At 61.4% G+C, this 115,343-nt stretch carries 103 protein-coding genes and 2 pseudogenes (2 of these 105 only partly in view); 49 read left to right on the forward strand and 56 right to left on the reverse strand.

All coding sequences use genetic code 11. The features are described from left to right. The 4 genes from KI612_RS11985 to ppsR all read left to right on the forward strand — a co-directional run. Positions 1-1,770 carry the 3' portion of an FAD-binding and (Fe-S)-binding domain-containing protein gene (locus KI612_RS11985; RefSeq protein ID WP_226440312.1) on the forward strand. 996 nt of this gene lie to the left of the window's left edge, so only the last 1,770 of its 2,766 coding nucleotides appear in the window; its start codon lies beyond the left edge, outside the window; it ends in the stop codon at positions 1,768-1,770. Positions 1,771-1,842: 72 nt separating this feature from the next. Next, positions 1,843-2,289, forward strand: coding sequence for a universal stress protein (locus KI612_RS11990; protein ID WP_226440313.1), 447 nt, complete (start codon positions 1,843-1,845; stop codon positions 2,287-2,289). Continuing rightward, entirely contained in the window at positions 2,290-5,052 is a 2,763-nt protein-coding gene (ppc, locus tag KI612_RS11995; RefSeq protein WP_226440314.1) for a phosphoenolpyruvate carboxylase, read from the forward strand. It abuts the gene before it with no gap. A gap of 9 nt (positions 5,053-5,061) precedes the next feature. Beyond that, complete coding sequence (gene ppsR, locus KI612_RS12000) at positions 5,062-5,880, forward strand: posphoenolpyruvate synthetase regulatory kinase/phosphorylase PpsR (RefSeq protein ID WP_226440315.1); 819 nt, start codon at positions 5,062-5,064, stop codon at positions 5,878-5,880. A gap of 693 nt (positions 5,881-6,573) precedes the next feature. Here the strand turns inward: ppsR and KI612_RS12005 are convergent. From KI612_RS12005 to rfbD, 18 genes are all read right to left on the reverse strand, one after another. Next, the gene (locus KI612_RS12005; protein ID WP_226440316.1) at positions 6,574-7,140 is read right to left on the reverse strand and encodes a hypothetical protein; all 567 of its coding nucleotides are present in this window, start codon (positions 7,138-7,140) and stop codon (positions 6,574-6,576) included. Positions 7,141-7,194: 54 nt separating this feature from the next. Further along, positions 7,195-7,965, reverse strand: coding sequence for a TrmH family RNA methyltransferase (locus KI612_RS12010; protein ID WP_226440317.1), 771 nt, complete (start codon positions 7,963-7,965; stop codon positions 7,195-7,197). After that, positions 7,962-8,552 carry a ribonuclease HII gene (gene rnhB / locus KI612_RS12015; protein ID WP_226440318.1) on the reverse strand — a complete coding sequence of 197 codons (591 nt, stop codon included), beginning with the start codon at positions 8,550-8,552 and terminating at the stop codon, positions 7,962-7,964. Before rnhB ends, KI612_RS12010 begins: the two co-directional genes overlap by 4 nt. After that, positions 8,540-9,685 (reverse strand): lipid-A-disaccharide synthase, encoded by a 1,146-nt coding sequence (lpxB, locus tag KI612_RS12020; RefSeq protein ID WP_226440319.1) that lies wholly within the window; start codon positions 9,683-9,685, stop codon positions 8,540-8,542. The genes rnhB and lpxB overlap by 13 nt, the downstream gene beginning before the upstream one ends. Continuing rightward, positions 9,685-10,455 carry an acyl-ACP--UDP-N-acetylglucosamine O-acyltransferase gene (gene lpxA, locus KI612_RS12025; RefSeq protein WP_226440320.1) on the reverse strand — a complete coding sequence of 257 codons (771 nt, stop codon included), beginning with the start codon at positions 10,453-10,455 and terminating at the stop codon, positions 9,685-9,687. The genes lpxB and lpxA overlap by 1 nt, the downstream gene beginning before the upstream one ends. A gap of 1 nt (position 10,456) precedes the next feature. Next, positions 10,457-10,891, reverse strand: coding sequence for a 3-hydroxyacyl-ACP dehydratase FabZ (gene fabZ, locus KI612_RS12030; protein ID WP_226440321.1), 435 nt, complete (start codon positions 10,889-10,891; stop codon positions 10,457-10,459). A gap of 9 nt (positions 10,892-10,900) precedes the next feature. Next, on the reverse strand, positions 10,901-11,944 hold the full coding sequence (gene lpxD, locus KI612_RS12035; RefSeq protein ID WP_404818052.1) for a UDP-3-O-(3-hydroxymyristoyl)glucosamine N-acyltransferase: 1,044 nt from the start codon (positions 11,942-11,944) through the stop codon (positions 10,901-10,903). Then, positions 11,944-12,414, reverse strand: a complete 471-nt coding sequence (locus tag KI612_RS12040; protein ID WP_226440323.1) for an OmpH family outer membrane protein — start codon at positions 12,412-12,414, stop codon at positions 11,944-11,946. The genes lpxD and KI612_RS12040 overlap by 1 nt, the downstream gene beginning before the upstream one ends. Before the next feature lie 48 nt (positions 12,415-12,462). Beyond that, the gene (gene bamA / locus KI612_RS12045) at positions 12,463-14,736 is read right to left on the reverse strand and encodes an outer membrane protein assembly factor BamA (protein ID WP_226444232.1); all 2,274 of its coding nucleotides are present in this window, start codon (positions 14,734-14,736) and stop codon (positions 12,463-12,465) included. Between the two features lie 3 nt (positions 14,737-14,739). Further along, positions 14,740-16,107 (reverse strand): RIP metalloprotease RseP, encoded by a 1,368-nt coding sequence (gene rseP, locus KI612_RS12050; protein ID WP_226440324.1) that lies wholly within the window; start codon positions 16,105-16,107, stop codon positions 14,740-14,742. Further along, the gene (ispC, locus tag KI612_RS12055; protein WP_226440325.1) at positions 16,104-17,294 is read right to left on the reverse strand and encodes a 1-deoxy-D-xylulose-5-phosphate reductoisomerase; all 1,191 of its coding nucleotides are present in this window, start codon (positions 17,292-17,294) and stop codon (positions 16,104-16,106) included. The genes rseP and ispC overlap by 4 nt, the downstream gene beginning before the upstream one ends. Next, positions 17,291-18,130 (reverse strand): phosphatidate cytidylyltransferase, encoded by an 840-nt coding sequence (locus tag KI612_RS12060; protein WP_226440326.1) that lies wholly within the window; start codon positions 18,128-18,130, stop codon positions 17,291-17,293. The genes ispC and KI612_RS12060 overlap by 4 nt, the downstream gene beginning before the upstream one ends. Beyond that, complete coding sequence (uppS, locus tag KI612_RS12065) at positions 18,123-18,884, reverse strand: polyprenyl diphosphate synthase (protein WP_226440327.1); 762 nt, start codon at positions 18,882-18,884, stop codon at positions 18,123-18,125. The genes KI612_RS12060 and uppS overlap by 8 nt, the downstream gene beginning before the upstream one ends. A 29-nt stretch (positions 18,885-18,913) precedes the next feature. Further along, a complete protein-coding gene (gene frr, locus KI612_RS12070; RefSeq protein ID WP_226440328.1) occupies positions 18,914-19,471 on the reverse strand; it encodes a ribosome recycling factor in 558 nt (185 codons plus the stop codon). A 9-nt stretch (positions 19,472-19,480) separates the two neighbouring features. Beyond that, complete coding sequence (gene pyrH / locus KI612_RS12075) at positions 19,481-20,197, reverse strand: UMP kinase (RefSeq protein WP_226440329.1); 717 nt, start codon at positions 20,195-20,197, stop codon at positions 19,481-19,483. A 17-nt stretch (positions 20,198-20,214) separates the two neighbouring features. Further along, the gene (gene tsf / locus KI612_RS12080) at positions 20,215-21,114 is read right to left on the reverse strand and encodes a translation elongation factor Ts (protein WP_226440330.1); all 900 of its coding nucleotides are present in this window, start codon (positions 21,112-21,114) and stop codon (positions 20,215-20,217) included. 57 nt (positions 21,115-21,171) lie between these two features. Next, on the reverse strand, positions 21,172-21,921 hold the full coding sequence (gene rpsB, locus KI612_RS12085) for a 30S ribosomal protein S2 (RefSeq protein WP_226440331.1): 750 nt from the start codon (positions 21,919-21,921) through the stop codon (positions 21,172-21,174). A gap of 198 nt (positions 21,922-22,119) precedes the next feature. Next, positions 22,120-23,019, reverse strand: a complete 900-nt coding sequence (rfbD, locus tag KI612_RS12090) for a dTDP-4-dehydrorhamnose reductase (RefSeq protein WP_226440332.1) — start codon at positions 23,017-23,019, stop codon at positions 22,120-22,122. 123 nt (positions 23,020-23,142) lie between these two features. Between rfbD and map the strand changes: the two genes are divergently transcribed. Both map and KI612_RS12100 read left to right on the forward strand, forming a co-directional pair. Beyond that, positions 23,143-23,943 carry a type I methionyl aminopeptidase gene (gene map, locus KI612_RS12095; RefSeq protein ID WP_226440333.1) on the forward strand — a complete coding sequence of 267 codons (801 nt, stop codon included), beginning with the start codon at positions 23,143-23,145 and terminating at the stop codon, positions 23,941-23,943. Then, positions 23,943-26,504 (forward strand): [protein-PII] uridylyltransferase, encoded by a 2,562-nt coding sequence (locus KI612_RS12100; protein WP_226440334.1) that lies wholly within the window; start codon positions 23,943-23,945, stop codon positions 26,502-26,504. The genes map and KI612_RS12100 overlap by 1 nt, the downstream gene beginning before the upstream one ends. Before the next feature lie 66 nt (positions 26,505-26,570). Here the strand turns inward: KI612_RS12100 and KI612_RS12105 are convergent, their stop codons facing one another. Genes KI612_RS12105 through smc form a run of 7 tightly spaced genes read right to left on the reverse strand, consistent with a single transcriptional unit; the run spans position 26,571 to position 36,620 of the window. After that, positions 26,571-27,326, reverse strand: a complete 756-nt coding sequence (locus KI612_RS12105; protein ID WP_226440335.1) for an S-methyl-5'-thioinosine phosphorylase — start codon at positions 27,324-27,326, stop codon at positions 26,571-26,573. Position 27,327: 1 nt separating this feature from the next. Further along, positions 27,328-28,029, reverse strand: a complete 702-nt coding sequence (locus KI612_RS12110; RefSeq protein WP_226440336.1) for a class I SAM-dependent methyltransferase — start codon at positions 28,027-28,029, stop codon at positions 27,328-27,330. Beyond that, on the reverse strand, positions 28,029-28,574 hold the full coding sequence (locus KI612_RS12115) for a hypoxanthine-guanine phosphoribosyltransferase (RefSeq protein WP_226440337.1): 546 nt from the start codon (positions 28,572-28,574) through the stop codon (positions 28,029-28,031). Before KI612_RS12115 ends, KI612_RS12110 begins: the two co-directional genes overlap by 1 nt. Continuing rightward, entirely contained in the window at positions 28,575-29,444 is an 870-nt protein-coding gene (gene galU / locus KI612_RS12120) for a UTP--glucose-1-phosphate uridylyltransferase GalU (protein WP_226440338.1), read from the reverse strand. It abuts the gene before it with no gap. Then, the gene (ligA, locus tag KI612_RS12125) at positions 29,444-31,810 is read right to left on the reverse strand and encodes an NAD-dependent DNA ligase LigA (RefSeq protein ID WP_226440339.1); all 2,367 of its coding nucleotides are present in this window, start codon (positions 31,808-31,810) and stop codon (positions 29,444-29,446) included. The genes galU and ligA overlap by 1 nt, the downstream gene beginning before the upstream one ends. Continuing rightward, positions 31,810-33,114, reverse strand: coding sequence for a cell division protein ZipA C-terminal FtsZ-binding domain-containing protein (locus tag KI612_RS12130; protein WP_226440340.1), 1,305 nt, complete (start codon positions 33,112-33,114; stop codon positions 31,810-31,812). The genes ligA and KI612_RS12130 overlap by 1 nt, the downstream gene beginning before the upstream one ends. Beyond that, positions 33,111-36,620, reverse strand: coding sequence for a chromosome segregation protein SMC (gene smc, locus KI612_RS12135; RefSeq protein WP_226440341.1), 3,510 nt, complete (start codon positions 36,618-36,620; stop codon positions 33,111-33,113). The genes KI612_RS12130 and smc overlap by 4 nt, the downstream gene beginning before the upstream one ends. 183 nt (positions 36,621-36,803) lie before the next feature. Here smc and KI612_RS12140 point away from each other — a divergent pair, with 183 nt between their 5' ends. Then, positions 36,804-40,175: a hybrid sensor histidine kinase/response regulator gene (locus KI612_RS12140; RefSeq protein WP_226440342.1), complete on the forward strand. Its 3,372-nt coding sequence runs from the start codon at positions 36,804-36,806 to the stop codon at positions 40,173-40,175. Beyond that, positions 40,172-41,116, forward strand: a complete 945-nt coding sequence (locus tag KI612_RS12145; RefSeq protein WP_226440343.1) for a response regulator transcription factor — start codon at positions 40,172-40,174, stop codon at positions 41,114-41,116. The genes KI612_RS12140 and KI612_RS12145 overlap by 4 nt, the downstream gene beginning before the upstream one ends. Positions 41,117-41,122: 6 nt before the next feature. Here KI612_RS12145 and KI612_RS12150 read toward each other — a convergent pair whose 3' ends face one another. Next, positions 41,123-41,287: a hypothetical protein gene (locus tag KI612_RS12150; RefSeq protein WP_226440344.1), complete on the reverse strand. Its 165-nt coding sequence runs from the start codon at positions 41,285-41,287 to the stop codon at positions 41,123-41,125. Positions 41,288-41,558: 271 nt separating this feature from the next. Between KI612_RS12150 and urtA the strand changes: the two genes are divergently transcribed. Further along, positions 41,559-42,821 (forward strand): urea ABC transporter substrate-binding protein, encoded by a 1,263-nt coding sequence (urtA, locus tag KI612_RS12155; protein WP_226440345.1) that lies wholly within the window; start codon positions 41,559-41,561, stop codon positions 42,819-42,821. Positions 42,822-43,084: 263 nt separating this feature from the next. Here the strand turns inward: urtA and KI612_RS12160 are convergent, their stop codons facing one another. Then, on the reverse strand, positions 43,085-43,969 hold the full coding sequence (locus tag KI612_RS12160) for a PA3715 family protein (protein ID WP_226440346.1): 885 nt from the start codon (positions 43,967-43,969) through the stop codon (positions 43,085-43,087). Between the two features lie 351 nt (positions 43,970-44,320). Here KI612_RS12160 and urtB point away from each other — a divergent pair, with 351 nt between their 5' ends. The 4 genes from urtB (at position 44,321) to urtE (ending at position 49,471) form a co-directional block, all read left to right on the forward strand. Further along, positions 44,321-45,898, forward strand: a complete 1,578-nt coding sequence (gene urtB / locus KI612_RS12165; RefSeq protein ID WP_226440347.1) for an urea ABC transporter permease subunit UrtB — start codon at positions 44,321-44,323, stop codon at positions 45,896-45,898. A 161-nt stretch (positions 45,899-46,059) separates the two neighbouring features. After that, complete coding sequence (gene urtC / locus KI612_RS12170) at positions 46,060-47,184, forward strand: urea ABC transporter permease subunit UrtC (protein ID WP_226440348.1); 1,125 nt, start codon at positions 46,060-46,062, stop codon at positions 47,182-47,184. A 56-nt stretch (positions 47,185-47,240) separates the two neighbouring features. Continuing rightward, positions 47,241-48,014 (forward strand): urea ABC transporter ATP-binding protein UrtD, encoded by a 774-nt coding sequence (gene urtD, locus KI612_RS12175; protein WP_226444234.1) that lies wholly within the window; start codon positions 47,241-47,243, stop codon positions 48,012-48,014. A 764-nt stretch (positions 48,015-48,778) separates the two neighbouring features. Further along, a complete protein-coding gene (gene urtE / locus KI612_RS12180; protein WP_226440349.1) occupies positions 48,779-49,471 on the forward strand; it encodes an urea ABC transporter ATP-binding subunit UrtE in 693 nt (230 codons plus the stop codon). A 30-nt stretch (positions 49,472-49,501) separates the two neighbouring features. Here urtE and KI612_RS12185 read toward each other — a convergent pair whose 3' ends face one another. Both KI612_RS12185 and KI612_RS12190 read right to left on the reverse strand, forming a co-directional pair. After that, positions 49,502-53,530 carry an NACHT domain-containing protein gene (locus tag KI612_RS12185; protein WP_226440350.1) on the reverse strand — a complete coding sequence of 1,343 codons (4,029 nt, stop codon included), beginning with the start codon at positions 53,528-53,530 and terminating at the stop codon, positions 49,502-49,504. A 5-nt stretch (positions 53,531-53,535) separates the two neighbouring features. After that, the gene (locus KI612_RS12190) at positions 53,536-54,798 is read right to left on the reverse strand and encodes an ATP-binding protein (protein WP_226440351.1); all 1,263 of its coding nucleotides are present in this window, start codon (positions 54,796-54,798) and stop codon (positions 53,536-53,538) included. A gap of 311 nt (positions 54,799-55,109) precedes the next feature. On the opposite strand from KI612_RS12190, the gene KI612_RS12195 reads away from it, so the two are divergent. Continuing rightward, a complete protein-coding gene (locus tag KI612_RS12195; RefSeq protein ID WP_226440352.1) occupies positions 55,110-56,096 on the forward strand; it encodes a LysR substrate-binding domain-containing protein in 987 nt (328 codons plus the stop codon). A gap of 30 nt (positions 56,097-56,126) precedes the next feature. Here KI612_RS12195 and uraD read toward each other — a convergent pair whose 3' ends face one another. Further along, positions 56,127-56,648, reverse strand: a complete 522-nt coding sequence (uraD, locus tag KI612_RS12200) for a 2-oxo-4-hydroxy-4-carboxy-5-ureidoimidazoline decarboxylase (RefSeq protein ID WP_226440353.1) — start codon at positions 56,646-56,648, stop codon at positions 56,127-56,129. A gap of 221 nt (positions 56,649-56,869) precedes the next feature. Here uraD and uraH point away from each other — a divergent pair, with 221 nt between their 5' ends. Then, a complete protein-coding gene (gene uraH, locus KI612_RS12205) occupies positions 56,870-57,223 on the forward strand; it encodes a hydroxyisourate hydrolase (RefSeq protein ID WP_226440354.1) in 354 nt (117 codons plus the stop codon). Further along, positions 57,223-58,407 (forward strand): urate hydroxylase PuuD, encoded by a 1,185-nt coding sequence (locus tag KI612_RS12210; protein WP_226440355.1) that lies wholly within the window; start codon positions 57,223-57,225, stop codon positions 58,405-58,407. The genes uraH and KI612_RS12210 overlap by 1 nt, the downstream gene beginning before the upstream one ends. On the opposite strand, the gene gpt is transcribed toward KI612_RS12210, so the two are convergent. Beyond that, a complete protein-coding gene (gpt, locus tag KI612_RS12215; RefSeq protein ID WP_226440356.1) occupies positions 58,408-58,923 on the reverse strand; it encodes a xanthine phosphoribosyltransferase in 516 nt (171 codons plus the stop codon). A 50-nt stretch (positions 58,924-58,973) separates the two neighbouring features. Here gpt and puuE point away from each other — a divergent pair, with 50 nt between their 5' ends. The 11 genes and pseudogenes from puuE to KI612_RS19855 all read left to right on the forward strand — a co-directional run. Further along, on the forward strand, positions 58,974-59,921 hold the full coding sequence (gene puuE / locus KI612_RS12220) for an allantoinase PuuE (RefSeq protein ID WP_226440357.1): 948 nt from the start codon (positions 58,974-58,976) through the stop codon (positions 59,919-59,921). Continuing rightward, positions 59,918-60,949 (forward strand): allantoicase, encoded by a 1,032-nt coding sequence (gene alc / locus KI612_RS12225; RefSeq protein ID WP_226440358.1) that lies wholly within the window; start codon positions 59,918-59,920, stop codon positions 60,947-60,949. Before puuE ends, alc begins: the two co-directional genes overlap by 4 nt. Then, complete coding sequence (locus tag KI612_RS12230) at positions 60,946-61,440, forward strand: ureidoglycolate lyase (RefSeq protein WP_226440359.1); 495 nt, start codon at positions 60,946-60,948, stop codon at positions 61,438-61,440. The genes alc and KI612_RS12230 overlap by 4 nt, the downstream gene beginning before the upstream one ends. Positions 61,441-61,752: 312 nt before the next feature. Next, entirely contained in the window at positions 61,753-62,793 is a 1,041-nt protein-coding gene (locus KI612_RS12235) for a PAS domain-containing sensor histidine kinase (RefSeq protein ID WP_226440360.1), read from the forward strand. Beyond that, a complete protein-coding gene (locus KI612_RS12240; protein ID WP_226440361.1) occupies positions 62,786-63,418 on the forward strand; it encodes a response regulator in 633 nt (210 codons plus the stop codon). The genes KI612_RS12235 and KI612_RS12240 overlap by 8 nt, the downstream gene beginning before the upstream one ends. Before the next feature lie 113 nt (positions 63,419-63,531). Continuing rightward, complete coding sequence (locus tag KI612_RS12245) at positions 63,532-65,169, forward strand: fatty acid--CoA ligase (protein WP_226440362.1); 1,638 nt, start codon at positions 63,532-63,534, stop codon at positions 65,167-65,169. 24 nt (positions 65,170-65,193) lie between these two features. Beyond that, positions 65,194-67,590 carry a 3-hydroxyacyl-CoA dehydrogenase/enoyl-CoA hydratase family protein gene (locus tag KI612_RS12250; RefSeq protein WP_226440363.1) on the forward strand — a complete coding sequence of 799 codons (2,397 nt, stop codon included), beginning with the start codon at positions 65,194-65,196 and terminating at the stop codon, positions 67,588-67,590. Between the two features lie 17 nt (positions 67,591-67,607). Beyond that, on the forward strand, positions 67,608-68,807 hold the full coding sequence (locus KI612_RS12255; RefSeq protein WP_226440364.1) for an acetyl-CoA C-acyltransferase: 1,200 nt from the start codon (positions 67,608-67,610) through the stop codon (positions 68,805-68,807). 10 nt (positions 68,808-68,817) lie between these two features. Beyond that, complete coding sequence (locus KI612_RS12260; RefSeq protein WP_226440365.1) at positions 68,818-70,614, forward strand: acyl-CoA dehydrogenase; 1,797 nt, start codon at positions 68,818-68,820, stop codon at positions 70,612-70,614. 502 nt (positions 70,615-71,116) lie between these two features. Beyond that, positions 71,117-71,299: pseudogene (locus tag KI612_RS19850) on the forward strand (PDDEXK nuclease domain-containing protein); the annotation flags it as partial. A gap of 80 nt (positions 71,300-71,379) precedes the next feature. Then, positions 71,380-71,640, forward strand: a pseudogene (locus KI612_RS19855) (PDDEXK nuclease domain-containing protein); the annotation flags it as partial. 485 nt (positions 71,641-72,125) lie between these two features. On the opposite strand, the gene KI612_RS12270 reads toward KI612_RS19855, so the two are convergent. Together KI612_RS12270 and KI612_RS12275 are read right to left on the reverse strand one after the other, a co-directional pair. Further along, a complete protein-coding gene (locus tag KI612_RS12270; protein WP_226440366.1) occupies positions 72,126-73,157 on the reverse strand; it encodes an adenosine deaminase in 1,032 nt (343 codons plus the stop codon). Positions 73,158-73,306: 149 nt separating this feature from the next. Continuing rightward, positions 73,307-74,383: a BMP family ABC transporter substrate-binding protein gene (locus KI612_RS12275; RefSeq protein WP_226440367.1), complete on the reverse strand. Its 1,077-nt coding sequence runs from the start codon at positions 74,381-74,383 to the stop codon at positions 73,307-73,309. Positions 74,384-74,546: 163 nt separating this feature from the next. Here KI612_RS12275 and KI612_RS12280 point away from each other — a divergent pair, with 163 nt between their 5' ends. The 10 genes from KI612_RS12280 to KI612_RS12325 all read left to right on the forward strand — a co-directional run bounded on the left by KI612_RS12280 (position 74,547) and on the right by KI612_RS12325 (position 86,859). Continuing rightward, positions 74,547-75,041, forward strand: coding sequence for a nucleoside deaminase (locus KI612_RS12280; protein ID WP_226440368.1), 495 nt, complete (start codon positions 74,547-74,549; stop codon positions 75,039-75,041). Between the two features lie 96 nt (positions 75,042-75,137). Beyond that, on the forward strand, positions 75,138-76,643 hold the full coding sequence (gene xdhA, locus KI612_RS12285) for a xanthine dehydrogenase small subunit (RefSeq protein WP_226440369.1): 1,506 nt from the start codon (positions 75,138-75,140) through the stop codon (positions 76,641-76,643). Beyond that, a complete protein-coding gene (xdhB, locus tag KI612_RS12290; RefSeq protein ID WP_226440370.1) occupies positions 76,640-79,000 on the forward strand; it encodes a xanthine dehydrogenase molybdopterin binding subunit in 2,361 nt (786 codons plus the stop codon). Before xdhA ends, xdhB begins: the two co-directional genes overlap by 4 nt. Positions 79,001-79,024: 24 nt before the next feature. Continuing rightward, positions 79,025-80,026 carry a xanthine dehydrogenase accessory protein XdhC gene (xdhC, locus tag KI612_RS12295; RefSeq protein WP_226440371.1) on the forward strand — a complete coding sequence of 334 codons (1,002 nt, stop codon included), beginning with the start codon at positions 79,025-79,027 and terminating at the stop codon, positions 80,024-80,026. Positions 80,027-80,263: 237 nt separating this feature from the next. Further along, positions 80,264-81,811, forward strand: a complete 1,548-nt coding sequence (locus tag KI612_RS12300; protein ID WP_226440372.1) for an ABC transporter ATP-binding protein — start codon at positions 80,264-80,266, stop codon at positions 81,809-81,811. Continuing rightward, positions 81,798-82,856 (forward strand): ABC transporter permease, encoded by a 1,059-nt coding sequence (locus tag KI612_RS12305; protein ID WP_226440373.1) that lies wholly within the window; start codon positions 81,798-81,800, stop codon positions 82,854-82,856. Before KI612_RS12300 ends, KI612_RS12305 begins: the two co-directional genes overlap by 14 nt. Before the next feature lie 18 nt (positions 82,857-82,874). After that, entirely contained in the window at positions 82,875-83,795 is a 921-nt protein-coding gene (locus KI612_RS12310) for an ABC transporter permease (protein WP_226440374.1), read from the forward strand. A 7-nt stretch (positions 83,796-83,802) separates the two neighbouring features. Continuing rightward, positions 83,803-85,164 (forward strand): 8-oxoguanine deaminase, encoded by a 1,362-nt coding sequence (locus KI612_RS12315; RefSeq protein ID WP_226440375.1) that lies wholly within the window; start codon positions 83,803-83,805, stop codon positions 85,162-85,164. A gap of 6 nt (positions 85,165-85,170) precedes the next feature. Continuing rightward, positions 85,171-86,499, forward strand: coding sequence for a guanine deaminase (gene guaD / locus KI612_RS12320; RefSeq protein WP_226440376.1), 1,329 nt, complete (start codon positions 85,171-85,173; stop codon positions 86,497-86,499). Positions 86,500-86,625: 126 nt separating this feature from the next. Then, positions 86,626-86,859 (forward strand): hypothetical protein, encoded by a 234-nt coding sequence (locus KI612_RS12325; RefSeq protein ID WP_226440377.1) that lies wholly within the window; start codon positions 86,626-86,628, stop codon positions 86,857-86,859. An 84-nt stretch (positions 86,860-86,943) separates the two neighbouring features. Here KI612_RS12325 and KI612_RS12330 read toward each other — a convergent pair whose 3' ends face one another. The 9 genes from KI612_RS12330 to KI612_RS12370 all read right to left on the reverse strand — a co-directional run bounded on the left by KI612_RS12330 (position 86,944) and on the right by KI612_RS12370 (position 96,702). After that, positions 86,944-87,867, reverse strand: coding sequence for an alpha/beta hydrolase (locus KI612_RS12330; RefSeq protein WP_226440378.1), 924 nt, complete (start codon positions 87,865-87,867; stop codon positions 86,944-86,946). Positions 87,868-87,895: 28 nt separating this feature from the next. Further along, entirely contained in the window at positions 87,896-88,429 is a 534-nt protein-coding gene (locus KI612_RS12335) for a hypothetical protein (RefSeq protein ID WP_226440379.1), read from the reverse strand. A 226-nt stretch (positions 88,430-88,655) separates the two neighbouring features. Next, positions 88,656-89,729, reverse strand: coding sequence for a hypothetical protein (locus KI612_RS12340; RefSeq protein ID WP_226440380.1), 1,074 nt, complete (start codon positions 89,727-89,729; stop codon positions 88,656-88,658). Continuing rightward, complete coding sequence (locus tag KI612_RS12345; protein WP_226440381.1) at positions 89,726-90,064, reverse strand: hypothetical protein; 339 nt, start codon at positions 90,062-90,064, stop codon at positions 89,726-89,728. The genes KI612_RS12340 and KI612_RS12345 overlap by 4 nt, the downstream gene beginning before the upstream one ends. Next, positions 90,061-90,426 (reverse strand): hypothetical protein, encoded by a 366-nt coding sequence (locus KI612_RS12350; RefSeq protein WP_226440382.1) that lies wholly within the window; start codon positions 90,424-90,426, stop codon positions 90,061-90,063. Before KI612_RS12350 ends, KI612_RS12345 begins: the two co-directional genes overlap by 4 nt. Before the next feature lie 8 nt (positions 90,427-90,434). Continuing rightward, the gene (locus tag KI612_RS12355; protein WP_226440383.1) at positions 90,435-92,273 is read right to left on the reverse strand and encodes a hypothetical protein; all 1,839 of its coding nucleotides are present in this window, start codon (positions 92,271-92,273) and stop codon (positions 90,435-90,437) included. Position 92,274: 1 nt separating this feature from the next. Further along, positions 92,275-92,739 (reverse strand): hypothetical protein, encoded by a 465-nt coding sequence (locus KI612_RS12360; RefSeq protein WP_226440384.1) that lies wholly within the window; start codon positions 92,737-92,739, stop codon positions 92,275-92,277. A gap of 2 nt (positions 92,740-92,741) precedes the next feature. Next, the gene (locus KI612_RS12365) at positions 92,742-93,173 is read right to left on the reverse strand and encodes a hypothetical protein (RefSeq protein WP_226440385.1); all 432 of its coding nucleotides are present in this window, start codon (positions 93,171-93,173) and stop codon (positions 92,742-92,744) included. A gap of 1 nt (position 93,174) precedes the next feature. Continuing rightward, positions 93,175-96,702: a tape measure protein gene (locus tag KI612_RS12370; RefSeq protein ID WP_226440386.1), complete on the reverse strand. Its 3,528-nt coding sequence runs from the start codon at positions 96,700-96,702 to the stop codon at positions 93,175-93,177. On the opposite strand from KI612_RS12370, the gene KI612_RS12375 reads away from it, so the two are divergent. Continuing rightward, complete coding sequence (locus KI612_RS12375; RefSeq protein ID WP_226440387.1) at positions 96,701-96,859, forward strand: hypothetical protein; 159 nt, start codon at positions 96,701-96,703, stop codon at positions 96,857-96,859. The genes KI612_RS12370 and KI612_RS12375 overlap by 2 nt on opposite strands. A 103-nt stretch (positions 96,860-96,962) precedes the next feature. Here KI612_RS12375 and KI612_RS12380 read toward each other — a convergent pair whose 3' ends face one another. The 13 genes from KI612_RS12380 to KI612_RS12440 all read right to left on the reverse strand — a co-directional run bounded on the left by KI612_RS12380 (position 96,963) and on the right by KI612_RS12440 (position 107,676). Then, positions 96,963-97,283 carry a hypothetical protein gene (locus KI612_RS12380; protein WP_226440388.1) on the reverse strand — a complete coding sequence of 107 codons (321 nt, stop codon included), beginning with the start codon at positions 97,281-97,283 and terminating at the stop codon, positions 96,963-96,965. Between the two features lie 2 nt (positions 97,284-97,285). Then, a complete protein-coding gene (locus tag KI612_RS12385) occupies positions 97,286-98,026 on the reverse strand; it encodes a phage tail tube protein (RefSeq protein ID WP_226440389.1) in 741 nt (246 codons plus the stop codon). A 137-nt stretch (positions 98,027-98,163) separates the two neighbouring features. Next, positions 98,164-98,505, reverse strand: coding sequence for a hypothetical protein (locus tag KI612_RS12390; protein WP_226440390.1), 342 nt, complete (start codon positions 98,503-98,505; stop codon positions 98,164-98,166). 112 nt (positions 98,506-98,617) lie between these two features. Next, a complete protein-coding gene (locus KI612_RS12395; protein WP_226440391.1) occupies positions 98,618-100,648 on the reverse strand; it encodes a hypothetical protein in 2,031 nt (676 codons plus the stop codon). 2 nt (positions 100,649-100,650) lie between these two features. Continuing rightward, on the reverse strand, positions 100,651-101,094 hold the full coding sequence (locus tag KI612_RS12400; protein ID WP_226440392.1) for a hypothetical protein: 444 nt from the start codon (positions 101,092-101,094) through the stop codon (positions 100,651-100,653). Between the two features lie 7 nt (positions 101,095-101,101). Beyond that, positions 101,102-101,572, reverse strand: coding sequence for a hypothetical protein (locus KI612_RS12405; protein ID WP_226440393.1), 471 nt, complete (start codon positions 101,570-101,572; stop codon positions 101,102-101,104). Then, complete coding sequence (locus tag KI612_RS12410; RefSeq protein ID WP_226440394.1) at positions 101,569-102,126, reverse strand: hypothetical protein; 558 nt, start codon at positions 102,124-102,126, stop codon at positions 101,569-101,571. The genes KI612_RS12405 and KI612_RS12410 overlap by 4 nt, the downstream gene beginning before the upstream one ends. Next, a complete protein-coding gene (locus tag KI612_RS12415; RefSeq protein WP_226440395.1) occupies positions 102,119-102,772 on the reverse strand; it encodes a hypothetical protein in 654 nt (217 codons plus the stop codon). Before KI612_RS12415 ends, KI612_RS12410 begins: the two co-directional genes overlap by 8 nt. A gap of 46 nt (positions 102,773-102,818) precedes the next feature. After that, entirely contained in the window at positions 102,819-105,119 is a 2,301-nt protein-coding gene (locus tag KI612_RS12420; protein WP_226440396.1) for a phage major capsid protein, read from the reverse strand. Beyond that, on the reverse strand, positions 105,116-105,640 hold the full coding sequence (locus tag KI612_RS12425; RefSeq protein ID WP_226440397.1) for a hypothetical protein: 525 nt from the start codon (positions 105,638-105,640) through the stop codon (positions 105,116-105,118). Before KI612_RS12425 ends, KI612_RS12420 begins: the two co-directional genes overlap by 4 nt. Positions 105,641-105,821: 181 nt before the next feature. Further along, positions 105,822-106,760: a hypothetical protein gene (locus tag KI612_RS12430; protein WP_226440398.1), complete on the reverse strand. Its 939-nt coding sequence runs from the start codon at positions 106,758-106,760 to the stop codon at positions 105,822-105,824. Positions 106,761-106,860: 100 nt separating this feature from the next. Further along, positions 106,861-107,226: a hypothetical protein gene (locus KI612_RS12435; protein WP_226440399.1), complete on the reverse strand. Its 366-nt coding sequence runs from the start codon at positions 107,224-107,226 to the stop codon at positions 106,861-106,863. A gap of 9 nt (positions 107,227-107,235) precedes the next feature. Then, positions 107,236-107,676, reverse strand: coding sequence for a helix-turn-helix domain-containing protein (locus KI612_RS12440; protein ID WP_226440400.1), 441 nt, complete (start codon positions 107,674-107,676; stop codon positions 107,236-107,238). A gap of 101 nt (positions 107,677-107,777) precedes the next feature. Between KI612_RS12440 and KI612_RS12445 the strand changes: the two genes are divergently transcribed. After that, positions 107,778-107,975, forward strand: coding sequence for a DNA-binding protein (locus KI612_RS12445; protein WP_226440401.1), 198 nt, complete (start codon positions 107,778-107,780; stop codon positions 107,973-107,975). Between the two features lie 193 nt (positions 107,976-108,168). On the opposite strand, the gene KI612_RS12450 is transcribed toward KI612_RS12445, so the two are convergent. Then, the gene (locus KI612_RS12450; protein WP_226440402.1) at positions 108,169-108,411 is read right to left on the reverse strand and encodes a hypothetical protein; all 243 of its coding nucleotides are present in this window, start codon (positions 108,409-108,411) and stop codon (positions 108,169-108,171) included. A 106-nt stretch (positions 108,412-108,517) separates the two neighbouring features. On the opposite strand from KI612_RS12450, the gene KI612_RS12455 reads away from it, so the two are divergent. The 10 genes from KI612_RS12455 to KI612_RS12500 form a co-directional block, all read left to right on the forward strand. Beyond that, a complete protein-coding gene (locus KI612_RS12455) occupies positions 108,518-108,991 on the forward strand; it encodes a hypothetical protein (protein ID WP_226440403.1) in 474 nt (157 codons plus the stop codon). Further along, entirely contained in the window at positions 108,988-109,293 is a 306-nt protein-coding gene (locus KI612_RS12460; RefSeq protein WP_226440404.1) for an ArsR family transcriptional regulator, read from the forward strand. The genes KI612_RS12455 and KI612_RS12460 overlap by 4 nt, the downstream gene beginning before the upstream one ends. 11 nt (positions 109,294-109,304) lie before the next feature. Further along, a complete protein-coding gene (locus tag KI612_RS12465) occupies positions 109,305-109,487 on the forward strand; it encodes a hypothetical protein (protein ID WP_226440405.1) in 183 nt (60 codons plus the stop codon). A 2-nt stretch (positions 109,488-109,489) separates the two neighbouring features. Beyond that, positions 109,490-110,482 carry a hypothetical protein gene (locus KI612_RS12470; protein ID WP_226440406.1) on the forward strand — a complete coding sequence of 331 codons (993 nt, stop codon included), beginning with the start codon at positions 109,490-109,492 and terminating at the stop codon, positions 110,480-110,482. 14 nt (positions 110,483-110,496) lie between these two features. Next, positions 110,497-112,305, forward strand: a complete 1,809-nt coding sequence (locus tag KI612_RS12475; RefSeq protein WP_226440407.1) for a hypothetical protein — start codon at positions 110,497-110,499, stop codon at positions 112,303-112,305. Positions 112,306-112,455: 150 nt separating this feature from the next. Further along, the gene (locus tag KI612_RS12480; protein ID WP_226440408.1) at positions 112,456-113,688 is read left to right on the forward strand and encodes an ExeA family protein; all 1,233 of its coding nucleotides are present in this window, start codon (positions 112,456-112,458) and stop codon (positions 113,686-113,688) included. Continuing rightward, the gene (locus KI612_RS12485; RefSeq protein ID WP_226440409.1) at positions 113,688-114,056 is read left to right on the forward strand and encodes a hypothetical protein; all 369 of its coding nucleotides are present in this window, start codon (positions 113,688-113,690) and stop codon (positions 114,054-114,056) included. Before KI612_RS12480 ends, KI612_RS12485 begins: the two co-directional genes overlap by 1 nt. Before the next feature lie 103 nt (positions 114,057-114,159). Continuing rightward, positions 114,160-114,834 carry an HNH endonuclease signature motif containing protein gene (locus KI612_RS12490; RefSeq protein ID WP_226440410.1) on the forward strand — a complete coding sequence of 225 codons (675 nt, stop codon included), beginning with the start codon at positions 114,160-114,162 and terminating at the stop codon, positions 114,832-114,834. Continuing rightward, on the forward strand, positions 114,812-115,111 hold the full coding sequence (locus tag KI612_RS12495; RefSeq protein WP_226440411.1) for a hypothetical protein: 300 nt from the start codon (positions 114,812-114,814) through the stop codon (positions 115,109-115,111). The genes KI612_RS12490 and KI612_RS12495 overlap by 23 nt, the downstream gene beginning before the upstream one ends. Positions 115,112-115,130: 19 nt before the next feature. After that, on the forward strand, positions 115,131-115,343 hold the beginning of the coding sequence (locus KI612_RS12500) for a host-nuclease inhibitor Gam family protein (RefSeq protein WP_226440412.1). 306 nt of this gene lie beyond the right edge of the window; only the first 213 of its 519 coding nucleotides appear in the window; its start codon is at positions 115,131-115,133; its stop codon lies off the right edge, out of view.

The following is a 115,343-nucleotide window of genomic DNA, read 5'->3' on the forward strand; positions in this document are numbered from 1 at the left end:
ACGGTCGACGCGCTGCAGGAGAAGATTTCCGCCGTGCATGCCGCCATCGCAGGCGTCGCCACGGTCGAACCGATGGTTTTCTCGACCGATCCGGCGACCTGCGAGATGTACTGGAAGGTGCGCAAGGGCACTTTCCCCTCGGTCGGCGCCATGCGCCGCACCGGCACCACCGTGCTGATCGAGGACGTCGCCTTCCCGATCGAGTCGCTGGCCGATGCCACGCTCGACCTGCAGGGCCTGCTGCGCCATCACGGCTACCACGAGGCGATCATTTTCGGACATGCGCTGGAGGGCAACCTGCATTTCGTGTTCACGCAGGATTTTGGCGATCCGGCCGAGGTCGACCGCTACGCCCGTTTCATGGACGACGTCTGCCAGCTGGTGGTCGGCAAATACGACGGCTCGCTCAAGGCCGAGCATGGCACCGGCCGCAACATGGCGCCCTTCGTCGAACTGGAATGGGGCAAGGACGCGGCCGAGCTGATGCGCCGCATCAAGAACCTGTTCGACCCTGAAAACCTGCTCAACCCCGGCGTCATCATCAATGACGATCCGCAGGCCCACCTCGCCAACCTGAAGCCGATGCCGGCCGCCGAGGACATCGTCGACCGCTGCATCGAATGCGGCTTCTGCGAACCGCTCTGCCCCTCGCACCGGCTGACGCTGAGCCCGCGCCAGCGCATCGTCAGCGTGCGCGAACTGGCCCGCCGCGCAGCCCAGGGCCTGCCCGCCGGCAGCATCGGCGAAGACTACGCCTACATGGGCCTCGACACCTGCGCCGGTTGCGGCCTGTGCTCGACCGCCTGCCCGGTCGGCATCGATACCGGCGACCTGACCCGCCGCCTGCGCGGCCGCAAGATGGGCGACACCGCCCGCACGGTCAACGCCTGGACGGGCGAACATTTCGGCGCGGTCGCCAGCGCCTCGCGCCTCGGCCTGAAAGTCGGCCATGCCGTTTCCGGCGTGCTCGGCGACAACTTCCTCGCCCGCATTTCCGGCGGCGCCTGGAAGAAGGACATGCCGCACGCCGGCAAGGCACCGGTCGCACGCATGACGCAGGGCGACCCGGTGGTCTATTTCCCGACCTGCGGCGGCCGCATCTTCGGGCCGGCCGACAGTGGCGAGAAGCAGCTCGGCGAGGTCATCATCGAGTTACTCGAACGCGCCGGCTACCGCGCCATCCTGCCCGCGGGCTTCGACAGCCTGTGCTGCGGCCAGATGCTCGCCAGCAAGGGCATGGCCGAAGAGGCAGAAGGCATGTCGCAGCGTCTCGAAGCCGCCCTGATGCAAGCCTCGGAGAACGGCAAGTACCCGGTGATCATGGATGCCAGCACCTGCTCGGTGCGCATGCAGCAACATCTGGCCGGACGCCTCAAGCTCTACGATTTCCACGAATTTGCCGTGGACGCCCTGTTGCCGCGCCTGATGCTCAACAAACAGCCGGGTCCGATTGCCCTGCACATCAACTGCACGGTGCGCAAGACCGGTTCGGATGCCAAGTTGCGCACCCTGCTCAAGGCCTGTGCCGAACAGGTCATCGAGCCGGCCGGCGTGACCTGCTGCGGCTTTGCCGGCGACCGCGGCTTCGCGGTACCGGAACTCAACCAGCACGCGCTGCGCAAGATCCACGCCGAACTGCCGGCCAATTGCGGCTGCGGCGTGTCGACCAACCGCACCTGCGAAATCGGCCTGACCGCCGAAACCGGGCGCATCTATCAATCCGTCGCATATTTGCTCGAAAAATGCAGTCGACCGGTACAGGGCTGTTGAGGATTTCCCTAACAGCTAAAAAACCGGTGAATTGCTAAGGTATGCCCCATTCACGAATTCAAGGAGAACTGCATGTACAAGAAAATCATGGTCGCCATCGACGATAGCGAAACTTCCCGCTGCGCGCTGGCCGAAGCCCTGCATCTGGCCCGCACCAGCGACGCCAAGCTCTACATCACGCACGTCGCTGACGAGACGCTGATGGGCATGCACGGCCGCACCTTCTCGACCTCGCTGAACATCGACAACGCCATCAAGGCAATCGCCGATGCCGGCCAGAAGCTGCTCGACGAAGCGATCAAGGACGCCGAAGGCATCGACGCCGAAACCCTGCTCCTCGAAGCGCGCAACCGTCGCGTTTCGGAAACCCTCGCCGACAAGGCCAGGGAACTCGGCGCCGACCTGATCGTGATCGGCCGCCATGGCCAGCGCGGCATCGCCAAACTCATCCTCGGCTCGGTCGCCGAACAACTGGCCAAGATCGCCGACGCCTCCGTACTCCTCGTCAGAAAGCACTAAATGCAAGCCAGCGCACCCGACAGCAACAAGGACGAACCCCTGCGTACCGACATTCGCCTGCTTGGCCGCATCCTTGGCGACACGGTGCGCGAGCAGGAAGGCGATGCCGTTTTCGCCACGGTTGAACAGGTTCGCCAGACGGCGGTGCGCTTTGCCCGCGACGGCGACCCCGCCGCCCGTGCCGAACTGGCCGCCCTGCTCGACCAGCTGCCGCGCGACACGACGCAAGCCGTCGTCCGCGCTTTTTCCTACTTCCTGCAACTGGCCAACATCGCCGAGGACGAGCACCACATCCGCCGGCGCCGCGCCTACGATCTGGCCGGCTCGCCGCCGCGCGAAGGCAGCCTGGTTTTTGCCCTCGACGCACTGTCGACCGCCCAGGTATCGCCGGAAGCCATCGCCGACTTCTTTGCGCATGCCGTGGTCGCCCCGGTGCTCACCGCACATCCGACCGAAGTGCAGCGCCAGAGCCTGATCCGCAATCACCGCGATCTCGCCCGCCTGCTCGACCAGCGCGAACGCCTGCAGATGACGCCGGAAGAAGAAGCCGAAAACGACCTGGCGCTGGCCAATTCGGTTCTCACCCTGTGGCAGTCGCGGATGCTGCGCCCGGTCCGCCTCAAGGTACTCGACGAGGTCAAGAACGGCATCACCTACTTCAAGGAAACCTTCTTCACCGAACTGCCGCGCCTCTACATCCAGGCGACGCAGCAACTGCAGAAGCGCTACCCGGAAAAGAACTGGGCGCTACCGCCCTTCTTCCGCGTCGGCTCCTGGATCGGTGGCGACCGCGACGGCAATCCCTTCGTCACCGCCGAGATCCTGCGCGAGGCGTTGCGCCTGCAGTCGGCGGCCGCGCTCAATCACTACCTCGAAGAAATCCACGAGCTGGGCGGCGAATTGCCGCTCTCCGACCTGCTGGTCAAGGTGACGCCGGAACTGGTGGCGCTCGCCGAACATTCCACCGATCACTCGCCGCAACGCGCCGACGAACCTTACCGGCGCGCCCTGTCCGGCATTTATGCCCGGCTCGCCGCCACTGCCCGCGTGCTTGACCATGTCGAACCGGTCCGCCATGAAATCGGCAATGCCAGCGCCTATGCCACACCGGAAGCCCTGCGCGCCGATCTCAAGATCCTGACCAATTCGCTCAAGCTGAACGGTAGCGCCAGCCTGGCCGGCGGCCGCCTGCGCCGGCTGTTGCGCGCCGTGCAGGTGTTCGGCTTCCACCTGGCACCGATCGACCTGCGCCAGAACTCCGAAGTGCACGCCCGCAGCGTCGCCGAACTGCTCGCCGGCGCCGGCCGCTGCCCGGATTATGAGGCGCTGGCCGAGGTCGACCGGATCAAGCTGCTGGTCGAGGAAATCAGCACGCCGCGTCCGCTCTACTCGCCTTATCTGAATTACTCGGAAGAAACGCAGGGCGAACTGGCAATCTTCTTTGCCGCCCGCGAGCTGCGCGAGAAATACGGCGCCGCCACCCTGCCCAATTTCATCATCTCGAAGACCGACGGCGTCTCCGACCTGCTCGAACTCGCCCTGCTCCTCAAGGAATCCGGCCTGCTACTGCCGGGCAGCACGGCGCGTCTCGACGTCAATATCATTCCGCTCTTCGAAACCATCGAGGACTTGCAGAAGAGCGCCGCGACCATGGACGGCATCTTCGCCATCCCGGCCTACCGCGCCCTGATTGCCGGCCGCGGTGACGAGCATGAAGTCATGCTCGGCTACTCCGACTCGAACAAGGACGGCGGCTTCCTGACCTCGGGCTGGGAGCTTTACAAGGCCGAGATCGAACTGGCCCGCGTTTTCGGCCAGCACGGCGTGCGCCTGCGCCTGTTCCACGGACGCGGCGGCTCGGTCGGGCGCGGCGGCGGCCCGTCCTACCATGCCATCCTTGCCCAGCCGGCCGGCGCCGTATCCGGCCAGATCCGCCTGACCGAACAGGGCGAAGTGATTTCGACCAAGTACGGCAACCCGGACAATGGCCGGCGCAATCTCGAAGTGCTGCTCGCCGCAACCCTGGAAGCCAGTCTGACCGACCACGAAAACCAGGTCGAGCCGGCACAGCAGTTCCATGCCGTCATGGACGAGCTGTCACTGCGCGCCTTCAACGCCTATCGCGGCCTGGTCTATGAAACACCGGGCTTCACGACCTATTTCCGGCAATCGACCGTGGTGTCCGAAATCGCCCTGCTCAACATCGGCAGCCGCCCGGCGTCGCGCAAGGCCTCCGAGCGCATCGAAGACCTGCGCGCCATTCCCTGGGTGTTCAGCTGGGCGCAATGCCGCCTGATGCTGCCCGGCTGGTACGGCTTCGGCTCGGCGGTCGACGGTTATCTGGCGGCCAATTCCGACGGCCTCGCCACGCTGCGCCGCATGCTGAAATCCTGGCCCTTCTTCAAGAGCCTGCTGTCCAACATGGACATGGTGCTGGCCAAGAGCGATCTCGCGATCGCCTCGCGCTATGCCGAACTGGTCAGCGACGCCGGCTTGCGCGAACGCATCTTCGGCCAGATATGCAGCGAGTGGGAACTGACGAAAAAGCACCTGCTGGCCATTCTCGAACAGGACGATTTCCTCGGCGACAACCCGCAACTGAAGCGTTCGCTGCAACTGCGTTCGCCCTACATGGACCCGCTCAACCACCTGCAGGTCGAACTGCTCAAGCGCCACCGCGCCGGCGAGACCGACGAGCGCGTCGCCCGCGGCATCCATCTGTCGATCAACGGCGTCGCTTCCGGTTTGCGCAACAGCGGGTAAAATCCGGGGATGCCCATCACACTCAAACGCACTGTATTTTTCGTCTCGGACGGTACCGGCCTGACCGCCGAAGCGCTCGGCCACAGCTTGCTGACGCAGTTCGAGGAAGTCGAATTCAAGCAGATCCGCATCCCCTTCCTCGACAACATCGAGAAGGCACAGGACGCCGTCGCCCGCATCAACGCGCAAGGCGAGGCCGACGGCATGCGGCCCATCGTGTTCACGACGCTGGTCAATCAGGCTCTGGCCGAGATCGTGCACCAGGCCGATGCCTTCTCGCTGTCCTACTTCGAAACCTATCTGTCGCCGCTCGAAGCCGAACTCGGCATCAAGTCCAGCCACACCATCGGCCGCTCGCGCGACTCGACCGACAGCTCTGACTACAAGAAACGCATCGAGGCGATCAACTACACGCTGGCGCACGACGACGGCATCACCGACCGCGACCTCGAGGAAGCCGACGTGATCCTGGTTGCCGTGTCGCGCTGTGGCAAGACGCCGACCTCGCTCTACCTGGCCATGCAGTTCGGCCTCAAGGTCGCCAACTTCCCGCTGATCCCGGAAGACTTCGATCGCGGCCGCCTGCCCAGCACGCTGGAAAAGCACCGCCCGAAACTGTTCGGCCTGACCATCCAGCCCGAGCGCCTGACCCAGATCCGCGAAGAACGCCGCGCCGCGAGCAAATACGCCTCACTGGCCAACTGCCGCTACGAGGTTGCCGAAGCCGAGAAAATGATGCGCCGCGAAGGCATCCGCTGGCTGGACTCGTCAACCAAGTCGATCGAGGAAATCTCGACCACGGTGCTGCAGGAACTCAAGCTGCGCTAGAAGGGAATAGCGCGGATCAAATCTGCGCTATTTTTACTATTAGTGCCTTCGTTCACCATTGGCTTCCGCCCCTGCGGGGCGTCTAACTTTTTCTTGCTTCGCCAAGAAAAAGTAAGCAAAAAGAAGGCGACCCCAGGCTACGCGGTCGGCTGCGCCGACTCCCCTGCGCTACTCGCTGCGGGCGGGGGCTGCGGAACTCGGGGCTACGCCCCTCAGACAGTCCTCGCCCTTTATCCGCCAGCAGCTGTGTTGCTCGGCGCTCCACATGGGGACCCGAAAAAACGTCTCGGAACGATGGCTCTGCCCAAGAACAGAAAATGCCGTTTTTTAGCGGTCGACCGCTGGAAAAAGCCAAAAACCGTTTCCCCAGGCTCGGCGGCGACGCTTTTCCATCCCCCTGAGAGGCGCTGAGCAACGCAGGCTGGCCGGGGGCTTTCGGCTTGCGTCTGTCTGAGCCGCAGGCGAGTTTAGCAAGCCGCCCGGACGGCCGAGTAGCGCAAGGGACCGGGCAACGCCCGGCGCCGACCCGGGGGTCGCCTTTTCTTTGGCTACTTTCTTTTGGCGAAGCAAAAGAAAGTACGCCCGCCCGCAAGGCGGAATACAGCTGTTGAAGCCGTGGCTTTCCCCTTATTTCCGCGCTCCACAGAAATTCTCCGCTCCATTTCCCCTGATCGACCGCAGGATCACGAAACATCAGCAGTCTGTTTCAATTAGCTGAGCACGTTTCTTCTCGATTAGAGCTTTTTTCTGCTCCAAATATCCTCTAGGGTAGCAATTATCATCGCTGGCGAATGTAAGCCCAACGTAAGAACGAAGCTGGGCAGCCACATTAAGAGCGAATAATCCTAGAGTTGCATATTGCAATTGGCGCTCTTCATACCACTCAGAGTAATCGGGAGGACCTGCGACGTATTCATATACACCTGAAATTGTTTCGTCGGCTTGTTCTATTTTGAATGGCAAATCCAATATTTCGAACATCAGTCTATCTGGTAAAGCTTTCCACTCAACATCAAACATCTCGGGCTTGAAGCTTGGAGTCGATGTCCTTGGTATACAGCAACCGTTACCGTCTTCTTCACCACTGTCACCTGCTACGTTGGCACAACTGCCGGCAAACTTGAGCAATTCACAAGAAACCTTAATGCTCAGATATGTCGCGTCTTTTTTAGCTCTTCGCTGTTGAAACCACCATTCCTTTGCAATCGTCAGAAGCGACCCGATCACAACCCCAATTAGCCCAAATACGGCAGATTCCATTTTTACCTCGTTCCATAGTAAAAGCGGGACAAATGATGATTTGTTTTAGAAGTTTCAGCCCAGCCTGCGACGCAGCATCTCGAACAGGCAGACAGCGGCAGCGGCGGCCACATTGAGCGACTCGACCGCACCCGGCATCGGAATGCGGATGCGCAAGCCGGCCGCGGCCAGCAACTCGGGACGCACGCCCTGCCCTTCGGCGCCAAAGACCCAGGCCAGCGGCCCGGACCAACTTGCCTCATAGAGCGAAGTCGCCTGCTCCAGCGTGGTCACTGCCGTCGTACCGCGGTAATCGGCGATGAAAGCGGCGAGATCGACGTCTTCGTGGATAGCCAGCGCAAACTGGGCGCCCTGCCCGGCACGCAGCACCTTGGGTGACCACGGCGAGGCACATCCCGGCGCCAGCAGCGCCTGCCGGATACCGGCGGCGGCGGCAGTGCGCAGCAGCGTGCCGACATTGCCGGGATCCTGCACGCCGTCGAGCAAAATGGCATCTTTTTCAGGGTCGACCGGCGGGCGCTGTGCCGGCATGGCCGCAATCGCCAGCAAACCACTCGGCGTATCGACCAGGCCGAGGTCGCGCAGCAAGCTGTCGGCGAGCACGACGACATCGCGCCCGGCCGTGAATCCGGCGATTTCGCCGACCTGCATTGCCGATTCGGCCACGATCAGACTGTCGACCGGGCCAAACGCTGCTTCGTAGGCCTCAACCAGATGCACGCCGTCGAGCAGCGTCTGGCCGGTCTTGCGCCGCTCGCGCCCCGACTCGGCAAGACGCTTCAGGCTCTTGTAAAAGGCGTTGTCGCGCGACTGGATCAGCTTCATAGCAGGGAAAGCTGTTTCGCCACCGGCCCGAAGCTACGGCGATGCACCGGCGAGGCACCGTGTTGTTCGAGCGCGGCAAAATGTGCAGCTGTCGGATAACCCATGTGGCGGTCAAAACCGTATTGCGGATACTGCGCATGCAATTCAAGCATCTCGGCATCACGCACCGTCTTGGCAAGAATCGAGGCAGCGGCGATCGAGGCGATCTTGCCGTCGCCCTTGACGATGGCCTCGACCGGAATATCCAGTTGCGGGCAGCGATTGCCATCGACCAGCGCACCAGTCGGGCGCACTGAGAGGCCGGCCACGGCGCGCTGCATGGCAAGCATCGTTGCGTGCAGGATGTTAAGGCGATCAATTTCCTCGACCGAGGCCGAGGCGACACACCAGGCCACGGCGCGTTCGCGGATCAGCACGGCCAGCGCGTCGCGCTTCTTTTCGGAAAGCTTTTTCGAATCATTGAGGCCGGCAATCGGCCGCGCCGGATCGAGAATGACCGCCGCCGCGACCACCGTGCCGGCCAGCGGCCCGCGCCCGGCCTCGTCGATACCGCAGACCAGGCCCGGCGGGATCATCAGTTCAGGCATTGAATGACCGCGTTGGCGGCCTTTTCGGCAGTGTTCTGGCGCAGTTGCCAATGCAGGTCGGTAAACACCTCGGCCACCGCCGCGGCGTTTTCCTTGTCCTCGTAGAGTTTGATCAGGGCTTCTGCCAGGTTTTCCGGCGTTGCCTGATCCTGCAGGATTTCCGGCACCACCTCGCGCCCGGCCAGGACGTTGGGCAGACCGACAAAAGCCTGATAGGCCATGCGTTTCATGATCCAGTACGACAACTTGGCGATCTTGTAGGTGATCACCATCGGCCGCTTGATCAGTGCCGCTTCAAGCGTCGCGGTACCGCTTGCCACCAGCGACACGTCAGCGGCGCCAAGCGCATCCTGGGCGTGGCCAAACAACAGGCGGAACGGCACCTCGCCGGCCTGCTGCGTGTACATCGCCATCTCGAACTGCAGACGCGTCTCGCGCGTGGTCAGCGGCACGACGAACAAGGCGCCGGGCAGGCGTTCGTGAATCAGTTTGGCCGTCTGCACGAAAGTCTCGGCCATCATCGCCAGTTCGCCCTGGCGGCTGCCGGGCAGCAAGGCGAAGATCGGCGCATCCTTGGGCATGGCGAGCTTTTCGCGCACTGCCGTCTTGCTGGTTTCCAGCGGAATGATGTCGGCCAACGGATGCCCGACATAGGTCACCGGAATGTGCGCCTTTTCATAGAGCGGTGGCTCCATCGGAAACAGTGCCAGCACGCGGTTGACCGCCCGGCCGATCTTCTTGATGCGACCGCCGCGCCAGGCCCAGATCGACGGGCTGACATAATGGATGGTCTTGATGCCGGCCGCCTTGAGATCGGTTTCCAGACCCAGATTGAAGTCCGGCGCATCGACCCCGATGAAGATGTCGGGCCGGATGTCGAGCAGACGCTTTTTCAGCTGGCGGCGAATGCCGGCAATCTCGCGATAATTCTTCAGGGCATCGACATAGCCCATGACCGCCAGCTTTTCGAGCGGCCACCAGGCGTCAAACCCCTGCCCCTGCATGCGCGGACCGCCAATGCCGTAGAACACGGCATCAGGCAGGCGCGCCTTGAGCGCGGCAATCAGATGGCTGGCCAGCAAATCACCGGAGGCCTCACCGGCCACCATCGCAATCCGTACCACGTTGCCCATCAGCGAATAATGCCGCGCTTGGAAAGCTCAAGGAAATCGACAAAGCGCTGCACATCAGGCTGCGTCTTGGCGTCCTCCGCCAGCTTCTGCTTGGCTTCCTCGAGCAGCAGACCAGACTTGTACAGCGTGCGATAGGCGCGCTTCAGCGAGCTCAGCGACTCGGCAGTAAAACCGCGACGCTTCAGGCCTTCGACATTGATGCCGTAGGGCTGCGCCGTATTGCCGGCGGCCATCAGGTAAGGCGGCACATCCTGCAGGATCACCGTGCTGACCGCGGTCATGACGTGCGCGCCGATGCGGCAGAACTGGTGCACACCGGTGAAGCCGCCGAGAATCGCCCAGTCGTCGACAACGACGTGACCGGCCAGCGAGGCGTTGTTCGCGAAGGTGACCTTGTTGCCGACCTGGCAATCGTGCGCGATGTGCACGTAGGCCATGATCCAGTTGTCGTCACCGATCTTGGTCACGCCGGCATCCTGCACGGTGCCGAGGTTGAAGGTGCAGAACTCGCGGATGGTGTTGCGGTCACCGATTTCCAGGCGGGTCGGTTCGCCGGCGTACTTCTTGTCCTGCGGCACTTCGCCCAGCGAACAGAACTGGAAGATATGGTTGTCGCGACCAATACGGGTGTGCCCGGTAATGATCGTGTGCGGCCCGATTTTCGTGCCCTCGCCGATCTCGACATGCGGACCGATGATGGAATAAGCGCCGATCTCGACATTGGCACCGATCCTGGCGCCCGGATCGACAATGGCTGTTGGATGAATCATGTCAGAGATCCCGCTTGGCACACATCAGCTTGGCCGAGGCAGCCAGCTGGCCGTCGACACGCGCTTCGGCGATGAATTTCCAGACGCCGCGCATCTGGCGCTCGATTTCGACATGCAGGTGCAACTGGTCACCAGGCACAACCGGGCGCTTGAAGCGGGCATCGTCGATACCGGCAAAGTAGAACACGGTATCTGCGGACGGCTTTTCGTCCATCGACTTGAAGGAAAGGATGCCCGCCGCCTGGGCCAGGGCTTCCATGATCAGCACGCCCGGCATGACCGGATGGTGCGGGAAATGGCCGACAAAATACGGCTCGTTCATCGTGATGTTCTTGTAGGCGTGAATCGACTTGCCGGGCTCGATCTCGAGCACGCGATCGACCAGCAGGAACGGGTAGCGATGCGGCAGATGCTCGAGAATTTGTTGAATATCCATTTCCATTTTTCAGCCCTCTACATTGGTATTTTTAAGTTTTTTCTCGAGTTCCGTAACCCGTTCGGCCAGCTTGGCCAGATGCCGTATCTGCGCCGCATTGTGCAACCAGTGGCCATGCTCTTCCAACGGGAAGACGCTGGTGTATTGCCCCGGCCTGGTGATGTTTTTCATGACCAGCGAGCCACCGGAAATCACCGCCCCGGAGGCTATCGTCACATGCCCGGCAATCATCGCCGCGCCGCCGATGATCACGTTGTCCTGCAAGGTGACACTGCCCGCCACCGCGGCACAGGCGGCGATGACGCAATGCTTGCCGATCTGGCAGTTGTGGCCGATCTGGATCTGGTTGTCGATCTTGCTGCCGTCGCCAATCACAGTGTCGTCGAGCGCGCCACGGTCGACCGTCGTACTGGCACCAATTTCAACGTTGTCGCCAATGATGACCCGACCGATCTGCGGAATCTTGATCCACTGTCCCTGGTCCGGTGCGAAACCGAAACCATCGGCACCGATCACGACACCGGAATGCAGGATGACATTACTCCCAATCTCGCAACCGGCGTAGATGCTGACATTCGGATAAAGAATACTACCGGCACCAATCACGACATCGTCACCGAGCACACAACCGGCATGAAGGACGACGCCCTCGCCCAGACTGACCCGCGCCCCGACCGTGACCTGCGGGCCGATACTGGCACTGGCCGGCACTTCCGAAGCGCAGCAGGCACTCGGATGCACGCCGGCAGCCATCGCCGGCCGCGGATTGAGCAGCGTCGCCAGACGGGCGTAATAGGCATAAGGATTTTTGCTGACGATGCGCGGCAAATCGACCGCAGCGGCGAAATCAGGCGCCACGATCACGGCCGAAGCGCGCGTTGTTGCCAACTGGCTCTTGTACTTCAGGTTGGTCAGGAAGCCGATTTCGCCAGCGCCCGCCGAAGCCAGCGTCGCCACCTGCCTGATCTGCGTTTCGGCGTCACCAAGCACATCGCCGCCCAAACGGGCGGCGATGTCAGCCAGGGAAAGCGGAGTACCCCCAGCCACCGGCATTACTTGCCTTCGGCAAGTGCCTTGATCACACGATCGGTAATATCGAGCTTCGGGCTGACCCAGACCACGTCCTGAAGAATCAGATCGAACTTGTCGCCTTCGGCGATCTGCTTGATGGCCTTGTTGGCCTTCTCGATCACGGCGGCATTTTCTTCGTTCTGACGCAGGTTCAGATCTTCGCGGAACTCACGCTGCTTGCGCTGGAACTCACGCGACAACTCGCCGAATTCCTTTTCCTTGTTGCGGCGGTCACCTTCCGACATGGTCACGGAATTCTTTTCCAGATTTTCCTGCAGCCCCTGCAACTGCTTGGCCATGCGCTGGAGATCCTGGTCTCGCTTGGCGAATTCGCCTTCCAGCTTCTTGGCCGCCTTCTGGGCAGCCGGAGCATCGCGGAAAATGCGCTGGGTATTGACGTAACCGACCTTCAATTCATTGGCACTGGCACCCGTCACAAACAGGGCAGACATCAACGAGGCGAGAACTAGAGACTTAACTTTCAACTTGAGACTCCTGAATCAAAATGTAGTGCCCATCTGGAACTGGAAGGCTTCAGTCTTGTCGGTAGACGACTTGTTGAGCGGCCTGCCGAAACTGAATTTTAACGGACCCATCGGCGAAATCCATGCAGCAGAAAGGCCGGTTGAATAACGAAGCTGGCTCAGATCGAACTTCTCATTCGCCTGATAGACCTGACCTGCGTCAAAGAACCAACCCATGCGGAAAGTCTTTTCCATCCCCGGAAAGCCCCAGAGCAATTCTGCATTGGCAACGACACGGCGATTACCGCCAATTTTATACTCGGTGTTATCCCAAGGCTGACCGAGCGATGATGCCTTATAGCCACGCACCGAACTAACGCCACCCGCATAAAAGTTCTTGAAGAACGGCAAATCCATGCCGCCATAACCGTTCGCATAACCCAACTCGCCGTTCAGCATAATCGTAAACTTGCTGTTGAGCGGAATGAAATGCTGCAACTGGTAATTGGCACGATAGTACTTCAGGTCACCTCCAGGTAGTGCCAATTCGATGCCGGCACGCTGGTAGGTTCCTTTGGTCGGGAAGAAATAATTGTCCTTGCTGTCACTGGCCCAATTCAGGGTCAACGGCAAGGACAGATTGCGATTACCGAATTTATCGACAAAATCTTGGTAATACTGCGGGCTCTCGCTCGTCGTCGTGATGTTGGTGGAATCTATCCCCAGCCCGATACCCAGAGACTCCTTTTCACCGATCGGGAAACCGAAACGAATCCCCGCGCCGGTCGAAGACGAAGTGTAATAGGCAATCGCGGTTGAACTGGTATTCACCGTACGATGATAGACATCAAAGCCCTGGCTTACACCATCCTGCGTAAAGTAAGGATTCGTATAGGAAAACGCGTAGGTTCGATACGACTTGGCCGAATTAACCTGAACGGAAACATTGTTGCCACTGCCCAGGAAGTTGTTCTGGGAAATCGAGCCCGAAAGAATGACCTTGTCGGTACTGGAGGTACCTACACCCAGCATCAGATTGCCGGTCGGCTTTTCGACAACCGCCAGATTGACGTCAATCTGGTCAGACGTACCAGGCACTGCGGGGGTATCGACCACAACTTCAGTGAAATAACCAAGCCGGTCAAGGCGCTGTTTCGAGGCGCTAACGCGATCCGCGTCATACCAGCCACCTTCCATCTGACGTACTTCGCGACGCACGACCTCATCACGAGTCTTGGTATTGCCGGTCACATTGACCCGTCGCACATAAACCCGTTTGCCTGGATCGACAAAAATGGTGAAGGCAACCTTGCGCTTTTCCTTGTCGATTTCCGGTGCAGCATTGACATTGGCAAAGGCATAACCCTCCTTGCCCAGTCGCTCGCTAATTGCCTTGGTCGAATCGTTCAGGCGCTCGCGCGAGAACACATCGCCCGCCTTGACCTTGACCAGATTGCGCAACTCGTCTTCAGGCACGCTGAACTCACCGGCCAGCTTGACCGAGGAAACCTGATAACGTTCGCCTTCGACCACATTGACGGTGATATAAACGTCCTGCTTGTCGGAAGAAATGGAAACCTGGGTCGATTCGACATTGAATTCCAGGTAGCCCTGATTCATGTAGAAGGACTTCAGCTTTTCCAGGTCGGCAGACAGCTTTTGCCGCGAATACTGGTCGCTCTTCGAATACCAGGTGAACCACCCCGGCGTCGTCAATTCGAACTGGGACAGAAGCTCCTTGTCGCTGAAGGACTTGGCGCCAACAAAATTGATCTGGCGAATCTTGGCAGCAACGCCTTCTTCGATATTGAAGTTGATCCCGACCCGGTTGCGCTCGAGCGGCGTTACCGTCGTCGTGATATTCACGCCGTATTTGCCGCGCGTCAGATACTGACGTTTGAGTTCCTGCTCGGCCTTTTCCAGCAGGGCGCGATCGAAGATCCGGCCTTCGGCAATCCCCGTATCCTTCAGAGCCTTGACAATGACATCCTTGTCGAATTCCTTCAGCCCGACAAAATCGAGCTTGGCCACAGCCGGGCGCTCCTGCACCACGACAACCATGACATCGCGATCAATCTCGAGTCGCACATCCTTGAAGAACCCCGTGGCAAAGAGCGCCTTGATTGACTGGGCGGCCTTTTCATCGGTCAGCGTATCGCCGACCTTGACCGGCAGGTAGCTGAAGACGGTACCCGCTTCGGTACGCTGGATGCCCTCAACACGGATATCCTTGACCGCAAAAGGCTCGAAAGCCAGCGCGGGCGTGGCAAAGAGGCCAGCAATCAGGAAAGACAGCAGCGATTTGTTCATCATTCAGCCAGTGACCAGGCGATTTATGTCATTAAAAAAGGCGAAAGCCATCAAGACGAAAAGTATGGACAGACCAATACGCTGCCCCAACTCCATGGCCCGCTCCGAGAGCGGCCTGCGCCTGACGACTTCGATCATATGATACATCAAATGCCCCCCATCCAGCACCGGGATGGGCAGCAGATTCAGGACGCCCAGACTGATGCTGACCAGCGCCATGAACTTCAGATAATAGTCGAGACCAAGACGAGCCGATTGGCCGGCATAGTCGGCAATCGTCACCGGACCGGACAGGTTTCGCCAGGAAACTTCGCCGGTCAGCATCTTGCCCAGCATAAGCAGACTGAATACCGACTTGTCCCAGGTTTCTGCCAGCGCCTTGCCGCCAGCCGCAAAGAAGCCATAACTGACGAAAGTCCGCATTTCCCGGTGTAATTCGGCGTTATCCGCAACCGCCACACCGATCCGGCCTATCGTCTGACCGCGCTCGGCAAAAGCTTCCGGCACCACATCAAGAGCAAGGAGCTCGCCCCGCCGTTCAACATCCAGATGCAGAACACTGCCCGCCGAGTCACGTACCTTGCCAACCAGTTCATGCCAGAATTGAATGGCCTTGCCGTTGGCCGCCAGAATCCGGTCACCCGGTTTCAACCCGGCCAGATCAGCAACGCCACCACTGACAACCTGCCCCAACACGGCCGGAACCTTCGGACGATAAAAGCCGACCCCCAGACGCAGCAGCGCATCCCCCTCCCAACCGCCTTCACCTGCGGCCTGCAGATAAAGCCGGCGCAAGGAAATCTCCTGCTGCTCGTTGATCACTTCCAGCTCGACGCTTTCCTGATCGACCGCCTTCTGCAACAGCGTCCAGCGCAAATCATTCCAGGTTGCGACCGGTTCGCCGTCGATCCGGCGCACCTGCTCACCATTGCGTACACCAGCCATGGCTGCCGGCGAATCGACCGGCGGCGTGCCCAGCACCGGCAGCAACTCCTGGCTGCCGTACATGAAAATGCCCCAGTAGAGCAGGATGGCCAGGGCAAAATTGGCAAGCGGTCCGGCGGCAACGATCAGGCTGCGTTTACCGACGCCCTGCCGGTTGAAAGCCCGACCCAACTCCTCAACAGCCACCTCGCCTTCGCGCTCGTCGAGCATCTTGACGTAGCCACCCAAAGGAAAAACACTGAGCGCCCATTCGGTCTGGTCACGCCCCAGCTTTTTCTGCCACAGAACAGGACCAAAACCGAGCGAAAAACGCAGCACTTTGACACCGCAAAAGCGGGCCGCGGCGTAATGACCAAACTCGTGCACAACGATCAGGACGCCGAGCACCACCAGAAAGGCGGCAAGATAGAACGGAAAATTACTCACGCGAAGCGACGCTCACGGATCATCTGGCTGGCAAGATGCCGTGCCTCGACATCGGCTGCCATGACATCGCCCAGATTACCCTGCGGACCAGCCGGCAAAGCTGAAAGAACAGCCTCGTTGAGACGGGCTATCCCCAGGAAAGGCAAGTCACGCTCAAGGAAGGCGGCCACCGCGACTTCGTTGGCTGCGTTAAGAATGGCCGATGCCGTTCCACCGGTTGTCAGCACATCGTAAGCCAGTTGCAGGCAGCGGAAACGTTCGAAATCCGGCGCGTGAAAGTCGAGGCGGGCGATCTTGAACAGATCGAGCGGCTCGACCCCGGCCGCGATGCGCTCAGGCCAGGCCATGGCATAAGCAATCGGCGTGCGCATGTCCGGATTGCCCAACTGGGCGAGCACCGAGCCGTCGGCATATTCGACCGCCGAATGAATCACGCTTTGCGGATGCACAACCACCTGGATTTGCTGTGGCGGCGCCGCGAACAACCAGTGCGCCTCGATGACTTCGAGACCCTTGTTCATCATGGTCGCCGAATCAACCGAAATCTTGCGCCCCATCACCCAGTTCGGATGGGCACAAGCCTGTTCCGGCGTCACATGCGCCAGCGTATCGAGCGGCGCATTGCGGAAGGGACCGCCCGACGCCGTCAGCAGGATGCGGCGCACGCCGCAGGCATCGAGGCCGCGGGCAAAATCGGCCGGCAAGGCCTGGAAAATGGCATTGTGTTCGCTGTCGACCGGTAGCAATGTCGCGCCATGCGCATGCACGGCATGCATGAACAGCTCGCCGGCCATGACCAGAACTTCCTTGTTGGCCAGCATGACGCGCTTGCCGGCGCGCGCCGCGGCCAGGGTCGGCTCGAGACCGGCAGCACCGACGATCGCCGCCATCACGGCGTCGACTTCGGGCAGCGCCGACAACTCGATCAGCGCTTCGATACCGTACCGAACTTCGGTCGCCAGCCCTGCTGCGCGCAAACGCTCCGTCAGTTGCGTCGCAAGAGTGGCGTCACGCAACACGGCAAAATGCGGCTGAAATTCACGGCATTGTTCGAACAGCTTGTCGACCTGGCTATGCGCACACAACGCAAATGCCCGGTAGCGATCCGGATGCCGGCGAATGACATCGAGCGTACTGACGCCGATCGAACCGGTCGAACCCAGTACCGTAATGTTTTGCACAGTCATCCTTTGGACGATGCGAACAGCAACCAGAGCAAGGCAACAACCGGCAGCGTCGACGTCAGGCTGTCGATACGGTCGAGCACACCGCCGTGCCCGGGCAGCACGTTGCTGCTGTCCTTGATGCCGGCCTTGCGCTTGAGCAGCGACTCGTAAAGGTCGCCAATGATGCTGATTGCAGTAACGCCAAGCAGCAACAGGATCCAGAGCGGCAGCGCCGGCACGTCAAGCGCAAAAGCTGCGCGTACCACGACACCGTAAATAACAACACCAACGGCAGCGCCCGCTGCGCCTTCCCAGGTCTTGCCCGGACTGATCGACGGCGCCAGCTTGCGCTTGCCGAAGGCCTTGCCGGAAAAATACGCGGCGATATCGGCCATCCAGACCACGGCAAAAATCGCCAGCAATACAGCCGGCCCGAGAATGCGCAACTGCACCATGGCCAGCCAGGTCGGCAACAGCACGACCGCACCGACCAGAACGCCGACGACACCACCGCTCAGCGCCCATTTTTTCCTGAGCCAAAGCGGGATCAACAGACACCAGAACAGGGCCGAAACCCCATAAAAGGCCAAAACCCACGTCTGCGCAGGGTCGACCGCCTGGCCGACACCAAGCGCCTCAGGAAAACGCTGCGCCAAACCGGTACAGAGCAAGGCAGTCAGCCCACCGAGAATCCGCCGGGCCCGACCGCTCCAACCGAGCAACGCCCCCCATTCCCAGGCGGCAACACCGATGAAGGCGGCCACCAGGATGGCCCAGGAGGCTTGCGGCAACAGGAAAATACTCGGCAACAAAAGCGCCATCAGGACCAGCGCCGTGATCACACGGGTCTTAAGCATTGGGGCTTTCCACCAGCTGCTCGCTGGTTCGACCGAAACGACGCTCGCGTTGCTGATAGGAAGCAATCGCCTTGTCGAATTCGGCGGTATCGAAGTCCGGCCACAGCGTGCCGGTGAAATAGAGTTCGGTATAGGCCAGCTGCCAGAGCAGGAAATTGCTGATCCGCTCCTCACCGCCAGTACGGATGAACAGATCGGGTTCCGGCGCGTAGCTCATCGCCAGCCACGGCTCGAGATCGGCCTCGGTCCAGCCTGCATGCTTTTCCGGCTGCGCCGCGCACATCCGGTTGACCGCCTGCATGATGTCCCAGCGCCCGCCGTAATTGGCGGCAATGGTCAGTTCCAGACGCTGATTGCCGGCCGTCTTGTCCTGCGCATCCTGGATCAGTTGCTGCAAGCGGGGATCGAAAGGCGACAGATCGCCGACGATACGCAAACGCACGCCGTTGCGATCAAGTTTTTCAACCTCCTGCTCAAGCGCCTTGACGAACAGTTGCATGAGCAGGGAAACCTCCTCCTGCGGTCGACGCCAGTTTTCTGACGAAAATGCAAAAAGGGTCAGGTACTTGACGCCGCGCTCGAGGCAGGCCCGCACCATTTCGCGAACCAGTTCGACACCCTTGACGTGGCCGGCAACGCGGGGCAGGAAGCGCTTCTTTGCCCAGCGTCCGTTGCCATCCATGATGACGGCGACGTGCCGGGGCATGGCCGCAATCGTCGGAACCTGGCGCGTCGAACTCGAGAACAGAGCCATTCAGCGAGAAAACTCAGCCGAAGAAAGGCTCAAACCTGCATCAGCTCGGCCTCTTTGGCGGCGAGCATCTTGTCGACTTCAACAATGTAACGATCAGTCAGCTTCTGGACATCGTCCTGGGCACGACGCTCGTCATCCTCGGGAATCTCGCCCTTCTTGAGCGCATCCTTGAGATGGGTATTGGCATCACGACGCAGGTTGCGGATCGCGACCTTGGCGGCTTCGCCTTCGGTCTTGACGACCTTGATCAGGTCACGCCGACGCTCTTCGGTCAGGGCCGGCATCGGCACACGGATCAGGTCGCCTTGCGAAGCCGGATTCAGACCCAGATCGGAGTCACGGATCGCCTTTTCGATTTTCTGGCCCATCGGCTTTTCCCACGGCTGAACACCGATGGTACGCGCGTCGATCAGCGTGATATTGGCCACCTGATTGACCGGCACCATGGAGCCGTAGTAATCGACCTGGACATGATCCAGCAGACCGGTATGAGCACGGCCGGTACGGATTTTCTGGAGATCGTTCTTCAACGATTCCAGAGACTTCTGCATCTTGCCTTCGGCAGTTTTCTTGAGTTCGGCGATCATCTTGTTTCCTCAGCAATAGACCAGCGTACCTTCATCTTCACCACAGACCACGCGCTTCAGCGCGCCGGCCTTGAAGATGGAGAACACATTGATCGGCAATTTCTGGTCGCGGCACAGCGCGAAGGCGGTCGCATCCATGACCGCCAGATTACTGGAGATCGCTTCATTGAAGCTGATCTTGTCAAAACGCGTGGCAGAAGGGTCTTTTTTCGGGTCGGCGGTATAGATGCCATCGACCTTGGTCGCCTTGAGCACGATTTCCGCACCGATTTCCGAACCGCGCAGGGCTGCAGCAGTATCGGTGGTGAAGAAGGGATTGCCGGTACCGGCACCGAAGATGACGACCTTGCCTTCTTCGAGATAGCGGATCGCCTTGCCGCGGATGTACGGCTCGACCACCTGCTCGATATTCAGCGCCGATTGCACGCGGGCATTCAGACCGCCCTGGCGCATGGCATCGGACAGTGCCATGGCATTCATCACCGTGGCCAGCATGCCCATGTAATCAGCGGTGGCTCTATCCATCCCGGTGGCCGTACCGGCCATGCCGCGAAAGATGTTGCCGCCGCCAATCACGACGCCAATTTCCACACCCATATCGGATACCGCCTTGATCTCCGCGACGATCCCGGCGATGACCTGCGGGTTGATGCCGTAGGCGTCATTACCCATCAGGGCTTCGCCGGAGAGTTTGAGGAGAATCCGCTTGTACTTGGGCGTGGTCATTGGCGTTTCCTTAACAATTACTTCTTGGCAGCAGCAGCGGCAGCCTGGGCAGCAACTTCAGCAGCGAAGTCGTCAACCTTCTTCTCGATGCCTTCACCCACCAGGAACAGGCTGAAGCCAGCAACGGAAGCGCCCTTGGCCTTGAGCAGCTGCTCGATGGTTTGCTTGCCGTCTTCTGCCTTGACGAAGACCTGACCGAGCAGGGTCACGTCCTTCAGGTACTTCTGGACGGTGCCTTCGGCGATCTTTTCGAGCATGGCTTCCGGCTTGCCGGCTTCACGGGCCTTTTCGATGGCGACGCGACGTTCGGTATCGAGCAGTTCGGCAGAAACACCGGATGCATCGAGCGACTTCGGCTTGGAAGCAGCGATGTGCATCGCCAGATCCTTGCCCAGCTGATCATCACCGCCAACCACATCGATCACGACGCCAACCTTGGAACCGCCGTGGATGTAAGACTGCAGCTTGCCCTTGGCTTCGAAACGGACAAAACGACGAATCGTCATGTTTTCGCCGATCTTGCCGACCAGTGCGGAACGGGTCGATTCGACGGTGCCTTCGCCCATCGGCAGAGCCGACAGCGCAGCCACGTCGGCCGGGTTGTGTGCAGCCACCAGGGCGGCACTGCCATTGGCCAGCGCAAGGAACTCGTCGTTCTTGGCGACGAAGTCGGTTTCGCTATTGACTTCGATCATGGCACCGGTCTTGCCGTCAGCAGCGATGCTGATTGCCACAACACCTTCAGCGGCGATGCGGGTAGCGGCCTTGGAGGCCTTGTTACCCAGCTTGACGCGAAGGATTTCTTCGGCCTTGACCATGTCGCCATCGGCTTCGGTCAGTGCCTTCTTGCATTCCATCATGGGCGCATCGGTCTTGCCGCGCAGTTCTGCCACCATGCCTGCGGTAATTGCCGCCATAACTTATCTCCTGAGCTTGTTCAAACAGGCGGAGCCTAGGGCTCCGCCATTGCAGCTTTATTGCGCTGCTTCTTCCTGGACTTCGACGAACTCGTCGTCACCACCGGCAGCGACGATGTCCTGCAGAACCTGGCTACGACCTTCGAGGATGGCATCAGCCACGCCGCGGGCGTAAAGCTGGATGGCACGCGAGGAGTCATCGTTACCCGGAATGACGTAAGCAACGCCTTCCGGAGAGTGGTTGGTATCGACCACGCCGATGACCGGGATACCGAGCTTTTCGGCTTCGGTAATGGCAATCTTGTGGTAACCGACGTCGATCACGAAGATGGCATCCGGCAGACCGGCCATATCCTTGATGCCGCCGATGGACTTTTGCAGCTTTTCCAGTTCGCGACGGAAGGTCAGTGCTTCCTTCTTCGGCATGCGCTCGAGTTCGCCGGCTTCGACAGCCAGTTCCATTTCCTTGAGGCGCTTGATCGAGGTCTTGACCGTCTTGAAGTTGGTCAGCATGCCACCCAGCCAACGCTGGTCAACATACGGCACGCCAGCGCGCTGGGCTTCCTGGGCCAGGATTTCACGAGCTTGACGCTTGGTGCTGACGAACAGGATGTTGCCGCGATTGGCGGACAGCTTCTTCACGAAAGCGATGGCTTCGTTGTACTTGGCCAGGGTCTTTTCGAGATTGACGATGTGAATCTTGTTGCGGGCACCGAAGATATACGGGGCCATCTTGGGGGACCAGAAACGGGTTTGGTGACCGAAGTGGACACCGGCTTCCAGCATTTCGCGCATGGTAACGGACATGTAAAACTCCTTAAGGGTTGAACCGCCACCCGCCGGAAACGTACGCCAGGACTGAATCTTGACGCACACCCTTAATCGGCGGATGTGAGGATTTTGATTGCACACACCACGTGCACAACCATTTTTTTGGCTAACACAGCCAGAAAAACCGGTCGATTATAGCAGCAGAACGCCCGCCCTCAAAGAGCTACAAGCACTCTAGGTGGCCGCCAGTCGCTCCAGCATGCGCGCCAGAGAAGCTTGCCAGCCCGGCATCTGCAGCCCGAAATCGTTTTCGAGCCGGGTACAGGCTAGTTGCGAATTGGCCGGACGCCGCGCCGCCGTCGGATATTCGGATGTCGTGATGGCGCGGATTGCCTCTGCCTGCAGACGCAGATCGAAGCCCGGCATCTGCCCGGCCAGCTCGACAATCGCACGCGCGAACCCGCACCAGCTGACCGGCTCGGCCGAAGCGAGGTGATACAGCCGGTTTTCGCCTTTTTCCAGGCGTTGACCGCCGCGCAGCATGGCCAGCACCATGGCGCTGACGTCGGCGATCAACTCGGCCGGCGTCGGCGCACCGACCTGGTCGTCGACGACATTCAGGCTTTCCCTGTCGCGCGCCAGCCGCAGGATGGTCTTGACGAAATTGCCGCCGTGTTCGCCAAACACCCAGCTGGTACGAAAGATCAGCGACTTGCCGCCGACCGCAAGTATCGCCGCCTCGCCGGCCAGCTTGCTGCGCCCATAAACGCTTTGCGGATTGGTCGCATCGCTTTCGACATAAGGCGTCGCCTTGCAGCCGTCGTAAACGTAATCGGTCGAGTAATGCAGTAGCGTCGCACCCAGTTGCAGCGCCTCCTCTGCCAGCACGCCCGGCGCCACGGCATTGATCAGGTGCGCCAGTTCAGGCTCCGACTCGGCCTTGTCCACGGCGGTATACGCGGTCGCATTGACGATGATCGCCGGCCTGGATTGACGAATCAGGGAACGAATCTGCCCGGCATCGGCCAGATCACATTGAGCACGCCCGCAAGCCAGCACCGGCCCCAACGCTGCCAGCGCCCGTTGCAACTGCCAGCCCACCTGCCCGTCCTTGCCCAACAAGAGAATAGTCATCGCACCACTGCCCGGCCCGTCGATTGCACAAGCCCGAAGTATGCCATTTCCCGCCTGGCCGGCTTTGAGAAACAAAGCCCATCATTTATCCTTGCCCATTGCCCACCGCTTAACAGAACAACCATGAGCATCACGATCAAGACGCCGGAAGAAGTAGAAAAAATGCGCGTCGCCGGCCGCCTCGCCGCCGAAGTCCTCGACTACATCGAACCCTTCGTCAAGGTTGGCGTGACCACCGAAGAACTCGACCGCCTCTGCCATGACTACATGGTCAATGTGCAGGGCTGCATCCCCGCCCCGCTCAATTACGCCCCTTCCGGCTACGATCCCTACCCGAAGTCGATCTGTACCTCGATCAACCAGCAGGTCTGCCACGGTGTCCCGAGCGATCGCGCGCTCAAGAACGGCGACATCGTCAATCTCGACATCACGACCATCAAGGACGGTTATCACGGCGACACCAGCCGCATGTTCATCGTCGGCGAAGGTTCGATTCAGGCCAAACGCCTCTGCGAAATCACCTTTGAATGCCTGTGGCTGGGCATCTCGGTGGTACGTGCCGGCGCCCACCTGGGCGACATCGGCGCGATCATCCAGAAACATGCCGAAAACAACGGCTACTCGGTGGTGCGTGAGTTCTGCGGCCACGGCATCGGCAAGAAATTCCACGAAGACCCGCAGGTCGTCCATTACGGCAAGGCCGGCACCGGCCCGCGCCTGGAAGCCGGCATGATGTTCACCATCGAACCGATGATCAACGCCGGCAAGGCTGCCATCCGCGAAATGAACGACGGCTGGACCATCGTCACCAAGGATCGCAGCCTGTCTGCGCAATACGAGCACACCCTGCTCGTCACCGAAACCGGCTACGAGATCATGACCCTCTCCGCCGGATCTCGCCCCAAGCCGGACTGGATCAAGTAATGAGCTGTGATGTCGGCGCCCTGCGCGCAGAAGTGAAGGCCATCCAGAATGGGCTGAAACAGGATTACGAGCAGAACCAGGACGCCGTCGCCCTGCTCCGTTCGCGCTGCGTGCAGGTCGACGCCGTACTTGCCAAGCTGTGGAATGCCCTCGACTTTCCTGCCACGCTGTCGCTTGCCGCCGTTGGCGGCTATGGCCGCGGCGAGTTGTACCCGGCCTCCGACATCGACCTGCTGATCCTGCTGCCGCGCGAAGCCGGCGCGGCGCTGCAGGAAAAGCTGGAAAGGCTGGTCGGCTACTTCTGGGACATCGGCCTTGAAATCGGCCACAGCGTGCGCACCATCCAGGAATGCCTGGACGAAGCCGGCAACGACATCACGGTCCAGACTGCCCTGCTCGAAGCCCGTCTGCTGACCGGCAACGAAAAACTGTTCGCCACCTTCCAGAAACGCCTGCACGGCAACCTCGACCCGCTGGTCTTCTTCGAAGCCAAGCGCCTGGAACAGCAGGAACGCTACCTGCGCTTCAACGAAACGCCATACAGCCTGGAACCGAACTGCAAGGATGCGCCAGGCGGTCAACGCGATTTGCAGGTCATTTTCTGGATCGCCAAGGCAGCCGGTTACGGCGCGACCTGGGCCGAACTCGAACAAAACGGCATCATCACCGAAGAAGGCGCCCGCCAGGCCGAGGCCTGCGAAGATTACCTGCGCCACCTGCGCATCCGCATGCACCTCACGGTCGGCCGCCGCGAAGACCGCCTGCTCTTCGACTACCAGAGCACGCTGGCCGCCCAGTACGGTTTTGTCTCGAACGAAGCGAAGCGCGCTTCCGAGCAGCTGATGCAGGGCTATTACCGCAACGCCAAGTCGGTCACTGTCCTCAACACCATCCTGTTGCAGAACATGGGCGCCGCGCTGGCGCCGGAAAGCGAACTGACACCGCAATACATCGACGAGGACTTCCAGTCGGTGGGCAATCTGCTCGATATCCGCAACGAAAACCTGTTCGAGACCAAGCCGACGGCGATTTTCGACAGCTTCCAGGTCATGCAGGAAAGCCACGAGCTGCACGGCATGACAGCGCGCACCCTGCGCGCCCTGTGGCGTGCCGGCGAGTCGGTGATCAACGACGACTTCCGCGCCGATCCGGCCAACCGTGCCGCCTTCATGCGCCTGCTGCACAGCGGACGTGGCGTCGTTCATGAATTCCGCCGCATGAACCAGCTCGACATCCTTGGTGCCTATCTGCCCAATTTCGGCCGCATCGTCGGCCAGATGCAGCACGACCTGTTCCACGTCTACACCGTCGACCAGCACATCCTGCAGGTCATGCGCAACATCCGGCGCTTCACGATGAGCGAGTTTGCGCACGAATATCCGCTCTGTTCGCGCGTCATGAGCGAATTCGACGCGCCCTGGCTGCTCTACATCGCCGCCCTCTTCCACGACATCGCCAAGGGTCGCGGCGGCGATCATTCCGAGCTGGGCACCAGCGATGCGCAGATCTTCTGCGAACAACACGGTCTCTCGCCGGAAGACTCGGAACTGGTCGTCTGGCTGGTCCGCAATCACCTGAACATGTCGCAGGTCGCGCAAAAGGAAGATCTCAGCGACCCCGATGTCGTCGCCGGCTTTGCCCGCCGGGTCGGTGATGCCCGCCATCTCGCCGCACTCTACCTGCTCACCCACGCCGACATCCGCGGCACCAGTCCGAAAGTCTGGAACCAGTGGAAGGGCAAGCTGCTCGCCGACCTCTATTACCAGACCCTGCACTATCTCGGCCAGGACGAGGCACCGGCGCGTCAGGGCATCATCGCCGAACGCCAGGCCGAGGCGATGCGCCTGCTGCGCTTCTTCGCCCTGTCCGACACCGTGCATGAGCGCTTGTGGAAGCAGCTCGACACCGTCTATTTCCTGCGCCACTCGGCCGAGGAAATCGCCTGGCACACGCGCTCGCTGCATTACCGGATCTACAACAACCAGCCGGTCGTGCGCGCCCGCCTCTACCAGGAGGGCGAAGGCCTGCAGGTCATGGTCTATACCCAGGACCAGCCCGACCTCTTCGCCCGCATCGTCGGCTTCTTCGCGCGTGCCGGCTACAGCATTGTCGATGCCAAGATCCACACCACGGCACACGGCTACGCGCTCGACAGCTTTGTCGTGCTCGACATCGAAAACCGCGAATCCGACCGCGAAATGGTTGCCTACATCGAGCACGAACTCGAACAGCGCCTGATCCAGCAGCTGCCGCCCGACATTCCGTCGTCCGGCCGCCTGTCGCGCCAGGTCAAACATTTCCCGATCAAGCCCGAAGCCAGCATCCGCGGCGACGAGCGCGGCGCCCACTTCCTTCTTTCGCTGACCGCGGCCGACCGTCCAGGTTTGCTCTACACGGTCGCCAACACGCTGGCCGAACACGGCGCCAACCTGCATACCGCCAAGATCACGACGCTCGGCGAACGCGCGGAAGACGTTTTCCTGATCAGCGGCGGTGACCTGCGCGAAAGCGCCAGCCGCATCCGCCTGGAAACCGAGCTGATGGAGCGCTTGAAGGTCTGAGCTTTTCCCGCTGCAAACAAAGGGCGCCGCGGCGCCCTTTTTTGCATTATTTCAGCGGTCGACCGTTCAGCGCTGACAAATATCCTGGCAGCCGACCAGTTTCTCGATCACCGAACGCACCCGGCCCATCGCGCCCTGCAGAACCTCGTCCAGACTTTCGAAACGGATGCCATGTTCGCTGCTGCCGCGCCCGGCGGCGTGGTTGGCGATCACGTTGATGGCGGCGTACGGCAGGCCAAGTTCGCGCGCCAGCACTGCTTCCGGCATGCCGGTCATGCCGACCAGGTCGGCGCCATCGCGCTCCAGGCGATTGATCTCGGCTGCAGTTTCGAGGCGCGGCCCCTGGGTTGCGGCGTAGACGCCACCTGACTTCATCGGAATACCCAGGGCTTCGCCCGCCTCACGAATACGGCCGCACAGTTCGGCATCGTAAGGCTCGGTGAAATCGACATGCGTAACCGGCGTGCCGTTGCCATCAAAGTAGGTCGATTTGCGGCCCCAGGTGTAATCGATGATCTGGTGCGGCAACACGATGTCGCCCGGCTGCAGGTCGCTGCGGATGCCGCCCACCGACGCTACCGAAATGACACCGGTCGCCTTGTGGTGGTGCAGCGCCCACATGTTGGCGCGGTAATTGACCATATGCGGCGGGATGGTGTGACCGTAGCCGTGGCGCGGCAGGAACATCGCCGGCTGGCCGCAGATCTGGCCAAAAACCACCGGCCCGGAGGGTTCACCGTAAGGCGTGCGAACGACCTCGCGGTGCGAGACGTCAAGATTGGACAGGGTCGTCAGACCGCTGCCGCCGATGATTGCCAACATATTATTTTTTCCTTTCGGCCAGCAGCGAAGCCAGCACGGGCACCGCGCTCTTCAGCGAGGGGTGCGATTTGCGCATTCTTTCGATTTCCGGCGAGTTGCCGTCGATCTTGCGATACAGCGCCTGTTTGCGCTCGGCAAGCAGGGGCAGATCGCGCAGGGTCTTGCCGGCGTGGTAACCGACCAGGGTGTCGCGGCCGATGTCCTTGGCCTGCCAGGGAATCACCGTCCGGTCGACGAGGTGGAACGCCTGCACGCCCGGCAGGCTGGCCGCCAGTTCGGCGATGCCGCGGTGGATCTTCTCGCGGTAGGCGACCACCGCCTTGCCGCCATCGCTCGCCGTCGCACCGGTGACCGTGGCCGGCGCGCCCATCAGCCAGCAAACCACCGTATCCGGGGCAAAATCGGCGATTTCCCGACGTTGACCGTCTGACAAGGCCATGACGTCGGCTTCGAGCAGCGTGACATCCTGCCCCGCCACGCGCGCCTGCGTCGCCGCCAGACATTCCGGCAGCGTGTCGATGGCGAGCACGGACAAGCCGCGCGCCGCCAGCGCCTGCGTCGCGAAACCGACGCCGCAGCCGATTTCCAGCACCCGCTTGCCCGGCACCAGCGATGCCATCCATTCGTAGTCGCCGCGCCGCACGTAGTGCTGCCCTTCCGCTTCCCAGTAGCCGAGAAACTCGGCGACGGTGGCGCCACTCATCAGTCTTCTTTCATCGCATAGATGGCCGGCAGGTTGCGCCAGGCGCCATCGACATCCATGCCGTAACCGAAGACGAAACGATCCGGCACCGGCAAGGCGACGAAATCGGCCGCAATCGGCTTGTTCTTGCCGTTCAGCTTGTCGGTAAACACGGCGAGCAGCACTTCGTCGGCGCCAAGCTGCAGCAGGCTGTCCTTGACCGCGGCCAGGGTGACGCCCTCGTCGAGGATGTCATCCACCACCAGCACGGTGCGCCCCTTGACCGAAGTCCACGGCGCCATGCGCCAGGAAATCTTGCCGCCCTGGGTGTCGGCGCCGTAGCGCGTGGCATGCAGGTAATCGAAGTCGAGGGGAAAATCGAGCTTGGGCAGCAGTTGACCGGTAAAGATCACACCGCCGGTCATCACGCAGAGGACCAGCGGATTCTTCTCGGACAACTGGCTGCGGATGCACCCGGCGACCTCGTCGAGCGCCGCCTGGACGGCGGCCTCGGAGTGGATCAGTTCGGCCTCGGCGAGCAGCTTGCGGGCTTTTTGTGCGTCCATTTATTGCCCCAGGGTCTTCAGGTAGGCATCGAAGGCCGGCCCGACTTCATGGTGACGCTGGCCGAAGACGACCGTCGCCTGCAGGTAGCCCAACTTGGAGCCGCAGTCGTAGCGGGTGCCTTCGTAGCGGTAGGCGAGCACCTGCTCTTCGGAGAGCAACGAGGCGATGCCGTCGGTCAGCTGGATCTCGCCGCCGGAACCCGGCTTGATGTTTTCCAGGTGATGGAAGATGCGCGGCGTCAGGATGTAGCGACCGACCACGGCCAGCGTGGACGGCGCGTCTTCCGGCTTCGGCTTCTCGACGATGGCATTGACCTGTTCGAGGCGGTCGGCGACGCGGCGCGCATCGACGATACCGTAGCTCTTGGTATCGGCGCGCGGCACATCCTGCACGCCGAGCACGGAACAGCGGTAGTAATCATAGGTGTCGGTCATCTGCTTCATCACGGCCACTTCACCATCGAGCAGGTCGTCGGCAAGGATGACCGCGAACGGCTCGTCGCCGATCACCGGCTTGGCGCAGAGCACGGCGTGGCCGAGACCGAGCGCTTCGGCCTGGCGGATGTAGATGCAGTTGATGTTCTTCGGAATCATGTTGCGCACGAAGTCGAGCAACTCGTTCTTGCCGCGCGCTTCGAGTTCGCTTTCCAGCTCGTAGGCCTTGTCGAAGTGATCCTCGATCGAGCGCTTGGAACGCCCGGTCACGAAAATCATGTCGGTAATGCCGGCGGCAACGGCTTCTTCAACCGCGAACTGGATCAGCGGCTTGTCGACGATGGGCAGCATTTCCTTCGGGCTGGCCTTGGTCGCCGGCAAAAAACGGGTGCCCATGCCGGCCACGGGAAAGACAGCTTTCCTGACTTTTTTCATTATTCGACTCCCTTTTCGAGCAATAGCAAAAATTCTGTTTCATCGAGCACAGCAACACCCAGTTCCTGCGCCTTTTCCAGCTTGGAGCCGGCTTCTTCGCCGGCCAACACGTAATCCGTCTTCTTCGACACCGAGCCAGCCACCTTGCCGCCGGCGGTTTCGATCATCGCCTTGGCTTCGTCGCGCTTCAGGGTCGGCAGCGTACCGGTCAGCACGAAGGTCTTGCCGAGCAGCGGTGCCGCTGCGACATCCTGCGCGCCGACCGCCGGCAGCGCCGCCAGCAGTTCGTCACGCCGCGTCGCCACAGCAGCCAGCAGACCACGATTGCCGCGCGCCTGCAACCACTCGCCGAGCGCCGTGATGACCTCGCCGGGAATGCCGGCGCCGGACAGCGCCGCCGCATTGATCCCCTGCGTCGCCAGCGTCGCACCGTCGACAACGGCGGCGAGCTGTTTGGCGCGCACCGGCGTCAGGCGCGGCACGCCGAGCACGGCATAGAGTTCGGCCCAGCCCAGGCGTTCGGCCAGACCGGGCCGCGGCGCATGCTCGTCGGCCGGCGCGACGCCGATTTCCGGGCACAACAGCTCGTCGACCGCCTGGACATTGCGTTCTTCGGCAAAGAAATCGGCAATCGCCGCCGCCACCGTGGCGCCGATGTCGGGCAGCACGGCAAGCAAGGGCGCCGGCGCACGCCGCACGCGCTCGACACTGCCCAGCCAGTCGGCCAGGGTCTTGGCCGTGCTTTCGCCGACATGGCGGATGCCCAGCGCGAAAAGCAGGCGGGCCAGACTGGGCCGGCGGCTGGCGGCGATGCCGGCGAGCAGGTTCTCAGCCCAGCGCGTCGGCGTCTGGCCGGCCTTGACCGTTTCCGGCACCGTTCCATCCTTCTCGTCGGCACGCCGCTTCATTTCCAGCAGGTCGTCGAGCTTGAGACGATACAGATCGGCGATGCCATGCACATAATCGAATTCAACCAGGCGCTCGACGTAGCGCTCGCCCAGACCGTCGATATCCAGCATCCGGCGCCCGGCAAAATGCAGGATGGCCTGAATGCGCTGCGCCCGGCAGGAAAAACCGCCGGAACAGCGCGTCACCGCCTCGCCCGGCTCGCGCACGACGTGCGCGCCGCACACCGGGCAGGCGTCGGGCATGACGAAAGGCTGGGCGGTGGCCGGCCGGCGTTCGGCAACGACGCTGACCACCTCGGGAATGACGTCGCCGGCGCGGCGCACCACCACCGTGTCACCGACGTGAACGTCCTTGCGGCGCAGTTCGTCTTCATTGTGCAGCGTCGCGTTGGTCACCGTGACGCCGCCGACGAAGACCGGCGCCAGACGGGCGACCGGGGTCAGTGCGCCGGTACGGCCGACCTGGATGTCGATCGCCTCGACCACGGTCAAGGCCTCTTCGGCCGGGAATTTGTGGGCAATGGCAAAGCGCGGCGCGCGTGAAACAAAGCCGAGCTCCTCCTGCGCCGCCAGCGAATTGACCTTGTAGACCACGCCGTCAATGTCGTAGGGCAGGCTCGGGCGTTGCGCGCCGATCCGGACAAAATAATCGAGCAGGCCGCGACTACCGTGCACGACGTCACGCTCGGCGGCCACCGGAAACCCCCAGGCGGCCAGCCTGTCCATCAATTCGGCATGCGTTGCGGCGTCGACCGCATCGGCGCCCAGACCGACGCCATAGGCGAAGAAGGACAGCGGCCGGCCGGCGGTGATTTTCGAATCGAGCTGGCGCAGGCTGCCGGCGGCGGCATTGCGCGGATTGGCAAACTCCTTGTCGCCGTTCTCGCGCTGGCGTTCGTTGAGTTTGGCGAAATCGGCCTTGAACATCAGCACTTCGCCGCGGACTTCGATCAGCGCCGGCCAGCCTTCGCCTGCCAGACGCAACGGAATGCCGCGCAGGGTGCGCAGATTGGGCGTCACTTCCTCGCCGGTCATCCCGTCGCCGCGCGTGGCGCCGCAGGTGAACACGCCGTTTTCGTAGGTCAGGCTGATCGCCAGGCCATCGAATTTCGGCTCCACGGCATAGTCGACCGTGGCGATGCTGTGCAGGCCGTCGCGCACGCGCTGGTCGAAGGCCTCGACCTCGGCTTCGGCGAAGGCATTGTTGAGCGAGAGCATGGGCACGCCGTGCTGGCGCGGCGGGAATTCCTTGAGCGGCGCCGCCCCCACCCGCTGCGTCGGCGAATCGGCCGTCAGCAGTTCGGGATATTGCTGCTCGAGCCCCTGCAGCTCACGAAACAGCTTGTCGTACTCGGCATCCGGAATGCTCGGATTGTCGTGGACGTAATAAGCCTGGTTATGACGCTCAAGCTCGGCGCGCAGCTCTGCCGCGCGCTGCGTCTCGACCGCACCGGCCATCAGGAGAACAGCCGCAGCGCCTGGGGCGAACCGGCGGGCAGGCCGAAACTGGCCATCGTTGCCTGCGGCTTGCCGATGAATTCGCGCCGGATATGCTCAAGCTGCGAATCGGACAAGGGCTGGCGGTTGTCATCGACCAGCGCGCCCTGCAGCGTATCGGCAAAGCGCTTGGCGAGCTCGGACATCTGCCCGAACACGCGTTCGCCGTGATCGACGCGCGGCACATCGAGCAGGAAGGTCAGGCCATGCGTGCTCAGGCTGCGTACGGTATCGGGCGAGAACTGCGTGCTTTCGAAATTCTGCAGGCTGAACTGGGCGCGGCCGTCGTCATCGTAGCGGGTGAACATGCCATCGACGCCGAGCACCATGCCGGCGGCTTCGGCCAGGGCGCGAATCTTGGTACCCGAGAAGGCACTCGCCCGGCTGACCAGATTGATGCCGATTTCGAGGTCGACCGCAGCACAGAAACGGTCGATCTCGGCCGCCTGATCGAGGACGCGCGAGGACGGCATGTCGACCACGGCCATCAGTTCGTCGGCCAGCGCATGGATGGCATTGACGAAGACGGTCAGGTCGCCTTCGGAAACCGGTCCCATGCGATTGACCAGTTGCAGGCCGACGCGCAGGCGGCGCACCTTCGCCGTACTTTCCGGCGTCAGGCGCTCCCACTCACGGTTGCGTTCGTTGAAGCCGATCCAATGCACCGGCTTGTTGATGCGCTGCAGCACGTCGCGCTGCGAATGCAGGATCTGCTGCACGGCGACCGGCTCGACCATTTCGAGGGCGACCACCAGTTCCAGACGCGGATCGAGCAGTTCGGCCGGTACAGGACTGGCCGGGACTTCCGCCGGCAGTTCTTCCGGCGCGGCAACAACGGGTTCGGCAAGCGGCTTGGCAACCGGTTTCGCAGGCGCCTGGACAAGCGGCGCGGCATGCGGCTGCACGAATTGCGGCGGCGCATCCGGTTCCTCGACGAAAAGCGCCGGTTCCCCGATTTCGATGACTTCGTCCACACCCGGTTCGGTCGGATAGGGGTCACTGTAGGGCACGTCATTGAAAACCGGCTCGACGCGACGGTCGACCGCTGCCGGCTCTTCGATACGGATTTCCGGTTCGCTGCGCAACGGTGCGGCTTCCACCCTGGCGGCCGGCGGCGTGGCGCCGAGCAGAACATCATCGTGCTGCGGCTTGAAGACGGCTTCCGCCAGTTTGCGGTGGCGGTATTCCTGCCACTTGTTATAGGCGAATACGCCAACCACTGCGCTCGCGCCCAGGCCGATCAGTCCCAACTGGAGTTCGGTCATGCATCCCTCATCTTCAAAGCTTCTTCGATATCCACTTCCACCACGCGCGAAACACCGGATTCCTGCATGGTGACGCCGACCAGCTGTTCGGCCATTTCCATCGCGATTTTATTATGGGAAATAAATAAGAACTGCGTATTCGCCGACATTTTCTTCACCATGCCGCAGAAACGCTCGGTATTGGAATCATCGAGCGGCGCATCGACCTCGTCGAGCAGGCAGAACGGCGCCGGGTTCAACTGGAACATCGAGAAAACCAGCGCAATCGCGGTCAGCGCCTTTTCGCCGCCGGAGAGCAGGTGAATGGTCGAATTCTTCTTGCCCGGCGGCTGCGCGATGACCTGCACGCCGGCATCGAGGATTTCCTCGCCGGTCATCACCAGCTCGGCGCGGCCACCGCCGAACAGTTCCGGGAAAAGTTGCCCGAAATGACCGTTGACCGTATCGAAGGTGGTCTGCAGCAAGTCACGCGTCTCGCGGTCGATGCGGCGGATCGCGTTTTCCAGGGTTTCCATCGCTTCGGTCAGGTCGGCCGCCTGCATGTCGAGATAGCCCTTGCGCTCGGTCGCGGTGTCCAGTTCCTGCAAGGCTGCGAGGTTGACCGCGCCGAGTTCGGTAATGGCGTTGCCGAGCCGGGTGATTTCACCCTGCAGGCTGGCCGGCTTGGCGTTGCCCAACTCGGGCAGCAAGGCCGCCTCGTCGGCGCCGGCTTCGAGCAGTTGCAGCGAGAACTGCTCGGTATTGAGTGCCGCCGCCTGTTCCTTGAGCTTGAGCTCGCCAATGCGGACGCGCAGCGGTTCGAGGCCCTGCTCGATCTTCATGCGCTGTTCTTCGAGGCCGCGCAGCGCGTTAGTTGCCGCCTCCAGCGCATCGCGCTTTTCGGCCAGCGCCATTTCGCGCTCCTGGCGCAGTTCGAGCGCGATCTGCAGGTTATCTTCCATGACGTCGGCCGGCGCCGCCTCGACCTGCTCGGCGCATTGCGCCAGGTCCTTGCCGACCCGGTTCAGCTCGCGCTGCGCCGTCGCCTGCTGCGCAAAGACGTCCTGCAGCTTGCCCTGCGCCTCGCGCAGCGAGAACTGCGCTTCGCGCAAGGCGCGGTCGAAATCGGAATTGCGCTCGCGCTCGGCACGCACCGCCCGCTCGCACTCGTCAAGGCGCGACTGGGCGCCCACAACAAGAACGCGGATGCGCGCCAGACCGTCGCGCACTTCGGCGATCTTCTCGTCCGCGGCCATCTCGCGCTCGCGCTCGGCTTCTTCTTCCTCGGCCAGTTCGGCCATCTGTTCCTGCAGGCGTTCGCGCTGCTCGCGGTGGCGCTCGATCGCCTGGCTCAGCTTGACCACCTCGAGCTGCACGGCATGCACACGTTGCTGGCGGTCGGTGACGTACTGGCGGATTTCGCCGATTTCTTCCTGCTTGTCGGCAAATTGCTCGTCGAGCAGTTCGACCTGTTCGCGCCCGGCTTCGGCCTTTTCCGCGAAATCGGCAATACCTTCGGCCAGGCTTTCGATTTCGCGCTGGCGTTCGAGCAAGCCGTGTTCGCCCTTGTCGGGCGCAAAGAAATTCAGGCTGCAACGGGTGATCAGGTCGCCGCCCTGGGTGACCAGCACTTCGCCGGGCCGCAGTTCGCCGCGCCGGGCAAGCGCCACATCGAGCGACTCGGCGGTCAGCACCGGCGCCAGCCAGTCGGCGAGCACGCCGGCCAGCTCCGGGCTGGTGCAGCGCACGCGCTGGCCGAGGTGCGCAGCGGTCGACGCCGTTTCCGGAGGCAAATCCGCCGGCGCCGGCAGCATCACGCTTAGCCGCGCTTCGGGGCGGTCGTGCAGCCATGCGTCGAGCTTGCCGCTGTCGGCGCAGGCAATCGCGTTGAGGCGTTCGCGCAGCACCGCTTCGACCGCCGACTCCCAGCCGGCTTCGACGTGAATCTGCTGCCACAGCGGCACGGCGGCATCGAGACCGTGCCGGCGCAACCACTCGGGCAAGGTGCCGCTGTCGCGCACGCGCGCCTGCATCTGCTCGAGCGCGGCGCGGCGCGCCTGGCCGGCGGCCAGTTCGCGCTCGATGCGCTGCAGTTCCTCGCGCATCTGGCGGCGGCTGGCTTCGAGTTGCGGCAGTTCCTGCTGCAGTTGCTGCAGGTGATCCTGGTCGCCGGCCAGTTCCTCGCGCAGCAGGTCGAGTTCCTCTTCCTTCTCGGCGAGGTCCATGGCATCCGGCGCATTCTGGCCGCCGCCCTCGTCGCGCAGGCGTTCGCGGCGCTGGACAATGCCCTGCAGGGCGCGCTGGGCGTGCGCCTTGTTGGTCAGTTCGACTTCGAGGCGCTGCTCGCCGTTGGCGGTGCGCGTCTTCAGGCGCTGCAGCTCGTCGAGCGCCTGGGCGTGGTCTTCCTCGACCTGCGGCGCGATGTCCATCTGTTCGTTGAGGCGCTCGGCGGCCTCCTCGACCTTGAGGCGGGCGATTTCCTCGGTTTCTTCCCATTTTTGCCGGTCGACCGCCAGCTGCTCGGCAGTTTGCGTCCATTGCGCCAGTTCGCCTTCGAGCTGGACGATGCGCGCTTCGAGCTGGCTGCGCGATTCGCGGCGATGGCGGATTTCGGCTTCAAGTTTGGCGACTTCGGCATTGGCCGCGTACATATCGCTCTGCGCCTGATGCAGCGCGTCGCCAGCAGCGAAATGCGTCTCGCGCATGGCTTCGGCGCGCGCCTCGGTTTCGCGCAGGGCGGCACTTTGCGCTTCGAGATCGGTGGTGGCGCGCTCGACTTCGAGCGACAGGCGCTGGCGTTCGGCCTCGGCCTCGCGCTTTTTCAACAGCCAGAGAATCTGCTGGCGCTGCACCAGCTGTTCATTGAGCGCGTGGTAGCGACGTGCCACTTCGGCCTGGGCGCCAAGGCGCTCAATCTGGTTGCCGAGTTCCTGGCGGATGTCCTCAACCCGCAGCAGGTTTTCGCGCGTGTCCTCGAGACGGCCGTTCGTTTCCTTGCGGCGCTCCTTGTAGCGCGTCACGCCGGCGGCTTCTTCGAGGAAGACGCGCAGATCGTCCGGGCGCGCCTCGATGATGCGGGCGATCATGCCCTGGCCGATGATGGCGTAGGCGCGCGGCCCGAGGCCGGTACCGAGGAAGAGGTCGGTGATGTCCTTGCGGCGGACCTTCTGGTTATTGATGAAGTAGTCCGACTGGCCCTGGCGGGTCAGCGTGCGCTTGACCGAAAGCTCGGAATATTGCGTCCACTGGCCAAGGGCGCGACCGAGCAGATTGTCAAAAATCAGTTCGACCGAGGCGCGCGACACCGGCTTGCGGTTCGACGAGCCGTTGAAGATGACGTCCATCATCGACTCGCCGCGCAGCTCGGAAGCTTTTGACTCGCCCAGCACCCAGCGCACGGCATCCATGATGTTGGATTTGCCGCAGCCATTGGGGCCGACGACGCCGACCAGCTGCCCGGGCAGGGCAACCGCAGTCGGATCGACAAAGGATTTGAAACCGGCGAGTTTGAGTTTGGTCAGTCGCATGAGGCTGTGGCGGAAGCAAATGCCCCTGCCATGACGGGGGCCGTATCATAACATCGACCGATTTGATCGCTGGCACCGCGCTTGCACGAAGCTGGCCGGGCAATGTGCCGCAAAAGGGCCGCGCCCCGCAACAAACTTCCGCCAGGCAAACGACGAGCGGAAAAATCATGTTCTAATTTCTCCATGAATCCCGCTGCCGCCACCCAGAAAGTCATCAAGATCCGCCGCGACTACAACACCTGGGTCGCCAACGAAACGCTTGAGGACTACGCCCTGCGCTTCACGCCGCGCAGTTTCCGCAAGTGGTCGGAAATGCGCGTCGCCAACACCGCTTTCGGCGCCGCTTCCTTCCTGGTGCTCGAAGCGGTCGGCGCGACGATGATGGTGCAGGCCGGCTTCATCAACGCCTTCTGGGCGATTTTCGCGACCGGCCTGATCATTTTCCTGATCGGCCTGCCGATCAGCAGCACCGCCGCCCGCTACGGTCTGGACATGGACCTGCTGACGCGCGGCGCCGGCTTCGGCTACATCGGCTCGACCATCACCTCGCTGATCTACGCCAGCTTCACCTTCATTTTCTTCGCCCTCGAAGCGGCGATCATGGCCTATGCGCTCGAACTCGCCTTCGGCATTCCGCCGGCCTGGGGCTACCTGATCTGCGCCCTGGTCGTCATCCCGCTGGTCACCCACGGCGTCACCGCGATCAGCAAGCTGCAGGCGTGGACGCAGCCGCTCTGGCTGTTCCTGCTCGTGCTGCCCTACGCCTTCCTGTTCATCGAGGAACCGCAAGCCCTGGCCGGGCTGTGGAGTTATGGCGGCGAACACGGCGCACCGCCCGGCTTCGATCCGCACCTGTTCGGCGCGGCGCTCACCGTCGGCATCGCCATGGTCACGCAGATGGGCGAACAGGTCGATTACCTGCGTTTCATGCCGGAAAAGACGCCGGCCAACGCGCGCCGCTGGTGGTTCGGCGTCATCGTCGGCGGTCCGGGCTGGGTCGTGCCCGGCATCCTCAAGATGCTGGGCGGCGCCCTGCTCGCCTGGCTGGCGCTGCGCAATGCGGTGCCGGCGGCCAAGGCGGTCGATCCCAACCAGATGTACCTGATCGGCTTCTCGCACGTCTTCGACAACACGACGCTGGCCATCGCCGCGACAACGCTGTTCGTCGTCGTCTCGCAATTGAAGATCAATGTCACCAACGCCTATGCCGGCTCGCTGGCCTGGTCCAATTTCTTCGCCCGCCTGACCCACAGCCATCCGGGGCGCGTCGTCTGGGTCGTCTTCAATACGCTGATCGCCCTGCTGCTCATGGAACTCAACGTCTTCCAGGCGCTCGGCCAAGTGCTCGGCCTCTATTCCAATATCGCCATTTCGTGGATGGCGGCAGTGGTCGCCGATCTCGTCATCAACAAGCCGCTCGGCCTGTCGCCGCCGGGCATGGAATTCAAGCGCAGCAATCTCTACGACATCAACCCGGTCGGCGTCGGCGCCATGGGCATTGCCTCGCTGCTCTCGATCGCCGCCTTCGTCGGCCTGCTCGGCAGCGAGATCCAGCCCTACGCGTCCTTCGTCGCGCTCGGCACCGCCCTGCTCTGTGCGCCGCTGATCGCCTGGGCGACCGGCGGCCGCTATTACCTGGCGCGCCCGGCCCTGCCGCCAGCGGTCGACGTCCAGAAATGCGTGATTTGCGAACGCGATTACGAGAGCGAGGACATGGCGCACTGCCCGGCCTACCAGGGGCAGATCTGCTCGCTATGCTGCTCGCTCGACGCCCGCTGCCACGATCTGTGCAAACCGCAGGCCAATCTCGCGGCGCAATGGAACGGCGTCCTGCGCCGCCTGCTGCCGGCGGTCGCCCGGCCCTACCTGGAAACCGGCCTCGGCCATTACCTGCTGCTGATGGCCGGCATCGTGCCTATCCTGGCGCTCGTCCTCGGCGTGCTGTACACGCACGAACTGCTCGCGCTCGGGGCCGAACAGACCCTGCTCATCGCCGCGCTGCAGGATACCTTCATCAAGGCCTTCGCCGCCCTGCTCATGCTCTCCGGCGTCGTCGCCTGGTGGATGGTGCTGACCCAGCAGAGCCGGCAGGTCGCACAGGAAGAGTCGAACCGCCAGACGCAATTGCTGATCCAGGAAATCGAGTCGCACCAGCGCACCGACGAAGCCCTGCAGAAGGCCCGCCAGGTCGCCGAGCAGGCCAACCAGGCAAAGAGCCGCTACATCACGGCGATCAGCCACGAACTGCGCACGCCGCTCAACAGCATCCTCGGCTACGCGCAGATTCTCGATGCCGATGAAAACATCCCGCCCAGCCGCAAGCAGGCGGTCAGCGTGATCAGGAAAAGCGGCGACCACCTGCTGTCGGTCATCGAAGGCACGCTGGACATCGCGCGCATCGAGGGCGGCAAGCTGACCCTGGAGGTCAAGCCGCTCGACTTCCCCGACTTCCTGCAGCAGATCGTCGGCATGTTCGAACTGCAGGCGCGCAACAAGGGGCTGTCCTTCGACTACCAGCCGAGCGGCGAGATTCCCGCCATCGTCCGCGCCGACGAAAGACGCCTGCGCCAGATCCTGATCAACGTGCTCGGCAACGCGATCAAGTTCACGGTGCGCGGCGGCGTCGCTTTCAAGGTCGAATGCCGGCGCGAGATGGCGGTGTTCGAAATCCGCGACAGCGGCCCCGGCATCGCCGCCGCCGACCTCGAACGCATCTTCGAACCCTTCGTGCGCGGCAGCAGCGTGCAGGCCGGCGGCAGCGGCGTCGGCCTGACCATCGCCCGCATGCTGACCGACCTGATGGGCGGCGAAATGCAGTTGAGCAGCACGCCCGGCGAGGGCACGCTGTTCCGCATCCGCCTCTTCCTGCCGCAGGTGCATGCCCGCCAGGCAGCGCGCGAGCTGAGCCGGCTCAACCGCATCGGCTATGTCGGCGTGCGCCGGCGTATCCTGGTCGTCGATAACGAAAAGGTCGATCGCGACATGTTGCAAAGCGTGCTCGAACCGCTCGGCTTCATCGTCGAACAGGCGGCCAGCGGTTACGAATGCCTGGCCAGCGTTCCGCGCTTTGCGCCGCACCTGATTTTCATGGATCTCGGCATGCCCGGCATCGACGGCTGGGAAACCATCCGTCGCATCCGCCAGCAAGGCCTCAGCGACGCCCACATCGCCATCCTCTCGGCCAATGCCTTCGACAAGGGCCTGGACAACGATGTCGGCATCGCGCCGCAGGATTTCATCGTCAAGCCGCTGCGCGTCAATGAACTGCTCGACTGGATCGGCCGCCAGTTGCAACTCGAATGGATCACCGCCGACAGTCCGCCACCGGCCGCCGCACCGAGCGAACCGCCACCGCTGATCGCGCCCGACGCCAGCCACCTGGCGGCGCTCGACGAGCTGATCAACCTCGGCTACCTGCGCGGCATGCTCAACAAGCTCGCCGAAATCGAACGACTGGACCCGCAACACGGCGAATTCGTCCGCGTCCTGCGCGATCTGGCGCGCCAGTTCCAGTTCGATGCGATGAAGGAAATTCTCAGGAAAATGCACCCATGACGAAGGTCGACCGTACGCCACCCATCGCCGGCAACATCTCCGACATCGTGCTGATCGTCGATGACGTGCCGGAAAACCTTTCGCTGCTCCACGATGCGCTCGACGACACCGGCTACACCGTGCTCGTCGCCACCAACGGCGAATCGGCGCTGCAGCGCGCCCGCCAGAGCCTGCCCGACGTCATCCTGCTCGACGCGCTGATGCCCGGCATGGACGGCTTCGAGGTGGCGCGCCGGCTGAAGGCCGATTTCTCGACGCAGCACATCCCCATCGTCTTCATGACCGGGCTCACCGAAACCGAACACGTCGTCGCCGCCTTCGCGGCCGGCGGCGCCGATTACGTGACCAAACCGATCCGCCCGCCGGAAGTTTTGGCGCGCATCGCCGCCCACATGCAGAACGCCCGCCAGATGAAGCAGGCGCGCACGGCGCTCGATGCCTTCGGCCAAGCCACGGTGGCGGTGCGCGCCGCCGACAGCCGCATCGTCTGGCAGACGCCGCTGGCCAGGAAGCTGCTCAACGATTATTTCGCCAACCCGGAAGACGTCGCCCCCGAAGAACTCCTGAACTGGATCGCCGGCGCCCACAAGGCACGCCGCGACAACCGCGAACCCGGCCCGCTGTTGTGCGCCAACGGCAGCCGCCGCCTGCTCGCCTCCTTCCACGACCAGACCGGCGACGACGAATGGCTGGTCGTGCTGCGCGAGGAAAACGACGCCTCCGCCATCGAATCGCTGATCGCCGCCTTCCGCCTGACCCAGCGCGAAGCCGAGGTGCTCTACTGGGTCGCCCAGGGCAAGACCAGCAACGACATCGGCGACATCCTCGGCAACAGCCCGCGCACGGTCAACAAGCATTTGGAGCATGTTTTCGAGAAACTCGGCGTCGAAACGCGCACAGCGGCGGCGAATCTGGCGACGAGCAAGATGCGCGGCGGCTGACCCGCCTTACAAGTCGGTTTGCTGCTGACTGGCCTGCAGGCGGGCCAGCGCTTCACGTGCAGGATCGCGTCCCTGCTGCGTCGCGGGAACGGCAACGCAGCGCGGCACGACGACGCGCACGACAGGCGGCAGATGGGGCACGACGGGAATCGGCTGCTGGTTGATGTTCATGATGTCTCGCTCCGCAAATCGCGAATCGAATCGCGCGGTTCGGCGCTTCTTGGCGGCGCCTGGAAAAGAACGCCAGATTACGCCGACCAGGTTACAGATTAACGAAACAACGATGACGGAGTTCTACCAATTATTGATAAGCAAATCCTCCCGACGGGCGTATCCATCCACCTACGCAATCTAACGTATTCCGCCAAAACCGCCCGCTCCTTAATCTGGCGCTGCACTGCAACAACGCAGTAAGACCAGACCCCCAAACCGAGGAGCTTCCATGAGCAACCGTCGCAACTTCATCAAGGCAACCGTACTCTCCGCCGCCCTGGCTTCCATTGGCATGACGGCTCACGCCGCCGACACCATCAAGGTCGGCGTCCTGCATTCCCTGTCCGGCACCATGGCCATTTCCGAGACTGCGCTCAAGGAAACCGTGCTGATGACCATCGACGAAATCAACAAGTCCGGCGGCGTGCTCGGCAAGAAGCTCGAGCCAGTCGTCGTCGACCCGGCCTCCAACTGGCCGCTGTTCGCCGAAAAGGCCCGCCAGCTGCTGACCAAGGACAAGGTCGCCGTCACCTTCGGCTGCTGGACCTCGGTGTCACGCAAGTCGGTGCTGCCGGTTTACAAGGAACTGAACGGCCTGCTCTTCTACCCGGTCCAGTACGAAGGTGAAGAGCTTGAAAAGAACGTCTTCTACACCGGCGCCGCCCCCAACCAGCAAGCCATTCCGGCCGTCGAATACCTGATGTCCAAGGACGGCGGCGAAGCCAAGCGCTTCGTGCTGCTCGGCACCGACTACGTCTATCCGCGCACCACCAACAAGATCCTGCGCGCCTTCCTGAAGTCCAAGGGCGTGGCTGACGCCGACATCATGGAAGACTACACGCCGTTCGGCCACAGCGATTACCAGACCATCATCGCCAAGATCAAGAAGTTCGCCTCCGAAGGCAAGAAGACCGCCGTGGTTTCGACCATCAACGGTGACTCCAACGTGCCTTTCTACAAGGAACTGGGCAACGCCGGCCTGAAGGCCACCGATGTGCCGGTCGTCGCCTTCTCGGTTGGTGAAGAGGAACTGCGCGGCGTCGATACCAAGCCGCTGGTCGGCCACCTGGCTTCGTGGAACTACTTCATGTCGCTGAAGAACCCGGAAAACGACAAGTTCGTGAAGATGTACCGCGACTGGGCCAAGAAGGCCAAGCTGCCGAACGCCGACAAGGTCGTGACGAATGACCCGATGGAAGCCACCTACATCGGCATCCACATGTGGAAGCAGGCCGTCGAGAAGGCCAAGTCCACCGACACCGACAAGGTCATCGCCGCCATGGCCGGCCAGACCTTCAAGGCACCGTCCGGCATCGTTTCCAAGATGGACGAGAAGAACCACCACCTGCACAAGTCGGTATTCATCGGCGAAGTGAAGGCCGATGGCCAGTTCAACGTCGTCTGGAAGACGCCCGGCCCGGTCAAGGCCCAGCCGTGGAGCCCGTTCATCGCCGGCAACGACAAGAAGAAGGACGAGCCGGAAATGAAGTAATCCGGCGCTACTGTCAGTCGCAGAAACGGGGGCCTCGGCCTCCGTTTTACGTTCCGGGGAAAGATTTCTAAAGGCTCTTTAGTGCCCATAGCGGTAGTTGCCAGCCTGCAGAAGCGAACAGTAAGGAACGTGAAGTGACCGGCGACTTACCTCAGGAGGCCGCGCAGCGAGCAGCCTTTGTAAGGCCTCTGTGTCAAACAATAAGTAAGACCTTTGAGAGCTGCTTGCTCAGCCCATGGGATGAATCTCGCGACTTCACCGGTTCAACGCCACTTTTCGCACTTCCGCTTTCGAGCCTCAAGGAGATCACCAATCTCCTGTTCAACACCCTCTCTCCGATACTGCTGCCCATCAAATTTCAGCAGTCCCCCAGACACTATCTCATCCTTTATTTCCGGGAGGTTGTACACGGATGAAGAAAGGGTTGCCCGGATCGCGAGGTCTTGGTAGCCATTGCTTGACGTCGAAGCGACCGACAGCGTTAAGGACGCATCGTGCACCGCACCCTTTGACTCTTCTTGAGAACAGCAGACACATCCTTTGAAGAACTGGCGCTCTGATCGATACATATCAAAGCCGGATAGCACGGGCTGCAGCACAGCCCCCTGTTCCTGAAAAAGCCACAAAGTATCACCTGATGCGCCATCCCACGCACAGCCCGGTCGCACAATATCCATTCGGACGCCGATCGCCCTCACGCCATTTTTTAGGTCATTGCGGGCCGTATCAATAGCAAGGGAGCCATGCCAAAAGGCATTTGTACCCCCATCTTCCTGCAACATTGAAGTGTGCAGCGACAAGAGGCGCCGCTGCGCCTGATCCACTAATGCCACCACAAAGCCGACATCCCTCGCTTCGAACTCCGCAGGGGCCTTGTTCGGTACGAAGAACGTCGCCACGACAACCTGATTCGAATGACCAGGCCTCTCCTTGCAGACCAGAGCCAACTCGGTCCACTCATGCTGGCTCTTGCGATTCAGTCCTTCAAAGGTAATTTTCTGATGATCGCCGAATACGTCGGCAAGAAGTTCCCGGTCACATCTTGTTTGATCCCCACTCTGAGACCATACCAGTGAACTAGAAGCCAGCAGGATGGGCAACAGCAGGATTTTCTTGAGCATTGTGTGGGGCAGGTTCAGAAGCAGCATTAATTAGTCATATCCATTGTTCGGATGACTCCAAGGCGAATGTACGGGATTTTTGACGCATGGTAGGTCTGATGTTTATTCAGACCCAGAAGCATCCGCATTATTGCAACAATACGGACACGATTGGATCGCAGGTAAGATTTTCAATGACATGGAGATTGTCCAATGCCGATCTCCTTATCACTTAGCAATCATACGGACAGAGCCAAGGTCCGCTATGCGGAGCGAACTTGATGGACCGCTCATGACCGACTTGAGCCATCCTCCCCCCTACGCAATTCGCCGTATTCCTGATCCGCCGTCCCGTCCGTAATCTGTCGCTGCACCGCAACAATTGCGAACGGAACGTTGATGACCAAAATCCTTTTCACTCTCCTGCTCTGCGCCGGCACGCTGCCGGCCTGGGCTGCGCTGGACCCGGCGCAGGTTCGCCAGCTGGCGGCCGAGGACTCCAGCGAAAAAGTCGCCGCCATCCGGCAACTGACCCAGACCGCCGACCCGGACGCCGTGCGCGTCCTCAAGGCCATGGCCGAAGACAGCCTGTTCCTGGCCGGCGACAAGGTCGTCATCATTGAAGGCGACAAGGCGTTCGACGGCGCCACCGGCGAGATGGTCAAAATGCCGGCCAGCCCGGAGTCGCCAACGGTCAACAACCGGATTCGCGGCGAATTGGCCAGCGCGCTGGCCGCGCTCAAGCTGTTCGATGCCGATGCCGGCGTCCGCCTCGCCTCGGCCCAGAAACTGCAAAGCCAGGTGACACCGGAAATGGCGCCGCTGCTGGCGCGGGCGCTGGAGAAGGAAAGCGACGCCGAGATCAAGGCGCTGCTCACCCTGGCCTACGCCCAGGCCAATCTCGCCAACGCCGACCCGGCCGCCCGCCTCGCCGCGGTCAAGGCGCTGGCCGAAACCTCGTCGCCCACCATCAAGAGCGTCCTGCTGCCGCTTACCGAAAAGGCCGGCGAGCCCGACGACAAGGTGCGCTACGAAGCCATCGCCGCGGTCAAGGCCATCGACAGCCGGCTGGCCATCGCCGAGAACGTCGGCCGCGCCTTCTCCGGCCTGTCGCTCGGCAGCATCCTGCTGCTCGGCGCGCTCGGCCTGGCCATCACCTACGGCGTCATGGGCATCATCAACATGGCGCACGGCGAGCTGCTGATGGTCGGCGCCTACGCCACCTACGGCATGCAGACGCTGTTCCGCGCCTACTTTCCGGAAGCCATCGACTGGTACCTGCCGGCCGCCATCCCGGTCGCCTTCTTCGCCGCCGCGCTGGTCGGCGTGATCATGGAACGCACCGTCATCCGCTGGCTCTACGGCCGCACGCTGGAAACCCTGCTCGCCACCTGGGGCCTGTCGCTGGTGCTGATCCAGTCGGCGCGCGTGCTGTTCGGCGCTCAAAACGTCGAAGTGTCGAACCCGAGCTGGATGTCGGGCGGCATCGAAATCATGCCCAACCTGATCCTGCCGTGGAACCGCATCATCATCGTCGGCTTTGCGATGTTCGTCCTCTTCCTCGTCTGGGTGCTGATGAACAAGACGCGCCTCGGCATGTTTGTCCGCGCCGTGACGCAGAACCGCCCGATGGCCGGCTGCGTTGGCGTGCCGACTTCGCGCATCGACACCATGGCCTTCGCGCTCGGCGCCGGCATCGCCGGGCTGGGCGGCGTCGCGCTGTCGCAGATTTCCAATGTCGGTCCGGACATGGGCCAGGGCTACATCGTCGATTCCTTCATGGTCGTCGTTGTCGGCGGTGTCGGGCAACTCGCCGGCGCGGTCTGGGCGGCGCTCGGCCTGGGCATCTTCTCGAAACTGCTCGAAGGCTGGGCCGGGGCGGTCATCGCCAAGATCAGCATCCTCGTCTGCATCATCATCTTCATCCAGAAACGGCCGCAGGGCATCTTCGCCCTCAAGGGTCGCTTCGTCGAGTAAGGCTGAAAACGTCATGAACACGCGCAACACCTCAACCCCCCCCTGCCCCCCCTTGTCAGGGGGGGAGTGCGCCGGCGGTGAATTGACCACCTCACCCTCCCCTGACAAGGGGAGGGCCGGGGAGGGGTTTGCCTTTCACCTCACCCTCACCCGGAGCTACCATGCGTAAGCCCCTCACCCTCCGCATCCTGTCCTCCCTCGACAAAAAGAGCTGGATCACCCTCGGCATCTTCCTCGCCCTCGCGCTAGTCGTCGTCCCGGTCCTCCACCTCAACTTCCCGGAAGACAGCGCGTTCCACGTCTCAACCTACGCCATCACGCTGATCGGCAAGATCATGTGCTACGCGCTGGTCGCCGTGGCGATGGACCTGATCTGGGGCTACGGCGGCATCCTGTCGCTCGGCCACGGGCTGTTCTTCGCGCTCGGCGGCTACGCCTTCGGCATGTACCTGATGCGCCAGATCGGCCGCGACGGCAGCTACGGCGCCGACCTGCCGGACTTCATGGTCTTCCTCGACTGGAAGGAACTGCCCTGGTTCTGGCTCGGTAGCGACAGCTTCGGCTGGGTCGCCTTCCTGGTCATGGCGGTGCCGGCCGTCGTCGCCTTCGTCTTCGGCTACTTCGCCTTCCGCTCGCGCATCAAGGGCGTCTATTTCTCGATCATCACCCAGGCCCTGACCTACGCCGCGATGCTGCTCTTCTTCCGCAACGAAACCGGCTTCGGCGGCAACAACGGTTTCACCGACTTCAAACGCTTGCTCGGCTACACGATCACCTCATCGGAAACCCGGCTGGTGCTGTTCGGCCTGACCGCCATCGCCCTCGCGCTGACCCTGCTCTTCGCCGCCTGGCTGGTCAAATCCAAGTTCGGCCGCGTGTTGACCGCCATCCGCGATGCCGAAAGCCGCGTCATGTTCATCGGCTACAACCCGCTCTGGTACAAGCTCACGATCTGGGTCATCTCGGCCGTGCTGTGCGGCATCGCCGGCGCACTCTACGTGCCGCAGGTCGGCATCATCAACCCGTCCGAAATGTCGCCCGGCAATTCCATCGAAATCGCCATCTGGGTCGCGGTCGGCGGGCGCGGCACGCTGATCGGGCCGATCATCGGCGCCTTCGTCGTCAATCTCGCCAAGAGCTGGTTCACCGTCAGCTTCCCCGAATACTGGCTGTTCTTCCTCGGCCTGCTGTTCATCGTCGTGACGCTGATGCTGCCGCAAGGCCTGGTTGGCCTGTGGAAGAAATTGATGGAAAAGTACGAAAGCCGCAAAGGAGCCGCCGCATGAACACCCTCGAAACCTGGCAAGACGACCGCCCCGAGGGCAGCGACGGCGCCGACCAGATGGGCCACGTCGTCACCGGCGAGCTCGACCTGTCGCACGGCGTCGCCCTCTACCTCGAAGACATCACCGTCAGCTTCGACGGCTTCAAGGCGCTCAACAACCTCAACCTTGAAATCAACGCCGGCGAACTGCGCTGCATCATCGGCCCGAACGGCGCCGGCAAGACGACGATGATGGACGTCATCACCGGCAAGACGAGGCCCGATTCCGGCAAGGCCTTCTTCGGCCAGTCCATCGACCTGACCCGCCTGACCGAACCGGAAATTGCCCACATCGGCATCGGCCGCAAGTTCCAGAAACCGACCATCTTCGAGCAGCACACCGTCTTCGAGAACCTCGAACTGGCGATGAAAACCGACAAGCGGGTGTGGAAAAGCCTGATGGCCTGGCTGGCCGGAGACGAGCGGGATCGCATCGCCGAAACCCTGCGCCTGATCCGGCTGGACAAGGAAGCGGATCGGCAGGCTGGACTGTTGTCGCATGGGCAAAAGCAGTGGCTGGAGATCGGCATGCTGCTGATGCAGGAACCGAAGCTGTTGCTGCTGGATGAACCCGTTGCCGGCATGACCGATGACGAGACGATGCGGACCGCGGAGTTGTTTGTTTCGCTGGCTGGCAAGCATTCGCTGGTTGTTGTCGAGCATGACATGGCGTTTGTCGAGAAGCTGGGCGGGCTGGTGACTGTGCTGCACGAAGGCTCGGTGCTGGCCGAGGGCGATCTGGCGACGGTGCAGAATGATCAGCGGGTGATTGAGGTTTATCTTGGACGCTGAGGGGTTTTTGCCGTTTTCGACCGGTCGACCGATGGAAATGGCCGGTTTTGCCATGTCGTTCCGGCGATTCGGATTTCGCGATGGTTCGCCCTTGCGGGGCGTCTCGCTTGCGGACGTTGCGGCTCTTGTTTCGCGTGATGGTTCCGCCTTGCGGGCGGGCGTACTTTCTTTTGCTTCGCCAAAAGAAAGTAGCCAAAGAAAAGGCGACCCCAGGGTCGGCGCCGGCTTCGCCGGTCCCTTGCGCTACTCGAAACCGGCGGGGGCTGCGGAACTCGGGGCTACGCCCCTCAGACAGTCCTCGCCCTCTTTCCGCCGTTTTCTGCGTTGCTCAGCGCCTCTCATGGGGCCCCCAAAAACGTCACGAAACGACGGCTCTGCCCAGGAACAGAAAATGCCGCTTTTTAGCGGTCGACCGCTAAAAACGACCAAAAACCATCTCCACCGGTTCGGCGGCGACGCCTTTCGGATCCCCCTGGGAGGCGCTGAGCAACGCAGGCTGGCCGGGGGTTTCGGCTTGCGTCTGTCCGAGCCGCAGGCGAGTTTAGCAAGCCGCCCGGACAGCCGAGTAGCGCAAGGGACCGGGCAACGCCCGGCGCCGACCCGGGGGTCGCCTTTTCTTTGGCTACTTTCTTTTGGCGAAGCAAAAGAAAGTACGCCCGCCCGCAAGGCGGAACCCCAACGTAAAACGAGCACAAACCCCACCGTAGCCGAGACTACAAGCAAAAAACCACGCGAACAAAATACCTGAGCCGGAGAACCCCACCATGCTGAAAATCGACACCCTAAACCAAGCCTATGGCGGCAGCCACATCCTCCGTGGCCTCTCCTTCGAGGTCAAAACCGGCGAAGTCACCACCCTCCTCGGCCGCAATGGCGTCGGCAAGACGACGCTGCTCAAATCGCTAATGGGCCTGGTCAAGACCAAATCCGGCAGCATCACTTTCGACGGCAAGGACATCACGAACCTGCCACCGCACGAGCGCGTCAAGGCCGGCATCGGCTACGTGCCGCAGGGCCGCGAGATCTTCCCGCGCCTGACCGTCGAGGAAAACCTGCTCATGGGCCTCGCCACCAAGCCGGGCGGCACGAAGATTCCCGAGCGCATTTTCGAGATGTTCCCGGTTCTCAAGCAGATGATGCACCGCCGCGGCGGCGACCTTTCCGGCGGCCAGCAGCAACAGCTCGCCATCGGCCGCGCCCTGGCCATGGGTCCGAAACTGCTCATCCTCGACGAACCGACCGAAGGCATCCAGCCGTCGATCATCAAGGACATCGAACGCGCCATCCGCATGCTCGCCGCCACCGGCGAAATGGCGATTCTGCTGGTCGAGCAGTATTACGATTTTGCCGAAGCCCTGGCCGACCAGTACCTGCTGATGGAACGCGGCGAATTCATCATGCGCGGCCGCGGTGAAACCATGCCGCAGGACGGCGTGCGCCAGGCTTTGGCGGTCTAAGTCGGGAGAGTGGCCGCTATCGACCCAGCACTATTTCGGCCAACTGACGTCCAGCACCCGAACAAAAACCCGCCGGCGCTCTTCAGGATCAAGTTGCGCTTCGAGGCGGGCCTGCAACTCGCCCGGCGAGCTTGGCTTTTTCCCGCCATCCCTGGCTGGCGGGAAATCACTCTTGCCAAACCAGAGCACAAGATAAATACCGTAACCCGAGGTTTTTGGCGAAGTGGTGTATTGGCTCATCAATTGGCTACGCAATGCGCTCCATAACGAGCGGTTATCGTCACGCTTGATTTCGATGGGCACTTCAAAGTCATTGCGATACGACAAGCGGATGTCTGCACGCTTGTCGTTGGCGTAATCGCCTTCGGGTTGGCAATCGACGCCGAATGTTGCGGAAGAAGCGCGTAGCCTCCTCAGCAAAACATCGCGACAATAATTTTCCTCCCGCTTGCCGCTCGGCTTCTTGTTTTCAACATTCCAGAAGTCCCGAAAACCATCATCGTTGTCGTTGCGAATCCCAAGCGCAATTTGCTCCAGATAGTCGACCGTCAGGGCCGCCAAATCAGCGGAATTGACCGGTTCACGATTGGCCAGAATCCGCGCCACGCTTGCCAGTTCGGGGAAACGATAAAGCAACTCGCGCCGCTTCAACTTCAACTGGTGCAGTGCATCGAGCAGTGCATGTTTCAATTTACTCAATGACTGCAAAGCAAGCAGCCGCTCGATTTCCCGCTCGGCTTCATCGGTTGCCAGTGCGCCGAGACGGGTCACCATGGCCAGAATATTTTCGCCACGTTGCATGGTGCTACTGACCACTCCCGAGCGGCGTTCAAAATCGGCATGTGGACTGAGCAGTTCGATCAGTTTGCCGATGCTCACTGGCGAGAGCGGATAGTCATTGCTGATACCCGCAAAACGCTCGCTGAGAAAGACACACAGATGATTGGCCCTTAGCCAGTTCTTACCGATATACCGCCAGAGCGCCGATTCGTATTTCGGGGGATCAAGCAGCATGGCCGCCGTCAGCCAGTAAACCCGCTGCGCAACATCCATGCCTTTGACGGCCAGCTTATGGTCGACCAGTACCAGTAGCTGAACAGGGGTATAGCGTACAGCCGCTTTCAGCAGATATTCGAGATGCGACAACTGGGTCGATTTGGCACGAACGGGAAAGCCGGCCAACAAGGGCGGCCCGGCCAATTCTGCGACGCCACGGTAGATTGGATCGTGCGCCAGTGGATAGATGCCGTAGATGAAATCCTGGCGGGCTTTCAGGGTGGCGCCGGCATAAACGACCAGCACTTCGGCCACCAATTCGGGACACGTCTGTACCAGGTGGGTAAACCATGCCGGCGTATTGTCTGCGCCATAAGTCAGGCGAAAGGCCAGCATGCGACGCAGGCAGTCGTCGCCGAGCGTATCGACGAGAGAAACACCTTGCTGCCAGCGCAACTCCATGCCGATCAGGCAGGGTTTACGGATGTAGTGTTCTCGCTGTTTGATACCGAGGTCGACGATTTCGGCAACACTGGGCAAATCATTGCGAAGGGGACTCGCCACGAAACCAGACTCGGCTGCCTCCAGCGCTTCCAAGCCGTTATCACAATAACTGTCGAAGCGTTCCTGGTGCGTTTTTCCATGGGTATCGTAGTAGTGATCCATCCAGACCCCTGCCAACTCATACAGGATACCGGGCGCGGCACTGCCATCCTGAATCGCCGACAAGTACTTGGACAAATCAATAGCGCGTTTTCGTTTTTTTTCTGCATGTTCAAGCTTGCGAACTCTGGCTTTGGCTGAGCTATCCCGCTGCCACTCCTGTATTTCGCAAGTCAGCATTCGCTCCAGCCAGTCCTTTTTCTGCGGATTAGCTTCAGCCCATGCTTCGAGCTTTTCCAGCGACAGACCAACATGACCACGCTCAAACATCAGTGCTTGTACGGCCTCGATGGCGTGAATCTCGGCAAGCTCGACATTTGGCTCCCGGGATGCCAATTCCAGATGCCAAAGTCCGAAATCATCCGGCACGACAGCGCCATGCAAACGATGCTCCTGTGCAAAAATGCAAGAACGCACCTGATCTTTCGCCGCACAATGTTTGTAGCAAAGAGCAAGCACTGCCTTGTAACGTTCGGGACGTTTTCCCAACCAATCGGCAATGACAGCCTGATGCTCTTTTTCCCTGTGGCTCTCGCCATACTTGTCAGCACCGATTCCTAGCCAGGCAAACAACCGTTCATCATCGATCTCGTCGCCAAATATTTCCAGGCCCCGGCAGAGCAAGGCACCCTGCATTTTTCGGCAATAGAAGCTGAAGTCGTATTTATCGGAGACAACCAGATCTGTCCTAGTAGCAAGCTGATCCAGCAAAACAAGCAAATGCAAGTCTGGAGCGATGCTAGCTAATTTATATCCCCAGAAGCTTGCAAGCCCACCGATGTAGTCACGCTTCTTGGGCGCGTGCAGATAACGAAACAGCACATCGGGTGCGATATAGTCAGGATACAGATGACTGAGCAACTCGCCAGCCAGATCGTCATCAGAATCCGTCAGCCTATGCTCGTTGATCGAGTCCAGCACGGCCAGCGCCTCTGCGCTTGCCGGCGACAATTTCAACCAGACTCTCAGCGCATGGCTTCTGATTCCACTCCAGCGGCTGTCATCAAGGACAACAGCCTTGAGGGTTGCCGCCAATTCGGGAATGGGCTCACCTTCGCCAAGGATGTCCAACACGCAATAGGCGAAGTACTGACTTGCATCGTCACGCTGCTCCGACAGCAGGGCATTGGTAAATTCAGGGACCAGCTCCGGCTCGGCAAGCGCACCAAAGGAGGCCATGGAAGGAACTTCTCGGCGCGAGATGAAATGGTGTTTTGTCTCTTCTTGCAGGCCGGCAAGCAACTTGCGCTTGTCGGCCAATGACATGGGTTTGACGTCGCCATAAACCACCACGGTCAGAGGATCGGCCTCGATCAGGCGTTGGCGGGCAGTCTGGCAATGCAGCGCCAACCAGCCGTAGAGGCCACGCAAGCCGGCAACCGTCCGTTCGTCGCGCCCGACGAAAAGATTGATGACCCGCCGCAGCGGTAGACCGCTTTGATCGATTTGTTTTGCCAGCCATTGCGCCGCCAGGTATTCGGCAACGCTTCGATGACTGGGTTGCACCCGCTCTTCGGCGTCGGCAGAACGAAACAGTTTTCGCCTCACGGCCAGGCGCGCCACTGATAAATCGGGCGGGGAAAAATCGTCAATCAGCGGGAAACCTGAGTCGGCGCGCTCGATATCGAGCGCCAGGCCGGCCTTGTCGGAGAGCAGCAGCACGGCACAGAGTTGGCCGGCAGCTTCCAGAACGCGCTCGACAGAAATCGCCTGGCCGCGCAGGCAATCCCGATGTGGCTTGGCATCCTCTTCCGCCAATTTCCGACAGGCCAGCCTGAAGGTTTCCTCACGGGTAATCGGCCACTGCCCGTCACGTATGGCCTCTGCCAGCAGGCGTAGCGTCTGGGGATTGTTCAACAAACCGTTGATGCCACGATCACTTGCCTTGTTCACAAAATCTTCGGGATCGGCAATGTCGTGGTTGAGCTTCAGAATCTCCTGAATTTCCTCCGGGCTCAGGGGCTGAAGAACAAAGACCCCGAGGCGACCATCCGGCGACACATCGCTCACCGCCTGACTGTCCGTTGAACCGAACCAATCGGCCGCACGACAGGCGATACGAAATTTGGGGTTGCCGAGCTTTCTCAGATGACCCCGGATTTTCAACAAGATGCTGCTGTCGCCGCCACTGGCGCGCGTCTCATCCAGACCATCGAGAAACAAGGTTTTCCCTTGCCAAGCCGGGTCGGGATCATCGCTTAAAAATTTGGCGATGGAGATATAGAGACCTTCTGTCTCTGAGGCTTCCATCTTGAATACTTCGGTCTTCCCTGCACCCGGCTCACCCAGTAAAACCCATGCTCCTTGGTCGCGAAGCTCGGGCAAGAGGCAAATCGGATTTTCAGCCAGCCTGGCTGCATCGTCAGAGATTCGGGAAACATGACGCGGGATGAGCAACATTCTTCTTACTCCAGCCAATCATCGGCGGGATGAGACAGGAATTCGGCCAAGGGAACACCGCCTTCACCAACGATCAAGCTGCGAGCATCCTTGAACTTCCCGGTAAAAACCTCCAGTCCCTTGGGGGCTGCATATTTCGCACCGCTTTTGACTTCGATGGCAAGGATCTTTCTACCGTTGGTGAGGACGAAATCGACTTCGAGCGGGCTTTCCCGCCAGTACTGGATTTCGCAATCTTCCGAAGCGGTATTGATCAAATGTGCGCCGACGGTACTTTCGACCATACGCCCCCAGTAGCTCCGATCTGCGGTTGCTTCGGCAAAGGAATATCCGGCCAATGCCGAAATAAGGGCGGTGTTGTGGGCGTTCAGCTTCGGACTGGAGGCCCGTTTGCGGAATGCCTGCATGGCAAACTTTGATAAGCCGCTTAGCAAGCCGGCCATGGAGAGCAGCTCAAGATAGTGAGCCAGCGTCGTCGTATTTCCGGCATCGGCCAATTGGCCACGCAATTTGTCGTAGGCAATGATTTGGCCGGAATAGGCACCACATCCCAACTCGAACAGCGCTTTCAGCAAGGCAGGCTTGTCGACCCGCGTCATTTGCAGAATGTCTTTTTCGATATTCGGCTGAATCAGGGCCGTACGAACATAATGTCGCCAGCGTGTTTCCTCCCTGATCAGGCTCGCGCTACCGGGATAGCCACCAAAGTAGATGTACTCGTCCAGAGAAAAATCGAACGCAGCCTGCATCTCTCCGTAAGACCAGTGCGCCATGCGAATGGGCTCGTAGCGGCCCGCCAGACTTTCGGTAAGGCCCTTCTGCATCAACCAGGGTGACGAACCGAGCAAGACGATGTGGAGCGGCAGATTCTCGGCGCGATCAGCATCCCACAGGCCTTTGACAATTTCGGACCAACGGGGAATTTTCTGAATTTCGTCGATAGCCAGGACGTAGCGTTCGCCCTCAGAGAGATTTCTTGCGTTTGCCCGCGCCTGATTCCATTGCCGCACGAGCCATTCGGCGGTTGGTGGCGCCCCAGCTACGCTCTGTGCCACGGAGAAACTACTTGTATCGTTGAAAGGATCAAGTGCTTCCGGACCCGCTTGATCGACAGCGACGAAACTGGATCGCTCCCGATACTCAGACAAGGCCTGCCGGACCATTGTGGTTTTGCCAACTTGGCGAGGGCCGGCGACAACGATCATGAAGCGCGGCTGCTCACTGAGCCGGCTACGCAGGGTATTGATTTGACTACGTTCAAATAACATTTTTACGATACTGAGTAAATTTACTCACAACATTAATACTTAACATTCTTGAACGCAATGAACTTTCTGGCGTTCAAGGCATTTCCAGTCAGTTCGAAAAAAAATCAAACTCCCAACGGTCGACACAAAACCAGGCATCGAATTGGGGCGCATACAGCTTTCAGTGCGCAAAAGCGGTGCGCAAAAAGAGCATGTCGAGTTAGCCGAAACCCCGATCCGGCCTGGATTGCTGACTTTTCGGTCAGCAGACGACGAGGCGCGTTTATTGCTTTAGTCAGCTATCAACGCCGAATCGTCAGAGGGGAAAAATAATGGCAACGACTTGTTCCTGGGAATCCATCGATGTGCATCTGCTGCAGGTCTTGCATGCGCTGCTCACCGAATGCAGCGTCTCCAACGCCGCCCGCCGCCTGAACCAGTCGCAGCCGGCGGTGAGTACCGCGCTGCGTCGCCTACGCGACATCACCGGCGACCAGTTGCTGGTGCGCAGCCGCAATGGCATGACGCCGACCGAGCGCGGCCAGTCGCTGCTCGAACCGGTCAAGATCGCGCTCGCCCAGATCGAGGCGATCGGCCTGCAACAGGTACGCTTCGATCCGATGAAGTCGAAGCGCGTCTTCAACATCGCAACGCCGGATTACCTGAATGCCATCCTGATTGGCAACATCGTCGCCCGCCTGCGCAAGCTGGCGCCCAATTCGCAGGTCGTGCTGCATTCCTTCGGGCCGGATTACGACTACGCCCGCGCCCTCGAATCGGGCGAACTCGACACCGTCATCGGCAACTGGCCGCAGCCGCCCGAGCACCTGCGCCTGGCACCGCTCTTCGACGACGACGTCGTCTGCCTGATGCGCAAGGATCACCCGCTGGCCGGCCACAAGCTGACCCAGGACGACTACCTGAATGCCGAGCACCTGGTGCCGACGCCCTACGCGGTCGGTCAGCGCGGCGTCATCGACATGCAGCTGGCGCGCGAACGCTTGAAGCGCAACATCGTCGCCAGCGTGCCCTACTTCAATCTGGTGCCTTACGTGCTGTTGCAGAACGACATCATCTTCTCGGCACCGCGCATCTTTGCCGAGCACTGCTGCTCGCTGGGCGATCTGTGCTTCGCCGAATCGCCGCTTGAGTTCCCCAAGATGCGCTTCTACCTGCTCTGGCACGACCGTTCGCACCATTCCGAGGAATGCCGCTGGTTCCGCGAGCAGATCGTCGATGTCATCCGCGAACGCGTCGGTAACAAGAGCGACAGCGTCCAGTCCGCCGCCCCGGTCGCAAAAAAGCGCGCCCTGGCCTGATTTTGCCCCGGTCGACGCGGTCGACCGGGTTTATTCGGCGAAAATCAGGTCGTCGAGACGGAAGCTGGCTATGCGCAGGATCTGCGCCAGCGCTTCGGCGAATTCATCTTCCGGCCGGCGCGTCAGACGTGCCGCCATCGCCGCGATGATTTCCTGCCGCCCCAGTCCCTTGACCGCGATGATGAAGGGCCAGCCGAATCGTTCCCGGTAGGCTGAATTCAATTTCTGGATGCTGGCGAACTCCTCCGGCGTACAGGCATTGAGCCCGGCCCCGGCCTGTTCGCGCGCCGAATCGGTGGTCAGGTCGCCGCGCACTGCCGCCTTGCCGGCCAGCTCCGGGTGGGCATTGATCAGGGCGAGCAGTTCGCCGCGTTCGGCCTCGGCCAGCACCGTACGCAACACCTCAAGCAGCGCCGCACGGTTGGCAAAGGGGCGCCGCTCCCAGGCCCTTTCCATGACCCAGGGCGAATGCTCGAAGACCGCACCGACGGCAGCCATGAAGCTGGCGCGATCGAGGCGGGAAAGACTGTCTATGGTCAGATGTTCGAGCATGGGGAAAGGAAGGCAGTTGAACGTTGGCCTAGCTTACGGAGGTCGCCCCCCTTCCAGCAAGCCGCCGGGCAATATAACGATCTTGCGCGCTTTCATATATCGCCGGGCGCAGCGGCGCCAAACCGGCCTTCATCTGGAAAACCCGATAGCCTTTATAAACCCGCCGGCGGCCGAGGCTTCCTATAATCGCCCCATCGCCATTTCCGTTTCCGGAGAAGCCCATGGGGCGCCTGACCACGCATGTACTCGACACCGCCAACGGCCTGCCCGCCGCCGGCATGCACTTCACGCTGTACCGCATCGACGGCGCCGCGCGCACGCAACTCGTCGCCGGCACGACCAATGCCGACGGCCGCTTCGACCGGCCGCTGCTTGAAGGCGAAGCGCTGACGCCGGGCTGCTACGAACTGGTCTTCGCCAGCGCCGACTACTTCCGCGCCCTGGGTACCGAGCTGCCCGAGCCGCCCTTCCTCGACCGGATCAGCCTCGCCTTCGGCATCGCCGATGCGGCCAGCCATTACCACGTTCCCCTGCTCGTCTCGCCGTGGGCCTACTCGACCTACCGGGGCAGCTGATGGACAGCGCCTACCTGATCGAAATCGGCTCGCTGCTGCTGCGCTGGCTGCACCTGATCGTCGGCATCGCCTGGATCGGCTCCTCGTTCTACTTCGTCTGGCTAGACAACACGCTGAAGGCGCCGAGCGATCCCGACCTGATCGCCAAGGGCGTCGGCGGCGAACTGTGGGCGGTGCATGGCGGCGGCTTCTACAACCCGCAGAAATACCTGGTCGCGCCCAAGAACCTGCCGGACGACCTGCACTGGTTCAAGTGGGAGTCCTACTCGACCTGGATCACCGGCTTCTTCCTGCTCGGCGTGCTCTATTACTCGCAGGCCGCGACCTACATGGTCGATCCGGCCAAGGCAGCGCTGACGCCGGGCCAGGCAATCGGCGTCGGCCTGGCGACGCTGGCCGGTGGCTGGCTGGTCTACGACGGCCTGTGCCGGCTGCTGATGAAGCGCAGCCTGCTGCTCTTCGCGGCGCTCTACTTCATTTTCGTGGTTGCCGTCGCCTATGCGCTGACCCACCTGCTTTCCGGGCGCGCCGCCTTCCTGCATGTCGGCGCGATGATCGCGACAACGATGAGCGGCAATGTCTTCTTCTGGATCATTCCCGGCCAGAAAACCACGGTCGCCGCCATGCAGCGCGGCGAGGTGCCGGACGCCATCCACGGCCAGCGGGCCAAGCAGCGCAGCGTGCATAACAACTACCTGACGCTGCCGGTGCTGTTCTGCATGATCTCGAATCACTACGCCTTCACCTACAACCACCCGCAGGCCTGGCTGGTGCTGGCGGCGATCATGCTTGCCGCGGTACTGATCCGCCACTTCTTCAATCTCAAGCACAAGGGCATTTTTGCCTGGCAATACCCGTTGACCGGTGGCGCCATCCTGCTTGCCGTTTTCGTCTGGCTGGCACCGGCGCCACTCGCCGTTTCGGCAGCCAGCGCACCGCAGCTGGCCGACATCGAGCCGATCATCGCGGCGCGCTGTGCCGGCTGCCATGCCACCGCACCGACGCTGATGCCGGCCGCGCCGGCCGGCGTGCTGCTCGACAACCCGGCCGCCATCCGCGCCAACGGCCCGCGCATCCTGGCCCAGGCCGTGCAATTGAAGGCCATGCCGCTCGGCAACATCACCGCGATGACCGATGCCGAACGCGCCAAGCTGGCCGCCTGGGTAGCCGGCGGTTACCGCTGATTACGGAGCGGCGCGATGCTTCTTCATCGGCGGCACGAACTGGTAGTCGATATCCCAGGGGAAGTAGATCCACTTGTCCTGGCTGAACTGCTTGACGCAGAGATCGACCACCTCGCGCCCCTGCGGCTTGGCATAGAGGGTTGCGAAATAGGCCTTGGGCAGCAGTTTGCGGATGACGCGCGCGGTATTGCCGGTATCGACCAGGTCGTCGATAAGCAGAAAACCTTCGCCGTCGTGCTCGATGCCCTTGAGGATTTTGACTTCCTTGCGCATGGTCTGCGCACTGTCGTCGACCGCCGCTTCGTAGCTCGAAGCGCAGATCGTGTCGATCAGGCGGATTTCCAGTTCGCGCGCAACCAGTGCGGCCGGGATCAGGCCGCCGCGGGCGATCGCGATGATGCCCTTGAACGGCCCTTTTTCCAGCAACTGATGGCAGAGCAGACGCGTGTCGCGATGCAGTTCCGGCCAGGAGATGACGATATCGTCGCGGTAGGGGCTGGCGGGGGTATTTTCCATGGTGCATTCCCGAGAAAAAAGAATGGGCCGCAGTATAGTTGGAGGCAGCTATGAGCCATATACGCAAAACCGAATACCCGCGCGATCTGATTGGATATGGTGCGCACCCGCCGCATGCCGCCTGGCCCGGCAATGCCCGGATTGCCGTGCAGTTCGTGCTCAATTACGAAGAAGGCGGCGAGAACTGCGTGCTGCATGGCGACGCCGGCTCCGAGCAATTTCTCTCCGAGATGTTCAATCCGGCCAGCTACCCGGAACGCCACCTGTCGATGGAGTCGATCTACGAATACGGCTCGCGCGTCGGCGTCTGGCGCATCCTGCGTGAATTCGAGAAGCGCGGCCTGCCGCTCACCGTGTTCGGCGTCGGCATGGCGCTGCAACGCCACCCGGAACTGACCGCCGCCTTCGTCGAACTCGGCCACGAAATCGCCTGCCACGGTTGGCGCTGGATTCACTACCAGAACGTCGATGCAGCCGTCGAACGCGAACACATGCGCCTGGCGCTGGAAGTCATCGAACAGATGACCGGCGAGCGCCCGCTCGGCTGGTACACCGGCCGCGACAGCCCGAACACGCGCCGCCTGGTTGCCGACGACGGTCGACTGCTCTACGACAGCGATTATTACGGCGACGACCTGCCCTTCTGGACCGAGGTCACGAAGAGCGACGGCACGCCGGTGCCGCACCTGATCGTGCCCTACACGCTCGACACCAACGACATGCGCTTTTGCCTGCCGCAGGGTTTCAGCCACGGCGACCCGTTCTTCCAGTATCTGAAAGACAGCTTCGACGTGCTCTACGCCGAAGGCGACGAATCGCCCAGGATGCTGTCGATCGGCATGCACTGCCGCCTGCTCGGCCGGCCCGGCCGCTTCCTGGCGCTGCAACGCTTCCTCGACCATATCGAACAACACGACCGGGTCTGGGTCTGTCGCCGCCTCGACATCGCCCGCCACTGGATCGCCACCCACCCATACCGCAAGGACTCCGCACTATGAGCGACGCTGCGCCCATCGTTTCCGCCCCCGCCACCCTGCCCGACTGGGCGACCCGTTCGGTGAACCTCGCCGACGCCCGCATCGGCGCGCGCGCCATTGCCGCCAGCGACGAATTCTTCGCGCCGCTCGAACGCCTGCTCAACCCGGAACCGGCGGTGTTCATCCCCGGCAAGTACGACGCCAACGGCAAATGGATGGACGGCTGGGAAACCCGTCGCAAGCGTACCGCGGGCTACGACTGGAGCCTGGTCAAGCTCGGCCGGCGCGGCATCGTGCGCGGCTTCGACGTCGATACCAGCCACTTCACCGGCAACTTCGCGCCGGCCATCTCGATCGACGCCACCGACTGCGAATCGGACGACCCCGCCGTGCTCGCCAACGCGCGCTGGACGCGCATCCTGCCGTCCACGACCTTGTCGGGCAACAGCCATCACCTGCTCGAAATCAGCAGCACCGACACCTGGAGCCACCTGCGCCTGAACATCTACCCGGACGGCGGCATCGCCCGCCTGCGCGTCTATGGCCAGCCAGTCGGCGTTTTCGATGCCAACGAGCCGGAACGTATCTACGACCTCGTCGCGCTGGAAAACGGCGGCCGCGCCGTGGCCTGGAACGACGCCCACTTCGGCTGCGCCGCCAACCTGATCGCGCCGGGGCGCGGCATCAACATGGGCGACGGCTGGGAAACCCGGCGCCGGCGCGAACCCGGCAACGACTGGTGCATCCTGCAACTGGGCACGCCCGGCCTGATCGAGCGCATCGAAGTCGACACCGCCCACTTCAAGGGCAACTACCCCGACCGCTTCTCGCTGCAGGCGGCACGCATGGACGGCGGTACCGACCAGTCGGTGATCACGCAGAGCATGTTCTGGCCCTTCCTGATCAGCGAACAGAAGCTCTCGATGGACGCCATCCACACTTTCAGCGGCAACCTCGCCGACCTCGGCCCGGTCACGCATGTGCGCCTCAACATCATCCCCGACGGCGGCGTCTCGCGCCTGCGCCTGTGGGGCAAGGTGGCCTGGTGAAAAAGCTCGTTCCGGAAGCGTTGACCGCTGCGGCCTTCGCCCCCTTCGGCGAGGTCATGGCGGTCGACGCCGCAAAAATGCCGATTTCCATCAACGCCGGCAACACCGAGCGCTACCACGATCTGGCCAGACTCGACCCCGGCCCGGACGGCAAGCTGATCGTCAGCATCTTCCGCGGCCAGCCGCGCTCGCTGCCCTTCGCCGTCAGCATGATGGAACGCCACCCGCTCGGCTCGCAGGCCTTCATGCCGCTCGGCAACCAGCCCTACCTGGTCGTCGTCGCCCGCCCCGGCCCGGCACCCGGCCCGGACGACCTGCGCGCCTTCCTCGCCCGACCCGGCCAGGGCGTCAATTACGCAACCGGCGTCTGGCATCACCCGCTGCTCGCGCTCAATGAAATTGGCGATTTTCTGGTGGTCGACCGATCGGGACCGGGCAACAACTGCGACGAAGTCAGCATCGAACCGCCAGTCAGCCTGAGCCTCGATTAATCAGGCGAACCCGGCCGGCAACAAGGCGCGCGAAGCGGGCAGCGTAAAATGGCGGCGCCCTCCTCGCTCCCTGCCCCATGCCCCTCGCCGCGCCCGCCCATGGCGAACAACTGATCCAGAAAAGCCGCTCAAACGAATCATCCACCGCAGCATAAATGCGATACTCAGGGCTGCTGTAGGAAAAATCTGAAGTAACGCTATGTCGCTGGTCATTCCAGCGCACAAAACCAGTTCTCAACTATTCTGATTGCCCTCCTTGGGCTGGTAGTTGGAGGCGTCGAAACTTTTGCGCGTGCTTTCTCTGGTAGGGCAATGTCCAAAGACCTTGATATTCCTTTTCGCGGAATCGTCGAACAATCACTGGCTGGCATCTATGTAATTCAAGACGAGGTATTCGTCTATGTGAACGCGACTTTCTCCGGCATGCTGGGCTATACGCCAGAGGAAATGACAGGGATGCATTTGCGCCAGGCGGTGGTCCCGGAGTTGCAGGACGAGACCATTCGTAACTTTCACCGACGGGTCAGCGGAGAGGTTCCCAGCATTCGTTATACAACGGTCGGGAAACACAAGCTTGGTTTCCCGGTTACGCTCGACGTTCATGGTTCCAATCTGCAATATCGTGGGCAGCCAGCCGTGGTTGGCGTCGGGGTGAACATCAGTGAGCAGGTTCTCCAGCAGGAAGAGTTGAGAATCTCGCGTGAGCGTCTTCGAGAGTTGGCCGAATACATCAATACGGCCCGCGAGGAACAACGCACACGAATCGCCCGGGAGTTGCACGACGTGGTTGGGGGCATGCTGACCTCGATGAAATTGGACGTACAGCGCATTGCCCGCAAGACCGAGAACCCGCAATTAAAGAACATCGTTGCCGATCTTTTGGCGCTGGCGCAGGAAAGCATCGATACCGTTCGCAGCATTTCCGAAGACCTGCGCCCCGGCGTGCTTGACCATCTTGGTCTACCCGCGGCTTTGCGGGCGGCCCTGCGCCAGTTTTCGGAACGAACCGAAATTGCCAGCGAATTGACGGTCGAGGATTTTGATGAGGTCGTGTCACAACCGCGAGAAACGGCCGTGTATCGCATCTGCCAGGAAGCGCTGACCAATATTGCCAAGCATGCCAATGCAACGCATGTGCATGTCAGGCTGTACACCATTGATCGTCAGTTAAAACTGGAAATCAAGGATAACGGTCGCGGAATCTCGAACTCGACACCAACCGGCAAGAGCATAGGCCTGCTCAGCATGGCAGAACGGGCACGCGAACTCGGCGGCAGTCTGACGGTCGAGCGGGGTGAACGGGGAGGAGCATGCCTGCAGATGAGTATCCCACTGGAAGAGCGTCATGATTGAAATCCTTATGGCCGATGACCACGCCATATTTCGAAGTGGTGTGCGACGCTTGCTGTCAGATGAACAGGATATGCGCATTGTGGCCGAAGCCGCCAATGGCCCGGAGGTTGTCGAGCAGTTAAGGCAGCGTTCTTTCAGCCTGATATTGCTCGACATCAACATGGGTGGGCGCAGTGGTCTGGAAACGATGCGGAGAATCCGCGCGGAGTGGCCCAAGCAACCGGTCATCATGTTGTCGATGTATCCGGAAGATCAATATGCCCCGATTGCACTTGAACTCGGTGCCAACGGCTACCTCTCCAAGGACAGGGATGCCGATGAACTTCTTTCTGCGATCCGCATTGCAGCAGGCGGGGGGTATTACCTGCCGCCGGGCTTGTCAGGCGGGATTCTGGCCGGCTTGAGGAAGCACGATGATGCTCCCTTGCATCGGGAACTGACTGAACGTGAATGGGAAATCCTGCGTCTTATTGTCAAAGGCACGTCACTGACGGCCATCGGGCTTCGTCTGAGCCTGAGCGTCAAGACCATCAGCACCTACCGAACCCGGCTACTGGCCAAGTTACGCCTGGAAAGCAACGCTGAACTGATTCGCTATTGCCTCGAACACGGCATTACCGACTGAGCACGACGCGTTATTTCAGATTTTTCCTACAGACACTCCGGAAACCTCTGGCAGCAATTTAATTTTCCGGGCACTAGTCTCCCTGTTCCATACCAAAAATACAGGAGACTGCGATGCCCGCAAGCACCATCGAGGTTACGCCCTCGGCATACACCTACCCGCTGCTGATCAAGCAATTGCTGCACTCGGCCGTCGCCAGTGCAGGCGATCAGAGCATTGTCTATCGCGATCTTGGCCGGTATACCTATCGCCAGTTCTTTGAACGCATTGGCCGCCTGGCCAATGCCCTGTCCGGCCTGGGCATCGCCCCGGGCAATACCGTGGCTGTCATGGACTGGGATAGCCATCGCTACCTTGAAGCATTCTTTGCCGTACCGATGATGGGTGCCGTGCTGCAGACCGTCAATGTGCGCCTTTCGCCAGAACAAATACTGTACACACTGAATCACGCCAAGGCCGACATCGTCTTGGTCAACGTTGAATTCATCCCGACCCTGGCGATCATCAAGGACCAGCTCGAAACGGTGAAGAAATTCGTCCTGATCAGCGACGACGGCGCGACGATGAGCAGTTTCAAGGTGCCCTACGCCGGCGAATATGAAGCCCTGCTGGCGGCGGCACCGGCCAGCTACGACTTCCCCGATTTCGACGAAAACACCCGCGCCACGACCTTCTACACCACCGGCACCACCGGCCTGCCGAAGGGCGTCTATTTCAGCCACCGGCAACTCGTGCTGCACACGCTGGGCGTCGCGACGGCGCTCGGCACTGCAGCCGGACAGGGCCGGCTGCATCGCGACGACGTCTATATGCCGATCACGCCGATGTTCCACGTGCACGCCTGGGGCATGCCCTACGTCGCCACCATGCTCGGCCTGAAGCAGGTCTATCCCGGCCGCTACACGCCGGACATGCTGTTGCAGCTGATAGCCAAGGAAAGCGTGACCTTCTCGCATTGCGTCCCGACCATCCTGCACATGCTGTTGAGCAACAAGGCCGGCGAGAACATCGACCTGTCGCGCTGCAAGATGATCATCGGCGGCGCCGCCTTCCCCAAGGGCCTGGCTGCAGCCGCTTTGGCGCGGGGTATGGACGTCTTCACCGGCTACGGCATGTCGGAAACCTGCCCGATCCTGACCATCGCGCATGTCCGCGAGGAGCTGCCGGATGCCGAGGCCGAGGCGACCGAACGCATCAAGACCGGCTACACCATTCCGCTCGTCGATCTGCATACGGTCGATGCCGAAATGCTTGATGTCGAGCGCGACGGCAAGGCGACCGGCGAGATCGTCGTGCGCGCCCCGTGGCTGACCCAAGGCTACCTGCACAACCCGGACGCCTCGGAAGACCTGTGGGCCGGCAGCTACCTGCACACCGGCGACATCGGCACCCTCGATCCGCGCGGCATGCTGACCGTCACCGACCGCCTGAAGGACGTCATCAAGACCGGGGGCGAATGGGTGTCCTCGCTCGAACTGGAGAGCGTCATTTCGCAGCATCCGGCGGTCAATGAAGTCGCCGTCATCGGCATCAAGGACGACAAATGGGGCGAGCGGCCGCTGGCCATGATCGTCCTGCGCGCCGAACACACGGCGACGGTCGACGACATCAAGCAGCATGTCCTGCGCTTTGCCGAGGAAGGCCATATTTCCAAATTTGCCGTGCCCGAGCAGGTTCGTTTTGTCGACAGCCTGAGCCGGACCAGCGTCGGCAAGCTCAACAAGAAGGCCATGCGTGAGCAACTGGCCTGATAACGTGATTCAGGAGAATCAGCAATGAAACTAGTCGTTAATAAAGCGGCCGTTCTCGGTGCTGGCGTCATGGGAGCGCAGATTGCCGCCCACCTCGCCAACGCCAACGTGCCGGTGGTGCTGTTCGACCTCCCGGCCAAGGAAGGTGACAAGAACGGCATCGTCAAGAAGGCGCTCGATGGCCTGAAGCGTCTGCAACCGTCGCCACTGGTCACGCGCGACAAGCTGCAGTACATCGACGCCGCCAATTACGAGGAACATCTGGAACTGCTCTCCGGCTGCGATCTGGTCATCGAAGCCATCGCTGAACGGATGGACTGGAAGAACGATCTTTATTCCAGAATTGCCCCGTTTTTGCCGTCGACCGCCATCATCGCCTCCAACACCTCCGGCCTGTCGATCAATGCGCTGGCCGAAGGCCTGCCGGAGGCGCTGCGTCCGAATTTCTGCGGCATCCACTTCTTCAACCCGCCGCGCTACATGCCGCTGGTCGAAATCATCGCCACCCGCAGCACCGATCCGGCCACCCTCGACAATCTCGAAACCTGGCTGACCTCGCGCCTCGGCAAGGGCGTTGTCCGTGCCCTCGATACGCCGAACTTCGTCGCCAATCGCATCGGCATCTTCTCGATTCTCGCGGTCATGCATCACACGGCTGCCTTCGGCCTCGGCCTGGATACCGTCGACGGCCTGACCGGTCCGAAGATCGGGCGTCCGAAGAGCGCCACCTTCCGGACCGGCGATGTCGTCGGTCTCGACACCCTGGCCCATGTCGTCAAGACCATGCGCGACACCCTGCCGGGCGATCCCTGGCATGGCCACTTCAATGTCCCGGCCTGGCTTGATGACTTGATCGCCAAAGGGGTGCTCGGCCAGAAAACCAAGGGCGGCATCTTCCGCAAGCTGGGCAAGACCATTCAGGTCTTCGATCCGGCCAGCGGCGATTACCGTGACAGCGACGACAGCCTGGCGCCGGAAGTCGACGCCATGCTCAAGATGAGCGACCCGGCGGCCCGCCTGAGCGCCTTGCGCACTTCGCACCATCCGCAGGCCCAATTCCTGTGGTCCATCTTCCGCGACCTGTTCCACTACTGCGCCGTGCAACTCGAAAACGTCGCTGACAATGCGCGCGATGTCGATTTCGCGCTGCGCTGGGGCTTCGGCTGGGGGCAGGGGCCGTTCGAACTGTGGCAGGCCGCCGGCTGGGCCGAAACGGCACAGGCGATTGCCGCCGACATCGCCGCCGGCAAGGCCATGAGCAGCGTGCCGCTGCCGGCCTGGGTGATGGCCAAGGAGCGCACAGGTGTGCACGGCCCGGCCGGATCGTGGTCGGCCAGCCGCCAGGACAATGTGCCGCGCTCGACCCTGCCGGTCTATGGCCGTCAGCTCTTCCCGGAATTGTTGCTGGGCGAAACCCTGGCCCTGCCGGAGAGCAGCGGCCAAACCCTGTTCGAGAACGACGGTGTCCGTTTGTGGACGCTGCCAACGGTCGACGCCGGCATTGGCATCATTTCCTTCAAGTCCAAGATGCACGCCATCGGCGACGAAGTCCTCGACGGCGTACTGGCTGCACTCAAGCAGGCAGCCGGCAGTCTCGATGGCATGGTCATCTGGCACGACGCGCCCTTTGCCGTTGGCGCCAATCTCAAACAGATCAGCGATGCCTGCGTGGCCGGTGATTTCGATCGCCTCGAACAGACGGTGAGCAAGTTCCAGCAGGCGACGATGGCCATCAAGTATGCGCAACTGCCGGTCGTGGCTGCCGTGCAAGGCATGGCGCTCGGTGGTGGTTGCGAGTTCGCCATGCACGCCGCCAAGCGCGTGCTGGCGCTGGAAAGCTATCTCGGTCTGGTCGAAGTCGGCGTCGGGCTGATCCCGGCCGGCGGCGGCTGCAAGGAGCTGGCGCTGCGCGCGGCCCGTTGGGCGGCACAGTCCGGCGCTTCGGGCGAAGTGCTCGGCAACCTGTCGCCAACCTTCATGACCGTGGCCATGGGCAAGACCAGCAAGAGCGCGCATGAAGCGATCGATCTCGGCTTCGGCAAGGCCGGCGACACACTCCTGTTCAATGCCCGCGAACTGCTCTTTGTTGCCCTCAAGGAAGCCCGCCTGCTGGCCGATGCCGGCTATGTCCCGCCGGTCCCGGCGCGCGGCGTTCCGGTGGCCGGTCGGGCCGGTATCGCCAGCATGGAGATGACACTGATCAACATGCGCGAAGGCGGCATGATTTCGGCCCACGATTACCGCGTTTCCCGCGCCGTCGCCGTTGCCCTGTGCGGCGGTGAAGTCGAATACGGCAGCCTGGTCGATGAAGCCTGGCTGCTGGCCGTCGAACGCCGGCAATTCCTCGAACTCCTCAAAACCCCGGAAACCCAGGCACGCATCAAGCACATGCTGGACACCGGCAAACCCCTGCGTAACTGAGACGGCGGAGACAGACAATGAACAAACAGATTCAGGACGCCTATATCGTCGCCGTGACCCGTACCCCGGTCGCCAAGCGCAAGGGCATGTATCGCAACGTGCGGCCGGATGACCTGCTGGCCCACGTCCTCAAGAGTGTCATGGCGCAGGCGCCGGGGCTGGACCCGGCATTGATCGGCGACGTGATCGTCGGTTGCGCCATGCCGGAAGCCGAACAAGGCATGAACGTCGCCCGCATCGGCGTCTTGCTGGCCGGGCTGCCGAACAACGTGCCGGGCATTACCATCAACCGCTTCTGCTCGTCCGGTTCGCAGGCGGTGGCCGATGCGGCCAACCAGATCCGCCTCGGCCAGGCCGATGTGATGATCGCGGCCGGCACCGAGTCGATGACGGTGATGACCAACATGATGGGCAACAAGGTGGTGGTCAATCCAGGCGTGTTCGCCCACGACGAGCAGCGGGCCATCGCCTTCGGCATGGGCCTGACCGCCGAGAAGGTGGCCGAGCAATGGCACATCAGCCGCGAGGAACAGGATGCCTTTGCCTACGCCTCGCACCAGAAGGCCTGCGCAGCGATCGATGCCGGCCACTTCAAGGCCGAGATCACGCCATATCTGGTCGACGAGTATCTGCCCGACCTGAAAACCGGCGAGGTCAAACATCGCCAGCGCCTGGCCGAGCATGACGAAGGCGCACGCGCCGACGTGACGCTGCAGAGCCTGGCCAAGCTGAAACCGGTGTTCCACGCCAGGGGCTCGGTGACGCCCGGCAACGCCTCGCAGATGTCGGACGGTGCAGCAGCGGTGCTGCTCGTTTCGGAAAAGATCCTCAAGCAGTTCAACCTGGTACCGCTGGCCCGCTTCTGCAGCTTTGCCGTAGCCGGTGTGCCGCCCGAAATCATGGGCATCGGCCCGGTCGCGGCGATCCCCAAGGCGTTGAAGCTGGCCGGCATCGCTGAACACCAGCTGGACTGGATCGAGCTCAACGAAGCCTTCGCCGCGCAGGCGCTGGCCGTGTTGAAGGATGTGCCGCTCGATCCGGGCAAGATCAACCCGCTCGGCGGCGCCATCGCGCTGGGCCATCCGCTCGGCGCAACCGGTGCCATCCGCACCGCCACGCTGGTGCATGGCCTGCAGCGCACCGGCGGCAAGTACGGCATGGTCAGCATGTGCATCGGCACCGGCATGGGTGCGGCCGGCATCTTCGAACGGCTGTGAGGGGGCGAGCATGAGCGACTATCGCGCCCCGATTGAAGACATGCGCTTCGTCATGGACGAGCTGGCCGATTTGCCCGGCATCGCCCGCCTGCCCGGCTTCGAGGAGGCAACGCCCGACATGGCCGACGCCATTCTCGAAGAAGCGGCCAAATTCACCGGCGAAGTGCTCGCCCCGCTGAATGCGGTCGGTGACCGCGAAGGTTGCCGCTGGCAGGAGGGTGCGGTGAGCACACCGCCGGGCTGGAAGGAAGCCTATCGCCAGTATTGCGAAAGCGGCTGGAATGGCATTGCCTGTTCACCTGCATATGGCGGGCAAGGCCTGCCCAACGTGCTGGCTATCGCCGTCAAGGAAATGGTCTGTTCGGCCAATCTGGCCTTTTCGGTTTGCCCCCTGCTGACCACCGGCGCCATCGAAGCCTTGATGACCTGCGCCAGCAGCGAGCTGATCGAGACCTATCTGGCCAAAATGATCAGCGGCGAATGGACAGGCACCATGAACCTGACCGAGCCGCAGGCCGGCTCCGATCTGGCGCTGTTACGCAGCCGGGCCGAACCGCAGGCCGACGGCACTTACCGCATCTTCGGCCAGAAGATCTTCATCAGCTATGGCGAGCACGACATGGCGGAAAACATCGTGCATCTGGTGCTTGCCCGCCTGCCCGATGCGCCACCCGGCGTAAGGGGCATTTCGCTGTTTCTCGTACCCAAGGTTCTGGTGAATGCCGATGGTTCGCCCGGCATGCAGAACGACGTTGCCTGCGTCTCGATCGAGCACAAGCTGGGTATCCACGGCAGCCCGACCTGCGTCATGGCATTCGGCGAACAGGGCGGCGCCGTCGGCCATCTGCTTGGCATGGCGAATCGCGGCCTGGAATACATGTTCATCATGATGAATGAGGCACGCATGGGCGTCGGCCTGCAGGGTGTCGCCCTCGGAGAGCGGGCCTACCAGCAGGCACTGGCTTATGCACGCGAACGCAAACAGGGCCGGGATGCGGTCACCGGCGAGGCGCTTGTCAGCATCGACAAGCATCCGGATATCCGCCGCATGCTGATGTTGATGAAGTCGCGCGTTGAAGCCTGCCGCGCCACGACCTATTACACCGCCGGTCTGCTCGACCGGGCGCATGCCGGCATGGATCCGGAACAAAAGAAGCGAGACCTGCTCCTGGCTGAATTCCTGATCCCCGTGGTCAAGGGAGGCGGCACCGAGATGGGAATCGAAGTGACTTCGCTCGGCATCCAGATTCATGGCGGCATGGGCTTCATCGAAGAAACCGGCGCCGCACAGTACTGGCGCGATTCGCGGATCACAACGATCTACGAAGGCACAACCGGCATTCAGGCCAACGACCTGATCTATCGCAAGCTGATGCGCGACCAGGGCGCCACCGCCAAGATCGTCTTCGACGAGGTGCGCGCAACCGCCGCAGCACTGCTGGATTCCGCTTGTCCTGAGCTGCAGGCCATCGGCCAGCGCTTGTTGACCGCGCAGCAGGCCTGGTGCGACGCAACAGAGTGGGTGTTAAGCAATGCCAAGAGCAATGCCTCCGGCGTGCTGACGGCAGCGGTTTCCTACCTGAACCTGGCGACCACCGTCTGCGGTGGCTGGATGTTGGGTAAGGCAGCCCTCGTGGCCGCCAGCCACCTGGACAAAGGTGAGGGCGCGCCGCGCTTCTCGCGCAACAAGATTGCGACCGCCGGATTTTATGCCGAACAAATTCTGGCGCAGGCGCATGCCTGGGAAAGAATCGTCGCTGCCGGCGATGCTTCGATCAAGCACATCGGTGACGAACTATTCGAATAGGGATAAATGTGAGGGTCACTCTGCGGGTGGGGCAACGTTTTTGTTGCCTGCATCGCTTTCGAGGGGGGTTATACCCCCTCTTTTTTTCAGATCAGCAATTCGAAATCAGCAAGCGGGTGAGCAGTCCACCGCTTGGACAATGAGTTTTTCAACGCCATCGATACAGGGCACCCATTCGAAAAATGAGGAAGCCGCCATTTGCAGCAAGTCGCCACTGATCGGTGGCATCCGGTCGATTGCCGATGTGTGACGCACTGCGTCACGAATTGAGCTGCCCCCACTACCCACGCTATTACGCGTCGAGAGTGCCGATGCCCAGCAGTGGTACATGAACGAAGCCGCCGCGCAGAACTGGAGTTCCCGCGCACTGGAGCGCCAGATCGGCACCTTGTATTACGAACGACTGCTGCTGAGTGAAGACAAGCAGGCAGTTACTGCCGAAACCGATGCCAAGCTGGGCGCCCTGAAACAAGTACCGCGCGAATTCATCCGTGACCCGGTGATGCTCGAATTCCTCGGCTTCCCTGATAGCGGCAAGCTGCTGGAATCGACGCTGGAACAGGCCTTGATGGATAAGTTGCAGGCTTTCCTGCTCGAACTGGGCAAGGGCTTTGCCTTTGTCGCCCGCCAGCAACGCATCAGCACGGAAAGCAAGGATTTCTACATTGATCTGGTGTTCTACAACTACCTGCTCAAGTGCTTTGTGCTGATCGACCTGAAAACCCATGAGCTGACGCATCAGGACATCGGGCAGATGGATATGTATGTCCGTATGTCCGCATGTACGACGATCTCAAGCGTGGCCCGGATGACAACCCCACCGTCGGCATCCTGCTCTGCGAACACAAGGATCATTCCGTGGTGCGCTACTCGGTGCTGCACGACAGCGAGCAGTTGTTCGCCAGCAAATATCGCCTGATCCTGCCCAGCGAAGAAGAGCTGCGCTGCGAGATCGAACGCGAACGGGCGATCCTGGACGAAGCCCAAAATACTGCACAGGACATTCCGGGAGAAGGACTGGCATGAGCAAGAGCGCTGCGCTCGAAGTCTAGCCCGACCATCAAGGTCAGCTACGGCCGAGAACCTCTCGCCAGGCATCCGGCGGATTCACCTCCCCGTCTCAGACGCCACAGCCCTTAATGTCGCAGACCAGAGCATCACCCGCATTCCCGCCCTCTAGCCCCCGAACCTGACTACGCCACCAATCCTGAAAGGCTTGCGGCCACCCCAGGTCACCGGTTGGTTGTTCTTCATGATGCAAGCTGCTCCCTGTCGCCTGCGGGACTCATGCGCGAGGCCGCCAGGCAATGTTTATATGATTTTTTATCTGTAAACGAGGGGCAAGCAGGAAATACGCCTATCACGAAGGCAATAGTCCGGGCCTCTCCGGGAATGCCGGAAACGCTTGCGCTACGGCAATCGCCGGATACCGGGGGTACATCACGACGTGCTGCAGCGCTGTCGACTACTCGACAAGCGATGCAGCATGCGTAAAGTTTGCTACATTTTTTTCAGGCCTCGGCAAAACACGCATCAAGCCGCGCGATCCAGCCGGCCTTTTCGGCATCGCTGGCGAAGCTCGCCTCGAAACTGTTGCGCGCCAGCTGGTACCAGGTCGCCGCATCGAAATGGAATGCGGCCTGCACGGCGCGGATGTTGTCGTTGAGATAACCGCCGAAATAGGCCGGGTCGTCGCTGTTCAGCGTGACTTTGGCGCCCTGTGCCAGCAGCTTGCCTAGCGTGTGCCCGGTCATGTCCTTGAACACGCAGAGACGGATGTTCGACAGCGGGCAGACCGTCAGCGGCACACCTTCGCGCACCAGACGCTCGACGACGGCGACATCCTCAAGGGCACGCACGCCGTGATCGATGCGTTTCGAGCCGAGCAAATCGAGGGCTTCGCTGATGTAGACCGGTGGGCCTTCCTCGCCGGCATGTGCGACGACCGGCTTGCCGAGTGCGCGGCAGCGGGCGAAGACGCGCGCGAACTTGCTCGGCGGATTACCCTTTTCCGAGGAGTCGAGACCGAAACCGTCGATCCGCGCCAGATGCGGTTCGGCCTCGGCCAGCGTGGCGAAGGCGTCTTCCTCGCTGAGATGGCGCAGGAAACAGAGAATCAGCCGACCGCTGATGCCCCAGCGCGCCTGACCCTGGCGCAGGCCTTCTTCCAGGCCATCGAGCACGGTAACGAAGGGAATGCCGCGCGCCGTATGCGTCTGCGGATCGAAGAACATCTCGGCATGGATCACGTTGTCGGCCGCGGCGCGCTCGAGATAGGCCAGCATCAGGTCGCGGAAATCGTCGGCCGTGCGCAGCACGTCGGCACAGGCGTAGTAGAGATCGAGGAAGGATTGCAGGCTGTCGAAATCGTAGGCGGCAGCGAGCGCCGCTTCATCGGCGTAAGGCAGCGTGATGCCGTTGCGGCGGGCCAGCGCGAAGGCCAGCGCCGGCTCCAGCGTGCCTTCGATATGCACATGCAGCTCGGCCTTGGGCATGCGGCAGGCCAGTTCGAGGCTGGCGTCCTTGTCTTGCGTGGCGATCATGGGAATTCTCCTGAGAGCTTGGCCGGCGACCAACATCAAGCCTAGCCTGAGCCATGGATTCTACAAAATACTTGCGATACCGGCCGGCAAAAGCGGCCAGCCAATAAAAAACGCGACCCGCAGGCCGCGTTTCCGGGTACCGGTGGTGCTTACTTCGGAATCGAACCTTCGACGCCTTCGACGTAGAAGTTCATCTTCTTCAGGTCGCCATCGGCGTAGGTCTTGCCGGCGGCGAGCAGTTCCTTGCCGCTCTGATCCTTGAGCGGGCCGGTGAAGGGGTGCAGCGTACCGGCCTTGATCGCGTCGCGGCGCTCTTCGGCCAGCTTCTTGACCGGTGCGGTAACGGCCGGACCGAAGCTTTCGATATTGACGGCGCCTTCCTTGACGCCCCACCACAGGTCGCCGCTCTTCCAGGTGCCGGCCTGCACTTCATCCAGCGTCTTCTTGTAGATCACGCCCCAGTTGAGCACGGAAGCCGCCAGGTGGGCCTTGCCGCCGAACTTGGTCATGTCCGAATCCCAGCCGAAGGCGAGCACGCCCTTCTCCTGCGCAGCCTGGACGACGGCCGGCGAGTCGGTGTTCTGCATGAGCACGTCACAGCCTTGCGAAATCAGCGCCAGCGCGGCTTCGCGTTCCTTGCCCGGATCGAACCAGGAGTTCACCCAGATGGCGCGCGTCGTGATTGCCGGATTGACGCTGCGCGCGCCGATCGTGAAGGCGTTGATGTTGCGGATGACTTCCGGGATGGGAATCGAGGCGACGACGCCGAGCTTGTTGCCCTTGCTCATCTTGCCGGCAACGACGCCGAGCATGTAGGCGCCTTCATAGGTACGCACGTCGTACACACCGAGGTTGGCGGCCGTCTTGTAGCCGGTGGCGTGCATGAACACGGTATTCGGGAAGGCCTTGGCGACCTTGGCCATCTGGTTCATGTAACCGAAGGAGGTGCCGAAGACGACCTTGTTGCCCTTCTGGGCCAGATCGCGGAAGACGCGTTCGGCGTCGGCGGTTTCTGGCACGTTCTCGACAAATGCGGTCTTGACCTTGCCGCCCGACTGGCTTTCCAGCAGCTTGCGGCCTTCATCGTGCGAATAGGTCCAGCCGTGATCGCCGGTCGGGCCGATATAGACGAAACCGGCCTTGACCGGTTCGGCGGCTTGGGCAGCGGTCAGGCCGGCAACGGCCATGACCGCAACGGCAGTGAGTGTCTTGAGTCTGGACAGCATGCGAAGTTCTCCTTGGAAGGTCTGTGAGGGTTGGTTGCTGCACTGTAGCAATCAAGTGCGGTCCAACCTATCTCGCCAACGTTATGACCAGTATTGCTCAGGACTGTCATGCCCCGGGCAAGGCTGCCGCGATAATTCCGGCAACACTTTACGAAAGCCCGCCATGCCCAGCAACCTGACCGAACTCGACGCGCAGCACCTGCGCTACTGCATCGCCCTCTCCCGCCAGGTGCGCGACAGCGGCAAGCATCCCTTCGCTGCCATCGTCGTCGATGCCGCCGGCCATATCGTCGCCGAAGCCGGCAACGATTCGCTGCCACCCGAGGGCGATCCGACCCGCCACGCCGAACTGGTCGCCGCCGGCCTCGCCGCCCGCCGCCTGAGCCCGGAACAGCTCGCCGCCGCGACGCTCTACACCAGCGCCGAACCCTGCGCCATGTGCGCCGGCGCCATCTACTGGTGCGGCATCGGCCGCGTCGTTTATGCGCTGTCCGAGCACAAGCTGCTCGGCCTGACCGGCGACCACCCGGAAAACCCGACCTTCGCCCTGCCCTGCCGTGAGGTGTTTGCGCGCGGCCAGCGCCGCATCGACGTCACCGGCCCCTGCCTGGAGGACGAGGCCGCGGCGCCGCACATCGGCTTCTGGCAGCAACCATAAGAAAGCGCACATAACCCTTATCGTCCCGGGCCTCTCAACCCTGCCCGATGAGCTGTGCTACCTTGAACCATCGTCACAGGAAACCCTTTCAGCATCATGTCCGAACGCCCCATCCAGTTCTATTTTCGCGGTGCCCTGCATGCCGTGCAGGGCCCGGCGCCGACCCGTACGGTGCTCCAGTATCTGCGCGAAGACCTGCTGCAGACCGGCACCAAGGAAGGTTGCGCCGAAGGTGACTGCGGCGCCTGCACCGTCGTCGTCGGCGAACTGGTCGGCGCCGACGGGCAGGAGGAACTGCGCCTGCGCGCCGTCAATTCCTGCATCCAGTTTCTGCCCTCGCTCGACGGCAAGGCGTTGTTCACGGTCGAGGATCTGGCACCGGCCGCCGACCAACTCCACCCGGTACAGCAGGCGCTGGTCGACCGGCACGGTTCGCAATGCGGCTTCTGCACGCCGGGGTTCGCGATGTCGCTGTTCGCGCTCTATGAAAACCAGCCGAGCTGCCCGGAGCGCGAGGAAATCGACCACACGCTGTCGGGCAACCTGTGCCGCTGCACCGGCTATCGCCCCATCGTCGATGCGACGCAGGATGCCTACGCCCTGCCGCGCCAGCCGCTCAACCGCTTGCCGGTGATCGCCGCTCTCAAGGAACTCGCCAAGCTGCCGCCGCTCGATTACGCCGGTGGCGGCCGGCGCAGCCACAGCCCGCGCAGCCTGGCCGAACTCGCCGAATTGCGCGAAAAACTGCCCGAGGCCCGCCTGGTCGCCGGCGGCACCGACGTCGGCCTGTGGGTCACCAAGCAGGGGCGCGATCTCGGCGAAATCATCCAGCTTGGCGCCGTGGCCGAACTGAAAAGCGTCGCGATCGGCGCCGAACGCCTGGAAATCGGCGCTGGCGTCACGTTGACCGATGCGTTTGCCGCGCTCACCGCCTTCGAGCCGCAATGGGCCGAACTGGCCCGCCGCTTCGCTTCGACCCCGGTCAAGAATGCCGGCACGCTGGGCGGCAATGTCGCCAACGGCTCGCCGATCGGCGATTCGATGCCGGCCCTGATCGCGCTCGGCTGCCGCATCGTGCTGCAAAAAGGCAGCGCGACGCGTGACATGGCGCTCGAGGATTTCTATGTCGATTACCAGAAGACGGCTTTGCAGGCCGGCGAATTCGTCCGCTCGCTGATCCTCGATGCGCCGCAGGCACCGCTGCAACGCCTGTTCTGCAGTTACAAGGTGGCCAAGCGCCTCGACCAGGACATTTCAGCGGTCGCCGCCGGGCTGGCCGTGCATGTCGACAGCGATGGCCTGATCCGCCGCGCCCGCCTCGCCTTCGGCGGCATGGCGGCAACACCCAAGCGCGCCGCCGCCTGCGAAGCCGCGATGCTCGGCCGGCCGTGGGACCCGGACACGGTGCGCCTGGGCATGGCGGCGTTGAAGGAAGATTTCGCGCCCTTCTCCGACGTGCGCGCCAGCAGCGCCTACCGCCTCACCGTCGCCGCCAACCTGTTGCAGCGCTTCTGGCTGGAAACCGGGCAAAAAAACACGTCGACCGCTACGCCGGTACGTCTCGCCCAGTTGTCGCCGATCGCGCCGGAGGCCCGCCCATGAGCGCCCGTCCCGCAAATTCCCAGCTCTCCGGCCCGCTCGTCGGCCGCGCCATTCCGCACGAAAGCGCGCATCTGCACGTCAGCGGCAAGGCCGCCTACATCGACGACCTGCCCGAACTGGCCGGCACGCTGCATGCCGCGGCCGGCTTGTCGACCTGCGCGCGCGGTCGCATCAAGAGCCTTGATCTGTCTGCCGTGCGCACCTATCCCGGCGTGCGCTGCGTGATCACCGCCGCCGACATTCCCGGCGAGAACAATTGCGGGCCCATCCTGCACGACGATCCGATCATCGCCGGCGAGGAAATCCAGTTCTACGGCCAGGTGATTTTTGCCGTCGCCGCCGAGACGCGCGACGCCGCGCGGCAGGCGGTACGTCTGGCGAAAGTCGAGTACGACGTCGAAACGCCCATCCTCGACATGGACGCGGCGATTGCTGCCGAGTCCTGGGTGCTGCCGCCCTTCGCGATGCAGCGCGGGCCGGTCGATGCGGCGTTTGCCGCAGCGCCACACCACCTGAGCGGCACGGCCCGCGTCGGCGGCCAGGAACATTTCTACCTCGAAGGCCAGATTTCCTATGTCCAGCCCAAGGAAGACCACACGCTGCACCTGATCTGCTCGACACAGCACCCGACCGAGATGCAGCAACTGGTTTCGCATGCGCTGGGCTGGCGTTCGCACCAGATCAGCGTCGAAATCCGGCGCATGGGCGGCGGCTTCGGCGGCAAGGAATCGCAATCGGCGCAATGGGCCTGCCTGGCGGCGATCCTGGCGGTCAACACCGGAAAACCGGTCAAAATGCGCCTCGACCGCGACGACGACATGATCGCCACCGGCAAGCGCCACGGCTTCCAGTACGCCTGGGAATCGGCCTTCGACGACAGCGGCCGCCTGCTCGGCCTGAAGCTGGAGATGGCCTCGAACTGCGGCTACTCGGCCGACCTCTCCGGCCCGGTCAACGACCGCACCATCTGCCATATCGACAACGCCTACTACCTCGACGCGGTGACGCTGAAGAGCCTGCGCTGCAAGACCAATACCGTGTCGAACACCGCTTTCCGCGGCTTCGGCGGGCCGCAGGGCATGTTCGTCATCGAGACCGTGCTCGACGACATCGCGCGCCATCTCGGGCGTGATCCGCTGGCCGTTCGCCAGACCAATTTCTACGACGTCGAACCCGGCGCGCGCAGCACGACGCCCTACGGCATGACCGTCGAAGACAACGTCGCCCCGGCCCTGGTCGCCGAACTCGCCGCCAGTTGCGATTACGCCGCGCGGCGTGCGGCGATTGCCGAATTCAACGCCGGCAGCCCGGTCATCAAGCGCGGGCTGGCGCTGACCCCGATCAAGTTCGGCATCTCCTTCAACGCCACGCATTACAACCAGGCCGGCGCGCTGGTCCATGTCTATACCGACGGCACGGTGCTCGTCTCGCACGGCGGCACCGAGATGGGCCAGGGCCTGTACACCAAGATCAAGCAGATCGTCGCCCAGGAATTCGGCCTGCCGCTGGAAGATGTGCGCCTCTCCTCGACCGACACCAGCCGCGTCGCCAATACCTCGGCAACCGCCGCGTCGAGCGGCGCCGACCTCAACGGCAAGGCCTCGCAGAATGCCTGTCTGAACATCAAGGCGCGCCTCGCCGCCTTTGTCGTCGATCTGTGCAACGGCAAGGTTACGACCGAAGACGTGCAATTCGTCGACGGCCGCGTCAAGGCCGGTGACGCCTACGACGCCAGCTTCCACGAACTGGTCATGACCGCCTACCGGGCGCGTATCCAGCTCTGGGACGCCGGTTTCTACAAGACGCCGAAAATCCATTTCGATCCGGTCACCAAGCTCGGCCGGCCCTTCTTCTACTTTGCCTACGGCGCCTCGTGCAGCGAGGTCGCCATCGACACGCTGACCGGCGAAAGCCGCGTGCTGCGCGTCGATGTGCTGCATGACGTCGGCCGCTCGATCAATCCGGCGCTCGACATCGGCCAGATCGAAGGCGGCTTCATCCAGGGCATGGGCTGGCTGACCAGCGAGGAATTGTGGTGGAAAACCGGGGGCGCCCAGGCCGGCCGGCTGATGAGCCACGCACCCTCGACCTACAAGATTCCGACCGCCAGCGATTTGCCGGAAGTCTTCAACGTCCGCCTCTTTGACAACGCCAATGTCGAGGACAGCATCCACCGCTCCAAGGCGGTCGGCGAACCGCCCTTCATGCTCGCGCTGTCGGTTTTCCAGGCCCTGCGCGATGCGGTCGGCGCGACGCTGCCGGCGGGCAGCCAGGTCAGACTCAGCGCGCCGGCGACGCCGGAAGCGATTCTCGCCGCCCTCGCCCCGGCCAGCGGTCGACTGCCGGAAAAAGCATGAAATCGCCAACCGGAGACCCCCGCCATGGCCGCTGACTGGCTCGCCGCCCTGTGCACGCAACTGGCCGCCGGCCAGGATATCGTGCTGGTCACCGTTGCCGGTACGCAGGGTTCGGCGCCGCGCGAGGCCGGCGCGACGATGCTGGTCGGTGCCGACAGCACTATGCTGACCATAGGCGGCGGCCATCTCGAATGGCAGGCCATCGCCCAGGCCCGGCGCCGCCTGACGGCTGAGAACAGCCGCCCGCAAGTGCAGCGCTACAACCTCGGCGCCCGCCTCGGCCAGTGTTGCGGCGGCGTCGTCTGGCTGTTGTTCGAGAACATCGCGGCGAGCAGCCTGGCCGAATGGCAGGCGCGCCGGGATGCCGTCGAAGGCGGTGCCAGCCTGCAGCGCCGGCTCGATCACCGGGCCGCTGCGTCGAGCTGGACGCCGGATGGCGAACACGCCGTGACCAAACTGGTGGGCGGCCCGGAAGAATGGCAATTCAGCCAGAAAATAGCGGTCGACCGCTTCCCGGTGTGGATTTTCGGCGCCGGTCACGTCGCGCAAGCGCTGGTCCGCCAGTTGCAGCCGCTCGGCTGCGCGATCAGCTGGATAGACAGCCGCGACGAAGCCTTCGCCGACCTCGCCACCGACGGCATCGACACCCGCCTCACTGACACGCCGGAGAGCGAAGTCGCGCAGGCCCCGGCCGGCACTTTCTTCATCATCATGACGCACAGCCACACGCTGGATTTTGCGCTGTGCGAAGCGGTCTACCGCCGGCGCGACTTTGCCTACTTCGGCCTGATCGGCTCGCAGAGCAAACGCGCCTCCTTCGAGCACCGCCTGCTCGACCGCGGTCTGGCGCGCGAACGCCTGGAAGAACTGACCTGTCCGATCGGCATTGCCGGCATCGTCAGCAAACAACCCGCCGCCATCGCACTCGCCGTCGGCGCCGAAATCCTGCAGATACACCACGCCCGCCAACTGCTGACCCAGGCCGCCCGCCCACGCCTGTCCGCCAGCACCATCCAACCGGAGTAGATCCTTGAAACCTCAATTGACCGCTGATCCATCTCCGGGCTGCCGCGTGAATACAGGCTCCTGTGCCCCCGAGGTGATTTACTCGTGGAATGACAGCGCTACATGGCCGCTGGCACGCCTGGTCGAGCGCCCGGCTTTGTCACTCCTTCTTGCAGGCATGAGCCTGCTGCGGCGTCGCTTCGCGCCGGTCATCCCGCCCAAACGCACCATCAGCCACGTCCAATGGAGGTTTCAAGGATGATGCCCCCGCCCGATCCCCGCCTCCAGTTGCTGCACATCACCAAACGCTATCCCAGCGTGGTGGCCAATTCCGACGTCAGCCTGACGGTGATGCCGGGTGAAATCCACGCCATCCTCGGCGAGAACGGCGCCGGCAAGAGCACGCTGATGAAGATCATCTACGGCGCGGTCAAGGCCGACGACGGCGAGATGATGTGGGACGGCCGCCAGGTTGCCGTCGCCAACCCGGCGCAGGCGCGCAAGCTGGGCATCGGCATGGTTTTCCAGCATTTCTCGCTGTTCGAGACGCTGTCGGTGGTCGAGAACATCGCCCTGGTCCTCGACGAACCCTTCGACCTGCCGGCGCTGGCGGCGCGCGTCAAGGAGGTGTCGGAGCGCTACGGCCTGCCGCTTGACCCTTACCGCAGCGTGCATAGTCTGTCGGTCGGCGAACGCCAGCGCGTCGAGATCGTGCGCTGCCTGCTGCAGGACCCGAAACTCTTGATCCTCGACGAGCCGACCTCGGTGCTGACGCCGCAGGCCGTGCAGAAACTGTTCGAAACCCTGCGCCGGCTGGCTTCGGAAGGCGTCTCCATCCTCTACATCAGCCACAAGCTGCACGAAATCAAGTCGCTGTGCGACAGCGCCACCATCATGCGCGGCGGCAAGGTCACCGGCACCGCGATTCCGCGCGACGAAACGCCGGCCAGCTTGGCGCGCCTGATGATCGGGCGCGAGCTGCCGGTCTGTGCAGCGCCCATTTACCACGGTGAAAATCGGCCAATTCTCGAGGTCGACCGCCTGAGCCTCGTCTCCGACGATCCGTTCGGCACGACGCTGGAAAACATCTCGCTGACCGTGAACGCCGGCGAAATCCTCGGCATCGCCGGCATTTCCGGCAACGGTCAGGCCGAACTGCTGGCTGCGCTGTCCGGCGAAACGACCGGCCAGCGCGACGCGATCCGCCTCGAAGGCCAGGCCATCGGCCACCTCGATGCCGGCCAGCGGCGCGCCCATGGCCTGGTTTTCGTCCCGGAAGAGCGGCTCGGCCGCGGCGCCGTGCCGGCCCTGTCGCTGTCGCGCAATGCGCTGCTCACGGCGCACCGCCAGGGCATGAAGCAGTGGGGCCTGGTCAGCTACCGCAAGGCGAAGGAATTTGCCGAGCAGTGCATCGCCCGCTTCGACGTGCGCTGCGGCGGGCCGGGCTCGGCGGCACGCTCGCTGTCCGGCGGCAACTTGCAGAAATTCATCGTCGGCCGCGAAATCATGCTCGCCCCCAAGCTGATGATCGTCGCCCAGCCGACCTGGGGTGTCGATGTCGGCGCCGCCGCCTTCCTGCGCCAGACGCTGCTCGACCTGTCGCGCACCGGCGTCGCCATCCTGGTCATTTCGGAAGAACTCGAGGAATTGTTCGAGATCAGCGACCGCATCGCCGTGCTCGCTGCCGGCAAGCTTTCCGCCGCCCAGCCCAAGGCGGCGACCAATGCCGAATCAGTCGGTCTGCAGATGTCCGGCCTTTTCAAAGAAACCGCCCAGCCCACGGAGTCCGGCCATGCACCTGCTTGAACCCCGCGCCCAGCCGTCGCAGTTGATGCGCTGGACGGCGCCCCTGATCGCCATCGTCGCCACGCTGCTCGCCGGCTCCCTCCTGTTCTGGGCGCTCGACAAATCGCCCATCGCCTCCTTCCAGGTTTTCTTCATCGAACCGCTGACCACCAGCTACGGCTGGAGCGAACTGCTGATCAAGGCCTGCCCGCTGATCCTGATCGCCCAGGGCCTGGCCATCGGCTTCAAGGCGCGCATCTACAACATTGGCGCCGAAGGCCAGTTGATCGTCGGCGCCCTGTTCGGCGGCGGCGTCGCGATCTACTTCGACGGCAGCGATTCGGCCTGGGTGATTCCGGCCATGGTCGTCGCCGGCGCGCTCGGCGGCGCCTTGTGGGGCGCCCTGCCGGCGCTGCTCAAGACACGCTTCAACGCCGAGGAAACGCTGACCACGCTGATGCTGACCTACGTCGCCACCTTCATCCTCTCCTACATGGTCAACGGCCCCTGGCGCGACCCGGACGGGATGAACTTCCCGCAATCGATCATGTTCGGCGACAACGCGCTGTTCGGCATCCTGCTCGAAGGCTCGCGCGTCAATACCTCGGTCTTCATCACGCTGTTCGCGGTGCTCGCCTTCTGGCTGTTCAATGCCAGGAGTTTCCTGTCCTACCAGCTCGAAGTCGGTGGCCAGGCGCCGGCCGCCTCGCGCTACGCCGGCTTTTCGGCGAAGCAGACGGTGTGGTTCAGCCTGGTCATCTCCGGCCTGACCGCCGGTCTGGCCGGGGTCGGTGAAGTCGCCGGACCGGTCGGCCAGTTGAACCTCAATATCTCGCCGGGCTACGGTTTCGCGGCGATCATCGTCGCCTACCTTGGCCGCCTGCACGCGCTCGGCATCGTCCTCGCCGGCTGCCTGATGGCGCTGATCTACCTTGGCGGCGAAGCGGCCCAGGTCAGCCTGCAGATGCCGGCGGCGATTACCGGCATCTTCCAGGGCATGCTGCTCTTCTTCCTGCTCGGCGCCGATGCCTTCATCGACAACCGCCTGCGCAAACCCATCCGCTAGCCGACTGAGGAACCCACCATGATCGACAGCCTGATTCCCGTCCTCGCCGGCGCCATTGCCGCCGCCACCCCGCTGATCTTCGCCGGCCTCGGCGAACTGGTCGCCGAACGCACCGGCGTCATCAACCTCGGCGTCGAAGGCATGATGCTGACCGGCGCCATCGCCGGCTTCGCGCTCGCCGCCGAAACCGGCTACGGTGCCGCCGCCGGCCTGCCCGCCGGTGCCATCGCCGGCGCTGCGACGGCGATGATCTTCGCCTTCTTCGCCCTGTCGCTGGCCGCCAACCAGGCCGCCTGCGGCCTCGCCCTGACCATCTTCGGCATCGGCCTCTCCGCCTTCATCGGCCAGCACTACGTCAGCTACAGCCTGCCCGGCCTTCAACCCATCGCCATTCCGCTGCTCGCCGACATCCCGGTCATCGGACCTGTGCTGTTCAAGCAGGATGCCGTCGTCTATCTGTCCTTCATCGCCTTCGCCGTCGTCGCCTGGACCCTGGCCAAGACCCGCCTCGGCCTGCTGCTCAAGGCGGTCGGCGAATCGCCGGACGCGGCGCATGCGATCGGCTATCCGGTGCTCGGCATCCGCTACGGCGCGGTCGCCTTCGGCGGCGCCATGGCCGGCATCGCCGGCGCCTACCTGTCCACCGTCTATACGCCGCTGTGGGTCCAGAACATGAGTGCCGGGCGTGGCTGGATCGCCGTCGCGCTGGTCGTTTTCGCGACCTGGAAACCGACCCGCCTGCTGCTCGGCGCCTATCTGTTCGGCGCCGTCACCATCCTGCAGTTCCACGCGCAGGGTCTGGGCATCGACGTACCGGTGCAATTCCTCGCCGCGCTGCCGTATGCTGCAACCATCGTCGTGCTGGTCGTCATTTCGCGCGACCGCAAACTGCTCCAGCTCAACCTGCCGGCCTCGCTCGGCAAGCCTTTCCTGCCCTGAGTACTTGATGACCACGCTTTTACTGAAAGACGCCGACGTCCTCGTCACCATGGATGCCGCCCGCCGCGAAATTCCCGGCGGCGGCGTTTTCATCCGCGACGGCGTGATCGAGGCGGTCGGCAGCAGCGATCAACTGCCGGCCACTGCCGACCAGGTGATTTCGCTGGCCGGCACGGTTGCCCTGCCCGGCCTGGTCAACACGCACCACCACATGTACCAGAGCCTGACCCGCGCCATCCCCGGCGCCCAGGACGCCGAACTGTTCGGCTGGCTGCGCCGCCTGTACCCGATCTGGGCCGGGCTGACGCCGGAAATGATCAAAATTTCGACGTTGACCGCCATGGCCGAGCTGATCCTCTCCGGCTGCACGACCTCGAGCGATCATCTCTACCTCTACCCGAACGGCAGCCGCCTCGACGACTCGATTGAAGCCGCAGCCACCATCGGCATGCGCTTCCACGCGGCGCGCGGCAGCATGAGCGTCGGCGAAAGCCAGGGCGGCCTGCCGCCGGACCGGCTGGTCGAGAGCGAAGCGGCGATCCTGAAAGACACGCAGCGCCTGATCGAAACCTGGCACGACCCCAAGCGCCACGCCATGCAGCGCATCGTCGTCGCGCCTTGCTCGCCGTTTTCGGTCAGCCGCGAGCTGATGCGCGACGCCGCCGAGATGGCGCGCAGCTACGGGGTTTCGCTACATACCCACCTCGCCGAGAACGACAACGACGTCGCCTACAGCCGCGAAAAATTCGGCATGACGCCGGCCGAATACGCCGAATCGCTGGGCTGGGTCGGCCACGACGTCTGGCACGCCCACTGCGTTAAGCTCGACGCGCCGGGCATAGCTCTCTTTGCGCGCAGCGGCACTGGCGTCGCGCATTGCCCCTGCTCGAACATGCGCCTGGCTTCCGGCATTGCGCCGATCCCGGCAATGCGCGCAGCCGGCGTCAATGTCGGCCTCGGCGTCGATGGCTGCGCCTCGAACGACGCCGCCCACCTGCTCGGCGAAGCCCGCCAGGCGATGTTGCTCGCCCGCGTCGGCCATGGCCCGGCGGCAATGAACGCCCGTCAGGCGCTGGAACTCGCGACGCTGGGCGGCGCCAAGGTGCTCGGCCGCGACGACATCGGTGCTCTGGCGCCCGGCATGAGTGCCGACCTCGTCGCCTTCCCGACCGGCGGCCTCGATCTGGCCGGCGCCGCCGTGCATGACCCGGTCGCGGCGCTGGTTTTCTGCACGCCGCAGTCGGTGCGCCATTCCATCATCAACGGCAAGCCGGTCGTCGCTGACGGCCAGTTGCTGCCGCTCGACCTGCAACCGCTGGTCGCCACCCACAACCGCCTGGCCCGGCAGCTGGCCAACGGCAGCCACTGAAAAATCATGAGCACTCCGCAAATCTCCCGTTTCCAGCTTGTCCGCGGCCAGGTGCTGCATTTCCTCGCCGACCCCGGCGAACAGGACGACGCCGACAGCTACCAGTATTTTCGCGACGGCGCACTGTGGATCGTCGACGGCCATATCGCCGATCTCGGCCCCTGGGTCGGCGTCCAGGCCCGCGTTGCACCGGAGGATCTCGCTGCAGCCGAAGTCTTCAACTACGGCGACCGCCTGATCCTGCCCGGTCTGGTCGACACCCACTGCCATTACCCGCAATCCGGCATCATCGCCTCGTTCGGCCGGCAATTGCTTGACTGGCTGAACGACTACACCTTCCCGGCCGAAGCGGCCTTCAGCGACCCGGCGGTCGGCGCTGCCACCGCAGAATATTTCATCGAGCGCATGCTGGCGCACGGCACGACGACGGCCTCGGTGTTTTCGACAGTGCATCCGGAGTCGGTCGATGCCTTCATGGCCGCGGCGAAAAAGCGTGATTTACGGATGTTGACCGGTAAGGTCATGATGGACCGCAACGCCCCGGCCAACCTGATGGATACCGTCGCCGACGCCGAGCGCGACAGCCTGGCACTGATCGAGCGCTGGCATGGCAAGGGCCGCCTGCGCTACAGCATCACGCCGCGCTTCGCGCCGACTTCCAGCCCCGAGCAACTGGCGCTGGCCGGCGAGCTTTACAAGAGCAAGCCCGATCTGCACGTGCAGTCGCACCTCGCCGAAAACCCGGCGGAAATCGCCTGGGTCGGCCAGCTCTTTCCGCATTGCCGCGACTACCTCGACGTCTATCAGCATTACGGCCTGCTCGGCCCGCGCACGATCTACGGCCACTGCATCCACCTCGCGCCCGTCGAAATCGAGGAAATGGCCCGCTACGGCGCGGCGGCGGCTTTCTGCCCGACTTCCAACCTCTTCCTCGGCAGCGGCTTCTTCAACCATCCGGCGGCGGCCGATGCCGGCATCCGCGTCGGGCTGGCCACCGATGTCGGCGGCGGCACCTCGTTCAGCCTGATCCGCACGCTGGGCGAAGCCTACAAGGTGTCGCAACTGCACCAGCGCCCGCTGGCACCGCTGCGCGCCTGGTTCCTCGCCACGCTGGGCGGCGCCCAGGCGCTCTACCTCGATGAATTCATCGGCAATTTTGCCAGGGGCAAGGAAGCCGACTTCGTCGTCCTCGACCCGCGCGCCACGCCGGAACTGGCTTTCCGCCTCAAGGGCAGCGAACGCCTGGCCGAGAAGCTGTTCGCGTTGATGATCCTCGGCGACGAACGCTGCGTCGTCGCCACGCATGTCATGGGCAAGCCGGCCTTTCAACAGTAAGCCGGCTTTTACCGCGATGCTCCTGGTCAGCCGGTGCCATCGGTCGACGCTCCATTAATAACAAATTTGACAATTATAATAAAATCTATATATTGAACTCATGAACCCGCCAGAAGAGGCAACATCATGAGTGAACAGAATCTACAGTCGGCGCCCGCCGAACAGGGTGGCCCGCCCTATCCCGCGACCTTGCAGCGCCAGGCCCTGGTCCAGCCCATGCTCTGGATCAGCAATGCCGAGTTGTTGCGCCAGGCCAATGCGGCGGACGATCCGCTGGTCCAGGAACTGGCCGCGCGCTATGCCGCTGCCCTCGACTTTCTCCATAAGGACACGCTGCACTTCACCGACCAGGCGGCGTGATCGTTTTCCGCCGCCGCAGTTCGCCAGCGGAGCAAGCTTGAAAAATAGCGCGGGATGGCAAGCTGGCGTCCGGGCCGCCGGCGCTCAGCGCAGCCGGTGCGCCACTTCGCCGTCCAGGCTGGCCAGAAAGGTTTCGACCGCCGCCGTGTAAGCGCCCGGCATCCCCAGCTGAGTATTGATATCGCCGTGCGACAGATCCTGACGCAGCACTTCGGCACGCACGCCGAGTTGCCCGGCGCGCCCGGCGAACTGGCTGGCCTGGCCGCAGGACTCATCGCGCCGGCTGGAGCAGACGGCGAGCAGCGGCGCGGCACCGGCCGCCAGGTTCAGCGTCGGCGACATGCTGCGCCAATAGGCCGGATCAGTCCCGAAGGGCTTGTCGTAGAGGCGGTAGTGTTTCTGGCTCATGATCTCGACGACGTTCATCGCCGCACTGTCCAGCGCCACCGTGCCGAGCACCGGCTGCAGGTCCGGCGCGTAGGCCGGATGCGGCGTGGCGGCGAGCAGCGCGACGAGATGCGCCCCGGCCGAATGGCCCATCAGGATGAAACGCCGCGCATCGCCGCCCCATTCGCCTGCCTTGCGCTGTGCCGTCGCCACGGCCAGGGCCACGTCGCGCAACTGCACGTCGGGCGGCGCACTCGGCAGCATGCGGTAATTGGCCGAGATGAAGATGAAACCGCGACTGACCCAACGCGCCACCTTGGCGTCGACAACGCGGCCCATCGCCTTGTCGCCGACCGCCCAGGCACCGCCATGCACCATGAAGATCACCGGCGCATTCTGCGCATTCGGCGGCAGATAGACGTCGAAAGCCTGCGCCGGATCGCTGCCGTAGGCGATGTTCTCCAGGCGCTCGACACCGGCCGGCAGGGTGGAACCAGCCGCGCTGCTGCCTTGCTCCGCCCGCCGTTCACGCAGGCGATCAAGCAGCGGGCCGGCCAGGCTGGCTTCGCTCAGGCCGAGCAGCAGGGCCAGGCCGATGGCGCACAGGTGCAGTCGTTTCATCTCGCTCTCTCCTCTATCGCGGCCGATTTCAGCGAGCGCAGGGAATGCTGTTGCCGGCAGCATCGCTGCAGGTCCCGGTATGACTGACGCCCTCGCCCTTGGTATAGGTGGTGCTGCCCTGATACGTGTTGCCGTTGGCGCCCGTCGCACTGGTTGTCCGCTCGCCGCTGACGGCGCCGTCGGCCGTGCGGCTGACATTGCCCTGGCTTTGCACTGAGCCTTTTTCACCACTCGCTGCGAAGCCGCCCTGACGGCTGGCCGAACCGTCGGCATTATGCGTCACCTGGGCGGCACGCGCGCCGCTCGCCCCGTTCGGGCCGCGGAAGGCGCCACCGCTGGTCGAGGTCACATTGCCCTGGCCGTCGCCCTGGGTGCGCCGGCCGCGCAGGAAGCCGCCGCCATTCGGCCCGGCCCCACCGGCCAGGCGACCGGCGGTGGCGCCACCCTCGGCATTGGGCCGGATGAAACGTTCGCGTTCGCGGGCACTGGCCGCGCTCGGCATGGCGGCGCTCAGACAGAGGGCGACGATGGGCAGCAATTTGAAAAAATGTCGGGCATGCATGGCAGTCTCCTGGCAGGTTGAATGACGAAGAAAACACCGTTGGCGGTGCATGTGGCCAGTCTAGACAGGCCGCCCACCGGTCGACGCCGGCAATTGTCAGATTTTGTTAGGAAGCCGGCCGTTTGTAATGCCTTGTAATAAGTTGTAGCGCCGCGAGATAAATGGACACTCATAGCGAGATATTTGCACAGATGGATAATTTCGCTGTGTGCAATGAATTTTCGTTTCACCAAACCCAGTTACCTGCCCGCAAAAGCCCTGTTCTTGGATCGTTCACGTAGGGTGCGCCTTCGGCACCGAATGTCGTTGAATCCTTGACCACGTCGTTAGCTGGCGATATGAGAATCCGGCGCGACAACGACTGGTTTTGGGGGCTATATCTGACCATCACACCAATAGCGGGATCGACGGAAATTGCAAACGCCGGGTGAATGGCTTCTAAGCTTGTCCCGTTCTCTTCGTGCCCGTCAAAATTGATCATCCATTTCGGTGTGCCAGATACAACCGCTGTGTCGGCGTTAGTCATCAGATCGTAACGAACTGCCCCGACCCAAAGCCACCGTTTATATGTCGTCGTAGGGGCGGAATACTCTCTTGAGCCGCCTTCCCAAAAATCGACGCGCCCACCGTTCGCCAAGTACCTTGCGCCGATCCACATCTCGTTGGACGAAATGGCAACCGTGTCGACCACGTTGCGCTGACGATCGGCCTCAACGACACCGACAACAACAGGTGGAATCGTCGCGGTGCCGCCCGACACGGTTATCTCGATGGCGCGAATTACCGAGCCGAACGGAACAAGGGCATGCGTACCATCGGGAGATGGCCATACTTGACTGAAGTTGTTGTCGGCGGGGTGCGTAATATCGGCGAGCGTCAGTTTCGGGTCGTCTTTCACGTTGAGGCGACTACCCTTGATCCTCAACGTCGTCGAATTGAGATGTATCGGCTCCAGCACCCAAACCGTTAAATCAACCGTCCTGAATAGCCACGTATTAACGCCAATTGAAACATTGGAAAACGGGCTGTATTGCCGCCGTAGCCCGGCAAGGATTGCATCATTTTTCCAAACCATCCCGGCTTCTGTTTCCACCAGCGTAGCAGCGGGCGGAACCGGCTGATTTGCAAATCGAACTAGTACATGTGGTCGTGCCGTATCAATCTCGGTGCCATATGCAAGAGGCCTGACCCCCGCTTTGACTGGGCCAGTATCAAGGGTCAGCTGGCCGGCAGCATTCATGACGCCATGCCATGGGTTTCCGACTACCTTGATCTCATCCCATGGCGAAAAATCAATCACGGCTGATCCTTGAATACCATCTCAACGCTATTGTCTTTTGCGTCGGTCATGAAAATCTTTTTTAATGCCCGAACGCGCACAGCAAAAACCCCATCAGTGGTCGTCAAGGTCCGCTCTGGAAACCATTGCCGCTCGGCATAATCCGTCTCGGTCAGTGGTGAGTTTATGCCTTTGTTATTCTTCCCGCTGCCAGATCCGGGGGAGTCTAGAGACGATGAACGTTGGGCCGGAACATCGCCGCGTGGATTTGCGTCGGGCAACGAGTTATCTTGCCCATTCCGGCTACGTTTCATCAACTCATCGAGGGCCGCGGTCAGATCTTTACTACCGTTCATGCTTGATACTCTGCCAACGCGTTGGACTCAATTACTACCGATGCCGCCGCAACATCGGTACGTAAATAAACCGGAATCAAATTGCCGGGGCCACCATCTACCCTTGCACCGACAGCAACAGACTGCCCCCCCAAAAAAACGCCAGGCACGGCTGAAACATTGACGCTAGACGACACCGGGCCGGTAACTGAAATCGTTACATCGCCACCGTCCTCTGCCACGCAAAATCGTGACGCTTTCGGCGAGCCAAAATACACCAGCAAATCACGACCGTTACCCTCGTCATCAACCGTCATCACTACCCTGCCGCGCACTCGTGTCGTCAGACCCGGATCGAAGAAAAAACCAAAGCTCGCGTCCATCCAACCTCCTAAAAGTTGATCAAAAGCTCACCGGCCGCCAATTGAAAATTAACGGTCAACGGCACATCCACCGTCGCCGGATCACGATGTACCGCATAGATGGACGGCATGATGATTCTGAACTGCGGTGCAAAAGCTGGCTTTGTGTCGTCAAATTGAGGAGCTGTTGGGTCGACGTTGCAAAGGAAGCCCTGCAACGTATCCTCATTCGTCGCGGGCGTCATACCCATAATCGACCCAAGATGGTTGCCCAGCACCGGAAAATTCAGGGCATGCGCCACATCGCAAATAATGGAAGGCACCGTAAATGACGGTAGTGCCGTTGTATCCGCATTCCCCTGTGGGCACGCCAAGATAAAACTGGTTGTAGCTTCGCCAGACTCGAAGTCGAGCGAATCGACAAACTCGGTCAGCTGCCCGGTCGCAGAGACCTTGCGACCAACGATACTCAACACGTCAGAAATATCCCAGCGCGGATCAATAGGCCGCTCAAATTGGACGGTACGTTTCCGCAAACCCGCTGCAGCCAAACGCAGGGCACGGGCAGCAACGTAGCGCGCGGCAGAATTCAAAGGCGCGCCGGCCAGATCCGGATAATAGTCAACTGCACCGTTAGCCGGTGGCCACGGCTCTGGGAGTGCCTCATAGCCAGTGGGTGTGACCGTGGCGCTCGGCGCATTTGCAACGTACAAATCAACCGTGTTGTCGGATGACGGTACCTCTTCCCAAGCTGCCGCATCCCAAGTCGATTGAATAGCCTCGGAAATCGACTCATCTCGGTCGGAAAGGCCGCCCAGCGCGATCTCAAACGAAAGTTTGTAATCGACCTCCTGATACCACCGCTTGTACATCGTTGCAGACAGCGAAATACACGTCTTGTCTGCGTCACCGATGAGTAGCGCCGAAACCCCGCCACCAGACGTGGGAACAACATAGCCGCTCTCCGGCGTTCCCATCACAGGCTTGCCCTTGATGAACCATCCACTCAGCCCATTAAGCGCCGCCAACACCGTCGCCTTGCCAAGCCAAGAACCGAGGCCGTGAGCGTAATCGATATAACTGATAGCCTTCCATGACAGCGGCACTTCGACCGCATGTAATCGATTCACGCGCACTGTCAAGCTCGCTTTGATCGAAGACGGAATGTCCTTACGGGCCGGGAATGATGTTGCAAGAGACCCATCGAAAAAATCGGACAAGCCGAAAACCGCACGGGGAGCGCCACCCCCCCAACGGAACGACTTCCAAAACCCAGCCCCATTGATAAACACGGAACCCGGAACGGTCTCCAGAAGAGCGTCAAAATAGCCAACAGGGTCAGGCGTTGAATCCGACCAGGCGCAAAGCGCATCGCTCACCGTATGCAGGCCACCCAGCAGCGAATGAATAGCATCCCGGCCTGCCGCCTTGATGCGCTCCTGGTATCCATCCCGGCACGATATCGAGCACAGCATGTCGCTCTCGGAAAAATCGAAGCCTTCGACCACGCCAGTGAACCGGCGATAGGTGGCCGACAACGTCCCGCGAAACACCGTAATGTCAATCGTTACCGGCGCGTTGTCATAGGAAAAAAGCTCTGCCGAAGACAAAGGCGTGACATCGAAATGAGCCGTCCGAGCTGACTCCTCTGCAGCCGAAATTGTCAGTGAGCCGCTCAGTCGATCACTCACATCCACGCTACCGATCATCACCGATGCAGACCAGCAAACATAATGCGGCGAGGTATCAAACAGCGTCGGCTGGCCCACATGGGTATCCAGCGAAAACGCGGGCTGATGATAGACAACAGCAACCGGCGCAGCTTCGCCGGCGAAGGTTGGCGAGAATGCTGAAGAAAAAGCGCTCATATCACGGAGCTGCCGGCGCCTCGGCCGCAATGCTTACCCAAACCGTGAAATAAAGTTTCACTGTCACCGTAGGATCGACCGCAGCAAAAGAACCATCGGTGATCGAAACCTCCAATGTGCTGCCGACGATGCTGGGCGAAATCACCATGGCTGCAAGCGCCGTCGGCATGGGAGCCATTGACGGCACGGCAAAGTACTCCGCCACGCAACCATCGGCAATCGCTGCGGACGGCAAAGGCGTGACATCTGCGGAATACACGCCGACATCGACTCTTGTCGCGCCGGCAACCCCGCCGCGCCCGGAACTCAAAACGAAACCGGACGGATCGAAAGACAGCACCAACACCCCAACCGGGACCAATGAGCCGAGGTCGAAACAATGCACATCATTCCAGTCGTCCGTCTTCACATCAGCCGTGCTGGCTGTGTCATCAAAAGTAGCAACTTTTCTATGCTTCGTGAGCATGCTTACACCTCTTCACAATTCAGCTCCCATGTAGGATTTGCACCCGGATTAATGCGGGGCGGGCGAGACTTAACAGTCAGGATCGGATAGACCAGTCGGGTCTCAACACCATATTTATCGGTGATCGTCTTAACGGGCGCATCCGGCCGCATGACCCAGTTTTCCGGCAGGTCTTCACCTACGCGGAAAGACAGCGGCTGCACGCAATGAATCTCATACGGCAAGCGGTAATTGATACCGAGCAACGCGGGGAGAATCCAGCCTCCGGCACTGATGCTGGTTTTCCAGCGGCGCCAAGTCTCGGTTGAAAAAAGAGCACCATTCGCCATGCGCCGATCCGTCCCGGCAACGATGGGTTCGAAGGTCTGCTGAAAATCGAGACGGGACTCAACAGGGACCACAATGCCGGCGATAATCAAAGGTAAATGGCTCATGTCATCCCTTCCCAAACCGCAGGGCGGCGCGGTGAAGAACGGCGGCAACGTCGCTGGAGGTGTCCGAGGTCTTGCGCATCCGGACTTTTCCTAGCGCGCCCATATCCAGTACATCAGGTTGACCGCGGGCAGTTGAAGGGTTTGAAAGGCTCGGCACGCGCAAGCGATTCACAACGCTGCCACCCAACTGCCCACCCGTTGCATATTTCGGCAGGCTCATCGAGTTCAGCGCCGCCAGCGTGCCAGCGCCGTAATAGCGCACAGCAGCACGGCGAATCACCCACTCACCAGGCGTACCGCGATAAATCACATTGTCCGCCGTGTCGTGCGGGGCCCAGCCCGGCAGCTCGCCGCCGCTTGCCCGGGCCGGCAATGAGGAATCGTTCGCGGCTGGCGCGGTCGGCAAACCGGTTGCCTGAACCTTGACCGGGATCGTCACGTTTGCAAAGGCGTTTTGCACAGCCGAAATCGCCGCATCCAGCGAAGACTTCTCGATCTCCGGCTTGAGCTTGATTGCCGCGTTTGCATTCAGATCGGTGATCTGCTTTGCCAATGTATTCAGCGCCGTCGTCATCTCGCCATAGGACTTCAGCTGAATGGCCGCAGATGCCGCTGCAGCAGCGCGCTGCTCCTGCAAAATGGCCTCGGCCTGCGCGCCAATCTGCGTCAGATTATCGACACCCTCTGCGATCTGTGCCTTCTTATCGACACCTTCACCAGATGCCTGCCCGATCTGTTGCGCCAAGGACTTCTGCCGACTCAGTAGCTCCAGGGCGTAGTCACGCTGCCCGGCCGCCATAGCATCGGCAGTAGCCACCTGCAGCTGAGACAACTCCTCACGCAGGCTCTGCACCTGATCCTTCGGCGACATGCCAGTACGCTGCAGCGCCATGATCGCTGCTGAGGTATCGAGCCGATTCGTCGAGATCTTCTGGTCGAGCTGGATGACCTGCTGAGCATATTGCTTGTACGACGACAGCGCCTCAGCCGCCTTGCCCTGAATCGTCTTGTACAGCCCCTCAGCAATCGCAACGCGCTTTTGCGCAGTCTCGGCATCAACCTCCCGGTTCTGGCGAATCGCATCAGCCTCGGCCTGCTTGCCCGTTGCACGTACCGCCTTGACCTTCTCGGTCGTCTCCTTAGCCAGCTTCGTCTCAGCGTCGGCGAGCTGCTCCTTGCTCATCGTGCCTTTTGCGACTTCGGCCTCCCACTGAGAAATCTTCTCGCGGCCGCTCAATTGGATTGCAGATACCTCATCTCGAACAGAGGCCTGGGCATCCTTCAGCCCCTGTGCAATCAGCTCGTGCTTTCTGGTTGCCACCTTGTCGAGCGCAGCAACCTGCAACGCAGCTGCCTGCTGCGCGACCAGCACTTCGGCGTTGCGACTGTTCGTTTCAATACGGGATACGCCCACGCCATCGCCTTTGAGTTCAGCGGCAACCTTCGCTAACGCCGCGGCCTGGTTGAATTGCGCCAGCGCGATCTGTGCCGAGCTCGAGAACAAAGCCTGCGTACGCTGAGCGCGCGCCTCAAGGCCAGAAACGAGGCTGTTCAGCGCTTTCATTTCCGCCTGCATGCGCCCCTCGATCGCTACTTCCAGCGTCGACTGCAGCGTTGAATCCTTGGGGCTGGCCTTGAGCGCATCGCTGACCCGAGTTATCAGGCCGGTAAATTCGGCCGGCGTCTTGGCAGAAGAAAGCAAGGTGGCCAGCGCTGCCTTGACCTCCAGCGCGCTCGCCTTCAGCTTGTTGTTGTCACCCACCGCATTGGTGACAAAATCCTTGTACAGAGTCGAAAACGCATCGAGCTGCTTCTGCGTATCGATACCGATCAAACCACCGACGTCGATCTTCAGCTTATCCAGGCCGAGCAGCCCGCGCTCCTTGGTGTGGCTGTCGTTAAACTTCTTTTCCTTGGCTGCAAACTGATCGATAGCCTCATCCGCCAGTTTCAGATCAGCGGCCATCTTTTTGCCTTCCTCGCTGGCCCTGAAAATCGGGCTGGCCAGCTTGTCGCGTGCCTCGGCCGCTTTGTCTTTCAGCTCAGACAAAGCCTTTGCAGATTCCTCAACGCCGGACTTGCCAGAAAACTCGTTGAAGCGAGCAGCCATATCAGCAAGCGATTCATTGGTCTGATCAATCGCAGTTTTTGATTTTGCTTTGAAATGGTCCCAAACCTCGTAAGAAGCAACCAGTCCCGTGACAAGCAATCCAGGCCAGCCGCCAAAAAAACTCAATACGCCACTACCTACAGCTTTCAGGCCACCTAGCGCTTTAGAAAATAAAGTTGTTTTTTCTGCCGCCTCTGCAGCCTCCTTTGCCGCAGCAGCACCCCAGCCCGCAACAACAACATCTTGGCGAGCTGGACCAACCTTTGTTTGTGCAGCACGCCGCCGATCTGCAGCGGCAGCCTCATTTGTGGCGAGGGTATAAGCGTTTATCTCAGCGACCGCTTGAAGCTCAGATTCAGTTTTCCGAAGAATGGCTTGGCGCAACGCCAATTCGCCATCCATCTGTTTGGACAGTTCTCTTGTTGCCAATTTCGTGGCGGCAGCTTTGTCTCCTTGCGCAACAACATAAGCCATGAGCGCAGCCACCTGGCGGGCACCGAATGCAACTGCCGAGACGATAGCAATGTCAGTAAGCGCCGTGCCGATCGCCGGCAAATTCTTCGCCACCGTGTTAAGCAGGGTCGCCAGTCCGGATGTGGCGCCAGTCGCCTTGTCTACGCCGCTGACATACAGCTTTGTGCTCTCAGCGAGATTCGTCCAGGCCATACCAACGGTTTGAGGCAAACGGGCTGCTTCAGCTGCAAGCGCAGCCTGCTGGCTCTGCACGGCCTTGAATACTTGCTGACTTGTCAGTGCCCCCTGCGCCCCGAGATTCTTGAGTTCGCCGACCGTTACGCCAAGACCATCGGCAATCGCACGCGCCAGGCGGGGCGCGTTCTCCAGGATGCTATTGAGTTCTTCGCCCTGCAGTACGCCGGCACCCATCGCCTGACTAAACTGCAGCATCGCTGCAGCGCCTTCGACCGTTCCCGCATTGCTGATGCGCAGGGAGTTGTTGACTGCTTGCGTCAGCGCCAACACATCCTTCTGCGCGCCGCCCATTGCTTTGACTGGATCAGAAATCCGATTGATCAGCGCCACATTGGCGGCGACGGCCGTGCCCGCTTGAAAGGCGATATCCCGCACGCCGACCAGCGCCTGCTGATACTCGCGCCACGACGCACTCGACAGCTTCAGGCGTGCCTCAATACCTTTCAGTTCATCAGCAGCGCGCAGGGCATCTTTTGCCAGGGAAAGCAAAAATGCCCCACTGGCGGCACCGCCGGCCAGCGTCTGCAGGCGGGCCAGCTGCGTCGATATCGACTCAACGCCAGCCCGTGTCTTTCCGAATGTGCCTGATGAATCAGCCTGGCTCAGTGCAGCGCCAGAAGCCTGTGCCCGAGTCACGACTTGATTCAGCGCAGCAATGGCCCCATCATTGGAACCACTGATCACCAATTTCAAATTTAGGTCGGCCATGGCTTCTTTTGCTCAAATCCTGTTTTTTGTCGGCATCGGCGTGCTCGCCGCTGGCATTAAGTGGGGAATGGGCTGGGCGCTCGGAATCGGCTTTATTGCCCTGCTGATCCCTTGCGCCATCCCAGTCCTGCAGTTTCTCTTCCGGCCTTACCGCTGATTAGCTGCCTGCTCAGCCTCCGACATCGCGCTGGAAAACACTGACCACGGGTAATCCCAGGCATTTGCGTGACCCAACCTAACCAGGCAGGCCACGCTTTTTTCTAGCCCGGCGGTGCCGCGAGAATCTTGGTCCCGATGTCCACCATCTTCTCGCGCATCGCGAAAAAAGCGACGTTGATCTCCTTTGCAGCTGTGATGACCAGGTCAAGTTCGGCGGGCGTCAATTCTTCGATTTCGCCATTAGTCAGATCGCTCAAAATGAGCAGGTCAGAAATCGAAATATCAGCGATCAACATCGAGTCGACCAGATCACCAGGCTGGACCTTGGCAGCCAACCAGGAGCGAATTTCCCCAACTGTCAGCTCGCGCACGATGACCTTATTCTCACGGCCGGGGATAGCCACTTCACGCAGGACACGCATGATCAGTAGCCGGTGGTGATGTTGGTGTACTGGCTGATGCCGACGCCGGTCTTCGATTCGTCCTTCAGCAACTGACCTTCCAGCGTCAGCGACACGAAATCGTCACCGATGTGCTCCAGCGACTTCGCGGGCTGAAATTTGACCCGGTAGAAATCCGGCGCCTGCGTTTCGCCAGACACCTCATCAATGCCGTCCAGAAAAATATGGTGCTCGCGAGTCAAGTCGACAAGCGCCTCGACGCGATGGCCAGCCTTACCTGCGTAAGAAATTTTCAGGGATTCGTCAGCCTCGATGCCACCGCCTTCAAGCGTAATGATGCCGGCGCGCTTGCGGATGTAATCGACCCCTTCGACATAGGCCGCACCAGCCAAAGCAGGCTTTACGGTGAGCGCAGCACTCGTATCTTGCGGCTTATTGAGCACCGTCAGGCAACCGAGTTTTGCCGTGTGAACTTCATCGACTACGGCAACTGCCGCAATCGCAGTAGAGGAACCACCCAGGGCCAGCGCAAGATTTGCGACACTGACCTTTTTGAGCTCAAGCGTCAGCTTCGCCGCCTTTACCCGAGAGTACGACTCCTGGTTACCACCACCCGGATTTTCGTAGTCGGGAACACTCTTTTCTTCGAGTTCGACAGAATAGGTACATTTCGCCGCGTTGCCGAAAGCAACAAGTTCCAGCGGCGTCTTGAAATCAGCACCATAAACAGTGCCCTTGAAAATGCGATGCTGGGAAGTAGACATAAAAAACTCCGGAAGTTGTTGATGGATTCATCAAGTGACAACCGGAGTTTTTCATGCGAGGCGGCGCCCGGTGAGGATGACGGGCGTCGGTGCCGAGCTAGGCGAGATCAGGAAATAAACAGCTGTGATGACCTACATCAAATGCAATCGGACTGCGCTGCGTCATCAACGTAGCACTCAACATTCGCGCAGAACGCGGTCACGTCATCGAGAGTCGGCACAGGGAGATCAGACCAGCGAGCGGCGTAATCAGCAGCAACCACCGCATGCAGTTCACTGGGGATCATGAGCAGCATCGCGGCGTTGCGTGCAAAGTCTGCTGTGCACGGCGTCGAGTAGCGCGCCTTTGTGCCATCTTCGTTGCGCTGCTGAAAGGCTTCGTACCCGCCGACATCCGGATCAAGGGCGCGGCTGATCCGTTTGGCAGTTTCGAGCTGCTCAATGCTGACTGTCATGGTTATCGTGTGGTCGTAGATCATTCTTGTCCTTTCTGGCAGCAGTTCGTGCACCGGGTCGCTTTGACGATTGCGAATGCGAGCAACATCCCAAGCGCGGGGAGCAGGAATACGGCGGCTATGCAGTAGCGGGTCATCAGAAGCGCCCCGCTGCGTAGCCGCTGAGAGCGTTGATCATGCGTTCGAAGATCAGGAGTTGCGCGTCAGAAACGGTGCCTTTGATGACCACTCCAGAATAAATCTTTCCGTTCCATTTATCCCAGCCTTGGCCGCCACCAATGGCTAGACCAACAGAGCCACCTAATTCCGTTGTGTTTGAATCTGACGCGACGACAGAACCATTCTTTCTAACCTTTCTTCCCGATACCCCCTTGCTACCAGTAATCACATACGGTGTGCCGGCGCTTACCAAACCCCCAACAGATACAAGGTCATTGGAGAATTGACCAAAACCTATACCGCCTCCAGAAGTTACACCAATAAACGGAGCCATGTTAAGCGATGCAGCGGTACCAGAAAACGCTAAACTGGTCGCGGCTATCGTATTAACAGAGCCGCACACAGAAAACGTATAGCTACTGTTTGAGAGGTCAATTGGGGTAGAAAGATTGTCATACACACCATCAAACGCCCAAGAATATGCACCAACGTTGCTCGATGCCGGCGCAGTAGTCGTGAGAGGGATACCACCGGCAGCGAGGATTTGTTCAGCGGTGTAGGTGCCTTGGAAGAGGGCTGCACCACTTACTGTGACTTGACAAGCCGTTCCGACACTGCGAACCAAAACCCCAAGTTGCGTTATTGCCCCAACAGTGAAAGAAGTCGCGTAAATGGTAGGAGTTGATGACAGCGTTATCAGCGTCTCGGTTCCGTTATAAGATCCACCATTTTCTTCAAGCCTCAACCTGATCTGAGTGCCGGGTGGCCCACTGATCTGTACGCCTGCTGTGTAAGCTAACCCGGTTGTTAGCCCTGAAACGTAATGATACAGCGTGCTGTTTGTCGCAGATGTAACGCTTGCCGTCGTCGCTGAATCCTTGGATGCGCCGCTTGAAACAAACCAAGCCGCATTGCTCAGATCATTGCTATACGTCAGCAGATTAACAATCCCACGCCGCAACGGAGGCTTGTTGCCGGTAGTTGCCTGAGTGGCGTGGGTGCCAGTTACTTCTTGCCAAGTAATTGACTCAATCGAGATGGCTGTCGCTGATGCAGAGACAATGCTGATCGCGCCTACCGGCGACGGCGTACTATTTTGCGTGACGTAAACTGTTGTTGTCGTTACGGCTGCAATCAACGACACAGTCTCCCGAGCTGCGAAGTCAATCTTGTTAGTAACCCCGAGATAAACAATACCGTTACCGCTCGCCCTGAGCGTGCACTTATACGTCTTACCGGCGCAATGCTCACTTGTTCCTTCCTGGATGATCTCCTCATTTGGGCCGGAGAATGTAAGCGTCGTTGCTGATGTAACATTGCAGCCCGCGCTTTGAAACCAAGCTGCCGATTGTAGGTTCAGCGGACCCGCAGGAGACAAGTCACTCCCAACACTCCCCGCACCATCCAGCACCAGACCGACAAGTCCATCGACAGATGCGTGCGTAGTGCCAATGGAGTCGAAATAGTTACCGGCAGTAATGCCGCTTATCGTGTTGGTGTAGCCGAGGATTTCTTTGACGGTAATTGACTCGACCGAGCCATAGAACCCGGCCGCGTGGCAGGCAATCTCAATCAGCGACGAGTCGGCTGGCGTCGTTAGAATATCCGTGTACGTGCCCGGCCCAGTCCTGACTGCGCCGCTTTGCGCATCCGGATACGTGCCGATTTGCACATAAACCCCCCCTGACACACAAGACGAGACGACCATTGTTACTTCGTAAACTCTGCCCTTTACCGCTGCTATTGGACGATTAATAGACGACCAAGCGGAGAGTGACGTAGCCACCGCATTACCGCCGCTTACCAGCCACCCTCCGAGCGCCCACCCCTCGGATGAGCCGAAGTCACCGTTCACAACCAACTCTGGCCCAAGGATCGGAATCCCCGGCCCCGGCAGGTAAAGGTGCGCATTCGCTCCGAACTTGCGAAGCTCGGCGAGGCCGCGAGCGATATCATTCAGCCGATCACTACTCCGACCACGCTTCAAGATCCTATCAAGCGCGCCCATGGTTACGGCTTGTCGAAATAGACGACCTGCACCTTCGTGCCAGCAGTGCGGGCGATCAGCTTGACGTTGGCCAGCGACGTGTCGACGTAGTAGATCACCCCGTCGTCAATGCGGGTTCCAACAGTTGCAGATGGTGCAGATGCGCCGTCCAGCGTGACGCTGACGGCGCTGCCATCGGCCTGGATCGCAGCAGCGACGGCGCCGACGGGAACCGTAAGCGTCGACACCGCGCCGGCAGTGACATTGAGCGTCTGCCGGCCGACGCAAGCGCGGGCAGTGCCGACCACCCCAACCGCCGCTGCGCGCAGCTGGGCATCAGTCAGCGGCCCGGAGACGGCGAGAGCGACAGCAGCGTCGAGGCGCATGCATACGCGACCGGCCGCATCAACCATGAAGGGCAGGAAGATAGTGTCAGAGCCTTCTTTTTTGCCATGCGGAATTTCCATATCGTCCTCAATCCCAAGGTTTAACGGACAGCTCGGCCGTCCGGGTTGTAAATTTCAGCTTCGCGGCATGACACAGCACACCGCAAAACATCACCGGCCCGCTGTCGGCGAGATCTGGGATGCTGTTTGATTTGTCGCGGGGGTACAGCAAAACCTTGCCCAGTGTTGGGTCAGCCCGGAAGGCGTCGAGGATGTCGTCGATCAAATCATCGAACGCAAGCTCGGACGCGACCGCATCCTGGATCGCCTTGAACCCGCGAATTTCCCAATCCGTCAGCACCTCGGCATTGACGGCATCTTCTTTCCGACCAACCCGGCGGATGTGCCATCCAAGCAGGTTTTCATCGGTGGCGTACAGTTCGCGAAAAGCCTTTTCATTCGCTGCGGCCCGCTCATACTCGAAAACATTACCGATGCCGGCGACGCTCAGCAGCTTTGCCGCAATCGCGCGGCGGATCTCTCGATTTTCGCGGCTCATGCCATACCGCCAATTCTCTTCACGATGCGGTCGACCGCCTGTTCAAACTGATAAATCACCTGACCGCGGTTGGCGATGAAAGCATCGCGGAACATGAAAGCCCCCTTCGACCCCTTGGTGCGAATCTTCCAGGCGATCGCATGTGCGGCCGACAGCGCCGCCTCTTCAATTCCCTTCGTTTTCAGCGGTCGACCGGTCTTCAGCGATACCGCTTGCCCGAGCGGCAGCGTGCGCTTTGCCCACTCAGCAAGCTGCAGGATGCCCTCTTCAGATACCGGGTGCGGCCGGGAGCCAAGCTCAACCGGTGTCGCATAGTTCAACGAAGTGCCGACAACGCCCAGGAAGCCGCTTTCATTCACGGTAGCGTTGCCGATGATGCTCGAGCGCAGATGCCCCTGGCTGGCCGGCGTGCGGTCGACGATCTCGCTGGTCATGTGCGGCAGTACGATCGCGAAGAAGCGGTCGAGCTCATCCATCACAATCTGGGGCGCCAGTGCGAGTGCCCGGGTAACCTCACCGAGGCGCGGCAAGGAGAGTGCGTAGTGGTCAGCCATGACGATAAATGCCCGAGGTGAGGCGGGCGCGGCTCGGCCATGCCACGGTTGTTCCTGCTGCCTGAGTACTTGCACCGCTGCCGATCCCGAGCGCCTCGGTGTAGCGCGCCTTCAAGCCACGGGCACGCGATGCGTACTCCTGGGACTTCGTGCGGCGGTCGGTCGAGTCAGCCATGATCGTGCTGTCGCCGTCATTGATCGCTGCAGCAGACAACTGCTCGAGCAACAGCGCGGCCGCATAGGCGGCAACCGCCTCCCGGTTGGATCCCGGGATCGTATCAACGACCCCCGAAACCACATGCGGCACGGTAAAGGTCAAGCGGCACTCAACGCCTGACGACAACACATCGCCGATCCGCAGCAGATCGCCGGATGGCGCCGTATAAATCGAGCCGGGCAAATAGCACGCCGGATATTCGCCCACTGGATGTTCAACCGAGACCAGCTCGGATTCAGTCGCCCACGAAGCCGGCAGCGGCAACGTATCACCGCCGGCACTCACCACATCTTCAACCTTGGTGCGAGGGCGGTCCTGGTCATAGCGCTGCGTGGCCAGACTGATTGCAGTTTCGATGTCATCAGCCGACAGGCGAGTCGTCTCATCACGGACAAACCCTTCGACCAGCTTTTTCATGTCAGCCAGCATCGACTGCTCCCGATTCATGGGCGGCACCGAAGTGCCGCCCTTGGCCTTAGGCGACGACGTGCTTGCGCAAGCCGCGATAGTCGGTCACCGCACCGCCGTAGATGTGGCGGATCTTGTAGGTGATCACATCGTTGGCAAACAGGCTGCCGACCGTCGGACTATCCTGGACAAACAGCTCCGGCTCTTCCCGGCCATCCAGGAAGCCCAGCTCGATCGACGGAATGTCGAGTTTGTCGGCAGAGCAAGCCCAATCGTTGGCATCCGTCCAGTACCAGACCGGATGAATCATCGGCGCAGTGCTCTGGGCAAAGTTCGGGTCATTGCTCGTGCCACGATTCTTGAACGTGTTGTAAGCCAGTTCTTCCAGTGCAGCGGGGATCCAGACGTGAGCCGGCGGGATACCAGCAGCATCCGGCGCACCGTATTCAGCCTGCGCCATCATTGCAAGGCGAGCTTCAGACCAGGCCGCGGCGCTGAAGGCCGTGGTGCCCAGGTTGGCATGGTCGGCATGGAAGAGCGCCTTGCCGTCATAGATCGCACCATTCGCACGGATGAAGTCGAGGACGAACTTGCCCAAGGTACGCTTGGCTGCACGTGACAAACGAGTCGGGATCTGGCGGATGGCACTGACGTCATCGTTTCGCGTCATTTCCAGCGTCACCGACGCCAAGCCGCCGCGCTTCTGCGGGCTATAGGTCGCTTCTTCATCAGTCGGCTGAGCCAGCTCGGTGTAGTCACCCTTTTCGGCAACGACCGGCACATCGCCAAAGCCACCCCAGCGCGTGCGATGCTGCACGCGGAAGTCGTTCAGCGGAACGACATTGACCAGGTCGCGCCACACGTCAAACTGGTCGCGAGTACGGAAGTCAGCAAGGACACGCCGCGAGATCGAGTCACCCAGTACTTGCGCAAAACTGGTGGTGTCGAGCGCAGCTTCGCGGAAGTTCATGCCCAGGCTTTCACGCATGCGGCTCATGTCGCAATCAACCACCTTGCCAGTGACGCGCTTATCGCCGGTCACTTCGATATAGCACTCCTTAAAGGACTGCGCCGAGCGGTGATCCTTGTGGCTCGGATCAAAGAAAGCATCGAGCATGTCCTTGACCTTCGCCGAACGGTCGCCGACCTCGATGTCGAAATCGCCCATATTGACGCGGCCCGACTCGACGAAGCGGGACAGATACTCGCGTTCTTCGGCAATGGCCGCAGTGACATCGGCCTCGACGAAGCGCTCGCGAGTCGCGAAAACGCGGGTCAAGCGATCCTTGGCCGGTTGCGGCAGCGAGCTACCATCGATGGCCGAGCGAGCCAGCATGCGTGCTTCGATCATGCGAATGCGCTCTTCTGCATCGGCAGCAATATTGCCGGCCGGCGTAGCGGTAGTCGTCAGCGCTTCGCGGTAAGCCAGCTCCAGGTCATCATCGCTGACGGTTTCCGGGTCGAGCTTGGCATAAGCCGCCGGGGTTTTTGCCTCGACGAGGCGAAGCATCTTTTGACGCAGGTTCATATCGGGATCTCCTTGGGTTGAACCGTTTTCAGGGGCAGCTTCGACAAGTCGAATCAGGCGGCCCCCAGCCCCCGGCTCGACAATCAGATCAACAGATTCGATGCGATCGATACTCGTTGCAGCATTGACGCGCTTGCCTTCGATCATGCGCATCGCACCCTGGCCACGCGCATCGATCGAGAGGCCAACGATGTTCTGCTTGCCAGCTCGCGCTGCCGCAGCGAGCAGCTTGGCCGTCGTCTCCGGCAGGCCGGGCAAGTTGAGCATGGCGACCAGGCGGCCCGTATCGGGCGTGGCGCCCTCGACAAAGCGCGGCGCCTCGCCCCAACCGACGATGGTGTTGATGTCGCGCTCGGTGGACTTGATGTGCTTCGCATCGGGCTTGATGCAGATCCGCACGCCATCGAAGAGATGCGCGGCTTCGCGCAACACCTGGTCGGAGTAAAAGACCCGGCTGCCCACCGACATGCCGGCCTGGATCAGCGTGGCTTCCCACACTGTACCGGCGGCCTGGCTCTCTGACTCGACCAGCGCGATCTCGGTAGTGACAGCGGCTTCCTTCAACGGCACGAAGGTTTCGACCACCTCAACCGGATCAGCCAGCGTGACGACGTTGGCCGTCATCGTGTAGGGGTAAGACCAATGGCGACCATCCATACAAATGACTGCGGTGTCGCCATAAACCGCCTCGAGCTCGAACCACTTGCGATCAGTGCCCGGCCCGGCATTGCTGTTGACCTTGGCATCCAGCGCATTGCGCACCAGCTCGATGATGGCGCGCAGATTCTGCGCAGCTTCACGCAGGGCCATGCCGCGCAAACCAGACGGGGGGATTTTCACAACTTGCCCTCCAGCTTTTGGCCGTCGATCGTCACAACGATCACACGCTGGCCACGCACAGCCCAGGCCTGCACTTCGGATTCCTGCAGGGAAACCAGCTCGGTCTCATCAGTCGGCTTGCCGGCCGCGTCAAGCACAGGTACCAGACGCTTGACGGCGGCAGCAGCCTCAGCTGCCGTCAGCTCAACGGCCTTCGCGAGATCAGGTACAGCGGCAGGAGCGGCGCGCAGCTCGGCGGATTGCTCGCGGCGAGTGACTTCTGCAAGAGTGGGGGCAGCGGCCGGCGGAGCAGCAGCCGGAGTGGCCGCCGCAGCACTAGCCTCGACGGCAGGCGTGGCAGTGGCCGGGGTGGCCGGAGCAGCCGGCGGGGCAGCGGTCGGAGTGGCCGCCGCAGCACTAGCCTCGACGGCAGGCGTGGCAGTGGCCGGGGTGGCCGGAGCAGCCGGAGCAGCCGGCGGGGCAGCGGTCGGGACAACTGGCCGGCGCGGCTTCGCCGAGGAAGAGGTGTTCTTGTTTGCCATCGGTGGCTCCTGTCAGCAATGTGTGCTGACAAGGATGCCGGTGGCAGAGTAGTTCGGTGAGGATGACGGGCGTCGGTGCTGGGGCTACGGGATTAGCCTGGCAAGCAGATAGGGAGAATGTGTCTCATCGGTTAGCCACAACGAGCGTTGAGTCTAATTTTCCGAAAAATCTTAACCACAATCAGATTCTAGGTGTCCCCCAAAAGGCACAGCAATTTCGGAACTCTTTCCACCTCTGACAGTTTTTGTTGGGTATTGGGTGTTTAGCTTTTGCTTCTGCTGTCGGAACTCTCATTCCGGCAATAGATTGGCAAGATGGGCATGGAGATGCTCCTCCCCGAATTTCAACCTCTTGATAGCCATTGCTCAGCAACGCCTCAAGGTCCAAGCGATAACCGATGGTTGCCCATTTCGTTTTATCTCTACCTGTCAGCTTTGAAGATAGGTAATGGGCCGCCATTTTCCTTAACCCAATATCTTTCGATGGGTCATCAGAAAATACTTTTAATGTCTCGACAACTGCCTCTTCATTTGATCCGGGAGAAATTCCAAAAATTGCCAACTCCGCATCGATTCTCAACTGACTTTTCACCACTTGATACTCTGCCCACTGTTGCTCAACTAACAGCAATTGACTCTCTGTAACCAAACGCTTTACTGGATCTGTTGGGGTGTACTTCACAAAAATCACTTGGTTGCAATGCGGACATCGAGTTTTCTGCTTCGGTCGTTTTGCCAGCAAGTTCCCACAGTAAGGGCAGATAGGAGGTGCTAAATCTTCAATCGGAGCAGGAAGAGGCTGTAGATGTGCTTTGTGATGAGCATCTTTGCTCAGCCCAGCCCCAACCATTCCGAAAGGAATCGGTTTGGGCTTACCGGGTGTTGCAAATGCTTGAGCTGGTATAGCCTTTGTTTCTTTCGGCCGCCATGGAGTAACAGGGGTGGGCTTTGGATTAATAGCAGTTTTTGGCGCATGCTCTAAACCAGTCTCACTTGGAATATGAAGATCGTCGGGCCTGCTGGCAGGGGATGGTCTTCGTTGACCGGACAAAGAAAAAACAATCAATCCGATGATGCCTAGTACGGCCAAACCAAGAAAAACGAGAATTGATGTAGGCATAGGCCCCCGCAGCCATCTGTTAAACGCAGTTAAACCGCCCAAGGATCGATTTCAAAGGTCGATCCTATGACTTCATATACATAGCGGAGCGAAAGCCCCGCTAATCGCGCGCAATCGCGGCGGCGATGATCATGGACACGACACTCACCACCATCACCGGCAACTTGATGTTATCCGGCAGGTAACTCTGCATCGAGACTGGTGCAAAGCCGATGATGCCAAAGAAGGCAACAAACTTCAGGCGGCGCCACTTCTGGCGCTCCCGCCGCTCTTCGGCATCGATGGCGAACAGATCGACACCACAGGCGATGCAGTGCTGCGTCATCCGCCAAGTGAGTTCATCGCACTGGGGACACACTCGCGCGTTGTGGTGCCCGGCCGGCGGGCGATTCCCGCCGTAGTAGTTTTCAATCGAGTCGGCGATCTGGCCGTGGTTTTCGACAACCCTGAAATCCTGCCTGCTCATGCTTCAGCTCTACGATTTTTTGTTGATCGTTGCGCCGACACCGATCGGCCCATTGAAAACTGCACCGCCTTTGACCACCTGGCCATGGTTTGTACCAATGCTGATGCTCGTCTGTTTTTGGCTCTTTTGTGCCTTGCTGCTGCCGCCCTGGAGCGCACCAATTGCAGCTGCCTTGACCGCTAGTGGTGCAGCCCGGAAGAGAGCAAGCAGTTCGCGCTCATCGGCGCTGAGCGTTTCAGGCGCCGGCCCATCGCGCTGGCCCGTAACGATGTAACGCACATCAGCCCCCACCGAGGCTATTGCCGACAAATAGGCGGCATCAGGGAAGCGATCACCTTTTTCGTAGTTCCGCTGCGAACGCATGGTCACCAGCCCGGAAACAGCCAAATCAGACTGACTCAAACCAAGCCGATCGCGCTCTTCTAAAAGACGCTCTCCAATAGACGACACAAAATTTCCTCAAATAGTCGTTGACGTGAGGAACGTTTGTTCCTCATAATTAACCTACAAACAACCTCTAATTAACCTGTAACAAAATCAGGAGGCCATTGATGACCGTCCCTCGCTTCAAATCCAACCTGCGCAAACAGGGCAAAACCATTCGCCAGTGGGCAGAGGAAAACGGCTTTCCCGCCTGGGCGGTCTATCGCGTGCTCAACGGCGTCGACAAAGCCAACTTCGGCCGCGCCCACGACATCGCCGTCGCGGCCGGCATCAAGTCGGCCGAACCCGACCAACAAGCCGCCTGAGGCCCGCCATGTTCATCCGCGACTACTCACTCAACGTCATGAGCGAATGCAATGACGAATTCTTCAATGCCCGCCTCGATCCGGACGACTACGACGCCGCCTGGCTCTGGTGCATGGGGGCCTGAAATGACATTTCGTACCCAGCACACAGCCATGACCCGGGACGAGGCAGCCATCGTCATGCAGCCGCTGATCAGCCGGCGTCAGGCGCGCTGCGCTTTCTCTCCCACAGTCGGCGTATTTCATCAGCCGTTCCAAACATCGCCCGCACATCCTCAAGCGCCCGGTTTGACGACTCCAGCACATCAAGCTGCAGCAGCACGTCGTGCTCAAGGATCTGGCGATCAACAAGCCCCGAGTCATCCAGGTGCGCAATGAGGTTTCCCAAAACGACATGCAGCGCATCAATTCGATCTTCCAGCGGAATTTGCCGCATTTCCTGCTCCTGTGTTGTGACGCCTCAAATTTAGCCACGCGCAACACGTTTGCATAGTAGCAAAACCCCGCTTTTTTTGGACACCCCCATTTACAGGACTTTCCAAATGCCAGCACGAAATTGGAAGCACCCGCCGCAGAACATCCAGGAGGCCATGGAGGCATGCCTGGCCCATGCACTCAGCAAGCACCGCCGCACGCTCGACCACGTTGCCGCCGACATGGGCCTGCCCAACAAGTGGAGCCTCTACAAGTGGACTGAGAACGGCCGCATCCCGGCGGTGTTGATTCGCCCGTTTGAAGCGGCCTGTCGCGCTGACTTTGTGACCCGCTTTTTGGCGCACGCCGCCCACCGACTGCTGATCGATATCCCCACCGGCCGCGGGCTGGCCAGCACTGATCTGCCGGCCGTGCAGGCTGCAACCCACGACGCAATGGGCGCCCTGATCAACTTTGCCAGCGGCAAGGCCAAGGCGGATGAAGTCATCGCCGCCGTGACCTCTGCGATGGAAGGCCTTACCTGGCATCGCGAGAACGCAGCGCGCTCGGCACAACCCGAACTGGAGCTGGAACCGGAATGAGCGCCGACTACATCAATGCCGCGCAGCAGCGGCTGCTCAAGGTGGTGGTGCTGCTGGCCGGCAACGAGTTTGGCGGCTTGGCACCGAGCGACCTTGCGAAGGCCCTCAACACCAACCCCTCCAACATCACCCGCGATCTGGCCAACCTCAAGGAGGCCGGTCTGGCCGAGCAACTGATCGACACCGGCCGCTGGCGGCTCGGCCCGAAGCTGGTGCAGATCGCGGTGGCCTTCACCGAACACATTGCCCGCTCATCTGACCGGATGAGCGAGTTGAAACATCGCTACACACGCCAGCCGTAAGGGAAATGAGCATGAAAAAACTGAGTCCGTTTAAGCCTCAAGCAAAAGGGGCGATCGAGAGAGCCCAAGGAAGAATCGAGCGGGCGATCCATCTTCAGTTCGTCGATAGCCAGAAGCAGAGCAGTGGGATTGCTGCTTGTGTCGGGCAAGCCGGAATGGGCAAGACCAATCATAACCATAAGGTCGGGAGATAAGCATGGCAACCCGAGGAAGAAAACCCACATCCACCGCCGTTGAGGCGGTTGCCGAAACGCTGCCACCGGCAACGCTGGAAGTGATCACGCATGACCTGCAGCAGGCAGATGCCTATTCAGCCGCGCTAGCCAACGTGCAGGAAAACATCACCGCGCTGGCCAAGGAATTGGACTACGAGGGCGCGTTGACCGTTGAGTCGCTCGAAGAGGAAATCAAGTTCTACCAACGCCGCAGTGTTGAGGCCGTGCTGGAGATGGGCAAGCGCCTGTTGCTGCTCAAGGAAGTGACTGGACACGGCATGTTCATCGAACGGATTGAGGCGCTTGGCATCGGCTACAAGATGGCCAACAAATTTATGGCCTGCACCCTGAAGTTCTCAAAAGTCTCGTCGACGAGACTTTTCGAGCTCCCCAATATCAACCAGGGAAAGCTGCTTGAACTGCTGGTTCTCGACGATGGCGAGATTGAAGCCCTGAACAGTGGCGACCAGGTGCGCGGCATCCAGCTCGACGACGTCGACTGCATGTCCGTCTCGGAGCTGCGCCGGGCACTGCGCCAGGAGCAAGCCGACAAAGAGGCCGGCATCGCTCAGGCCAAGGCTGCGGTTTCGGGCGAGCTGGCAGCAAAGGACAAGCTGCTCGCCGACCGCGCGCGCCGCATCTCTGAACTGGTCGAAGAGAAGAACAAGCGCGAATGCCTGACCGTTGATGAGCAGGCCACCGAGATCGAACGCGCGCTGGTCAATGACACGCTGTATGCGGTCGGCGCGCTTCTGCCGATCCGTCAGGGCATCTATCGCGGCCGTGCGTTGGATGATTGCCCGCAGGGTCTCTACGTTGCGATGCAAGGCGCGCTGGACCGCATCCTCGGCGAGGTGCTGGGCATTGCCTCCGACTTTGGCATTCAGCTCAACTTCAACCAGGCAGACGATTTTCTCGACAACCCGAATGAGGGTGAGCAGATCGTTGGCTTCCCGTCTGAGCTTGATGCGTAATGGAGGAGTCAATCATGGCGCTGACTCCTGACCGGATCGTCGCACTGAAAGGTGCGGCAGAGATGATCCAGGCGGCCGCCCACGGCAACAAGACGCGCATCGCGCTTGATCAGGCGAGGCTGCTCGGCGTCGATGTCAAAAGCTTGTATCGGCAGATTGAGGAAGCCGGGTTTTCTGCCCCCCGCAAACGCCGGGCCGATGCTGGCCAGCTCGCAGTCAGTCGCGATGAAGCAATGCGCCTGATGGCGATCAAGAAAACGGCGCAGCGTGCCAACGGCAAGGACGGCATGGCGATCAGCAATGCGGCGAGGCTGGGCCGGGCCAATGGCATCTTCGCCATGGGCAGGCTTGACCAGGACTCCGGCGAGTTGGTACCGGTGTCTGATTCGGCGATACAGCGCGCGGTGCGCCATTACGGCCTGGACATGAAAACCCTGAATCGGCCGGCGCCGCATCGTGGGGCAAAAAGCCTGCACCCCAATCACGTCTGGCAGGTCGATGCTTCGGTGTGCGTGCTGTACTACCTGGACGACGGTGGCCTCGGCGTGATGGAAAAGGACGAGTTCTACAAGAATAAGCCCGAAAACTTCACGAAGCGCGCCAAGCAGATGGTCATTCGCTACGTGTGCACCGACCACTACACCGGCACGGTTTTCTTCCTCTACTACCTGGGCGCCGAAAGCGGCGAGATGCTGTGCGAGTTCTTCATCTCTTGCCTGCAGGCAAAGGACCACGAGAAAGAACCATTCCACGGGGTGCCGTTCATCGTGGTGCTCGACCCCGGTGCAGCCAACAAGGGCAGCCTGTTCCAGAACCTCTGCCGGCTGCTCGGCATCAAGGTGATCATTCACCGGCCGAAGAATCCGCGCGCCAAGGGGAGCGTTGAAAAGCACAACGACCTGATCGAGCGTGGCTTTGAAACCATGCTGGTCGGCAAGAAGGTCAACAGCCTGGAGCAGCTCAACGCTGAGGCTGCTGTGTGGCGGCGCTGGTTCAATGGGGTGTGCAAACACAGCCGCCACGGCCACACCCGTTTTGGGCTGTGGCAGACGATTCGCGCTGACCAGCTGCGCATTGCGCCGGATGCCGGCCTGTGCCGCCAGTTGATGACCGGCAAGACGGAAAAGCGCGATGTCCGCGGCGATCTGAGCATCGCCTTCGGCGGCGCGTCATACGACGTGCGGCACATCCCGCATCTGAACATCGGCCAGAAGGTGGAGGTGGCGCGCAGCCCCTATCGCACGGATGCCATCCTGCTGATTGAGCAGGATGAACACAAGCGCGATGTGCATTGGGTTTGCCCGCAGATCGCGCTTGATGCCGGTGGCTTCCGTGCCGATGCGGCGACATGGGGCGAAGACATCAAGGGCATGCCGGACACCCCGGCGGTGCGCGACATGAAGGCGCTCGAGCAACTGGCGTATGGGGTCGACGGTAAGTTGGAGGTCGATGCCGCTCGCCGCGCCCGCCAGCCGATTTACGGTGGCCTGGACATTTCCAGCCACCTCGCCGCCGCGACACCGGCCAGCTACATGGCCCGGCCCGGTACCGAGCTCGATATCACCACACCGGTTGTCCAGCGCCGCAAGGAAGACCTGCTGGCCAGCCCGGCAACCGTCGCTGTCGAAGCACGCCAACTCAACCTGGTGCAACTGGTCACCCGGCTTTCTGCCGCCCTGGTGGGCGAATGGTCTGCCGATCACTACCACCAGGTGGCGAGCTGGTATCCAGCCGGCGCACTTGAATCGGATGTGGGCGCGATCGTCGAGCGCCTGCGAGGTTTCACGGAACCACCACGCCTGCGGGCGGTGGGTGGGGCCTGAAAAAGGTTGCCCCTCAAAGCCGTTGGAGCGGCCGAGGGGCAGATTTGAAGCACAAAACGCAAGGAGATTTAAGCATGAAAACGCTGATCAACCAAACCGGAGGGGCAAGCGATGAACGCCGTTCCGAAAACTTTTAGAGGGTGTGAATACATGCCGATCAAGCTCAAGGGCGTGCTGATTCGGCACGGCATCTCTCATCCGTCGCTGGCCGAGAAGATCAAGCAGGCGAAGGATATTCCGCTGTCCAGGACGGCGCTGAACCAGATCATCAATCACAGCTATTTCCCGCGCAACACGACGCCGGAGTCGATCAAGACGCAGGTGGAGGATGAGCTGAGGAGCCGTGGCGTTCCCGATGCAGAGATTGCTGACTGCTGGGATCCGGAAGGTGATGACCGCTACCGGGGCGTGTACCCGATCGGCGCTCATGTCGGCAAGGCCGCACCGAAGCCGGAGGGATTCGGCCGCAATCGTCTGCGTGCCGCCGGAACACCTGATTTCAAACCCCTGGAGATTCAAATGCTTTCACCCAAGGCCAAGCGCCACTTCAAGATTTTTCGCGATCCGTTTCTTGACGATATCAACGGCCCTGACGATGTGTTCATGAGCGAGTCTCAGCATTACGTGGTTGAGGCGATGATTCAGACGGCGCTGGTCGGCGGCATTACTGCTGGCATCGGCGAGTCTGGCTCGGGCAAGACGACCTTGCGCAAGTTCCTGCAGAACCGCATTGCCCGCGACCGCCAGAACATCCGGATGATCTTTCCGCAGACGCTGGATAAAACCAAGCTCAATGCGACGGCGATCTGCAACGCGATCATCAAGGATCTGGAGCCGGACACGACCGTGCGCAGCGGCCTCGAGGCACAGGCCCGCCAGGTGCGCGACACCTTGCTGCGTTCCGACCGTGCTGGCTTCAAGCATGTCCTGATGCTCGAAGAGGCTCACGACCTGTCGATTCAGACCATGAAGTACTTGAAGCGCTTCAACGAGATCGAGAGCGACACCGGCTTCGGCAAGGTGCTGAGCGTGGTGCTGATCGGTCAGCCCGAGCTGAAGATCAAGCTCGATGCCAACCGTTACCCGGAAGCACGCGAGTTCATCAACCGCTGCGAGATCGCGACGCTTGACCCGCTGCATCAGAACGTTGGCCCGTACTTGAAGCACAAGTTTGCGCGGGTCGGCATCGATATCGCCAGCGTGTTTTCTGATGACGCCTATGAGGCCATCCGCGCCCGCTGGACGAAAGTCGATCCGGGAACCCGTGAGGTGAAAACGATGCTTTACCCGCTGATCGTCAACAACACCGCCACCCACGCCATGAATCGCGCTGCCGAGCTCGGCCTGCCGATGGTGACCGGCGACCTGATCAAGGAGCTGTGATGAACGACTTTCCTGCATTCCCCTATCCGGAGCATCTGATGCCGGCGCTGCGCTGGCAGCCGGTCAGCAGCCCGATCACCAATCGCGAAGTTGCTGGCGATGCCCGCACTTGCATCGACAAGCTGCTCGACGATCAGCGTCGCATCTACTCTTGGGCGCAGTCGCACCACCTCGCGGTGTTGTCGATCAATGCCGACCGCAACGGCGCCTATATCTGCGTCGCCGCCCAGCCGTCGCTCTACCGGCTGCTGGGTGACGAGTGCACGAAGGTGTGCAGCCGGATCGAGAACGGCCTGGCACTCGAATACTGGATCGGCCTGGTTGGCGAGATCCGCATCTTCTGGCGGGAGGTGAAATGCGTGCATTGACCATCCCCATGCGCCTTGCTCAGCGCGCCTGGCTTGCCGTGCGCTACTGGCTGGCGCTGGATTACTCCTGGCATCTGGCTTGGATCAAATCGGAGCGCCCGTCATGAAAATCCCCCGCAAACACTGGTCAGCAGATGAAGTCCTAGTCCTGGAAGCCACCTACGCCAATAACCCGACGGAGAGCATCGCGCTGATGCTCGGCCGACCGTTGCACCAGGTGTATCAAAAGGCCAACAGCCTCGGCCTGAAAAAGAGCGCCGAGTATGCCGAGGATTTGAAGATCCGGTCGGGGCAAACCCTGACTGCTTCCGGGGTGGCCAGCCGCTTTAAATCTGGCCATCAAAGCTGGAATAAGGGGAAAAAGGGTTTGTGCCATCCCGGCAGCGTTCAAACCCAGTTCAAGGTTGGGCATCGGGGCGGTCGGGCAGCTGACATCTACCAACCGATCGGCGCCGAGCGCATCAGCAAGGACGGCTACATCCAGCGCAAGATCAACAACGACCGGCCGTTTCAACAGCGCTGGCGTGGCCTGCACATCATCAACTGGGAAGCAATCAACGGGCCGCTTCCAGCAGGACATGCCCTGGTCTTTCGCGATGGAAATAAACGCAATTGCGACGCGGAAAACCTGGAGCTCGTTACCCGTGCTGAGCTGATGCTGCGCAACTCGCTGCACAACCTCCCGCCAGAGCTCAAGGCCGTCATCCACATGAAGAAGGCCCTGACACGGGTAATCAACCGCAAGGAGAAAGAACATGAGCAGCAGAACCATCGATGACCTGCGCGAGTTTCTATTTTTCGCGCTGGAAGGTTTGAAAGACGGAAAGCTCGATGTTGAACGGGCGAAGGCCATGGCCGAGATCGGCCAAGCCGTGATTAACAGCGCCAAGGTCGAAGTCGACGCGATGCGGGTGGCCAACGCATCGAGCAGCAAGTTTCTGCTGACCGATGGCGGATTCAAGCAAAGCCAGATAACTCAGCAAGAGACCGGAGCTGGGACGAAAACTACCGAGCAGTTTCAAGGCTATTCAGTCACTAAACACCGCATGAGCTGAGCGCTCAGAAAGGATCGTTATGTCAAACCTCATCGATATCGAACGCGCGGCAAAGAAGTTCGCCGAGGCGCGCGAGCACCTCACCACCATCGTCACGACGATGAATGAGGGCATCGAAACCATCAAGCGCGACAACATCAAGCGCCTGAAGAAGGCCGTTGCCAATGCGGCAGAAGAACACGATGCGCTGAAGGCGTTGATCGAGGCCACGCCGGCCAGCTTCGTCAAACCG

This window comes from Quatrionicoccus australiensis, from assembly GCF_020510525.1.
GTDB lineage: Bacteria > Pseudomonadota > Gammaproteobacteria > Burkholderiales > Rhodocyclaceae > Azonexus > Azonexus australiensis_B.

Coding starts and splice junctions, on each gene's coding strand:
- KI612_RS12305 (WP_226440373.1), top strand. CDS start 81,798: ATGCACCTGCTTGAACCCCGCGCCCAGCCGTCGCAGTTGATGCGCTGG.
- urtA (WP_226440345.1), top strand. CDS start 41,559: ATGAGCAACCGTCGCAACTTCATCAAGGCAACCGTACTCTCCGCCGCC.
- KI612_RS11990 (WP_226440313.1), top strand. CDS start 1,843: ATGTACAAGAAAATCATGGTCGCCATCGACGATAGCGAAACTTCCCGC.
- KI612_RS12255 (WP_226440364.1), top strand. CDS start 67,608: ATGAACAAACAGATTCAGGACGCCTATATCGTCGCCGTGACCCGTACC.
- fabZ (WP_226440321.1), bottom strand. CDS start 10,891: ATGGATATTCAACAAATTCTCGAGCATCTGCCGCATCGCTACCCGTTC.
- uppS (WP_226440327.1), bottom strand. CDS start 18,884: ATGGCTCTGTTCTCGAGTTCGACGCGCCAGGTTCCGACGATTGCGGCC.
- KI612_RS12150 (WP_226440344.1), bottom strand. CDS start 41,287: ATGAACATCAACCAGCAGCCGATTCCCGTCGTGCCCCATCTGCCGCCT.
- KI612_RS12040 (WP_226440323.1), bottom strand. CDS start 12,414: ATGTCTGCCCTGTTTGTGACGGGTGCCAGTGCCAATGAATTGAAGGTC.
- guaD (WP_226440376.1), top strand. CDS start 85,171: ATGAGCACTCCGCAAATCTCCCGTTTCCAGCTTGTCCGCGGCCAGGTG.
- KI612_RS12430 (WP_226440398.1), bottom strand. CDS start 106,760: ATGCCTACATCAATTCTCGTTTTTCTTGGTTTGGCCGTACTAGGCATC.
- KI612_RS12105 (WP_226440335.1), bottom strand. CDS start 27,326: ATGTTGGCAATCATCGGCGGCAGCGGTCTGACGACCCTGTCCAATCTT.
- ppc (WP_226440314.1), top strand. CDS start 2,290: ATGCAAGCCAGCGCACCCGACAGCAACAAGGACGAACCCCTGCGTACC.
- KI612_RS12195 (WP_226440352.1), top strand. CDS start 55,110: ATGGCAACGACTTGTTCCTGGGAATCCATCGATGTGCATCTGCTGCAG.
- lpxA (WP_226440320.1), bottom strand. CDS start 10,455: ATGATTCATCCAACAGCCATTGTCGATCCGGGCGCCAGGATCGGTGCC.
- KI612_RS12355 (WP_226440383.1), bottom strand. CDS start 92,273: ATGAGCGCTTTTTCTTCAGCATTCTCGCCAACCTTCGCCGGCGAAGCT.
- xdhC (WP_226440371.1), top strand. CDS start 79,025: ATGGCCGCTGACTGGCTCGCCGCCCTGTGCACGCAACTGGCCGCCGGC.
- pyrH (WP_226440329.1), bottom strand. CDS start 20,197: ATGACCACGCCCAAGTACAAGCGGATTCTCCTCAAACTCTCCGGCGAA.
- KI612_RS12360 (WP_226440384.1), bottom strand. CDS start 92,739: ATGCTCACGAAGCATAGAAAAGTTGCTACTTTTGATGACACAGCCAGC.
- lpxB (WP_226440319.1), bottom strand. CDS start 9,685: ATGGGCAACGTGGTACGGATTGCGATGGTGGCCGGTGAGGCCTCCGGT.
- KI612_RS12450 (WP_226440402.1), bottom strand. CDS start 108,411: ATGCGGCAAATTCCGCTGGAAGATCGAATTGATGCGCTGCATGTCGTT.
- urtC (WP_226440348.1), top strand. CDS start 46,060: ATGCGTAAGCCCCTCACCCTCCGCATCCTGTCCTCCCTCGACAAAAAG.
- KI612_RS12245 (WP_226440362.1), top strand. CDS start 63,532: ATGCCCGCAAGCACCATCGAGGTTACGCCCTCGGCATACACCTACCCG.
- KI612_RS12110 (WP_226440336.1), bottom strand. CDS start 28,029: ATGAGTGGCGCCACCGTCGCCGAGTTTCTCGGCTACTGGGAAGCGGAA.
- KI612_RS12365 (WP_226440385.1), bottom strand. CDS start 93,173: ATGAGCCATTTACCTTTGATTATCGCCGGCATTGTGGTCCCTGTTGAG.
- tsf (WP_226440330.1), bottom strand. CDS start 21,114: ATGGCGGCAATTACCGCAGGCATGGTGGCAGAACTGCGCGGCAAGACC.
- uraH (WP_226440354.1), top strand. CDS start 56,870: ATGGGGCGCCTGACCACGCATGTACTCGACACCGCCAACGGCCTGCCC.
- KI612_RS12235 (WP_226440360.1), top strand. CDS start 61,753: ATGTCCAAAGACCTTGATATTCCTTTTCGCGGAATCGTCGAACAATCA.
- KI612_RS12280 (WP_226440368.1), top strand. CDS start 74,547: ATGCCCAGCAACCTGACCGAACTCGACGCGCAGCACCTGCGCTACTGC.
- KI612_RS12310 (WP_226440374.1), top strand. CDS start 82,875: ATGATCGACAGCCTGATTCCCGTCCTCGCCGGCGCCATTGCCGCCGCC.
- KI612_RS12380 (WP_226440388.1), bottom strand. CDS start 97,283: ATGCGTGTCCTGCGTGAAGTGGCTATCCCCGGCCGTGAGAATAAGGTC.
- KI612_RS12350 (WP_226440382.1), bottom strand. CDS start 90,426: ATGGACGCGAGCTTTGGTTTTTTCTTCGATCCGGGTCTGACGACACGA.
- KI612_RS12060 (WP_226440326.1), bottom strand. CDS start 18,130: ATGCTTAAGACCCGTGTGATCACGGCGCTGGTCCTGATGGCGCTTTTG.
- xdhB (WP_226440370.1), top strand. CDS start 76,640: ATGAGCGCCCGTCCCGCAAATTCCCAGCTCTCCGGCCCGCTCGTCGGC.
- KI612_RS12145 (WP_226440343.1), top strand. CDS start 40,172: ATGACGAAGGTCGACCGTACGCCACCCATCGCCGGCAACATCTCCGAC.
- rfbD (WP_226440332.1), bottom strand. CDS start 23,019: ATGACTATTCTCTTGTTGGGCAAGGACGGGCAGGTGGGCTGGCAGTTG.
- galU (WP_226440338.1), bottom strand. CDS start 29,444: ATGAAAAAAGTCAGGAAAGCTGTCTTTCCCGTGGCCGGCATGGGCACC.
- KI612_RS12260 (WP_226440365.1), top strand. CDS start 68,818: ATGAGCGACTATCGCGCCCCGATTGAAGACATGCGCTTCGTCATGGAC.
- KI612_RS12190 (WP_226440351.1), bottom strand. CDS start 54,798: ATGTTATTTGAACGTAGTCAAATCAATACCCTGCGTAGCCGGCTCAGT.
- KI612_RS12425 (WP_226440397.1), bottom strand. CDS start 105,640: ATGGCAAACAAGAACACCTCTTCCTCGGCGAAGCCGCGCCGGCCAGTT.
- KI612_RS12130 (WP_226440340.1), bottom strand. CDS start 33,114: ATGACCGAACTCCAGTTGGGACTGATCGGCCTGGGCGCGAGCGCAGTG.
- KI612_RS12390 (WP_226440390.1), bottom strand. CDS start 98,505: ATGATCTACGACCACACGATAACCATGACAGTCAGCATTGAGCAGCTC.
- urtD (WP_226444234.1), top strand. CDS start 47,241: ATGGGCCACGTCGTCACCGGCGAGCTCGACCTGTCGCACGGCGTCGCC.
- map (WP_226440333.1), top strand. CDS start 23,143: ATGAGCATCACGATCAAGACGCCGGAAGAAGTAGAAAAAATGCGCGTC.
- KI612_RS12335 (WP_226440379.1), bottom strand. CDS start 88,429: ATGCATGCCCGACATTTTTTCAAATTGCTGCCCATCGTCGCCCTCTGT.
- KI612_RS12410 (WP_226440394.1), bottom strand. CDS start 102,126: ATGGCTGACCACTACGCACTCTCCTTGCCGCGCCTCGGTGAGGTTACC.
- KI612_RS12470 (WP_226440406.1), top strand. CDS start 109,490: ATGGCAACCCGAGGAAGAAAACCCACATCCACCGCCGTTGAGGCGGTT.
- KI612_RS12455 (WP_226440403.1), top strand. CDS start 108,518: ATGCCAGCACGAAATTGGAAGCACCCGCCGCAGAACATCCAGGAGGCC.
- alc (WP_226440358.1), top strand. CDS start 59,918: ATGAGCGACGCTGCGCCCATCGTTTCCGCCCCCGCCACCCTGCCCGAC.
- KI612_RS12405 (WP_226440393.1), bottom strand. CDS start 101,572: ATGAGCCGCGAAAATCGAGAGATCCGCCGCGCGATTGCGGCAAAGCTG.
- KI612_RS12475 (WP_226440407.1), top strand. CDS start 110,497: ATGGCGCTGACTCCTGACCGGATCGTCGCACTGAAAGGTGCGGCAGAG.
- ligA (WP_226440339.1), bottom strand. CDS start 31,810: ATGGCCGGTGCGGTCGAGACGCAGCGCGCGGCAGAGCTGCGCGCCGAG.
- KI612_RS12460 (WP_226440404.1), top strand. CDS start 108,988: ATGAGCGCCGACTACATCAATGCCGCGCAGCAGCGGCTGCTCAAGGTG.
- KI612_RS12490 (WP_226440410.1), top strand. CDS start 114,160: ATGAAAATCCCCCGCAAACACTGGTCAGCAGATGAAGTCCTAGTCCTG.
- gpt (WP_226440356.1), bottom strand. CDS start 58,923: ATGGAAAATACCCCCGCCAGCCCCTACCGCGACGATATCGTCATCTCC.
- KI612_RS12480 (WP_226440408.1), top strand. CDS start 112,456: ATGCCGATCAAGCTCAAGGGCGTGCTGATTCGGCACGGCATCTCTCAT.
- KI612_RS12325 (WP_226440377.1), top strand. CDS start 86,626: ATGAGTGAACAGAATCTACAGTCGGCGCCCGCCGAACAGGGTGGCCCG.
- ispC (WP_226440325.1), bottom strand. CDS start 17,294: ATGACTGTGCAAAACATTACGGTACTGGGTTCGACCGGTTCGATCGGC.
- KI612_RS12210 (WP_226440355.1), top strand. CDS start 57,223: ATGGACAGCGCCTACCTGATCGAAATCGGCTCGCTGCTGCTGCGCTGG.
- KI612_RS12240 (WP_226440361.1), top strand. CDS start 62,786: ATGATTGAAATCCTTATGGCCGATGACCACGCCATATTTCGAAGTGGT.
- KI612_RS12010 (WP_226440317.1), bottom strand. CDS start 7,965: ATGAAGCTGATCCAGTCGCGCGACAACGCCTTTTACAAGAGCCTGAAG.
- KI612_RS12330 (WP_226440378.1), bottom strand. CDS start 87,867: ATGAAACGACTGCACCTGTGCGCCATCGGCCTGGCCCTGCTGCTCGGC.
- KI612_RS12005 (WP_226440316.1), bottom strand. CDS start 7,140: ATGGAATCTGCCGTATTTGGGCTAATTGGGGTTGTGATCGGGTCGCTT.
- KI612_RS12160 (WP_226440346.1), bottom strand. CDS start 43,969: ATGCTGCTTCTGAACCTGCCCCACACAATGCTCAAGAAAATCCTGCTG.
- KI612_RS12300 (WP_226440372.1), top strand. CDS start 80,264: ATGATGCCCCCGCCCGATCCCCGCCTCCAGTTGCTGCACATCACCAAA.
- KI612_RS12115 (WP_226440337.1), bottom strand. CDS start 28,574: ATGGACGCACAAAAAGCCCGCAAGCTGCTCGCCGAGGCCGAACTGATC.
- urtB (WP_226440347.1), top strand. CDS start 44,321: ATGACCAAAATCCTTTTCACTCTCCTGCTCTGCGCCGGCACGCTGCCG.
- KI612_RS12100 (WP_226440334.1), top strand. CDS start 23,943: ATGAGCTGTGATGTCGGCGCCCTGCGCGCAGAAGTGAAGGCCATCCAG.
- KI612_RS12370 (WP_226440386.1), bottom strand. CDS start 96,702: ATGGCCGACCTAAATTTGAAATTGGTGATCAGTGGTTCCAATGATGGG.
- ppsR (WP_226440315.1), top strand. CDS start 5,062: ATGCCCATCACACTCAAACGCACTGTATTTTTCGTCTCGGACGGTACC.
- KI612_RS12315 (WP_226440375.1), top strand. CDS start 83,803: ATGACCACGCTTTTACTGAAAGACGCCGACGTCCTCGTCACCATGGAT.
- KI612_RS12445 (WP_226440401.1), top strand. CDS start 107,778: ATGACCGTCCCTCGCTTCAAATCCAACCTGCGCAAACAGGGCAAAACC.
- lpxD (WP_404818052.1), bottom strand. CDS start 11,944: ATGCCGGTGGCTGGGGGTACTCCGCTTTCCCTGGCTGACATCGCCGCC.
- KI612_RS12345 (WP_226440381.1), bottom strand. CDS start 90,064: ATGAACGGTAGTAAAGATCTGACCGCGGCCCTCGATGAGTTGATGAAA.
- KI612_RS12250 (WP_226440363.1), top strand. CDS start 65,194: ATGAAACTAGTCGTTAATAAAGCGGCCGTTCTCGGTGCTGGCGTCATG.
- KI612_RS12435 (WP_226440399.1), bottom strand. CDS start 107,226: ATGAGCAGGCAGGATTTCAGGGTTGTCGAAAACCACGGCCAGATCGCC.
- bamA (WP_226444232.1), bottom strand. CDS start 14,736: ATGAACAAATCGCTGCTGTCTTTCCTGATTGCTGGCCTCTTTGCCACG.
- KI612_RS12465 (WP_226440405.1), top strand. CDS start 109,305: ATGAAAAAACTGAGTCCGTTTAAGCCTCAAGCAAAAGGGGCGATCGAG.
- KI612_RS12375 (WP_226440387.1), top strand. CDS start 96,701: ATGGCTTCTTTTGCTCAAATCCTGTTTTTTGTCGGCATCGGCGTGCTC.
- KI612_RS12385 (WP_226440389.1), bottom strand. CDS start 98,026: ATGTCTACTTCCCAGCATCGCATTTTCAAGGGCACTGTTTATGGTGCT.
- KI612_RS12275 (WP_226440367.1), bottom strand. CDS start 74,383: ATGCTGTCCAGACTCAAGACACTCACTGCCGTTGCGGTCATGGCCGTT.
- puuE (WP_226440357.1), top strand. CDS start 58,974: ATGAGCCATATACGCAAAACCGAATACCCGCGCGATCTGATTGGATAT.
- KI612_RS12140 (WP_226440342.1), top strand. CDS start 36,804: ATGAATCCCGCTGCCGCCACCCAGAAAGTCATCAAGATCCGCCGCGAC.
- urtE (WP_226440349.1), top strand. CDS start 48,779: ATGCTGAAAATCGACACCCTAAACCAAGCCTATGGCGGCAGCCACATC.
- frr (WP_226440328.1), bottom strand. CDS start 19,471: ATGATCGCCGAACTCAAGAAAACTGCCGAAGGCAAGATGCAGAAGTCT.
- KI612_RS12185 (WP_226440350.1), bottom strand. CDS start 53,530: ATGTTGCTCATCCCGCGTCATGTTTCCCGAATCTCTGACGATGCAGCC.
- uraD (WP_226440353.1), bottom strand. CDS start 56,648: ATGCTCGAACATCTGACCATAGACAGTCTTTCCCGCCTCGATCGCGCC.
- KI612_RS12415 (WP_226440395.1), bottom strand. CDS start 102,772: ATGCTGGCTGACATGAAAAAGCTGGTCGAAGGGTTTGTCCGTGATGAG.
- KI612_RS12400 (WP_226440392.1), bottom strand. CDS start 101,094: ATGGAAATTCCGCATGGCAAAAAAGAAGGCTCTGACACTATCTTCCTG.
- rnhB (WP_226440318.1), bottom strand. CDS start 8,552: ATGCCTGAACTGATGATCCCGCCGGGCCTGGTCTGCGGTATCGACGAG.
- KI612_RS12485 (WP_226440409.1), top strand. CDS start 113,688: ATGAACGACTTTCCTGCATTCCCCTATCCGGAGCATCTGATGCCGGCG.
- xdhA (WP_226440369.1), top strand. CDS start 75,138: ATGTCCGAACGCCCCATCCAGTTCTATTTTCGCGGTGCCCTGCATGCC.
- smc (WP_226440341.1), bottom strand. CDS start 36,620: ATGCGACTGACCAAACTCAAACTCGCCGGTTTCAAATCCTTTGTCGAT.
- KI612_RS12395 (WP_226440391.1), bottom strand. CDS start 100,648: ATGGGCGCGCTTGATAGGATCTTGAAGCGTGGTCGGAGTAGTGATCGG.
- KI612_RS12495 (WP_226440411.1), top strand. CDS start 114,812: ATGAGCAGCAGAACCATCGATGACCTGCGCGAGTTTCTATTTTTCGCG.
- KI612_RS12270 (WP_226440366.1), bottom strand. CDS start 73,157: ATGATCGCCACGCAAGACAAGGACGCCAGCCTCGAACTGGCCTGCCGC.
- rpsB (WP_226440331.1), bottom strand. CDS start 21,921: ATGTCCGTTACCATGCGCGAAATGCTGGAAGCCGGTGTCCACTTCGGT.